This window comes from Streptomyces sp. NPDC041713, assembly GCF_055591085.1.
This window is the reverse complement of record NZ_JBVIZY010000001.1, coordinates 825,861-937,430: the sequence shown is the minus strand read 5'-3', so window position 1 is coordinate 937,430 and position 111,570 is coordinate 825,861. Positions and strand designations below refer to the sequence as shown.

Annotated in this window: 102 protein-coding genes and 1 tRNA gene (1 of these 103 cut by a window edge); 45 read left to right on the top strand and 58 right to left on the bottom strand. The window is 72.1% G+C overall.

Annotation, left to right across the window (positions count from 1 at the left end):
* Window positions 1–481, bottom strand: partial view of an excinuclease ABC subunit UvrA gene (gene uvrA, locus ACZ6CV_RS04090; RefSeq protein ID WP_469249457.1) — the beginning only. Its footprint begins 2,642 nt before the window's first position; the window shows 481 of its 3,123 coding nt (coding positions 1–481); the start codon lies at window positions 479–481; its stop codon lies beyond the left edge, outside the window.
* A gap of 228 nt (window positions 482–709) precedes the next feature.
* Between uvrA and ACZ6CV_RS04085 the strand changes: the two genes are divergently transcribed.
* Window positions 710–1,393: a maleylpyruvate isomerase family mycothiol-dependent enzyme gene (locus ACZ6CV_RS04085; RefSeq protein WP_469249455.1), complete on the top strand. Its 684-nt coding sequence runs from the start codon at window positions 710–712 to the stop codon at window positions 1,391–1,393.
* 10 nt (window positions 1,394–1,403) lie between these two features.
* The gene (locus tag ACZ6CV_RS04080; RefSeq protein WP_362376286.1) at window positions 1,404–2,060 is read left to right on the top strand and encodes an MBL fold metallo-hydrolase; all 657 of its coding nucleotides are present in this window, start codon (window positions 1,404–1,406) and stop codon (window positions 2,058–2,060) included.
* Between the two features lie 16 nt (window positions 2,061–2,076).
* On the opposite strand, the gene aroQ is transcribed toward ACZ6CV_RS04080, so the two are convergent.
* Window positions 2,077–2,544: a type II 3-dehydroquinate dehydratase gene (gene aroQ, locus ACZ6CV_RS04075; protein WP_469249452.1), complete on the bottom strand. Its 468-nt coding sequence runs from the start codon at window positions 2,542–2,544 to the stop codon at window positions 2,077–2,079.
* Between the two features lie 108 nt (window positions 2,545–2,652).
* Between aroQ and ACZ6CV_RS04070 the strand changes: the two genes are divergently transcribed.
* Complete coding sequence (locus ACZ6CV_RS04070) at window positions 2,653–3,699, top strand: S66 family peptidase (RefSeq protein WP_469249619.1); 1,047 nt, start codon at window positions 2,653–2,655, stop codon at window positions 3,697–3,699.
* A gap of 76 nt (window positions 3,700–3,775) precedes the next feature.
* On the opposite strand, the gene ACZ6CV_RS04065 is transcribed toward ACZ6CV_RS04070, so the two are convergent.
* From ACZ6CV_RS04065 to ACZ6CV_RS04040, 6 genes are all read right to left on the bottom strand, one after another.
* A complete protein-coding gene (locus ACZ6CV_RS04065; RefSeq protein WP_469249450.1) occupies window positions 3,776–4,876 on the bottom strand; it encodes a calcium:cation antiporter in 1,101 nt (366 codons plus the stop codon).
* Window positions 4,877–4,951: 75 nt separating this feature from the next.
* Entirely contained in the window at window positions 4,952–5,956 is a 1,005-nt protein-coding gene (locus tag ACZ6CV_RS04060; protein ID WP_469249448.1) for a TerC family protein, read from the bottom strand.
* Between the two features lie 251 nt (window positions 5,957–6,207).
* Window positions 6,208–8,223, bottom strand: a complete 2,016-nt coding sequence (locus tag ACZ6CV_RS04055) for a TerD family protein (protein WP_469249446.1) — start codon at window positions 8,221–8,223, stop codon at window positions 6,208–6,210.
* 162 nt (window positions 8,224–8,385) lie between these two features.
* Complete coding sequence (locus ACZ6CV_RS04050) at window positions 8,386–8,964, bottom strand: TerD family protein (RefSeq protein ID WP_355817887.1); 579 nt, start codon at window positions 8,962–8,964, stop codon at window positions 8,386–8,388.
* Window positions 8,965–9,152: 188 nt separating this feature from the next.
* Window positions 9,153–11,324: an excinuclease ABC subunit UvrB gene (gene uvrB, locus ACZ6CV_RS04045; protein ID WP_469249444.1), complete on the bottom strand. Its 2,172-nt coding sequence runs from the start codon at window positions 11,322–11,324 to the stop codon at window positions 9,153–9,155.
* Window positions 11,325–11,404: 80 nt separating this feature from the next.
* Entirely contained in the window at window positions 11,405–12,292 is an 888-nt protein-coding gene (locus ACZ6CV_RS04040; RefSeq protein WP_469249442.1) for an MHYT domain-containing protein, read from the bottom strand.
* Window positions 12,293–12,601: 309 nt separating this feature from the next.
* On the opposite strand from ACZ6CV_RS04040, the gene ACZ6CV_RS04035 reads away from it, so the two are divergent.
* The 3 genes from ACZ6CV_RS04035 (at window position 12,602) to ACZ6CV_RS04025 (ending at window position 15,545) form a co-directional block, all read left to right on the top strand.
* Window positions 12,602–13,495: a glycerophosphodiester phosphodiesterase gene (locus tag ACZ6CV_RS04035; protein ID WP_469249440.1), complete on the top strand. Its 894-nt coding sequence runs from the start codon at window positions 12,602–12,604 to the stop codon at window positions 13,493–13,495.
* A 96-nt stretch (window positions 13,496–13,591) separates the two neighbouring features.
* A complete protein-coding gene (locus tag ACZ6CV_RS04030) occupies window positions 13,592–14,146 on the top strand; it encodes a methylated-DNA--[protein]-cysteine S-methyltransferase (protein WP_362376272.1) in 555 nt (184 codons plus the stop codon).
* Window positions 14,147–14,282: 136 nt separating this feature from the next.
* Window positions 14,283–15,545, top strand: a complete 1,263-nt coding sequence (locus tag ACZ6CV_RS04025; protein ID WP_469249437.1) for an MFS transporter — start codon at window positions 14,283–14,285, stop codon at window positions 15,543–15,545.
* A 112-nt stretch (window positions 15,546–15,657) separates the two neighbouring features.
* Here ACZ6CV_RS04025 and ACZ6CV_RS04020 read toward each other — a convergent pair whose 3' ends face one another.
* Entirely contained in the window at window positions 15,658–16,023 is a 366-nt protein-coding gene (locus ACZ6CV_RS04020) for a cupin domain-containing protein (RefSeq protein WP_469249435.1), read from the bottom strand.
* Between the two features lie 143 nt (window positions 16,024–16,166).
* Between ACZ6CV_RS04020 and ACZ6CV_RS04015 the strand changes: the two genes are divergently transcribed.
* Both ACZ6CV_RS04015 and ACZ6CV_RS04010 read left to right on the top strand, forming a co-directional pair.
* On the top strand, window positions 16,167–17,072 hold the full coding sequence (locus ACZ6CV_RS04015; protein WP_469249433.1) for a pseudouridine-5'-phosphate glycosidase: 906 nt from the start codon (window positions 16,167–16,169) through the stop codon (window positions 17,070–17,072).
* Between the two features lie 92 nt (window positions 17,073–17,164).
* Window positions 17,165–18,118 carry a carbohydrate kinase family protein gene (locus ACZ6CV_RS04010; protein ID WP_469249618.1) on the top strand — a complete coding sequence of 318 codons (954 nt, stop codon included), beginning with the start codon at window positions 17,165–17,167 and terminating at the stop codon, window positions 18,116–18,118.
* Window positions 18,119–18,684: 566 nt separating this feature from the next.
* Here the strand turns inward: ACZ6CV_RS04010 and ACZ6CV_RS04005 are convergent.
* The gene (locus ACZ6CV_RS04005) at window positions 18,685–19,533 is read right to left on the bottom strand and encodes a methyltransferase domain-containing protein (protein ID WP_469249431.1); all 849 of its coding nucleotides are present in this window, start codon (window positions 19,531–19,533) and stop codon (window positions 18,685–18,687) included.
* Window positions 19,534–19,777: 244 nt separating this feature from the next.
* Between ACZ6CV_RS04005 and ACZ6CV_RS04000 the strand changes: the two genes are divergently transcribed.
* Window positions 19,778–20,923: a magnesium and cobalt transport protein CorA gene (locus ACZ6CV_RS04000; RefSeq protein WP_469249429.1), complete on the top strand. Its 1,146-nt coding sequence runs from the start codon at window positions 19,778–19,780 to the stop codon at window positions 20,921–20,923.
* Between the two features lie 40 nt (window positions 20,924–20,963).
* On the opposite strand, the gene ACZ6CV_RS03995 is transcribed toward ACZ6CV_RS04000, so the two are convergent.
* Both ACZ6CV_RS03995 and ACZ6CV_RS03990 read right to left on the bottom strand, forming a co-directional pair.
* Window positions 20,964–21,383, bottom strand: a complete 420-nt coding sequence (locus tag ACZ6CV_RS03995; protein ID WP_355817857.1) for a CBS domain-containing protein — start codon at window positions 21,381–21,383, stop codon at window positions 20,964–20,966.
* Between the two features lie 194 nt (window positions 21,384–21,577).
* Complete coding sequence (locus ACZ6CV_RS03990) at window positions 21,578–22,210, bottom strand: nucleoside/nucleotide kinase family protein (RefSeq protein WP_469249427.1); 633 nt, start codon at window positions 22,208–22,210, stop codon at window positions 21,578–21,580.
* Window positions 22,211–22,412: 202 nt separating this feature from the next.
* Between ACZ6CV_RS03990 and ACZ6CV_RS03985 the strand changes: the two genes are divergently transcribed.
* Window positions 22,413–22,892 (top strand): anthrone oxygenase family protein, encoded by a 480-nt coding sequence (locus tag ACZ6CV_RS03985; RefSeq protein ID WP_469249425.1) that lies wholly within the window; start codon window positions 22,413–22,415, stop codon window positions 22,890–22,892.
* A 131-nt stretch (window positions 22,893–23,023) separates the two neighbouring features.
* Window positions 23,024–24,514, top strand: coding sequence for a glutamate synthase subunit beta (locus ACZ6CV_RS03980; RefSeq protein WP_469249423.1), 1,491 nt, complete (start codon window positions 23,024–23,026; stop codon window positions 24,512–24,514).
* Window positions 24,515–24,602: 88 nt separating this feature from the next.
* Here ACZ6CV_RS03980 and ACZ6CV_RS03975 read toward each other — a convergent pair whose 3' ends face one another.
* Window positions 24,603–24,914: an EthD family reductase gene (locus ACZ6CV_RS03975; RefSeq protein WP_469249421.1), complete on the bottom strand. Its 312-nt coding sequence runs from the start codon at window positions 24,912–24,914 to the stop codon at window positions 24,603–24,605.
* 167 nt (window positions 24,915–25,081) lie between these two features.
* Here ACZ6CV_RS03975 and ACZ6CV_RS03970 point away from each other — a divergent pair, with 167 nt between their 5' ends.
* A complete protein-coding gene (locus ACZ6CV_RS03970) occupies window positions 25,082–25,984 on the top strand; it encodes a LysR family transcriptional regulator (RefSeq protein ID WP_469249419.1) in 903 nt (300 codons plus the stop codon).
* Window positions 25,985–26,044: 60 nt separating this feature from the next.
* Here ACZ6CV_RS03970 and ACZ6CV_RS03965 read toward each other — a convergent pair whose 3' ends face one another.
* From ACZ6CV_RS03965 to ACZ6CV_RS03955, 3 genes are all read right to left on the bottom strand, one after another.
* On the bottom strand, window positions 26,045–26,848 hold the full coding sequence (locus ACZ6CV_RS03965) for an SAM-dependent methyltransferase (protein WP_469249418.1): 804 nt from the start codon (window positions 26,846–26,848) through the stop codon (window positions 26,045–26,047).
* 58 nt (window positions 26,849–26,906) lie between these two features.
* Window positions 26,907–27,122, bottom strand: coding sequence for a DUF397 domain-containing protein (locus tag ACZ6CV_RS03960; protein ID WP_355818066.1), 216 nt, complete (start codon window positions 27,120–27,122; stop codon window positions 26,907–26,909).
* Window positions 27,123–27,232: 110 nt separating this feature from the next.
* Window positions 27,233–28,093: a helix-turn-helix domain-containing protein gene (locus ACZ6CV_RS03955; RefSeq protein WP_355817840.1), complete on the bottom strand. Its 861-nt coding sequence runs from the start codon at window positions 28,091–28,093 to the stop codon at window positions 27,233–27,235.
* A gap of 159 nt (window positions 28,094–28,252) precedes the next feature.
* Here ACZ6CV_RS03955 and ACZ6CV_RS03950 point away from each other — a divergent pair, with 159 nt between their 5' ends.
* Together ACZ6CV_RS03950 and ACZ6CV_RS03945 are read left to right on the top strand one after the other, a co-directional pair.
* Window positions 28,253–28,753: an ATP-binding protein gene (locus ACZ6CV_RS03950; protein WP_355817837.1), complete on the top strand. Its 501-nt coding sequence runs from the start codon at window positions 28,253–28,255 to the stop codon at window positions 28,751–28,753.
* Window positions 28,754–28,810: 57 nt separating this feature from the next.
* Window positions 28,811–29,245 (top strand): hypothetical protein, encoded by a 435-nt coding sequence (locus ACZ6CV_RS03945; RefSeq protein ID WP_469249617.1) that lies wholly within the window; start codon window positions 28,811–28,813, stop codon window positions 29,243–29,245.
* 129 nt (window positions 29,246–29,374) lie between these two features.
* Here ACZ6CV_RS03945 and ACZ6CV_RS03940 read toward each other — a convergent pair whose 3' ends face one another.
* From ACZ6CV_RS03940 to ACZ6CV_RS03930, 3 genes are all read right to left on the bottom strand, one after another.
* Complete coding sequence (locus ACZ6CV_RS03940; protein WP_362376419.1) at window positions 29,375–29,554, bottom strand: hypothetical protein; 180 nt, start codon at window positions 29,552–29,554, stop codon at window positions 29,375–29,377.
* Between the two features lie 158 nt (window positions 29,555–29,712).
* Window positions 29,713–30,396, bottom strand: coding sequence for a DUF899 domain-containing protein (locus tag ACZ6CV_RS03935; protein ID WP_469249415.1), 684 nt, complete (start codon window positions 30,394–30,396; stop codon window positions 29,713–29,715).
* Window positions 30,397–30,548: 152 nt separating this feature from the next.
* Window positions 30,549–31,994, bottom strand: coding sequence for an amidohydrolase (locus ACZ6CV_RS03930; protein WP_469249413.1), 1,446 nt, complete (start codon window positions 31,992–31,994; stop codon window positions 30,549–30,551).
* A 133-nt stretch (window positions 31,995–32,127) separates the two neighbouring features.
* Between ACZ6CV_RS03930 and ACZ6CV_RS03925 the strand changes: the two genes are divergently transcribed.
* Entirely contained in the window at window positions 32,128–33,084 is a 957-nt protein-coding gene (locus tag ACZ6CV_RS03925) for an endonuclease/exonuclease/phosphatase family protein (protein ID WP_469249411.1), read from the top strand.
* A 67-nt stretch (window positions 33,085–33,151) separates the two neighbouring features.
* On the opposite strand, the gene ACZ6CV_RS03920 is transcribed toward ACZ6CV_RS03925, so the two are convergent.
* Window positions 33,152–34,204, bottom strand: coding sequence for a phosphatidylinositol-specific phospholipase C domain-containing protein (locus ACZ6CV_RS03920; protein WP_469249616.1), 1,053 nt, complete (start codon window positions 34,202–34,204; stop codon window positions 33,152–33,154).
* Between the two features lie 303 nt (window positions 34,205–34,507).
* On the opposite strand from ACZ6CV_RS03920, the gene ACZ6CV_RS03915 reads away from it, so the two are divergent.
* From ACZ6CV_RS03915 to ACZ6CV_RS03905, 3 genes are all read left to right on the top strand, one after another.
* Window positions 34,508–35,068 (top strand): heme-binding beta-barrel domain-containing protein, encoded by a 561-nt coding sequence (locus ACZ6CV_RS03915; RefSeq protein ID WP_469249409.1) that lies wholly within the window; start codon window positions 34,508–34,510, stop codon window positions 35,066–35,068.
* 4 nt (window positions 35,069–35,072) lie between these two features.
* Window positions 35,073–35,750, top strand: a complete 678-nt coding sequence (locus ACZ6CV_RS03910) for a 2'-5' RNA ligase family protein (protein WP_469249407.1) — start codon at window positions 35,073–35,075, stop codon at window positions 35,748–35,750.
* A gap of 197 nt (window positions 35,751–35,947) precedes the next feature.
* On the top strand, window positions 35,948–36,439 hold the full coding sequence (locus ACZ6CV_RS03905) for a DUF3574 domain-containing protein (RefSeq protein WP_469249405.1): 492 nt from the start codon (window positions 35,948–35,950) through the stop codon (window positions 36,437–36,439).
* Between the two features lie 89 nt (window positions 36,440–36,528).
* Here the strand turns inward: ACZ6CV_RS03905 and ACZ6CV_RS03900 are convergent, their stop codons facing one another.
* Window positions 36,529–36,978: a hypothetical protein gene (locus ACZ6CV_RS03900; RefSeq protein ID WP_469249403.1), complete on the bottom strand. Its 450-nt coding sequence runs from the start codon at window positions 36,976–36,978 to the stop codon at window positions 36,529–36,531.
* A gap of 119 nt (window positions 36,979–37,097) precedes the next feature.
* Here ACZ6CV_RS03900 and ACZ6CV_RS03895 point away from each other — a divergent pair, with 119 nt between their 5' ends.
* On the top strand, window positions 37,098–37,754 hold the full coding sequence (locus tag ACZ6CV_RS03895; RefSeq protein WP_469249401.1) for a DUF4291 domain-containing protein: 657 nt from the start codon (window positions 37,098–37,100) through the stop codon (window positions 37,752–37,754).
* 23 nt (window positions 37,755–37,777) lie between these two features.
* Here ACZ6CV_RS03895 and ACZ6CV_RS03890 read toward each other — a convergent pair whose 3' ends face one another.
* Together ACZ6CV_RS03890 and ACZ6CV_RS03885 are read right to left on the bottom strand one after the other, a co-directional pair.
* A complete protein-coding gene (locus tag ACZ6CV_RS03890; RefSeq protein WP_469249399.1) occupies window positions 37,778–39,286 on the bottom strand; it encodes an SWIM zinc finger family protein in 1,509 nt (502 codons plus the stop codon).
* 16 nt (window positions 39,287–39,302) lie between these two features.
* Window positions 39,303–42,329, bottom strand: a complete 3,027-nt coding sequence (locus tag ACZ6CV_RS03885; protein ID WP_469249397.1) for a DEAD/DEAH box helicase — start codon at window positions 42,327–42,329, stop codon at window positions 39,303–39,305.
* A 264-nt stretch (window positions 42,330–42,593) separates the two neighbouring features.
* Between ACZ6CV_RS03885 and ACZ6CV_RS03880 the strand changes: the two genes are divergently transcribed.
* The 4 genes from ACZ6CV_RS03880 (at window position 42,594) to ACZ6CV_RS03865 (ending at window position 46,488) form a co-directional block, all read left to right on the top strand.
* The gene (locus ACZ6CV_RS03880) at window positions 42,594–43,547 is read left to right on the top strand and encodes a metallophosphoesterase family protein (protein WP_469249395.1); all 954 of its coding nucleotides are present in this window, start codon (window positions 42,594–42,596) and stop codon (window positions 43,545–43,547) included.
* Between the two features lie 19 nt (window positions 43,548–43,566).
* Entirely contained in the window at window positions 43,567–44,889 is a 1,323-nt protein-coding gene (locus ACZ6CV_RS03875) for an MFS transporter (protein WP_469249393.1), read from the top strand.
* Window positions 44,890–44,921: 32 nt separating this feature from the next.
* A complete protein-coding gene (locus ACZ6CV_RS03870; RefSeq protein ID WP_469249615.1) occupies window positions 44,922–45,962 on the top strand; it encodes a TolB-like translocation protein in 1,041 nt (346 codons plus the stop codon).
* Between the two features lie 64 nt (window positions 45,963–46,026).
* Window positions 46,027–46,488: a RidA family protein gene (locus ACZ6CV_RS03865; protein WP_469249392.1), complete on the top strand. Its 462-nt coding sequence runs from the start codon at window positions 46,027–46,029 to the stop codon at window positions 46,486–46,488.
* A 34-nt stretch (window positions 46,489–46,522) separates the two neighbouring features.
* Here ACZ6CV_RS03865 and ACZ6CV_RS03860 read toward each other — a convergent pair whose 3' ends face one another.
* The 6 genes from ACZ6CV_RS03860 to ACZ6CV_RS03835 form a co-directional block, all read right to left on the bottom strand.
* A complete protein-coding gene (locus tag ACZ6CV_RS03860; RefSeq protein WP_469249390.1) occupies window positions 46,523–47,590 on the bottom strand; it encodes a glycoside hydrolase family 6 protein in 1,068 nt (355 codons plus the stop codon).
* A 290-nt stretch (window positions 47,591–47,880) separates the two neighbouring features.
* Window positions 47,881–48,846, bottom strand: coding sequence for a prolyl aminopeptidase (gene pip / locus ACZ6CV_RS03855; RefSeq protein ID WP_469249388.1), 966 nt, complete (start codon window positions 48,844–48,846; stop codon window positions 47,881–47,883).
* Window positions 48,847–48,871: 25 nt separating this feature from the next.
* Window positions 48,872–50,062, bottom strand: coding sequence for an MFS transporter (locus tag ACZ6CV_RS03850; RefSeq protein ID WP_469249386.1), 1,191 nt, complete (start codon window positions 50,060–50,062; stop codon window positions 48,872–48,874).
* A gap of 33 nt (window positions 50,063–50,095) precedes the next feature.
* Window positions 50,096–50,818 carry a uracil-DNA glycosylase gene (locus ACZ6CV_RS03845; RefSeq protein ID WP_469249384.1) on the bottom strand — a complete coding sequence of 241 codons (723 nt, stop codon included), beginning with the start codon at window positions 50,816–50,818 and terminating at the stop codon, window positions 50,096–50,098.
* Window positions 50,819–50,895: 77 nt separating this feature from the next.
* Entirely contained in the window at window positions 50,896–52,437 is a 1,542-nt protein-coding gene (locus ACZ6CV_RS03840; RefSeq protein WP_469249382.1) for a YfcC family protein, read from the bottom strand.
* Window positions 52,434–53,819, bottom strand: a complete 1,386-nt coding sequence (locus ACZ6CV_RS03835) for a M20/M25/M40 family metallo-hydrolase (RefSeq protein ID WP_469249380.1) — start codon at window positions 53,817–53,819, stop codon at window positions 52,434–52,436. The genes ACZ6CV_RS03840 and ACZ6CV_RS03835 overlap by 4 nt, the downstream gene beginning before the upstream one ends.
* A 138-nt stretch (window positions 53,820–53,957) precedes the next feature.
* On the opposite strand from ACZ6CV_RS03835, the gene ACZ6CV_RS03830 reads away from it, so the two are divergent.
* Window positions 53,958–54,548: an RNA-binding S4 domain-containing protein gene (locus ACZ6CV_RS03830; protein ID WP_469249378.1), complete on the top strand. Its 591-nt coding sequence runs from the start codon at window positions 53,958–53,960 to the stop codon at window positions 54,546–54,548.
* An 8-nt stretch (window positions 54,549–54,556) separates the two neighbouring features.
* Here the strand turns inward: ACZ6CV_RS03830 and ACZ6CV_RS03825 are convergent, their stop codons facing one another.
* Both ACZ6CV_RS03825 and ACZ6CV_RS03820 read right to left on the bottom strand, forming a co-directional pair.
* Entirely contained in the window at window positions 54,557–55,261 is a 705-nt protein-coding gene (locus tag ACZ6CV_RS03825; RefSeq protein ID WP_469249374.1) for a class I SAM-dependent methyltransferase, read from the bottom strand.
* Between the two features lie 58 nt (window positions 55,262–55,319).
* Window positions 55,320–56,222, bottom strand: coding sequence for an acyltransferase domain-containing protein (locus ACZ6CV_RS03820; RefSeq protein ID WP_469249614.1), 903 nt, complete (start codon window positions 56,220–56,222; stop codon window positions 55,320–55,322).
* A 139-nt stretch (window positions 56,223–56,361) separates the two neighbouring features.
* Here ACZ6CV_RS03820 and ACZ6CV_RS03815 point away from each other — a divergent pair, with 139 nt between their 5' ends.
* Window positions 56,362–56,625 (top strand): DUF6343 family protein, encoded by a 264-nt coding sequence (locus ACZ6CV_RS03815; RefSeq protein ID WP_469249372.1) that lies wholly within the window; start codon window positions 56,362–56,364, stop codon window positions 56,623–56,625.
* 19 nt (window positions 56,626–56,644) lie between these two features.
* On the opposite strand, the gene ACZ6CV_RS03810 is transcribed toward ACZ6CV_RS03815, so the two are convergent.
* From ACZ6CV_RS03810 to rpsA, 5 genes are all read right to left on the bottom strand, one after another.
* The gene (locus ACZ6CV_RS03810; protein WP_469249370.1) at window positions 56,645–57,028 is read right to left on the bottom strand and encodes a tautomerase family protein; all 384 of its coding nucleotides are present in this window, start codon (window positions 57,026–57,028) and stop codon (window positions 56,645–56,647) included.
* Window positions 57,029–57,059: 31 nt separating this feature from the next.
* Entirely contained in the window at window positions 57,060–57,449 is a 390-nt protein-coding gene (locus ACZ6CV_RS03805; RefSeq protein WP_469249368.1) for a tetratricopeptide repeat protein, read from the bottom strand.
* 50 nt (window positions 57,450–57,499) lie between these two features.
* On the bottom strand, window positions 57,500–58,144 hold the full coding sequence (coaE, locus tag ACZ6CV_RS03800; protein WP_469249366.1) for a dephospho-CoA kinase: 645 nt from the start codon (window positions 58,142–58,144) through the stop codon (window positions 57,500–57,502).
* A gap of 50 nt (window positions 58,145–58,194) precedes the next feature.
* The gene (locus ACZ6CV_RS03795; protein ID WP_469249364.1) at window positions 58,195–59,133 is read right to left on the bottom strand and encodes a PAC2 family protein; all 939 of its coding nucleotides are present in this window, start codon (window positions 59,131–59,133) and stop codon (window positions 58,195–58,197) included.
* A gap of 253 nt (window positions 59,134–59,386) precedes the next feature.
* Window positions 59,387–60,898 carry a 30S ribosomal protein S1 gene (rpsA, locus tag ACZ6CV_RS03790; protein ID WP_469249362.1) on the bottom strand — a complete coding sequence of 504 codons (1,512 nt, stop codon included), beginning with the start codon at window positions 60,896–60,898 and terminating at the stop codon, window positions 59,387–59,389.
* 344 nt (window positions 60,899–61,242) lie between these two features.
* Here rpsA and ACZ6CV_RS03785 point away from each other — a divergent pair, with 344 nt between their 5' ends.
* A complete protein-coding gene (locus ACZ6CV_RS03785; protein ID WP_469249360.1) occupies window positions 61,243–62,064 on the top strand; it encodes a class I SAM-dependent methyltransferase in 822 nt (273 codons plus the stop codon).
* Window positions 62,065–62,068: 4 nt separating this feature from the next.
* Entirely contained in the window at window positions 62,069–64,627 is a 2,559-nt protein-coding gene (gene hrpB, locus ACZ6CV_RS03780; RefSeq protein WP_469249358.1) for an ATP-dependent helicase HrpB, read from the top strand.
* Between the two features lie 18 nt (window positions 64,628–64,645).
* Here the strand turns inward: hrpB and pgfA are convergent, their stop codons facing one another.
* The 5 genes from pgfA to polA form a co-directional block, all read right to left on the bottom strand.
* A complete protein-coding gene (gene pgfA, locus ACZ6CV_RS03775) occupies window positions 64,646–65,644 on the bottom strand; it encodes a cell envelope lipid trafficking protein PgfA (protein ID WP_469249356.1) in 999 nt (332 codons plus the stop codon).
* Between the two features lie 19 nt (window positions 65,645–65,663).
* Window positions 65,664–65,798, bottom strand: coding sequence for an SPW_0924 family protein (locus tag ACZ6CV_RS03770; RefSeq protein WP_355817743.1), 135 nt, complete (start codon window positions 65,796–65,798; stop codon window positions 65,664–65,666).
* Window positions 65,799–65,981: 183 nt separating this feature from the next.
* Window positions 65,982–67,748 (bottom strand): lytic transglycosylase domain-containing protein, encoded by a 1,767-nt coding sequence (locus ACZ6CV_RS03765; RefSeq protein ID WP_469249354.1) that lies wholly within the window; start codon window positions 67,746–67,748, stop codon window positions 65,982–65,984.
* 199 nt (window positions 67,749–67,947) lie between these two features.
* Window positions 67,948–68,898 (bottom strand): serine hydrolase, encoded by a 951-nt coding sequence (locus ACZ6CV_RS03760; protein ID WP_469249352.1) that lies wholly within the window; start codon window positions 68,896–68,898, stop codon window positions 67,948–67,950.
* Window positions 68,899–69,369: 471 nt separating this feature from the next.
* Window positions 69,370–72,039, bottom strand: a complete 2,670-nt coding sequence (gene polA, locus ACZ6CV_RS03755) for a DNA polymerase I (RefSeq protein WP_469249613.1) — start codon at window positions 72,037–72,039, stop codon at window positions 69,370–69,372.
* A gap of 230 nt (window positions 72,040–72,269) precedes the next feature.
* On the opposite strand from polA, the gene ACZ6CV_RS03750 reads away from it, so the two are divergent.
* The 8 genes from ACZ6CV_RS03750 (at window position 72,270) to ACZ6CV_RS03715 (ending at window position 82,207) form a co-directional block, all read left to right on the top strand.
* On the top strand, window positions 72,270–74,549 hold the full coding sequence (locus ACZ6CV_RS03750) for an FdhF/YdeP family oxidoreductase (RefSeq protein ID WP_469249350.1): 2,280 nt from the start codon (window positions 72,270–72,272) through the stop codon (window positions 74,547–74,549).
* 48 nt (window positions 74,550–74,597) lie between these two features.
* Window positions 74,598–75,074, top strand: coding sequence for a PaaI family thioesterase (locus tag ACZ6CV_RS03745; RefSeq protein ID WP_469249348.1), 477 nt, complete (start codon window positions 74,598–74,600; stop codon window positions 75,072–75,074).
* A 113-nt stretch (window positions 75,075–75,187) separates the two neighbouring features.
* Window positions 75,188–75,568 carry a hypothetical protein gene (locus ACZ6CV_RS03740; RefSeq protein ID WP_469249346.1) on the top strand — a complete coding sequence of 127 codons (381 nt, stop codon included), beginning with the start codon at window positions 75,188–75,190 and terminating at the stop codon, window positions 75,566–75,568.
* A gap of 890 nt (window positions 75,569–76,458) precedes the next feature.
* Window positions 76,459–77,712 (top strand): branched-chain amino acid ABC transporter substrate-binding protein, encoded by a 1,254-nt coding sequence (locus tag ACZ6CV_RS03735; protein WP_469249344.1) that lies wholly within the window; start codon window positions 76,459–76,461, stop codon window positions 77,710–77,712.
* A 165-nt stretch (window positions 77,713–77,877) separates the two neighbouring features.
* Window positions 77,878–78,807 (top strand): branched-chain amino acid ABC transporter permease, encoded by a 930-nt coding sequence (locus ACZ6CV_RS03730; protein WP_469249342.1) that lies wholly within the window; start codon window positions 77,878–77,880, stop codon window positions 78,805–78,807.
* A gap of 5 nt (window positions 78,808–78,812) precedes the next feature.
* Entirely contained in the window at window positions 78,813–80,666 is a 1,854-nt protein-coding gene (locus tag ACZ6CV_RS03725; RefSeq protein ID WP_469249340.1) for a branched-chain amino acid ABC transporter permease, read from the top strand.
* A gap of 3 nt (window positions 80,667–80,669) precedes the next feature.
* On the top strand, window positions 80,670–81,494 hold the full coding sequence (locus ACZ6CV_RS03720; protein WP_469249338.1) for an ABC transporter ATP-binding protein: 825 nt from the start codon (window positions 80,670–80,672) through the stop codon (window positions 81,492–81,494).
* Window positions 81,491–82,207 carry an ABC transporter ATP-binding protein gene (locus tag ACZ6CV_RS03715; RefSeq protein ID WP_362376155.1) on the top strand — a complete coding sequence of 239 codons (717 nt, stop codon included), beginning with the start codon at window positions 81,491–81,493 and terminating at the stop codon, window positions 82,205–82,207. Before ACZ6CV_RS03720 ends, ACZ6CV_RS03715 begins: the two co-directional genes overlap by 4 nt.
* 82 nt (window positions 82,208–82,289) lie before the next feature.
* On the opposite strand, the gene ACZ6CV_RS03710 is transcribed toward ACZ6CV_RS03715, so the two are convergent.
* Entirely contained in the window at window positions 82,290–82,946 is a 657-nt protein-coding gene (locus ACZ6CV_RS03710) for an ANTAR domain-containing response regulator (protein ID WP_355813296.1), read from the bottom strand.
* Between the two features lie 92 nt (window positions 82,947–83,038).
* Between ACZ6CV_RS03710 and ACZ6CV_RS03705 the strand changes: the two genes are divergently transcribed.
* Both ACZ6CV_RS03705 and ACZ6CV_RS03700 read left to right on the top strand, forming a co-directional pair.
* A tRNA-Leu gene (locus ACZ6CV_RS03705) sits at window positions 83,039–83,121 on the top strand.
* A gap of 83 nt (window positions 83,122–83,204) precedes the next feature.
* Window positions 83,205–83,993 (top strand): helix-turn-helix domain-containing protein, encoded by a 789-nt coding sequence (locus ACZ6CV_RS03700; RefSeq protein WP_469249335.1) that lies wholly within the window; start codon window positions 83,205–83,207, stop codon window positions 83,991–83,993.
* A gap of 9 nt (window positions 83,994–84,002) precedes the next feature.
* Here ACZ6CV_RS03700 and pyk read toward each other — a convergent pair whose 3' ends face one another.
* From pyk to ACZ6CV_RS03670, 6 genes are all read right to left on the bottom strand, one after another.
* The gene (gene pyk, locus ACZ6CV_RS03695) at window positions 84,003–85,439 is read right to left on the bottom strand and encodes a pyruvate kinase (protein WP_469249333.1); all 1,437 of its coding nucleotides are present in this window, start codon (window positions 85,437–85,439) and stop codon (window positions 84,003–84,005) included.
* 152 nt (window positions 85,440–85,591) lie between these two features.
* Window positions 85,592–85,891, bottom strand: coding sequence for a hypothetical protein (locus ACZ6CV_RS03690; RefSeq protein WP_469249331.1), 300 nt, complete (start codon window positions 85,889–85,891; stop codon window positions 85,592–85,594).
* Entirely contained in the window at window positions 85,884–86,042 is a 159-nt protein-coding gene (locus tag ACZ6CV_RS03685) for a hypothetical protein (protein ID WP_362376145.1), read from the bottom strand. Before ACZ6CV_RS03685 ends, ACZ6CV_RS03690 begins: the two co-directional genes overlap by 8 nt.
* Window positions 86,043–86,174: 132 nt before the next feature.
* The gene (locus ACZ6CV_RS03680; RefSeq protein WP_469249329.1) at window positions 86,175–86,807 is read right to left on the bottom strand and encodes a hypothetical protein; all 633 of its coding nucleotides are present in this window, start codon (window positions 86,805–86,807) and stop codon (window positions 86,175–86,177) included.
* A gap of 5 nt (window positions 86,808–86,812) precedes the next feature.
* Window positions 86,813–87,331 carry an RNA polymerase sigma factor gene (locus ACZ6CV_RS03675; RefSeq protein ID WP_469249327.1) on the bottom strand — a complete coding sequence of 173 codons (519 nt, stop codon included), beginning with the start codon at window positions 87,329–87,331 and terminating at the stop codon, window positions 86,813–86,815.
* A 321-nt stretch (window positions 87,332–87,652) separates the two neighbouring features.
* Window positions 87,653–88,273, bottom strand: coding sequence for a TetR/AcrR family transcriptional regulator (locus ACZ6CV_RS03670; RefSeq protein ID WP_469249325.1), 621 nt, complete (start codon window positions 88,271–88,273; stop codon window positions 87,653–87,655).
* 95 nt (window positions 88,274–88,368) lie between these two features.
* Between ACZ6CV_RS03670 and ACZ6CV_RS03665 the strand changes: the two genes are divergently transcribed.
* Both ACZ6CV_RS03665 and ACZ6CV_RS03660 read left to right on the top strand, forming a co-directional pair.
* Window positions 88,369–89,580, top strand: a complete 1,212-nt coding sequence (locus tag ACZ6CV_RS03665; protein WP_469249323.1) for an alpha/beta hydrolase family protein — start codon at window positions 88,369–88,371, stop codon at window positions 89,578–89,580.
* Window positions 89,577–90,209, top strand: a complete 633-nt coding sequence (locus tag ACZ6CV_RS03660; protein WP_469249310.1) for a TIGR03086 family metal-binding protein — start codon at window positions 89,577–89,579, stop codon at window positions 90,207–90,209. The genes ACZ6CV_RS03665 and ACZ6CV_RS03660 overlap by 4 nt, the downstream gene beginning before the upstream one ends.
* Here ACZ6CV_RS03660 and ACZ6CV_RS03655 read toward each other — a convergent pair whose 3' ends face one another.
* Window positions 90,210–91,082: a helix-turn-helix transcriptional regulator gene (locus ACZ6CV_RS03655; RefSeq protein ID WP_469249305.1), complete on the bottom strand. Its 873-nt coding sequence runs from the start codon at window positions 91,080–91,082 to the stop codon at window positions 90,210–90,212. It abuts the gene before it with no gap.
* Between the two features lie 88 nt (window positions 91,083–91,170).
* Between ACZ6CV_RS03655 and ACZ6CV_RS03650 the strand changes: the two genes are divergently transcribed.
* Window positions 91,171–91,995 (top strand): SDR family NAD(P)-dependent oxidoreductase, encoded by an 825-nt coding sequence (locus ACZ6CV_RS03650; RefSeq protein WP_469249303.1) that lies wholly within the window; start codon window positions 91,171–91,173, stop codon window positions 91,993–91,995.
* A 29-nt stretch (window positions 91,996–92,024) separates the two neighbouring features.
* Here the strand turns inward: ACZ6CV_RS03650 and ACZ6CV_RS03645 are convergent, their stop codons facing one another.
* Entirely contained in the window at window positions 92,025–92,735 is a 711-nt protein-coding gene (locus ACZ6CV_RS03645) for an SIMPL domain-containing protein (RefSeq protein ID WP_469249301.1), read from the bottom strand.
* Window positions 92,736–92,865: 130 nt separating this feature from the next.
* Here ACZ6CV_RS03645 and ACZ6CV_RS03640 point away from each other — a divergent pair, with 130 nt between their 5' ends.
* Window positions 92,866–94,686: a bifunctional metallophosphatase/5'-nucleotidase gene (locus ACZ6CV_RS03640; protein ID WP_469249299.1), complete on the top strand. Its 1,821-nt coding sequence runs from the start codon at window positions 92,866–92,868 to the stop codon at window positions 94,684–94,686.
* Here ACZ6CV_RS03640 and ACZ6CV_RS03635 read toward each other — a convergent pair.
* From ACZ6CV_RS03635 to ACZ6CV_RS03625, 3 genes are all read right to left on the bottom strand, one after another.
* Window positions 94,683–95,864, bottom strand: a complete 1,182-nt coding sequence (locus ACZ6CV_RS03635) for a GDSL-type esterase/lipase family protein (protein ID WP_469249297.1) — start codon at window positions 95,862–95,864, stop codon at window positions 94,683–94,685. The genes ACZ6CV_RS03640 and ACZ6CV_RS03635 overlap by 4 nt on opposite strands.
* Before the next feature lie 144 nt (window positions 95,865–96,008).
* Window positions 96,009–97,448: a lysine N(6)-hydroxylase/L-ornithine N(5)-oxygenase family protein gene (locus ACZ6CV_RS03630; protein ID WP_469249295.1), complete on the bottom strand. Its 1,440-nt coding sequence runs from the start codon at window positions 97,446–97,448 to the stop codon at window positions 96,009–96,011.
* Window positions 97,445–98,932 (bottom strand): pyridoxal phosphate-dependent decarboxylase family protein, encoded by a 1,488-nt coding sequence (locus ACZ6CV_RS03625; protein ID WP_469249294.1) that lies wholly within the window; start codon window positions 98,930–98,932, stop codon window positions 97,445–97,447. Before ACZ6CV_RS03625 ends, ACZ6CV_RS03630 begins: the two co-directional genes overlap by 4 nt.
* A gap of 261 nt (window positions 98,933–99,193) precedes the next feature.
* On the opposite strand from ACZ6CV_RS03625, the gene ACZ6CV_RS03620 reads away from it, so the two are divergent.
* Window positions 99,194–99,565, top strand: a complete 372-nt coding sequence (locus ACZ6CV_RS03620) for a hypothetical protein (protein ID WP_469249292.1) — start codon at window positions 99,194–99,196, stop codon at window positions 99,563–99,565.
* A 70-nt stretch (window positions 99,566–99,635) separates the two neighbouring features.
* On the opposite strand, the gene pepN is transcribed toward ACZ6CV_RS03620, so the two are convergent.
* Window positions 99,636–102,191 (bottom strand): aminopeptidase N, encoded by a 2,556-nt coding sequence (gene pepN / locus ACZ6CV_RS03615; protein ID WP_469249290.1) that lies wholly within the window; start codon window positions 102,189–102,191, stop codon window positions 99,636–99,638.
* Between the two features lie 187 nt (window positions 102,192–102,378).
* On the opposite strand from pepN, the gene ACZ6CV_RS03610 reads away from it, so the two are divergent.
* A complete protein-coding gene (locus ACZ6CV_RS03610) occupies window positions 102,379–102,822 on the top strand; it encodes a hypothetical protein (RefSeq protein WP_469249288.1) in 444 nt (147 codons plus the stop codon).
* A 108-nt stretch (window positions 102,823–102,930) separates the two neighbouring features.
* On the opposite strand, the gene ACZ6CV_RS03605 is transcribed toward ACZ6CV_RS03610, so the two are convergent.
* Window positions 102,931–103,332: a chorismate mutase gene (locus ACZ6CV_RS03605; RefSeq protein ID WP_469249286.1), complete on the bottom strand. Its 402-nt coding sequence runs from the start codon at window positions 103,330–103,332 to the stop codon at window positions 102,931–102,933.
* Between the two features lie 11 nt (window positions 103,333–103,343).
* The gene (locus ACZ6CV_RS03600) at window positions 103,344–104,252 is read right to left on the bottom strand and encodes a helix-turn-helix domain-containing protein (protein WP_362376102.1); all 909 of its coding nucleotides are present in this window, start codon (window positions 104,250–104,252) and stop codon (window positions 103,344–103,346) included.
* A gap of 161 nt (window positions 104,253–104,413) precedes the next feature.
* Here ACZ6CV_RS03600 and ACZ6CV_RS03595 point away from each other — a divergent pair, with 161 nt between their 5' ends.
* A complete protein-coding gene (locus ACZ6CV_RS03595) occupies window positions 104,414–106,165 on the top strand; it encodes a glycoside hydrolase family 35 protein (RefSeq protein WP_469249285.1) in 1,752 nt (583 codons plus the stop codon).
* Window positions 106,166–106,228: 63 nt separating this feature from the next.
* On the opposite strand, the gene ACZ6CV_RS03590 is transcribed toward ACZ6CV_RS03595, so the two are convergent.
* On the bottom strand, window positions 106,229–109,333 hold the full coding sequence (locus ACZ6CV_RS03590) for an endo-alpha-N-acetylgalactosaminidase family protein (RefSeq protein WP_469249283.1): 3,105 nt from the start codon (window positions 109,331–109,333) through the stop codon (window positions 106,229–106,231).
* A gap of 221 nt (window positions 109,334–109,554) precedes the next feature.
* A complete protein-coding gene (locus tag ACZ6CV_RS03585) occupies window positions 109,555–110,340 on the bottom strand; it encodes a S1 family peptidase (protein WP_469249612.1) in 786 nt (261 codons plus the stop codon).
* Between the two features lie 293 nt (window positions 110,341–110,633).
* Between ACZ6CV_RS03585 and ACZ6CV_RS03580 the strand changes: the two genes are divergently transcribed.
* Window positions 110,634–111,566, top strand: coding sequence for a hypothetical protein (locus ACZ6CV_RS03580; RefSeq protein WP_469249282.1), 933 nt, complete (start codon window positions 110,634–110,636; stop codon window positions 111,564–111,566).
* The last annotated feature ends 4 nt before the right edge of the window (window positions 111,567–111,570 follow it).

Genomic DNA, 111,570 nt, shown 5'->3' with positions numbered 1-111,570 from the left:
CCTTGCGCTCGCGCACCAGCGGCGACAGGACCTGGAAACGGCTGCCCTCGGGGAGCTCGAGGACCTTGTCGACGATGGCCTGCGGCGACTGCCGGGAAATGGGGCGGCCGCACTCGGGACAGTGCGGCTTGCCGATGCGCGCGAAGAGCAGGCGCAGGTAGTCGTAGACCTCGGTGATGGTGCCGACCGTCGAGCGCGGGTTGCGCGAGGTCGACTTCTGGTCGATGGAGACGGCGGGCGAGAGACCCTCGATGAAGTCGACGTCGGGCTTGTCCATCTGACCGAGGAACTGCCGGGCGTACGAGGAGAGGGACTCCACGTACCGCCGCTGGCCCTCGGCGAAGATCGTGTCGAACGCGAGCGAGGACTTGCCCGACCCGGAGAGTCCGGTGAAGACGATGAGGGAGTCACGCGGGAGGTCGAGCGAGACGTTCTTGAGATTGTGCTCGCGCGCGCCACGGACGATGAGACGGTCGGCCACGCCGGTCCGCACCTTTCTTGAGAGAAGTGACAGGGGCTGAACCCCGTCGTTCACAGACTAGGGCGAGCCACTGACAACGCCGGGCTGCTTCCCTGGTTCCACGTACACAACAAACCCGGACCTTCAAGAATGCCCGATGCCGCTCTCGACCATATAGCACGTGTATTCGATTTACGGTCGCCTTCGGAGCTCTTCACCCGTCCGTGTGACGCGGCTATCGTCGACCGCATGATTGATCATGTGCGCGACCTGGCGTCTGTACGTGACGCGACCGACCGACTGCTCACCGCAGCGGCGAAACTGAACAACGATTCGATCGCCGAGCCGTCACGGCTGCCCGGCTGGAGCCGCGGCCACGTCCTGGCCCACCTCGCGCGGAACGCGGACGCGCTGGTGAACGTGCTCGCCGGGCACCCGATGTACGTCAGCGCCGAGGCGCGGGACGCGGACATCGAGCGGGACGCACCGCGCGGGCTCGCGGCGCAGCTGGACGACGTGCGGGAGAGCGCGGAGCGCTTCCAGGCGGAGGGCGCGAGGCCCGCCGACTGGTCCCGCACGGTGGAGCTCCGCAACGGCGTCACGGACACGGCGTCGCGGGTGCCGTTCCGCCGGTGGATCGAGGTCGAGCTGCACCACGTGGATCTGGGGATCGGGTACGAGCTGGAGGATCTTTCGGCGGAGTTCACGCAGCGCGAGATCGCGTTCCTCACGGCACGGTTCTCGGGCCACCCCGATGTGCCGCCCATCCGTCTCACGGACGGCACGCACGCGTGGAGCACAGGCAGGGAGGGCCGGCCCGAGGTCACCGTTTCCGGCCCCGCACCGGAGGTGGTCGGCTGGCTGGCCGGTCGCCGTGACGGCTCCGCGCTCACCGCCGAAGGCGGCCTCCTTCCCGCGCTGCCCCCGCTATAGGCTGGCGGACATGACGTACAGCGGAGCGGTGAAGGTCGGCGGGCCCGCGGATGTGCACGAGCTGCCGGACCTGATGATTTCGAAGGTCGCGGTCGGGCCGATGGACAACAACGCCTATCTGTTGCGCTGCCGGGCCACCGGCGAGCAGCTCCTGATCGACGCGGCCAACGACGCCGAGACCCTGCTGACGCTGATCGGTGACGACGGCATCGCGTCGGTCGTCACCACGCACCAGCACGGCGACCACTGGCAGGCCCTGGAGGCCGTCGTGACGGCGACCGGCGCGCGCACCTACGCGGGCCGCGAGGACGCTTCGGGCATCCCCGTGCCGACGGACGTCCTGGTCGACGACGGCGACACCGTCACGGTCGGCCGCGTCACGCTGACCGCGCGCCACCTGGTGGGGCACACGCCGGGCTCGATCGCGCTCGTCTACGACGACCCGCACGGCCACGCGCACGTGTTCACCGGCGACTGCCTCTTCCCGGGCGGCGTCGGCAACACGTGGAAGGACCCGGAGGCCTTCGCGAGCCTCATCGACGACGTGGAGACGAAGATCTTCGGGACGCTGTCGGACGAGACGTGGGTCTACCCCGGCCACGGCGGGGACACGACGCTCGGCGCCGAGCGGCCGCACCTCGCTGAGTGGCGCGCGCGAGGCTGGTGAGCCGGAGGGGTACGCGTTACGCCTGACCGGCGGCGACCAGCGCCGCCACCCGCTCCACCGCGAACGCGTACCCCTGCACACCGCATCCCGCGATGACGCCGTCGGCCCGCTGCGAGACGTAGCTGTGGTGCCGGAACGCCTCGCGCTGATGGATGTTGGAGATGTGCACCTCCAACACGGGCATTCCGTCACAGGTGTTGAGCGCGTCCAGGATCGCGACGGAGGTGTGGGAGTAGGCCGCGGGGTTGATGACGATGCCCACGTGGTGCTCCCGCGCCTCGTGGATCCAGTCGACCAACTCGCCCTCGTGGTTGCTCTGCCGCAGATCCACGGTCCCCCCGTGCGCGGCCGCCGCCTTGGCGCACAGGGCCTCGACGTCGGCGAGGGTGTCGGTACCGTAGATCTCCGGCTGGCGCCGGCCGAGGAGATTCAGGTTCGGCCCGTTCAGAACCATGATCGGGGCGGTGGCAAGGCTGCGCGTCATAGGGGAGGTCTATCACGCCTCCCGCGCGCGGGAGAGGCCGAGGCCGGACGCGCACCGCGCGGAAAGTCGGATGCGCTCTCCGTAGTGCCCGCCTACGCTCCCGTCATGATCAGCGTCCCCGCGTATCCGCCGAAGCCGGTGTCCGGCGACCGCGTCGCCGTCCTCTCCCCCGCCGCAGGCCTGCCCGGACTCTTCCCGCTCCCCCACGAGCTCGGCCTGGCCAGACTCCGCACGGAGTTCGGCCTCGAACCCGTGGAGTACCCGACCACCCGGAAGATGGGCGCCACCCCGCGGGAACGGGCCGCCGACCTCCACGCCGCGTTCGCCGACCCGACCGTCAGGGCCATCATCGCGACCATCGGCGGCGACGACCAGATCACCGTCCTGCCCTGGCTGGACCGGGAGTTGATCCGCGCGAACCCGAAGCCGTTCTTCGGATTCAGCGACAACACCAACCTGCTCGCGTACCTGTGGCAGTCGGGCATCGTCGGTTATCACGGCGGGTCCGTGATGTGTCAGCTCGGCCGCCCCGGCGCCATGGCCCTCCCGACCGCGGACTCCCTGCGCGCCGCGCTCTTCACCTCCGGGCCGTACGAACTGCGCCCCGCCGAGCGCTACTGCGACGTGGACCTGCCCTGGGAAGACCCCGCGTCGCTCACACAGGAGCCGCCCACCGAACCGGCCGACGGCTGGCGGTGGCACGGTCCCGAGCGCGTCGTGGAGGGCCGCTCCTGGGGCGGCAGCCTGGAGATCCTCTCCTGGCTCCTGATGGCGGACCGCGAGATCGCGCGCGACCTGTCCGTGTACGACGGATGCGTGCTGTTCCTGGAGACGTCGGAGGAACTGCCCGGCGCCGACGAGGTGTTCCGCATCCTGCGCAACATGGGCGAGAGGGGGCTGCTGCACCGCTTCCCCGCCCTCCTGATGGGCCGCGCCAAGGCGTGGTCCTTCCAGCGCCCCTCGACGGCCGAGGAGAAGGCGACGTACGCCCGTGAGCAGCGGGAGGCGGTCCTGAAGGCTCTCGGCACCTACGCGTCCGGGACCATGGCCGTCTTCGACGTGGACCTCGGACACACCGATCCCCAGCTGGTGATCCCGTACGGAGGGACGGTGCGGGTGGACGGCCCGGCCCGGCGTATCACCGTGACGTATTGAGACCTCTGAGACCTCTGAGACCTCTGAGGCACCTTCGGCCTTTGCCGATGCTGGGCGCGGGCCGCCTACATCGCCGCTACGGGTTGACCGCCAGTTCCAGATAGGCGGCGAACAGCACCAGGTGGACGCCGCCCTGCAGGGGGGTGGCGCGGCCCGGTACGACCGTGAGGGTGCTGACGATCACCGTGAGGACCAGCAGCACCATGTGGGTCGCGCCGAGGCCGAGGACCAGTGGTCCGGCCAGCCACACGGAGGCGACGGCGACGGCCGGGATGGTCAGGCCGATGCTGGCCATCGCCGAGCCGAGGGCGAGGTTCAGGCTGGTCTGCACGCGGTCGCGGCGGGTCGCGCGGACCGCGGCGATCGTCTCGGGGAGCAGCACGAGGAGCGCGATGATCACGCCGACGACGGCGTGCGGCATGCCGGCGCTCTCCACCCCCGACTCGATCGTCGGGGAGACGCCCTTGGCGAGGCCGACCACTCCGACCAGTGCGAGGGCGAGCAGTCCGAGGCTGATCAGCGCCTGCCGCGCGGAGGGGCCCTCGGCGTGGCCGTCGGCGTCGATGACGTCTCCCTGCCGGGTGACGGGCAGGAAGTAGTCGCGGTGGCGCACGGTCTGGGTGGTCACGAACAGGCCGTACAGGATGAGGGCGGCGACCGCGGCGAAGGTGAGCTGGGCCGTGGAGAACTCCGGGCCCGGCTTGGAGGTGGTGAACGTCGGCAGCACCAGGCAGAGCGTGGCCAGGGTGGCGACGGTCGCGAGGGCGGCGCCAGTGCCCTCGGAGTTGAAGACGGCGACGCGGTGGCGCAGCGCGCCCGCCAGGAGACAGAGCCCGACGATGCCGTTGCAGGTGATCATCACGGCGGCGAAGACGGTGTCCCGCGCCAGGGTGGAGCTCTTGTCGCCGCCATCGGCCATGAGGGTGACGATGAGCGCCACCTCGATGATCGTCACCGCGACCGCGAGGACGAGCGAACCGAAGGGTTCGCCGACCCGGTGCGCGATCACCTCGGCGTGGTGGACGGCGGCGAGCACCGCCCCGGCGAGGATCAGCGTCACGACGGCGACGACCGCGCCCGGCAGGTCCCGCCCCCAGGTGAGCGCGAGGAGAACGATCGCGAGGACCGGCACCACGGCCGTCCACTGCATGCCGAGCGCCCGGAGCCGAGTGACCATGACTCGATGCTGCCCCGGGCGCCTGGGTGCCGCTACTCGGTGCCCCCGCCCTGCGGCGGGCGGGGACACCGGGCGTCAGGCCTCGATGCTGTCCTTGCGGCTGTCGTCCGCGTCCGCGGCCTCGGCCGCCGCTCGCTGCTCCTGCTTCCTGGAGGCGATGAGGCTGGTGATCGTGGTGATCACCAGGACACCGCAGATGACGCCGAGCGAGACCGGGATGGAGATCTCGGGGACGTGCACGCCGTTCTCGTGCAGGGCGTGCAGCACCAGCTTCACGCCGATGAAGCCGAGGATCACCGACAGGCCGTAGCTGAGGTGGACCAGCTTCCTGAGCAGTCCGCCGATGAGGAAGTACAGCTGGCGCAGGCCCATCAGGGCGAAGGCGTTGGCGGTGAAGACGATGTACGGGTCCTGGGTGAGGCCGAAGATCGCCGGGATGGAGTCCATCGCGAAGAGGACGTCCGTGGTGCCGATGGCGAGCATGACGACCATGAGGGGCGTCATGATCTTCTTGCCGTTCTTCCGGATGAAGAGCTTGGTGCCCTCGTACCGGTCGGAGACGCCGAACTTCTTCTCGATGGACTTCAGGAGGCGGTTCTCCTCGAACTCCTCTTCCTCCTCGTCGGAGCGCGCCTCCTGGATGAGCTTCCAGGCGGTGTAGATCAGGAACGCGCCGAAGATGTAGAAGACCCACGAGAAGTTGGCGATGACCGCGGCGCCGGCGGCGATGAAGATCGCGCGCAGGACCAGGGCGATCAGCACACCGAACAGCAGCACCCGCTGCTGGAGGTGGGAGGGCACCGAGAACTTCGCCATGATCAGGATGAAGACGAAGAGGTTGTCGACGGAGAGCGACTTCTCGGTGATGAAGCCCGCGAAGAACTCGCCGGACGCCTGGCTCTCACCGGCGACCAGCAGGCCGACGCCGAAGAGCGCCGCGAGGACGATCCAGACGACCGTCCATATTCCGGCTTCCTTGATCGACACGTCATGGGGCTTGCGCCCGATGAAGAAGTCGACCGCGATCAGGGCACACAGACCGAGAACGGTCGTCACCCACAGGGTCATTGAAACGTCCACTGCGCCTCCGGCGTCGTACGGCTACTGATCAGCGTCGTCGCTGCCGGAGGTCTCTTCCACCCGAGACGGTCACCGCCGTGAGTCGGGCCGACGCCCCGGGACCGATGGCGGTCCGTATTGACGGGTACGTCGCAGTCGGGAGTACTCCCCTCCGCTGGTAGAAGCGTACGCGAAACACCAAGGATTGGTAAAGGGCTTGGCAAACAAGAGCCAAAGGCCCTGGTCAGGGCGGTACAAAAGTCGCTTTGGCGTCAACGTCCGCCGGTGCGTCGGGCCGTGGCGACCCGGTCGAGGATCCGGGGCAGGATCTCGCTGCCCGGCGGGACGACCGGCGGGTCGTACGTCCACGCGTGACCGACCCAGGGGTCGGCCAGGTGGTCGTCGGGCACCGGCGTCAGCCGCAGCAGCGCACGCCACAGGGGGTCGAGCAGCGGCCCGTACTCCGCGGCGTCCTCGCGGTCGGCGACCATCATCAGGTGGACGCCGACGGCCGGGCCCTCGTCCGCGAGGTAGCGCAGCTGGGTCACCGCGCGGTCGTCGAAACCGTGCGGGAAGTCGTTGACGATCAGGAGCTGCTCCGCGGTGTCCAGGTCCGGGGGCAGCGCGTCGGCGGCGCCGCCGCGGACCGCCATCTGGACCAGGTCGACGCGCTGCGTCAGCCTGCCGAGCACGTCGGCGACGCCCGCCGCCCCGGCGGCCGGGGGCGCGGCGAGGACACCGGCCGTCACGAGCGGCGCGAGCGCGGAGATGGCGCTGCCCGCCGCGTCGATGACGTGCACCTGGAACTCGTTCGCCGGGTAGGCCGCGAGCAGCCGTGCCGCGTGCAGGACCGCGCTGTCCACGGCGAGGCGGCGCAGCGTGGCGGCGTCGGTGGCGTGGTTGGTGAGCTCCCTGCCGCTGTCGATCCACAGGCCGCGTTCGAGCGGCAGCCGGACCAGCATCGGGATGCGCAGGTCGACGCGTTCCGGAAGGTGGAGGTCGCCGAGGCGCAGCGCCATGGGGATCTCCATCGGCGCGCGGTAGGCGTGCCACGCGGGGCTGCTCCACGCCGCGAACGCCGGGGGCAGCGCGGGCTCGACGACCTCCGCCTCGGCGACCAGCTGGTCGAGGTCGCGGTCGAGGGCGGCCTTGGCCTGGCCGACCAGGTCGGCGTGTTTGGCGCGGGCGGTCTGACGCGCGGCGTCACCGGCGCCGCCGATGCGGCTGCGCGGGTCGGACAGGACCTTGTCGAGCTCCTGCTCCCTGCGGGAGTCGGCGAAGTCGACGGCGCTGCGGTACGCGGCGGTGGTGCGGGCCAGGTCCTCGAACATGCCCCACACCTGGTTGTAGAGCCTCTCCTCCATGGACCAGCCGGTGGCGTCCCCGGCGACGGGCCGTGCGGGCTGGCCGGGCGGGGCCGGGGGCGCGGTGGGCGGGGGTGTGGGCGGCGCGGCGGCGCGACGGCTCGGGTGGGTGTAGTCGACCGGGGCGGCGGCGCTCGGTTGGTCGGCGGGCTGGGGCGGAGGTGGTGTGTCGCCGATGGGCCGGCCCGCGGGTCCCGGCTGCCCCGGGTGCCCTGGCTGTTCGGGATGGACTGCGGGGCGATCCGGTGTGGCCTGTCCTTGGGCTTGAGCCTGGGCCTGGGCTTGGGCTTGGGGCTGCGCCTGGGTCTGGGACCCGGTGCGTACGTGGGTGTCGTCGGCGGAGCGCTGCGGCGGCGCGGCCACCGAGCGGGCCAGGCCCCGGGCCACCGCGTCGTCGATCGAGGCCGCAAGCTCGCGGGCCTCGGGCAGGCCCTGGTCGGTGAGCATCTCGGCGAGGCCGCCCGCGTACCCCTGGCCGACCGCGCGGACCTTCCAGGCGCCCTGGCGGCGGTAGAGCTCCAGGGCGACGACGGCGGACTCGGTGTCCAGATCGGTGAGGGTGTAACCGGCGACCTCGGTGCCGTCCAGCGCGGTGACCGCGACGAAGGGGGCGGCGAGGGCACGGAAACTCACCGGGCCCCCGACGCCGACCGGCAGGGCGAGCAGGACGCTGACCCGGTGGACGGTGTCCGGCAGGGCGTCGAGATCCACGGCGAGGCGGTGGTCGGCCGCCGCCTGCCGGGAGACCTCGAGGCCCGGCAGGGTGGGCGAGCCGGGGTGGGCGACCCACTCCACGCCGCGTACCCGGCCCCGGTCGTCGCCGAGCGTGGCGCCCGCGACGATCGGCTTGCCCGCGGACACGCGGATCTCCAGGCGGGTTTCGGGAAGCGGGTGGTTCTGCCCCCGCACCAGCTCGGCCGTCATCGCGTTCGTTCCCCCTTGGAGGGCTCCCGTCGAGCCCCCGTGCTTCGCTCGTGCCTCGTACGTCACTCGCGCCCGGCACCTCACGCGGTCGTCGCCGTCAGGCGCGGTACGGAAGCGTGCTCACCGGTGCGCGCTCACAAGTGCCTGCTCACCGGTGCCTGCTCACAGGTGCGGCAGGATCGACGGCATCAGGTCCTGGAAGGTGCGGCCGTTGGCCGGGTTGCCGATGGCCGTCATCTGCCAGCCGGCGCCCGCGCGGTGGACCTTCGCCATGATCTGCGCGGTGTACTGACCGCCGCCGTCCAGCGTGTAGCGGGCCAGCTCCTGGCCGTTGGTCTCGTCGACGAGGCGGCAGAACGCGTTCTGCACCTCCTGGAAGGTCTGGCCGGTGAAGGAGTTCACCGTGAAGACGATCTGGTCGATGTGGACGGGAACGCGCTGGAGGTCGACGAGGATCGCCTCGTCGTCCCCGCCCTGGCCGACGCCGCCCACGAGGTTGTCGCCGGTGTGCCGCACCGAGCCGTCGTCGCTGACCAGGTGGCGGAAGAACACGACGTCGACCGGCTGCTTGTCGGCGAACAGCACCGCCGAGGCGTCCAGGTCGATCTCGCGCGTCCGCGTGCCGAACAGTCCCCGGCGCGGGGCGGCCTGCCACCCCAGTCCCATGCGCACCGCGGTCAGGGCGCCCCCGTCGTCCTTCTGCAGGCTGATGGCCTGACCCTTGGTCATGTTGACCGTCACGCGCTGTCCCCTCTCGAACTGCCTGGGCAACCGCCTCTTGCGGTTGCCCAGCACCCTATGCACTGCCACCTGCGGCGCAGCACTCCGGGCGGCACTTTGTGGCGGTCTTGCAACAGACCGTCCGGTCGGCCGTTTCTCCCGCCCCCCGGGCCCCGTCCCGCCCCTCCCGGGGGGTACCAGGGGCGCCGCTAGGCCTGGCCCGCCTCCCTCATCTGACGGAGCTCCTTCTTCATCTCGGACACCTCGTCGCGCAGTCGGGCGGCGATCTCGAACTGCAGGTCGGCGGCGGCCGCGCGCATCCGCTCGGTCATCTCCTCGATCTGCTCGGCCAGTTCGGCCGCGGGACGGTCGGTCGGGACCGTCTCCGCACCCTTCTTGCCCTTCGCCTTGGTCTTGCCCTTGGCGGGCGCGGCCGCGGTGCCGGCCGCCTTGGCCGCGTCGCCGCCGAGCGAGGGAACGGGGGCCTTGGCGCCCTTGCCGGCCTTCGGCTTGCGGTAGTCGGTGCCGAGGAGCTGCTCGGTGTCGACCTCCTCGCGCGCGATCGCCGACACGATGTCGTTGATCTTCTTGCGGAGGGGCTGCGGGTCGATGCCCCGCTCCTTGTTGTACGCGATCTGCTTCTCCCGGCGACGGTTGGTCTCGTCGATGGCCTTCTCCATCGCCGGGGTGACCTTGTCCGCGTACATGTGGACCTGGCCGGAGACGTTGCGCGCCGCGCGGCCGATGGTCTGGATCAGGGAGGTGCCCGAGCGGAGGAAGCCCTCCTTGTCGGCGTCGAGGATCGCCACCAGGGAGACCTCGGGCAGGTCGAGGCCCTCGCGGAGGAGGTTGATGCCGACCAGCACGTCGTACTCACCGGCGCGCAGCTCGCGCAGGAGCTCGACGCGGCGCAGGGTGTCGACGTCGCTGTGGAGGTAGCGGACCTGGATGCCCAGTTCGAGGAAGTAGTCGGTGAGGTCCTCGGCCATCTTCTTGGTGAGCGTGGTGACCAGGACGCGCTCGTCCTTCTCGGTGCGCGTGCGGATCTCGTGCACCAGGTCGTCGATCTGGCCCTCGGTGGGCTTGACGACGACCTCGGGGTCGACGAGGCCGGTGGGGCGGATGATCTGCTCGACGAAGCCGTCGCCGCGCGAGAGCTCGTACTTCCCCGGGGTCGCCGAGAGGTAGACCGTCTGCCCGATGCGGCCGAGGAACTCCTCCCACTTCAGCGGGCGGTTGTCCAGCGCGGAGGGCAGCCGGAAGCCGTGGTCGACGAGGGTGCGCTTGCGGGAGGCGTCGCCCTCGTACATCGCGCCGATCTGGGGGACCGTCACGTGCGACTCGTCGAGGACCAGGAGGAAGTCCTCCGGGAAGTAGTCGATGAGGGTGTGCGGGGCGGTGCCGGGCTCGCGGTCGTCGAAGTGCATCGAGTAGTTCTCGACGCCGGAGCAGGAGCCGATCTGGCGGAGCATCTCCAGGTCGTACGTGGTGCGCATGCGCAGCCGCTGGGCCTCCAGCATCTTGCCCTGCTTCTCCAGCTCGGGGAGGCGCTCGGCGAGCTCCTTCTCGATGCCGTTGATCGCCTTCTCCATGCGCTCCGGGCCCGCCACGTAGTGCGAGGCCGGGAAGATGTACAGGTGGTCGTCGTCGCTGATGACCTCGCCGGTGAGCGGGTGGAGGGTGGAGAGCGCCTCGATCTCGTCACCGAACATCTCGATGCGGACGGCCAGCTCCTCGTAGACCGGGAAGATCTCGATGGTGTCGCCGCGGACCCGGAAGGTGCCCCGGGTGAACGCCAGGTCGTTGCGCGTGTACTGGATGTCGACGAAGCGGCGCAGCAGCTGGTCGCGGTCGATCTCCTCGCCGACCTTGAGCGGGACCATCCGGTCCACGTACTCCTGGGGGGTGCCGAGGCCGTAGATGCAGGAGACCGAGGCGACCACGACCACGTCGCGGCGGGTCAGCAGCGAGTTGGTGGCCGAGTGGCGCAGGCGCTCGACCTCCTCGTTGATCGAGGAGTCCTTCTCGATGTAGGTGTCCGACTGCGGGACGTACGCCTCGGGCTGGTAGTAGTCGTAGTACGAGACGAAGTACTCCACCGCGTTGTTCGGCAGCAGCTCGCGGAACTCGTTCGCCAGCTGGGCGGCCAGCGTTTTGTTCGGCGCCATCACCAGGGTGGGGCGCTGGAGCTTCTCGATCATCCACGCGGTGGTGGCCGACTTGCCGGTGCCGGTCGCGCCGAGGAGGACGACGTCCTTCTCGCCTGCGCGGATGCGTCGGTCCAGCTCGGCGATGGCCGCCGGCTGGTCACCGCTGGGCTGGTACGGGCTGACGACCTCGAAGGGTGCCACCGTGCGTTCGATCTTGGATACGGGCCGCATGGAATCAACCGTACGACCCCCCACTGACAACCGGGGTGGATCGGCCGCTCAGCAGCCTCGCGCGGCGGGTCCGGGGGCGCTCACCAGTTCTGCGGGGTGCGGGAGCCGGGGCGGGTGCGGGGGCGGGGCCTGACCCTGCTGCGGCGGGCCGGCGGCACGTGGCGGTCGCCCGAGCGCGGGACGGGGTAGGACTGGCGAGTGCGGGCGCCGTTCGCGGGGTTCCTGACGTCCGCCTGGCCGCCCATGACCATCAGCGGGTCGAACATCACGATCACACCCGCGAGGAGCAGGAAGGCGAGCGGCCCGATCATCATGGGCGCGAGGATCTCGGCGGGCGAGTCACCGGGCGGCGCGGCGTCCGAGCCGTGCAGATGGACGCTGAGCCCCGCCATCCCCATGTAGTGCATGCCGCTCACGGCCAGGCCCATGACGAGGCTCGCGCCCAGGCTCCAGGCGAATCCCCTGACCTGTCCCGCCGCCCAGAGCGCGGCGGTCGCGGCGGCCATGGCGATCACCACGGACGCGGCGACGGTCAGGGTGTTGTACTCCAGCGTCCCGCGCAGACGCATACCGGCCATTCCCAGGTAGTGCATCGAGGCGACTCCGAGGCCCGTGATGGTGCCACCGGTGAAGAGAGCGGTGCCTGTGGCGCCGCGGTAGCCGACGATGAAGATGCCGATGCCGACCATGAGGATGGCGACGGCGAGGCTCGCGAAGGTGAGGGGCTTGTCGTAGTGGATCGGGGCCTCCTCGACGGTGAAGCCCATCATCGCCACGAAGTGCATGGTCCAGATGCCGGACCCGATGGCGCCCGAGCCGAGCGCCAGCCAGCCGGGCCGCCAGGAGTGGGCGACGAGCAGCGATCTGGTCGTGCAGCGCAGGCCGAGCGCTCCTCCCAGGCAGGCCATGACGTAGGCCACCACCGGTGTGACGACTCCGTAGCTGAACCCGTCGACCGTGCCCTGCATGCGCGGTAGCCCTTCCGCCTGTCGTGCCCAAATGCCTGTTGTGCCGTTGTGCCTGTTGTGCCCAAATGCCATGAAAGCGTTCCATGCGCCCCCTGCCTGCGGCCATCTGAAAGGCCGTCGGCTGAGGCTGAGAGTAAAGCTCACGCCGGAACGCACGAACGATTTTCCGGCAAAGAATCGCGTTCCCCACGCGCGGGGTCCTCGACTTTGACGACTCCGTTCAACCTGTGGCCATCCTGCACCTGTCTCGCGTTGGCCGCCGACTGTCACTCTCGACCGGTCCGCGATCTCACGACGCGAGGAGTTCCCGTGTACGCACGCGCTGCCGTCACCGCCGCCGCCCTGCTCGGAGCCGGTGTGCTCACCCTGCCCACCGCCTCCGCCGCCCCGCAGGCCCCCTCGGCACCGAGCGCCCCCAAGCACCACAGCCCTGTCGTCGTCGCCCACCGCGGCGCCTCCGCCTACGCGCCCGAGAACACCCTCGCGGCGATAGACAAGGCCCGCGCCATGGGGTTCCGCTGGGTGGAGAACGACGTCCAGCGGACCAAGGACGGCGAACTGGTGATCGTGCACGACGACACCCTGAAGCGGACGACCAACGTCGAGGAGGTCTTCCCCGACCGGGCGCCGTGGAACGTCAAGGACTTCACCGCGGCGGAGATCGCCCGGCTCGACGCTGGCAGCTGGTTCAGCCCGAAGTACGCGGGGCAGCGGGTGCCGACCCTGAAGCAGTACATGCGGCGGGTGTCGCACAACCACCAGAGCCTGGTGTTCGAGTTCAAGAAGCCCGAGCTGTACCCCGGCATCGAGGAGCAGGGCCTGCGGGTGCTGCGCAAGGAGGGCTGGCTCGACCGCGGCCACGTCAAGAACAAGCTGGTCGTCCAGAGCTTCAGCGCGGACAGCGTGAAGAAGGTGCACGCGCTGCGGCCCGATGTGAAGACCGGCTTCCTCGGCACGCCCGCCGTCGCCGAACTTCCGCAGTACGCGAAGTTCGCCGACCAGATCAACGCGTCGCACACGACCATCTCGGCCGGTTACGTCTCGGCGCTGCACGCCGTGAAGGGCCCGCACCACAAGCCGCTGGAGATCTTCACCTGGACCGTCAACGACGCCGCGAGCACGGTGCGCGCGGCGGGCTTCGGCGTGGACGGCATCATCACCAACACCCCGGACGTGGTCCGCAAGGCGCTGCGCGACGGCTGACGGGCTGCGTTTGTCGGGCGACGGCCGCGTTGTCAGTGTCCGGGCGATTTCACTGGCCGGGCCGCGTTGTCAGTGGCCGGTCGTACGGTGGTCGGCATGAACGCCACTGCGCAGGACCCGCGGGCGGCCGTGTGGGCCGTCGTCGACAGCGACATCGGTCCCCTGCTGCTCGCCGCGACCGGCGAGGGCCTGGTCACCGTGGTCTTCCACGCCACCGACGCGGTGCGCGACAAGGCCCTGGACCGGCTCGGTTCCCGCCTGGGCACCGAGCCGGTCCACGCGCCGGACTCGCCCCTGCTCGCCGAGCCGGTGCGCCAGCTCACGGAGTACTTCGCGGGCCGGCGGCGCGACTTCGAGCTGCCGCTTGACTGGTCCCTGATATCCGGCTTCAACCGCCAGGTGCTGCGCGAGCTCGCCTCCGGCGTGCCGTACGGCACCGTCGTGGGCTACGGCGACCTGGCCCGCCGCGTCGGCCAGCCCGGCGCGGCCCAGGCCGTCGGCGTCGCGATGGGCGCCAACCCGCTGCCCGTGGTGGTGGCCTGTCACCGCGTGGTGGAGCGCGACGGCGGCATCGGCGGCTTCGGCGGCGGCCTGGAGACGAAGCGGCAGCTGCTCGCGCTGGAGGGGGTCCTGCCGCAGCCGCTGTTCTGAGTCACGCCGCCGGTCTGCATCACGCCACCGCCCGGTCTGCATCACGCCACCGCTCCGAGCCGTCCCGCCCGCGGTCTCGGGGACCGCTCGCGGCGACCGTGTTCCGCGCGCGGGGGCGCACTGGCACACTGCGTCAGTGACTTCGACCGTCGACGCCCCTGACATACCCACGCCGGAGGCGCTGCCCGCGCTGCGCCGCCGCACGAACGCGGTGTTGATCGCCGGGCAGATACTGGGCGGGCTCGGCGTGCCGATCGGCATCGCCCTGGCGCCGATGCTGGCGACCGACGTGAGCGGTACGGAGGCGCTGTCGGGCCTCGCTCCGACCGCATCCGTGGCGGGCACGGCCCTGCTCTCGCTGCCCCTCGCCGCGCTGATGAACGCGCGCGGGCGGCGCGCCGGGCTCGTCCTCGCGTACGTGATCGGCGCGGCGGGCGCGGGGCTCGTGGTCCTTGCCTCGGTGGTGGAGAGCTTCGCCCTGCTGCTGCTCGGCATGGCGGCCTTCGGGGCGGGGTCGCTGGCCACGCTGCAGGCGCGGTTCGCCGCGGCCGACCTCGTCGAGCCCGACCGGCGCGGCCGAGCGATCTCACACGTCATCTGGGCCACCACGATCGGCTCCGTCCTCGGCCCGAACATCGCCGCGCCCGCGAGCCGGGTCTTCTCCGGCACCTCCATCCCCGAGGAGGCGGGCCCCTTCCTCTTCGCCGCGGGGATCTTCGCGCTCGCCGCGCTGGTGGTGGCGGTGCTGTTGCGGCCCGACCCGCTGCTGACCGCCCGCGCGCTGGCCCCGCAGGACAGCGGGACCGCGCAGAGCCGCTCGCTGAAGGCCGGGATCGCCGCGGTCGCCGCGTCGCCGATGGCCCGGCTCGCCCTGGTGACGGTGGCCGCGTCGCACACGGTGATGGTCTCGATCATGGTGATGACCCCGGTCGACCTGGGCCACCACGGCGCGAGTCTGCAGCTGGTCGGCCTGGTCATCAGCGGTCACATCGCGGGCATGTACGCGTTCTCGCCGGTGATGGGGTGGCTCGCCGACCGATTCGGCCGGCTCTCCGTGATCGGCCTCGCGGTGGGGCTGCTCGGCTGTGCGGCGCTGCTGGCCGGGACGGCGGGGGCCAGCCACGGGCAGACGGCCGCGGGGCTCTTCGTCCTCGGTCTCGGCTGGTCCGCCGGTCTGGTGTCGGGCTCGGCGCTGCTCACCGATTCGGTGCCGCCGCCCGCGCGGGCGGCCGTGCAGGGGCTGTCGGACCTGACCATGAACGCGGCGGCGGGCATCGGCGGCGCCGCCGCGGGTCTGATCGTGGCGCGGGCGAGCTACGGCTGGCTCAACCTCGTCGGCGTCTGCGTCCTGCTGCCGATGGCCGCGCTCGCGGTCCGCAGGGCCGTCAAGAAGGCCTGACGGCACGGGTGCCGGGGGTGGGTGGCGTACGGTCGGCCGGCCGTTCGGCCGTTCGGCCGCTCGGTCGCTCGGTCGCTCGGTCGCTCGGTCGCTCGGTCGCTCGGTCGCTCGGTCAAGGGAGCGTGATGTGGTACGCCTTGCGCAGCGTCTCGTGGACGGTCCAGGTGGTGCGGTCGCCCTCGCGCAGCACCGCGGCGTCGCCCGGCCCGATCTCCAGAGTGTCGCCGCCCTCGACCGCGACGGTGGCGCGCCCGCTGACCACCACGAACAGCTCGTTGGCCTCGGTGTCGGTGACCACGCCCGGGGTGATCTGCCAGATGCCGCGCAGTTGCTTGCCGTCGGCGGACTCCCAGAGCACCTTGCCGGTCACCACCGGGTCGCCGGAGACGATCTGCTCCGGATCGAGCGGTTCGACCTCCAGGTCAACATCCGGAATATGCACGGCAAAAGACGGAACGGTCTGATCATTCGTGGTCATGGCCGGTCACCCTAGCCGGGGCTCCGCAGCCGCCCGGCCGCGGGGGTTTGCCGGGGCGTGCGGCCCGCCAGGGATGAGAGGGACCGGAGACGACAGAGCGACAGACCGTCCGTCCGACGTACCGACCGACTGGAGGCAGGCCCATGCTGGTGGTGTCCGACGAGGTGAGGACGGCGGTCGCGGATCTGCGCCCCGTGGTGGCCCTGGAGTCGACGATCATCGCGCACGGCCTTCCGCGCCCGCGCAATCTGCGGGTGGCTCAGGAGCTCGAAGCGGTCGTACGGGAGGAGGGCGCCGTCCCCGCGACCATCGCGGTCCTCGACGGTGTCCCCCATGTCGGCCTCGACAAGGACCAGTTGGAGCGGGTCGCGAACGAGGACGGCATCCGCAAGCTGGGCCACCGCGATCTGCCGCTCGCCGTCGCGACGGGTGCGAGCGGGGCGACGACGGTCTCGGCGACGGCGCTGCTCGCGGCCCGCGCAGGTGTGCGGGTGTTCGCCACGGGCGGGCTCGGCGGTGTGCACCGGCAGTGGACGCAGACCCAGGACGAGTCGGCCGACCTGGGGTTGCTCGCCCGTACCAGGATCACGGTCGTGTGCGCGGGCGTGAAGTCCATCCTGGACGTGGCGGCGACGCTGGAGCGGCTCGAGACGCTCGGCGTCGCGGTGGCCGGCTTCGGGACCGACCGCTTCCCGGGCTTCTACCTCGCCGACTCCGGCCACCCGGTGGAGTGGACGCTGCGGACGCCCGCGGAGGCGGCGGAGGTGATGCGGGCGCAGGACGCGCTCGGCGGCCCGGACGCGGCGCTGATCGTGGCCAACCCGGTCCCCCAGGAGCGGCAGCTGGATCCCGTCCTGCACGCGCGCGTGCTCGACGAAGCGCTGCGGGAGTGCGAGGAGCGGGGCATCACGGGGCAGGCCATCACGCCGTTCCTGCTGGAGCAGCTGGTGCGGCGCACCGGGGGCGCGTCCCTGGAGGCCAACCTCGCAGCGGTCCGCGGCAACGCGCACCTCGCGGGGCGGATCGCGGCCGCGTGGGCGGGGCGGTGACGGCGGCGCGGGGCGGGGTGGTGACGGGGGCACGGGAGGGGGTGGTGACGGCGGCGCGGGAGGGGGCGGTGACCGGAGCGCGGGAAGAGGCGGTGACCGCGGCGCAGGACGAGGCGGTGACCGCGGCGCAGGGCCGGGCGTTGCTCGTCGCCGGGGACGTCGTCACGGACATCGTGGCCCGGCACCGTACGGCGCTCGCGTCCGGCACCGACACGGCCGCCGCCATCCGTACGGTGCCGGGCGGCGCGGGCGCCAACGTGGCCTGCTGGGCGGCGCACGGGGGCGGGGCGGCCTGGCCGGGCGCCGCGGAGGTGCGGCTCCTCGGCCGGGTGGGCGCCGACGCCGCGGCGTGGCACGAGGCAGCGCTCACGCGCGCGGGGGTACGTCCCCACCTTGTCGTGGATGCCGAGGCGCCGACGGGGACGGTGATCTGTCTGGTGGACGGCGGCGCCGGAGCGGAGCGAACGTTCCTCACGGACAGCGGTGCGGCGCTGCGCCTCTCTCCCGCCGACTGGTCGCCCGAGCTGCTCGACGGCGTGGCCCTGCTGCACCTGTCCGGCTACCTGTTCTTCGCGGAACCGAGCCGGGCGGCGGCCCGCGCGGCGTTGGCGTCCGCCCGCGCGCGTGGGGTGCCGGTCAGCGTGGACCCCGCGTCGACGGGGTTCCTCGCGGAGACGGGCGCGGAGCGGTTCCTCTCCGCGGTGGACGGAGCGGCGACCCTGCTGCCGAGCCGGGACGAGGCGGAGCTGCTGTCCGGCCTGTCCGACCCGGCCGACGCGGCGTCGAAGCTGAGTCACCGCTTCCCCTCGGTGGTGGTCAAGCTGGGCGCGGAGGGCGCGCTGGTGGCGCGGGGCGGCGAGGTGCTCGGCCGGGTCCCCGCGGGGCCCGCGCGGGTGCGCGACTCGACGGGGGCGGGCGACGCGTTCACCGGGGCGTTCCTCGCGGCCCGCCTGGCCGGCGCGGGGCTCCGCGAGGCGGCGGTGGCGGGGTGCGGGGCGGGCGCGCAAGCGGTGAGCCACATCGGCGGCAGGCCACCGGTCCCATGAGACCGCGACCACCCCAACGACCACCCGGCCCGCCCGAACCAGTGGACCCGCCCGATCCGCCCGGTCCGTGGACCCGGCCGACCCGGTGGACCCGGCCGACGCAGTGGACCCGCCCGACCCGACTGCCCTGCCCGACCCAGTGGATCCGCCCGACCCGGTAAACATGGCCGACCTACCCGACCCGGCCAACCGTGCCCGACCCGGTGGACCCTCCCGACCTGGCTGCCCCGCCCGAACCGGTGGCCCTGGCCGCCCGGGCCACCCCGGCCGTCCCGCCCGAACCGCCCGAACCGCTCGAACCGCCCGACCCAGTGGACCCGCCGACCCGGCTGCCCCGCCCGAACCGGTGGACCAGTGGACCCGCCCGGCCCGGCCGACCCGCCCCACCCGACCAACCCCGCCGACCCGATGGACCTGCCCAATCCGCCCGACCCGGTGGACCAGTGGACCCGCCCGACCCGGCGGACCCGGCCGACCCGGTGGACCTGGAGGACCCGCCCCCCCGGTGGACCCAACCAACCCACCCGCCCGGCGGACCGGCCCACACCCGCTACCCCCCTACCCCGCTACCCCTTCCTCCCCCACGTCGAGATCAGCGCCGGTGCCGCCAGGTCCACCGTGCCGGTCGCGAGGTTCGCCACGTGTTGGTCGATCTCCTCCGGCGTGGCGAGCCCCGCCGCGGTCAGGTCCGGGCGGAGGTCCTGGAGCGTCGCCGTCTCCAGGGCCACGCACGCCGGTGAGGAAAGGGGGAAGTACACGTCGGACTCCACCCGGCGCAGCCCCGCTTCCCGCAGCAGCCTGGGCACACCGCGCCCGTACGCGATGTCGGCGCCGCGTCGCGCGAGCAGCGTGCGCGTCTGGTGCCGCAGCCGGTTCGCCAACTCCTCGGCGGGGCCCTGCTCGTCGGGGCAGGCCAGTGTCTGGAGCGCCAGGTCGGGCTCCTCGATCAGCAGTCTGCCGCCGGGCCGCAGCGCCCTGAGCATCGACGTCAGCGCGCGTTCGCGGTCGGACACGTCGGCCAGGACGAGCCGCGCGTGCACCAGGTCGAAGCCGCCGCCGGGCGGCTCGTCGGCGGCGACGTCGTGGATCCGTACCTCCAGCGGCGAGCGCGCCGCCCGGGTCTGCCAGGACGTGTCGACGTCGGTCGCCAGGACCCGGCCCGTGGGGCCGACCCGCCGGGCGAGCCAGGTGATGACGGACGTGCCGCCCGCCCCGACCTCCCAGCACCGCCAGCCGGGGCCGATGCCGAGACGCTCGATGTGCCCGAACGTCGTGGGGTCGAAGAGGGCGGCGAAGGCGTCGGAGCGCGACCGTGCCGTGGACTGCCGGGAGTCGGAGAGCTGCCGGTGGTCGGAGAGCTGGCGGGGACCGGCGTACCGCCGGGGGTCGAGGAGATGACCGTCGATTTGCGTCATGTCGCGATCATCCCCGGTTGTCCCGCTCCCTCCCGGGAGGCAGAACCGGGCAATCCGGAACGGAGTCCTCCGTTCCCACAGGCCTTGGCGGCGGGCCGGAACGTCCTGGCAGACTGGCACGCCACGTCGCCACCCACGCAACGCCGTACCGCACCACCGCACCACACGCAGCACCGCACCACACGCAACACCGCACCACACGCAGCGCCGTACCGCACGCAGTCGTTCACCGCGAGGAGCCCACATGTCGATGGCAGGCAATCTGCGCAAGGTCGGGAGCCTGCGCGCGGTCGGCGGCCTGCGCGGGGTCGGCGGCCTCAAGAAGGTCGCGCGGCTGGCCCGACGCGGCAGCCGGGTCGACCTGAGCCACCCGGCCCGCTCCCCGCTGGGCTCGTCGGTGGTCAACTGCGTGACGTACCGGGCGGGGGTGCGGCAGGAGCCGGGCCGCGACCTGGTCGAGGCGGTGGAGGGGGTCCGCAGGAGCCGCGACGGCTTCGTCTGGCTGGGGCTGCACGAGCCCACGGAGGAGGAGTTCGCCGACATCGCCGACCTCTTCGGTCTGCACCCGCTCGCCGTGGAGGACGCGGTCCACGCCCACCAGCGCCCGAAGGTGGAGCGGTACGACCAGTCGCTGTTCGCCGTCTTCAAGACCGTCTGCTACGTGGAACACACCGAACTGACCGCGACCAGCGAGGTGGTGGACACCGGCGAGATCATGGTCTTCGTCGGCCGGGAGTTCGTCATCACCGTCCGGCACGGCCGGCACGGCTCGCTGGGGCCGCTGCGCGAGGAGCTGGAGGCCACCCCGGAGCAGCTCGCCCAGGGCCCCGCCGCGGTGCTGCACGCCATCGCGGACCAGGTCGTCGACGACTACCTCGCGGCCACCGACGCCGTGCAGTCGGACATCGACCAGGTCGAGACGGACGTGTTCGCCCCGGACGGCGCGCGCACCGACCCGGGCCGCATCTACCAGCTCAAGCGCGAACTGCTGGAGCTGAAGCGGGCGGTGGTGCCGCTCGGCCGCCCGCTCCACGTGCTCGCCACCCAGCCGATGCGGCCCGTCGCCCCGCAGATACAGGCGTACTTCCGGGACGTCGACGACCACCTGAAGCGGGCCACCGAACAGATCGCCGCCTTCGACGAGTTGCTGAACTCGATCCTCCAGGCGCACCTCGCGCAGGTCACCGTCGCGCAGAACGAGGACATGCGGAAGATCACCGCCTGGGCGGCGGTCGTCGCGGTGCCGACGATGGTCTGCGGCATGTACGGCATGAACTTCGACCACATGCCCGAACTGCACTGGCGGTACGGCTACGAGATCGTCATGACCCTGATCGGGGCGGCCTGTTTCGCGCTCTACCGCGGGTTCCGGCGCAACGGCTGGCTATGAGCGGGCGGCCGGCCCCGGGGCCACCGGCCGCGGCCGGACCTCAGCCCTTCGCGTACACGCTCTCGACCCAGCTCGCGAGCTGGTCGTCGGTGAGGTGGGTGGCCAGGTCGGCCTCGCTGATCATGCCGACGAGCCGCTTGTTCTCGATCACCGGGAGCCGGCGGATCTGGTGGCCCTGCATCTCGCGCAGGACCTCGTCGACGTCGGCGTCCGCGGCGATCCAGCGCGGCGTGCCCCGGGCCATCTCGCCCGCGGTGATCCGGGCCGGGTCGTGCCCCATGGCCACACAGCCGACGACGATGTCGCGGTCGGTGAGGATGCCGCAGAGGCGTTCGTTCTCGTCGCTGATGGGCAGCGCGCCCACGTCGAGTTCGCGCATCAGCTGGGCGGCGCGGTCCAAGGTCTCGTGCTTCGGGATCCACTGGGCACCCCGGTGCATGATGTCTCCGGCGGTGGTCATCACTGCCTCCCGTGGCCGGGCGGTGTCCGGAGCGGCACGGAGGCGCCGCTGGTGGTCCCGGCGCCCTTCATTCTCGCGGCGCCCGGGGCGGCACGCATCCGCAGTGATCGGTACGCGCCCGGTGTGCTCGGCACGTGTTCGCGCTCGGCACGTATCCGCGCCCGGCATGTGTCCGGTGCCGGTGGCCGCCCGGGTCAGCCGCTCCACGCCGGGTGACGCGGGTCGTCCGCCCGTACCACCACATCGGCCACGGCCGACGGATCCACCTCGTCCTCGTACCGTTCGAAGGCCGGCAGGGTCCACCGCTCGGCCTCCGGGGTGCGCCGCCGCAGGGCGCCCGGCGACAGCCGCACGTGGACGGTCAGGTCGAACGGGAACCAGTGGCCGAGCAGCAGCGGGCCGTACAGCAACAGCGCCCCGCCGGGCGGCAGCCGCGCGTACGGACTGCGGGTCGCGCGGTCGGCCACCGGGTCCCACAGGTCGGGCAGGATCCGCCCGGTGCCGCCGGGGTCGAGCGGGCCGAGGACCTCGCGCCACAGCGCGCCCGTGTCGAACCACCCGCTGTAGTACGCCTCCACGTCCTGGTGCCCGTACTCGAACCGCAGCGACGCGGGCCGCAGGAAGCCCTCCGTGGGGACCACGAGCGCGTCGCGCCCGCGCAGCCGCAGCGCGTCGGCCACCCCGCGCGCCAGATCGCCGGTGCCGCCGGCCGGCGCCCCGTCGAACGCCACCCTCGGCCAGGCGCCGCCGTCGGCCGGCTTCAGGTCGAGCAGGCGGTCGGCGAGGGTGTCGGACAGTCGTTCCCACGTGATCGGTTCGAGGCGCACGGGCCCATGATGCCGGGTGGCGGGCGCGGCCGGAGACGTCGGCGTATGGGGTCGCGAGCGTCGCGTATGGCCGTGGCGGACCGGTGGGAATTGACTTGTGGTGACGCCGGGCCGCGCCGCATGATCGCTCCCCGGCCCGCCGCGCCGTACCCGTCTCCGCCCCAGGACGGGCCCAAACCGCCCCAGCCCCACGGGAGTTGCCATGATCGACGGTCCGTACTTCGTGCTCACCGTGCTCGGGGCGCTCGCCTGCGGGCTCGCCGCCGGCGTGTTCGTCGCGTTCTCCACGTTCGTGATGAGGGGGCTTGCCGCGCTGCCGCCGGCCCAGGGCATCGCCGCGATGAACCGGATCAACGTCGCGGCGGTCACCCCGGCGTTCATGGCCGTCTTCCTGGGGGCGACGGGTCTCTGTGCGGTGCTCGCCGTGGTGACGTTCGTGCTCTGGCCGGACGACGGCAGGGTCGAGCTGCTGCTCGGCAGCGCGCTGTATCTCCTCGGCGCGTTCGGGGTGACCGTCGTGGCGAACATCCCGCGCAACGACGCCCTCGCGAAGGTGGACGCGGAGAGCGCGGAGGGCGCGGCGTACTGGCGTGCGTACGTCCGCGAGTGGACCGCGTGGAACCACCTCCGCGGGGCCGCGGCGCTCGCCGCGACGGCGTGCTTCATCCTCGGGCTGACCTGAGCGCGGGCCCGACCCGGGGCGCCCGCGCCACAGCGCGTGCCGAGTGCCGTGACCCGTCGTACGGTGGCAGAAAGCCCGCGCGGACGGGGACGGCAGTGCCGTCTGCGCACGGTCGCAAGGGAGACGGCGCCATGGCCGACCCCAAGGGCTTTCTCACCACCCCCCGCGAGGAACGGCCGCGCCGCTCCGTCGAGGAGCGGGTCCGGGACTGGGGCGAGGTGTACGTCCCCGGCGCGCTGCTGCCGATCGTCGAGCGGCAGGCGGACCGCTGCATGGACTGCGGCGTCCCCTTCTGCCACCAGGCGTGCCCGCTCGGCAATCTGATCCCCGAGTGGAACGACCTGGTCTCGCGCGCCGACTGGCACGCGGCGGCGGACCGGCTGCACGCCACGAACAACTTCCCCGAGTTCACCGGCCGGCTCTGCCCGGCGCCGTGCGAGGCGGGCTGCGTCCTCGCGATCAACCAGCCCGCGGTGACCATCAAGAACGTCGAGGTGGCGATCGCCGACCGCATCTGGGCGGACGGCCTCGCCCCGCCGCGGGCCCCGGAGCGCCACTCCGGCAGGACCGTCGCCGTCGTGGGGTCGGGGCCCGCGGGGCTCGCCGCCGCGCAGCAGTTGACGCGGGCCGGGCACACCGTCGCCGTGTACGAGCGGGACGACCTGCCCGGCGGGCTGCTGCGGTACGGGATCCCCGCGTTCAAGATGGAGAAGCACCATCTGGAGCGCAGGATCGAGCAGTTGACCGCGGAGGGGGTGCGCTTTCGGACGTCGACGGAGGTGGGCCGGGACGTGGCCGCCGCCGAGCTGCGGAGCCGGCACGACGCGGTGGTGCTCGCCGTGGGTGCCACGGCGTGGCGGGAGTTGGACGCACCGGGGCGCGAACTGGACGGCGTCGAGCAGGCCATGGCGTATCTGCCGCTCGCCAACCGCGTGTGCCAGGGGGACCTGAGTGCTTCGCCGCTGAGCGCCGCGGGCCGGCACGTCGCCATCGTGGGCGGCGGCGACACCGGGGCCGACTGTCTGGGCACGGCGGTACGGGAAGGGGCCGCGTCCGTCACCCAGTTGGACATCTACGCACGCCCCGGCGACGCGCGCGACGAGAGTGCGGAACCCTGGCCGACGTACCCGAGGATCTACCGGCTCTCCGCGGCGCACGAGGAGGCCGGCCGGCTGCGGGCCGCGCCCGTCGCGGACGCCGACGCGCGGCTGTTCGCCGCGTCCACGCTCCGGTTCAGCGGTGACGCGGCGGGGCGGGTGCGGGCCCTGCACCTGACGGAGGTCGACGCGGACCGGCGTCCGGTGCCGGGCACGGAACGGGTACTTCCGGTCGACCTGGTCCTGCTCGCGCTCGGCTTCTCCGGACCCGACCGCACCGCGGGCGGACTGCTCGAACAGCTGGGCGCGGAGCTGGACGGGCGCGGGGTGCTCGCCCGCGACGCGCACTTCGCGACCAACGTCCCCGGCGTCTTCGCGGCGGGCGACGCGGCACGCGGCGCCTCGCTCGTCGTCTGGGCCATCGCGGAGGGCCGCGCGGTAGCGGCGGCGGTGGACCGCTGGCTGACGGGCACCACGGAGCTGCCGAGCCCGATCACGCCGTACGACCGGCCGATGACGGTGTGAGCCGCTCGTGTACGACCGCCCGATGACGGCCTGAGCCGCTCGCCGTCCGGCGACCGATGGCCGTGGAAGACCCGGCGCCACGCCCGCCTCAGCCGGTGGCGTCCCGCACCGGATAGTCGATGACGACCACACCGCCGGTGGCGTAGTTGGCGACATCGGCGGCCAGCCGCCGGCCTTGCGGCGACGACCGCGCCGCGGACAGGGCGGCGGCGTCGGCGAAGTCGCCCTCGAACACCGCGAAGTACGGCGCTTCTCCTTCGACTGCCGCCACATCGAAGCTGTAGCGCCACGCCAGCAGACCGGGCCAATTCCGCACCAGGGCAAGGTGTTTGGTCACGTAGTACTCACGGAAGTGATCAGGATCGGCGGGCTCGGGATACAGGACCAGCAGCTTATGCATGACGCCCTCCGTCCAGGTCAGGGCCGATGGGACGGGTGCGTGCGATGTTCGGGATCGCGGTCGGTTGATTCCTCATATGCGCAGGCTAGGGCCCGACTTGGAGCCGGGGGAAAGACCAATTCGGGATAGGCTCAGAACGGATTGTTATCAATCGGCGGGGAGGGCATATGGCACCGGATACGGTCAGCCTGCGGTACTTCCTCGTGCTGGCGGAGGAGTTGAACTTCACCCGCGCGGCCGCCCGCATCGGTATCGCGCAGCCTGCGCTCAGCGCCCGGATGCGCCGATTGGAAAAGGAACTCGGCACCACGCTCCTGCTTCGGGACACGCGGAGCGTGGTATTGACCCCGGCCGGTGCGGCTTTGACGGAGTCCGCGCCGCCCGCGCTTGCGGCGCTGGACCGGGCCTGGGACACCGCCCGGCGGGCGGGCACCGGCGAGCTCGGCACGCTCCGCGTCGGATACAGCCTCAGCGCCGGGTCCGAGACGGTTCCGGCCCTGGTGGACGAGTTGCTGCGCGGCAGTCCCGGGCTCGAGGTCGGCGCGGTCCCGATGGCGACGCCCGAGATCTCCCCCGCGGTCGCCGACGGCCGCATCGATGCCGGGATCACCCGCGGTGAACAGCCGGGCCGTGGTGTGCGCCGGTCTCTGCTGCGACGGGCGCGGATCGGCGTCCAGTTGGCGGAGCACCATCCCCTGGCCGCGCACTCGGAGGTCGAGGTCGCCGCCGCGGCCGCGTATCCGCTGCGGCTCCCCGACCGTGCGGCCAACCCCGTGATCCACGACCAGCTGGTCGCGTTGTTCCGCGATACCGGGCCGCAACCCCGGTTTCACACGCCCACGGTCTCTTTCGACATGTCACAGCGCGACCTGCGCGACGGGCTCACCCTCGCCCCGGCCGGCGAGGCCGCCGCCACCGCGCCACCGCCGGGCATCACCTGGCGACCGCTGCAGGGCGCACCCGGCCTGACGATCCACCTGGTCCTTCCGCGCGAACAGTCGCCGCTGCACCGCCGCGTCCGTGCCGTCGCCCAAACCCTGGCGCACGAGCTGCGCTGGCTGACGGGCTGACGGCCAGACGGGCAGCAGGTCCCCGGCAGGCTCACCGCGTACGCGCCACGGCGGGCAGACTCACCGCTTGCGCGCCACGCCCCCGTACCCCGGCGTCGGCCCCTCGTCCGACTCCGGGGTCCACTCGCCCAGCTCCGGCTTCCAGCGGTCGAGCACGGCGACGCCGGGCATCACCAGCTCGTACCCCGCGAAGAAGCGTTCCACCTCCGCCTGCGAGCGCAGCGCCAGCGTCATGCCCCGCGCCTCGTACAGCTCCGCGGCCTGCCGCGCCGTCTGCGGGGTGAAGTCGGCCGTGCCGTGCGACAGCATCAGGTGGCTGCCGGGCGGCAGGGCCCGCATCAACCGGTCCACCAGGTCGTACGCGCCGTCTTCGTCCGCGATGAAGTGCAGCAGCGCGACGAGTGAGAGGGCGACGGGCCGCTCCATGTCCAGGACGCGCGCGGCCTCTTCGAGGATCTTCTCCGGCTCGCGGAAGTCCGCCTGGATGTACTCGGTGACGCCCTGCGGGGTCGAGCGCAGCAGCGCCTCGGCGTGCGCGAGGACGATGGGATCGTTGTCGCAGTAGACGACCCGCGTCGTCGGCGCGATCCCCTGCGCGATCTGGTGGAGGTTCGGCTCGGTCGGTATGCCGGTGCCGATGTCGAGGAACTGCCGTACGCCCTGGGAGGCCAGCCAGCGCGTGGCGCGCTGCATGAACGCCCGGTTGGCGCGCGCCGTCGTCAGGACCCGCCCGTCCAGGGCCACGAGCCGGCGGCCCATCTCCTCGTCCACCGGGTAGTTGTCCTTGCCGCCGAGGAACCAGTCGTACATCCGGGCGGGGTGCGGCTTGCTGGTGTCGATGTACGACGAGGACGAGTCGGTCATACGAGCTCCAGACGTGCCCGGCGGGCGGGCTCCAGACGTGGGCGGCGGACGGCGGGGGTCACGAGAGCAGGAAGTCCGCCTCGCCCGACTTCGCCCCCTGGATGAACGCGGTGATCTCGCCGTGCGTGTAGATCAGCGCGGGGCCGTCGGGGTCGGCCGACTGCCGTACGGCGACCCGGCCGTCGGCCAGCTTCATGGCCTCCAGGCAGTTGCCGCCGTTGCCGCCGCTCCACGGCTTGTGCCAGCCCTCGGTGCCGAGGTCGCGGGCGGGCATGCCGTTGTAGATCCGGGATTCCGCGCGGGCCTCGCTGCGCGAGTCGTCGCGGGCCCCGGGAGAACGCGGACCGGCAGGGCGCGTTCCGGCTCGATGTCGGTCCATGTCTGTCACAGCTCCTTGCGGAGGTCCCGGAGGATCTCCTTCGTGCGTTGTGCGGTGGCGGCCTGCGCCGCCATGCGGTCCATGACCTCCAGGTGGGTGGCCACCTCTCGGCGCGCGTCCAGGTAGACCGCGCCGGTCAGGTACTCGCTGTAGACCATGTCGGGCAGCTCCGCCATGGCGAAGCGGAAGAGCACGAACGGTCCGTACGTGCCGGGGTGCGGGCCCGCCGCGAACGGCGCGACCTGCAGGGTGACATGGGGCAGTTCGGCGGCTTCGAGGAGCCGGTCGATCTGGTCCCGCATCACGTCGCCGTCGCCCACGGGCCTGCGCAGCGCGGTCTCGTCCATCACCACCCACAGCCGGGGCGCGTCCTCACGGGTGAGCAGCGACTGGCGTTCCATGCGCAGCGCCACGTACCGCTCGATGTCCGCGGGCCGGGTCTGGCCGATGGCGCCGGAGCGCATCACGCCGCGCGCGTACTCCTCGGTCTGCAGGAGTCCGGGCACGAAGTGGGGTTCGTACGACCTGATCAGGCTGGCGGCGCCCTCCAGGCTGACGTACATGCTGAACCAGCCGGGCAGGATGTCGTGGAACCGCTGCCACCAGCCGGGCCTGTTCGCCTCCTCGGCGAGCGTCACGAAGGCCTCGGCCTCGTCGTCCGCGACACCGTAGGACTTCAGGAGCAGCTGGAGATACGGGATCTTCAGCGCGACCTCGGCCGTCTCCATGCGACGGACGGTGGCGGGGGCGACGCGCAGGATCTTCGCGGCCTCCTCGCGTTTCAGGCCCGCGCTCTCGCGCAGGTCCTGCAGGCGACGACCGAGAACGACCTGGCCGACGGTCGGCGCGGACCGCGGTTCGCTCACGTCTGCTACCTCCACCTGACTGGCGCGTTGCCTCAACTCGCACCGCACCGCGAGCCGTAGCGAGCAGTGTGCCATGCGCCGTCTCGGAGGAACACGCCACTGTGCACATTTCAGAGTGGCCCTTGCCAAGGTGTTCGGGGCGGGGCGATAGTGGACAGCGTGACTCCGCCCGCGCCGTTACGAACCGAAGCCACCGAAGGCCGCCCCGGCGATCTCGCCCTGGCATGGCCCGAGGACGCCGAGGTCTGCGTCAGTTTCGCCCTCGCACCACGTCCGGGCTCCGTCGCCCAGGCCAGACGCCTGATGCGCACGCAGCTCGACGGGTGGGCGGTGCGCGACGACGACGCCTGCGACGCGGCGGCACTCGTTCTCTCCGAACTGGTCACCAACGCCGTGGTGCACACCGCGAGCAGGCGGATCATCTGCGAGCTCTGCGCAGATCCGGAGAAGCTGCGGATCGCCGTACGTGATGAAGGGTGCGGTTCAGGAACGCCGCGCCCGGTACACAGGGGGGCCGACGAGGAGCACGGGAGGGGATTGCTTCTCGTCGACGCGGTGAGCAGCGCGTGGGGCGTCCACGACGCGGGGCCCGGTATCGGGCTCACGGTGTGGGCGGAGTTGCCGAGAACGGCGCCGGTGTCGACGTCGGCGTGTGCGTAGAACAGATCGAGCGAACGTGGCAGTGATGCGGGCGGGGGGCATGTGAGCGCGGGTACGGTGCGGCCGTTGGATCTGACCACCTTGGTCCGGCTGTCGCGGCAACGACAGCGCGCCGGGAGACCGTCGGCGGCGTCGCCGCTCCCGCGGCTCGATCTGCCCGAGGGCATGACCGAGCCGCTCGGCTGCGACGCGGTGGCGGTCCCCGCCTCGTTCGGGCCCCGGGTGATGTCCCGGCTGCCCCGGGTGGGGTGTGTGTACGAGGACGGGGCGCGCTGGTGGTGGATCGTGCCCGCGGACTCCGATGTCGCCATGGAGTGGCCCGCGCCCGTCGACTATTCGGCCGGGGCGGTGGTGCGGGACGCCGAGTGCCGTCCTGTGCTCATCAACCGCCCGCCGGACGACGTCCCCTACACTCCGCCGATCCCGCTCTATCTGGCGCTGTGCCGGGAGACGGGGACGACGCCGGGGTGGTCACGGGCGCTCAGCGCGTAGGCGCTCCGCTGGGTTGGGTGGATTTTCTTGTGCGGGTGGGTGGGGGTTTTCCTGTGCGGGTGGGTGGGGGCTGGGCGCGCCGTTCCCCGCGCCCCTGGAGGGCCCTGACGGGCCCTCAGGAGCGGCTCTTCACGCCGCGGTCCGCCATGGTTCTGGGACCGTCACCAAGAAGGTGTCCGAGGCCAGGTCCATGACCACTTCCGCGTCCTGGCCCTCCTGGCGGCGGGCCCGCGCGAACTCCTCCGCGGGCCACGACCCGCGCGGTCCGCCCGCGGGGAAACGCTCCAGCACCGTACGTCCGTTCATCATCATCCCTGTCCCCCGTGTCGTTCTGCGTGTGTTCCGTGCACGGTCCGAAGACCCTGTACGGATGAGAACGCTCGGGGCGGCGCCGAGGACGCGCGACGTGACCGAACCGAGACGGAGTTGGGGCATTTCCCAGGGTTCTCCCTGAGCTCGGCCGGTCGTCAGTCCTCGTACTCGTCGTGGTAGCGCACCCGCGCGCTGCCCGCCGGGACGCCGAGCGCCGACGACCGCCCCGCGGGCCTCTCCCAGGCCTCCTGCCGGCCGAGCGCGGTGAGGTCGAGGAGGCTGGTGGTGGAGCCGAGGCCGTCGAGACCGCGGGCGAACGTCGCGTACGTGTGGAAGACGCGGTCGCCGTAGCGCAGGAAGCAGTTGATGGCGGGCACGTCGCGGGGCTCCTCGTCGAAGGAGGCGCCGAAGTCGTGGTTGAAGTCGCCGCCGTTCGTCGAGTACCAGGGCACGGTCCAGCCCATGCGGGCCTTGAAGGTCAGCAGCTTGGTGAACGGGGCGCGCGAGACGGCGACGAAGTTGGTGGAGCGGGCCCGCAGATGCCCGAGGTGGCCGATCTGGTCGAGGAAGCCGGAGCAGCTGCGGCATCCCGCGTCCCACTCCGGGGCGAACATGAAGTGGTAGACGATCAGTTGGTCCCGGTCGTCGAAGAGGTCGAGCAGGGTCGCCTTCCCGTCCGAACCGTCGAAGTAGTACTCCTTGTCGACCTCGACCATCGGGAGCCCGCGCCGCTCGGCGTTGAGCGCGTCACGGGCGCGGGTGGCGGCCTTCTCCTTGGCGAGGAGCTCCTCACGCGCCGCGAGCCACTCCTCGCGCGTGACGATGTCCGGAAGTCCCATGGCGTGTCTCCTCCACCCTTCGGGCGCGTACGTTCGCGAAGGGTGGACCTGCGGGGTCCGCGGAACTCATCGCTCGCGGGCGAAGAAGTTTCGGAAAACTCGTCGGTGCCGCCGGCCACCCGTTTCCGCGCTCACCCGACAGGCGCCGGCCCTCACCCCTCGTACTCCTGGATCCGCTTGCCGTGGCTGCGGTCGATCAGTTCGGGGAGCAGGGCGGTCAACTCGGCCGCGATCTGCGGCACATCGAGGGTCAACAGGGCGCGGTCGCGCATCAGGACGCGGCCGGCCACGATCGTGGTGCGCACGTCGGCGGAGCGTGCGCTGTGCACGAGGGTCGCGGCGAGGTCGTGCACGGGCTGGGTGTGCGGTCCCGTCATGTCGACGAGGACGATGTCGGCTCGCCGGCCCGCCGCGAGGGTGCCGATCTCGTCGCCGAGGCCGACGGCCCGCGCGCTCTGCAGGGTGGCGTGGTCCAGGGCCTGGCTGGCGGTGAGCCAGGTGGGGTCGCGCTCCACGTACTTCTGGACGAGTGCGGTGAGCGCCATCGACTCCCACACGTCGAGGGTGTTGTTGGAGGCCGCGCCGTCGGTGGCCAGGCCGACCGGGACGCCCGCCTCGCGCAGCGCCCGTACGGGAGTGGTGTCCCAGCCGAACTTCAGATAGCCGCGGGGCGCCGAGGCGACGGCGACGCGGCCGCCCGCGCGGCGCAGCACGGGCAGGTCGCGGGCGGTGTCGAGGCCGGTGGTGTGGGCGAGGAGGACGTCGACGTCGAGGAGGCCGGCGCGCTCCAGGATCTCGATGGGGGTGCGGCCGTGCCGGGCCAGGCTGTTGGCGGTCTGCTCGCGGTTCTCGGCGGCGTGGATGTGGACGAGCAGGCCGTGGTCGCGGGCGAGTTCGGCGGTGGCGGCGAGGTCGCTCTCGTCGACGGTGTACGGGGCGTGTGGGGCGAGGCAGGTGGTGATGCGGCCGTCGGCGGCGCCGCGCTGCCGGAGCGCGAAGTCGAGGGAGGCGGCGCGGCCTTCGGGGCCCTGGGAGCTGAAGTAGGCCTGGCCGAGGACGGCGCGCAGGCCGCTCTGAGCGGTGGCGGCGGCCACCTCGTCCATCGCGAAGTAGTGGTCGGCGAAGGTGGTGACGCCGCCGCGGATCATCTCCGCGCAGGCGAGCCGGGCGCCGAGTCCGACGATCCGCTCGGTCAGGTTGGACTCGACGGGCCAGATCCAGTCGTTGAACCAGGCGTGCGCCGGCAGGTCCTCGGCGAGGCCGCGCAGGGCCACCATCGGGGTGTGGGTGTGGCAGTTGACGAGGCCGGGGAGGGCGACGGTGCCACGCCCGTCGAGGTGTTCGGCGGCGTGCGGGGTGTTCGTGGCGTGCGTGGCGTGCGTGGCGTGCGTGGCGTGCGTGGCTTCCGCGGGCAGGTCCTCGGGGGCGCCCGCCGTGACCGAGGCGATGCGTCCGTCGCGTACGACGATCGTGGCGTCGTCGACGAAGACGATCTCCCCTCGCGCGTCATGGGTCAGCGCCGTGCAGCCGGTGACGACCAGATCGGCGGGGCCCTGGGTGCGGAGTCCGGCGGGGCCGGGTGCGGGAGGCGTCGTCATCTCTTCACGGTAGTGCGAGTGCGCATACCGGGGGGCTGTCGCGGAGCCGGTTTCGCGAGCAGGCTGCGCGGAGACGGCGCGCCCGGGGGCCGGGCACACGGAACGGGCTCGTGGACGGACGAAGGAGTCGGTCGTGATCATCGGCACGTGGAACCTGGAGAACCTCTACCGGCCCGGCGGCGCGTACGGCCCCAAGGACAAGGGCGCCTACGAGGCGAAGCTGGCGTCGCTCGCGGCGACGATCACCGCGCTCGGGCCGAGCGTCCTCGCCGTGCAGGAAGTCGGCGACCCGGCGGCCCTGGAGGACCTGGCGGGGCTGCTCGACGGCGCCTGGCACGTCACGCTCTCCGGGCACCCGGACGACCGGGGCATCCGGGTCGGCTTCCTCACCAGCCTGCCCGTCTCCGTCATCACCGACGAGAACGCCTTCCCGGAGCCGCTCCGTCCGGTGCAGGGCGACGACGCGGGGCGGACGTCGGGGCGGGCCGGGCGCGGCTTCCTCGCGGTGTCGGTGTCGACGCGGGCGTTCTTCTTCGACGCGGTCGTCTGCCACCTCAAGTCGAAGCTGCTGTCGTACCCGGGCGGCCGTTTCCAGCCGCGCGACGAGGGCGAGCGGGCCCGGTACGGCGCGTACGCCCTGTACCGGCGCGCGGCCGAGGCCACCGCGCTGCGCGCGCTCGCCGACCGGCTGCTGCAAGGGGACGGCCGCGAACACCGGGTGGCGGTGCTCGGCGACCTGAACGACGAGGTCGGGGCGGCGACGACACAGATCCTGCTCGGCCCGCCGGGATCCGAGATCGGCACGCCCGGCTTCGACCGGCCCGACCGGGGCGACGCGGCCCGGCTGTGGGACGTGGCCCCGCTGATCCCGGCCGACCGGCGCTTCTCCCGCATCCACGCGGGACGCCGCGAACTCATCGACCATGTGCTGGTCAGCCGCGGCATCCTGGACCAGGTGCGGTCGGCGGGCACGGGGGCGCCGGGCGCCGCCGCGGCCGCGCTGCCGTCGGTGGCGGACGGCGATCCGGCGGTCCGCAGGGACACGGCGGGGTCGGACCACGCGCCGGTGTGGGTCCGGCTCCAGCCCTGACGTCCCCTCCCGGTGAGGCTCCAGCCCCGACGTCCCCTCCCCGGTGACGTGACCCGGCGGGGACGCCTCAGCCGCGCGGCAGCACGGTCGCGAGGACGCCGGGCAGCGGGTACCAGTCGGCGGAGACGATGCTGGCCTGCTTCCCCGCGAGCAGCGCCACTCGCTCCTTGGCCTGCGCCTCGGTCGGCCGCGTGCCGTCGATGGCGGGGGCGACGTTGTGGGCGTCGGTCATGACGACGAGGTAGCGGCGGTCCGCGTACCAGCGGGTGTCGATGGAGCCGCCCGCGTACGCGGCGGCGTCCCCGTCGAACACCACGAACCACGGCCGGATCGACGCGTCCGCGTACCGCCCGCGCGGATCGCCCGCCTCCGCGCCGAGCACGGCGGGGAACGCCGCGGCCTCGCCGAGGCGGCCCGCGGCGGCGAGGTCGCGCAGATGGGTGGCGTACTCGCGGTCCGTCCAGAGGGTGTCGGCGGGGTTGCCCTGCTCGACGGTGCCGGGTATCAGCTCGACCAGGAACTTCCCGGCGAGTTCGGAGCGGGTGGGCCAGCCCTTGTCCCGTACGGCGTCGTCGAGTCCCGCGTGTCCGGCGGCGAGTTGTCCGGGGCGGTAGACGGCGTCGCCGAGCACGCCGGTCAGGAGCGCGTCGAGGTCGGCGGGCCCGCGCTTGTTCCGGCCCTGGAAACCGTCCTTCATCTCCACCTTCAGGAGGATCGGGCGGTGCCCGGGGTGGGCGTCGTGCCAGCTGCGCATGTCCTTCAGGCATCCCGCGAGGCTCTGGTTGCGCGCCTTGGTGCGCAGTTCGGCGGGGCTCTGGGCGTTCTCGCAGTTGTTGTCGTTGCCGAGGGGGTTGCTGTGCGAGACGCGCCATCCGCTGCCGAACACGTTGGTCCACACGTCGAGTTCGAGCATCGAGGCGCCCGAGTCGAGGGCGTCGGCGAAGTAGGGGTACTTGGTCTTCTCGTAGGCGTTGTGCACACCGACGCCGGTCGTGGCGGAGTACGGGGAGTCAGGCGCGGGGAGCGCGGCCGCACTCGGTCCCGCCTCCGCCGCTCCGGTCACGAGACCCCAGCTCACGAGAGCCCCCACCAGCAGACCGCCCACGCCTCCGCGCCCCATCACGCCCACCACGCTCTCCCTCCCCGCCACCGCCAAGTCCCGGGCAACGTACGGGAGTCGGGTGGCGCGAGGGAAGACGGCGTCTTACGAGGCCGGGGCGGAGGCCGTCGCCCCCCGGGGCCAGGGGGTGTCCCGTGCGCGCGCCGGGCCACCCCTGGCCGTGCGGAGGAGCGCGGGACGCGCCCTAAGCTTCCCTGCGGCACCGGCCGTGATCGTCGCGAGCGGGCCGAGCGGGCCGAGCGGCCTGAACGACATGAACTGACCGACCCGAACCGACCCGAACCGACCCCCAGGAGTCCGCCCGTGTTCGACCTCGCTCCGGAACATCCGTACCCCGACAGCCTCGACCCCGATACGACGCCCGCACCGCACGCCCTGCTGACGCCGGTGCTCTGGCTGCTCGGCACGTGGCACGGCCGGGGCCACGGCGAGTACCCCTCGCTCCCCGCGGACTTCGACTACGCCCAGGAAGTCACCTTCAGCCACGACGGCCGCCCCTTCCTCCGTTACGAGGCACGGGCCTGGATCCTCGACGCCGACGGCGCCCCGCTGCGTCCCGCCGCCCGGGAGAGCGGCTGGTGGCGGCTGCAGCCGGAGGGACACGTGGAGGCGCTGATCACCCAGCCCACCGGCATCGCGGAGATCGCGGTCGGCCGGGCGTCCGACGGCGCGGTCGACCTCGCCACCGGTGACGTGGCGCTCACGCCCACCGCGAAGGAGGTCACCGCCACCCGTCGCCGCTACGTTCCGGTTGACGACGGCACCCTCACGTTCACGCACGACATGGCGGCGGTCGGCCAACCCTTGCAACACCATCTCTCGGCACGGCTGCAGCGCGTGGGGCGGACGGCGCCCGGCGCGTAAGACGATGAGCACGACGGTCAGTACGACACCCGGCACGGCCCCAGGCACGGCGGTCAGTACGAAGCCCGGCACGGCCCCAGGCACGACAACCAGCACGAAGGTCGGCACGAAGACAAACACGGAGATCGAACCGGCGGCGGAGGGAGCGGGCCAAGAAGCGGACGGCGGCGGCTGGCCCGACCTCCCCGGCGACACGGCCCTGACCATCCGCGTCCCCGAGGTGAACCCGCTGGTGACGGCGGGCTTCCCGGCCCACGTGACGGTGCTCTACCCGTTCCTCGACGAGTCCCGCCTCACCGCGTCGACCGACGCCGAGCTGCGGGCGCTCTTCGCCGCTCACGCCCCCTTCACCCTCACCTTCGGCACGTTCCGCCGCTACCCGGGTGTCCTCTATCTCCCGCCGGCCCCCGACACCCCGGTCCGTGCCCTCACCCGTTCCGTCACCGCCCGCTGGCCCGAAGCGGTCCCCTACCGAGGCATCTTCGATCCCCCCCTCGCGCCCCACCTGACCCTCGCGAACCACGAGGGCCCGGACACGTACGAGGCGGCCTACGACGCGCTGGAGTCGAGGTTCGCCTCCGCGCTCCCGTTGACCGCCGAGGTGACCACGGTCGACCTGATCGCGACGGACGGCCCGGGCCGGGGCTGGCGGGACGTGACGTCGTACCGCCTGGGCGGATGAGGGGCGGAGGCGCTGAGGGGTGGAGGCGCTGAGGAGCTGAGGGCCTGAGAGCTGAGGGGCCGGCCGCACGCGTGTCCGTCGCCGTCTGCCGGGGTTAGTGATCTACAGCCGCCGCCCGAACCAGCGAGCTGACGACCCGACGGCCGGGCGCCGCGGCCGGTCCCTCCGCTCTTCTCTCCTCCGAAAGGGAACGCCCCATGCCCCTCACCTTCCCCCGGATCTCCCGCCCCCGGACGACCGTGGCCGTCGCCGTCACCGCCGTACTGGCCGTCGGCGCGCCCGCCGCGTACGCCACGCTGGACGGCGAGGCGGGTCCGTCCCGTGCCGCCGGGAGCGCCGCGACGACGGCCGCCCGTGGCAAGCCCTTCACCGAGACGCGGCTGTTCTTCGGCACCGAACGGCCCGACGGCGGGCCCGCGGTGACCGACAAGCAGTTCCTGCGCTTCATCGACCGGCAGGTCACGCCCGACTTCCCCGCCGGCCTGACCGTGCAGGACGGCCGGGGGCAGTGGCGCGACTCGAACGGGAAGATCGAGCGCGAGCGTTCGTACGAGCTGATCCTGCTCTATCCGACGACCGAGGACCGCAAGCGGGACGCGCAGATCGAGGAGATCCGCGGCGACTACGAGAAGGCGTTCAAGCAGGACTCGGTGGCGCGGCTCGACGAGCGGACGCGGGCCGACTTCTGAGCGACTGACGGCCGGCGGACGGCCGACGGGCGGCGGGCGGCAGGCGGCGGGCGGGCGGCGCCCGGGCGGGCGCGGCACACCCGCGGACGTCAATGGTTCTCGATGACGCTCATGCTCCCGGTCTGGATCACCGTGCCGTGGTGCACCCCGCCGTAGATCTTGTTGTGCACGACGGAGCCGCGCCCTTCGTCCGAGTCGCCGTCGACGTCCAACTCGGCGAGCAGTGAACGGAGTTCGTCGGCGGCCGCCGGATCCGCCGCGAGCCGTCGCCGCAGCCGCGACCGCCACTCCGTCCGCACATCGCCCGCCGTCTCCTCGTCACCGGCCCGGCGCGCGGCGACGACCTCGGCGCGGGCCTCATCCAGCTCGCCGACGAGATGGCTCTCGTCGGGGCCCGCGCCGCTCCCGCTTCCGTCGGCGCCGTCGCGCGCGAAGAAGCGGGCGACCCGGTCGCGCGCCTGCGTCCATCCGTCGGTCACCATCTGCTGCACGAGCGCCGTCGCGCCCGCCGCCGCGAGCGCCGCCAACTCAGCATCCACGAGAGCCCCTCACCGCACGTCGCCGCGCACACCCACGCCACGTCCCTGGCCTTCACGGTAACGCGGCCGCCGGCAAATTCGCTGGCGCTCCGCGGACGACGGCTGCACGCTGATGCCTCATGAACTCCCGGCACGCCACCCCCGACACGACCGTCCCCGCCCCGGCGCCCACCGCTCCCGCGCCCGTCCCCCGCCACCAGATCCGCGCCCTGCACACGGACACGACGGTCACCGTCTACCAGGCGTACGCCCCCGGGCTCGGCGTCCCCGCGGCCCGCACCGGCCGCTTCCCCGCCGCCTGGAAGCGGGACCGCATGACGTGGATCAAGCCGTCCTTCCTCTGGATGATGTACCGCTGCGGCTGGGCCACGAAGGACGGTCAGCAGACGGTCCTGGCCGTGGAGATCTCCCGTGAGGGCTTCGACTGGGCGCTGCGCAACGCCTGTCTCTCCCACTACGTCCGCGGTCTCCACGAGGACGAGGCCGCGTGGAAGCGCGCCCTGCGCCAGTCCCCCGCCCGCGTCCAGTGGGACCCCGAACGCGACCTCCACTTGAACGCCCTCCCTCACCGCTCCCTCCAACTGGGCCTGTCCGGCGAGGCGTCGCGCCGCTACGCGGACGAGTGGACGGTCTCGATCACCGACGTCACCGACCTCGCCCGGGAGATCCACGCCCTGGTGAGGGACGGAAACGACCTGGAGGCAGCCGCCCGCCTGCTCCCCGCGGAACGCCCCTACCCGACCGACACCGACCGGTTGAGCCACCTGTACGCGTGACGCGATGCCCCGGCGCGGGGCCGCTACGCCTCCGTCATCCCCGTCAGCGCCCCCACCGGGTCCGCGTCCGCCTCGCCCTCCGGCCACCAGTCGGTGCCGCCCGGCTCGCTCTCGTACGGGTACCAGCGGCCGTCCTTTCCGTAGCGGAGCTGCAGCGTGCCGTCCTCGTCCGTGAGGCGGTTGCGGTGGATCGTCATGCGCGGCAGGTCCGCCGCCACCAGGGCGCCGCGGGCCCGGTCGAAGGGGCCCGCCGGAGGGTCCCAGGGGGATTCGAGGACCGTCAGACCGTCCTCGCCGCCCTGGCGCCAGGCCGCCGCCGCCCGGGAGAGCTCCGCGGCGGTGCTCCCCACCGACCTGGCCAGCTCGGCGAACTGGCGGCTGAAGGTGCGGCGGCCGGTGAGTCCGGGGTGCGAGGCGGCGAGGCGGACCGCGTCGTGCCAGGGGGAGGTGACCGTGAAGGGGTCCGCGCCCGCGGTGAGGAAGGCGTGGGCGCGCGCCGCCGCGTCCGTCACCAGGAACTCCAGCGCCGTCGGGTCCGGGGCGCCGGGTACGGAGGGGAGGACCGGGGGCTCGCCGGGGTGGGGCGGCGGCGGGAGCGGGGCCGGCAGCGGCGAGCGGTACTCCGTCGCCAGGGCCTCACGGGCCGGGACGCCGGGCAGGGTGGGCGGGGCCGGGGCTTCGGGCGGTGCGTCGGGCGGCATGTCGGGCCGTGTGCCGGGCGGGGTCGCCGCGTCTGGCGGGGCCGCGACGTCTTGCCGGGCGGCCCCCACGGTCTGCGCCGGTCCGGCGGGCGTCTGCGGGAGTGCTGTGGACCCGCCGGGCGGGTTGCCGCGGCTCGCTCGGCGGTCCTGGGCCGCCTCCGCCGCCGACTTCTGGACGTTCCTCCGGGACAGCTCCTCCAGCAGGTCCTGTTCCTCGCCGCCGCGCAGCAGCAGGAGGACGAACGGGTCCGCGTCCAGGAGGCGGGCGGTCTGGTAGGCCAGGGCCGCCGCGTGCTTGCAGGGGTGGCCCCGGTCGGGGCAGGTGCAGGACGGCGACAGCTCGCGGGCGCCGGGGAGCAGCGGCACGTCCGCCCGGGTCGCCGCGTCGGCCAGGGCGTGCGGCATCTCCTTGTCGAGCAGGGCCGCGATGCGCGCGGGGTCGGTGGCCACCGCGTCCAGGAACCGGTCCCAGTGCTCGGGCAGCATCGTCCGCATGCGGATCTCCGCGCGGTACGGACGGGGGCGGTTGCCGTGGACGTACGCGACGATGCGGCCCGGCGCGACGGTGATCGTGTCGACCTTGCCCTCGCGCGCGTAGGTGCGGCCGCGGGCCAGGCGGGCCTGGTCCAGGGCGCTCTCCTCCAGCGCGTCGATCCAGGCGTTGCCCCACCACGAGGCGGCGAACGGGGTCTTGGGGTCGGGGTACGCCGGGAGGGCGGGGAAGACGCGGCCGCTGCCCATCCGGCTCGTCTCGCTCATCCCGCTGGCCCAGCCGAGGCCGCCGCCGCGCCGCACGCCGCCCCCGCCTGCCGCTCCGCCCCGCGCGTTCACGACGCCCTCCGCCCGTTCACGACGCCCTCCGCAGTGCCACGAGGTCCGACAGTTCCGCGTCCGACAGTTCCGTGAGCGCCGACTCCCCGCCGTCGCCGAGCACCGCGTCGGCCAACGCCTGCTTCGCGGCGAGGAGTTCGGCGATGCGGTCCTCGACCGTGCCCTCGGTGACCAGCCGGTGGACCTGGACCGGCTGGGTCTGCCCGATGCGGTACGCGCGGTCGGTGGCCTGCTCCTCGACCGCCGGGTTCCACCAGCGGTCGTAGTGGACGACGTGGCCCGCCCTCGTCAGGTTCAGGCCGGTGCCCGCCGCCTTGAGCGACAGGAGGAAGACCGGGACGTCGCCCGACTGGAAGCGGTCCACCATCTCCTCGCGCCGCGCGACGGGGGTGCCGCCGTGCAGGAGCTGGGTGGGGATGCCGCGGGCCGCCAGGTGCGCCTCCAGGAGGCGGGCCATCTCCACGTACTGCGTGAAGATCAGCACCGCGCCCGCGCTCTCCGACTCCGTGAGGATCGTGTCGAGGAGTTCGTCGAGGAGCTCCAGCTTGCCGGAGCGGGGACGCCCCGTCCGCGTCGTGAGCAGGCCGTCCTTCAGGTACTGCGCGGGGTGGTTGCAGATCTGCTTCAGCGCCATCAGGAGCTTCATGACCAGGCCGCGCCGTGCCATGCCGTCCGACGCCTCGATACGGGCCATCGTCTCGCGCACCACCGCCTCGTAGAGGGAGGTCTGTTCGCGGGTGAGGGTGACCGGGTGGTCCGTCTCGGTCTTCGGCGGGAGCTCCGGGGCGATCCCCGGGTCGGACTTCTTGCGGCGCAGCAGGAAGGGGCGGACGAGGCGGGCAAGGCGGTCGAGCGCCTCGTCGTTCTCGGCCGTCTCGCCGCCCTCCACGAGGCGGGCGTGCCGGGCGCGGAACGCCTTGAGGGGGCCGAGCAGGCCCGGTGTCGTCCAGTCGAGCAGGGCCCAGAGCTCGGAGAGGTTGTTCTCGACGGGGGTGCCGGTGAGTGCGACGCGGGCCGGCGAGGGAATGGTGCGCAGCGCCTTCGCCGTCGCCGCGTGCGGGTTCTTGACGTGCTGCGCCTCGTCGGCGACGACCAGTCCCCAACGCTGGGCGGCCAGTTCGGGCGCGCTGGAGCGCATCGTGGCGTACGTGGTGAGGACGAAGCCGCCGGTCAGGCCGGCCAGGGTGCGGCCCGGGCCGTGGAAGCGGCGCACCGGCACGCCCGGCGCGAACCGCTCGATCTCCCGCTGCCAGTTGCCGAGCAGCGAGGCCGGGCAGACCACGAGCGTCGGCGCGGGGTGTGCCCGGTGGAGGTGGAGGGCGATCAGCGTGATCGTCTTGCCGAGCCCCATGTCGTCGGCGAGACAGCCGCCGAGGCCGAGTGAGGTCATGCGGTCCAGCCAGGCCAGGCCTTTGAGCTGGTAGTCCCGCAGGGTCGCGTGCAGGCCGGGGGGCTGGGCGACCGTGTCGAGGTCGTCCGTCACGCGCTCGCGCAGCCGGGCGAGCGCGCCGACGGGGACGGCGGGCACCCGCTCGCCGTCCACCTCCGCGGTACCGGTCAGCGCGACCGACAGGGCGTCGACCGGGTCGAGCAGGCCGAGGTCCCGCTTGCGTGCCTTGCGGACCAGCTCGGGGTCGACCAGGACCCACTGGTCCCGGAGGCGGACGACGGGGCGGTGCGCCTCCGCCAGTACGTCGAGCTCCGCGTCGGTCAGCGCCTCCTCCTGGCCGCCGAACGCCACCTGCCAGCGGAATTCCAGGAGTTCGTCGGCCTTGAAGAAGTCGAAGTTGTCGGCCGCGGTGCCGGGCGCGGGGCGGACGATCGCGGTGGCGGTGAGGCCGCGGGTCAGCTCCTTGGGCCAGTGCACGGCCACGCCCGCGGCGGCGAGCCGGCCCGCTGCCGCGCCGAGCAGGTCGTACAACTCCTCCTCGCTCAGCGGCAGCACGTCGGGGCGCGGGCGTTCGAGGAGCCTGCCGAGTGGCGGCCACACGCGGGCGGCGCGGCGCAGCGCGAGCAGCGTGTCGACGCGCGCGCGTGGCCCGAAGTGGTCGGTGCCGGCCCACAGCCCCGGTACGTCCGTCACGAGCGCCGGGTCGGCGAGGCTGTGCACCTGGACGACGGCGGCGGCCGGACTGGACACGGCGGCGCGGGGCACCGCGGTGTCGGCGGTGCCGCCTTCGGGGACGGGAGCCCCGGAAACCTCCGCGGCGGAGGCCTCGCCCCCGTCGAAGACCTCGTGCGCCCGCAGGTCGAGCCGGAGCGACACCCGTACCCCCGCGTCCATGCCGGCCGCGACCTCCGCCGCCCACTCCCGCGCCCCCGGCAGCCGCTGCGGCTCGCGCGCGGCGAACGGCGCGCCGACCGCGTGGACCGCCGCCGGAGTACGCGGCAGGGCGTCGACCACCGCGTCGACAAAGGCCCTGACCAGCGCGAACGGCTGCGGCAACCGCAGCGGCCCGGGCCCCGGCAGCGGCACCGCGTGCGCCTGCGCGGGCAGCGCGGCGGCGATGGCCCGCAGATGGGCGACGTCGGCCTCGTCCAGCGGCCCCGCGCGCCACGCGTCCACGTCCTCCGCGGTCAGGCCGGGCAACAGCCTGCCCCGCGCCGCCAGGTGCAGCGCGTGCCGGGCGGCCAGCGCCCAGCAGGCCACGGCGGGGTGAACGCCGGTGTGGGCATCAGCATGGCTGCGCGGATACGAGGGTGAGTGGCCGGTGCCGAGCAGGAGCGGCACCGCTTCGGCGACCGGCACGAAGAGCGCGGGCACGGTACGGCCGCGCGCGCCCTTGCCGTGCTTGCGGGCGACGACGAGGTCCCCCCGCACCACCGGGCCCGGACCCTCACCCGTATCCGTATCGCTCGCCTCTCCCGGGTTCGACCCCGGCGTCGGATCCGGGACCGCGCCGCCATCCGGCCGCCAGAAGGCGATCCGCCCCTCCCGGGGGACCTCCGCGGGCAGGAAGACGGCCGCGCAGGAGCGTACGAGGACGGCGGCGCCGTCGGCCCACGCCGACCCGGCCCCCCGCGCCCCCGTCTCCACCGTCATCGCCACTGCCGCCTCACTCAGCCCCTGCTCACGCCACCTGTCCCCACGCTCGCCACCCTAGGCGAGACCACTGACAACGCCCGGACGACCACATCCGGCCACCCCCACCGCCCCGCCGGAAACCCTTGGATGAACACTGGAAGGAAACTTTCCTAACAATAATTCAGCCCGAGTTATTGACGCGCACATGTCGCATCGCCAGGATGCCCCGGGACAGCACGGCACCGGAACACCGGCACCCCCACGCCCACCGAGGAGACCGACATGTCGCCCACCCCCCGCGCCATGAACTCCCGTACACGCAAAGCCCGTTGGGGCATCCCCGTCGCTGCGGGCGCCTCGCTCGCCCTCGTCGGCGGCGTGCTGCTCTGGTCCCCGGCCGGACAGGCCGACGCCTCCCCCACCGCCTCGTCCAGGGCGGCCTTCACGGCGGTCGCCGCGGGAGACATCGCCGAGCAGTGCACCGCGAGCAGCAGCAGCTGCAAGCACCCCAAGACGGCCGCCCTGGTCAAGGAGATCAACCCGTCGTTCGTGATGACCATGGGCGACAACCAGTACGACGACGCCCGCCTGAAGGACTTCCAGAAGTACTACGACAAGACGTGGGGCGCCTTCAAAAGCAAGACGCGTCCCGTCGCGGGCAACCACGAGACCTACGACCCGGCCGGCGCGCTCGCCGGCTACAAGTCCTACTTCGGCTCCGTCGCCTACCCCGACGGCGAGAGCTACTACAGCTTCGACCAGGGCAACTGGCACTTCATCGCGCTCGACTCGAACAGTTTCGACGACGACGACCAGATCGACTGGCTCAAGGACGACCTCGCCGCCAACTCCAAGAAGTGCGTGGCCGCGTACTGGCACCACCCGCTCTTCTCGTCCGGCGAGCACGGCAACGATCCGGTGAGCCGGCCGGTCTGGAAGCTGCTCCACGACAACAAGGCCGAGCTGGTCCTCAACGGCCACGACCACCACTACGAGCGGTTCGCGCCGCAGACCCCCGACGGCAAGGCCGACGCGAACGGCATCGTCGAGCTGCTCGGCGGCATGGGCGGCGCCAACCCGTACGACATCGAGGAGGTCCAGCCCAACAGCCAGAAGCGGCTCACCAAGACCTTCGGCGTGGTGAAGCTCAATTTCACGGACACGGGCTTCTCCTGGAACCTCGTCGCCACGGACGGCGCGACGAAGGACACCAGCCCGTCCTACTCCTGCCACTGAGTCCGGCGGGAGCGCTGCGATGTACCTCGCTTCCACCGGCGCGGTCACCCAGGGCGACGCGGCCGCCACGACCCCGGAGCGTTCCGGGGCCGGGCGCGGCCGCGTCGCGGGACCCGTCCTAGCGCTGGGCGCGGTCAGCCTGGTCACGGACATCTCCTCCGAGATGGTCACCGCCGTCCTGCCCCTCTACTTCGTCCTCCAACTCGGCCTGTCGCCACTGCAGTTCGGCTTCCTCGACGGGCTCTACAACGGGGTCACCGCCCTGGTGCGGCTGGCCGGCGGGTACGCCGCCGACCGCCGCGGGCGGCACAAGCTGGTCGCCGGCGGCGGCTACGCACTCTCCGCGCTCTCCCGGCTCGGTCTGCTGCTCGCCGGCGGTGCCACCGCGGGGATCGGCGCGGCACTCGCCGCCGACCGCATCGGCAAGGGCGTGCGCACCGCGCCGCGCGACGCGCTCATCTCGCTGAGCAGTCCGCCCGACGCGCTGGGCCGCGCGTTCGGTGTGCACCGCACGATGGACACGACGGGCGCGCTGCTCGGGCCGCTCGCCGCGTTCGCCCTGCTGTGGGCCACCGCGGACGCGTACGACGCGGTGTTCGTGGTCAGCTTCTGCTTCGGGCTGCTCGGAGTGCTGATGCTGGTCGCGTTCGTGCCGGAGGATGTGGGGGTGCGGCGGCGTGGGGGTACGCCGAGGAGGTCGGAGCGCCCGGAGTGCGTCGAGGGCTCCGACGGTCGGACTCCTGGCGTTCCCGGCGCTGTCGGTGCTCTCGGGCTCCTCCGTGTCCCCGCCTTCCGGCGCGTCCTGATCGCCGCCGCCCTGCTCGGGGCGGCCACCATCGGCGACTCATTCATCTATCTCCTGCTGCAGCGGCGGCTCGACTTCGCGGTCGCGTGGTTCCCGCTGCTGCCGCTGGGTTCCGCCGCCGTCTATCTGCTGCTCGCGGTCCCGGCGGGGCGGCTCGCCGACCGCACGGGGCGGCGCGTGCCGTTCCTCGCGGGGCACGTCGCGCTGCTCGGCGGCTACCTCCTGCTGCTCTCGCCCGCGAGCGGCCGGCCGCTGCTCGTCGGTGTCCTGCTGCTGGTCGGCGTCTTCTACGCCGCCACGGACGGCGTCCTGATGGCTCTCGTCGCCCCCGTGGTCGCCCAGGAGCGGCGGGCGAGCGGCATGGCCGTCCTGCAGACCGGTCAGGCGCTTGCCCGGCTGGTCGCCGCCGCCGGGTTCGGCGCCGCCTGGACGCTGTGGGGCGTACGTCCGGCGCTGACCTGTGCGGCCCTCGCGCTCACCGCGGCGCTCGCCGGTGCGGCCCTCCTCCTCCGCCCGCCTTCCGAAGGACGCCCATGACCTCGCCTTCCGACGCCGACGCCACGGCCTCCATGTCCTCCGACACCGACACCGACACCGACACCAGCAAGGCCCCGGGCTCCCTCCGCTCCCGCATCGTCGCCGTTACCGTGGCCGCCGTCGTCCTCGCGGGCGTCGCCGTCTCGTACACCCTGCATGCGGCGCAGCGCGCCCAACCGGCCGACGCGGCATCCCAGTTCGGCCTCGACCGGGGTCATGTCTACTTCCGCAGCACGGCGGCCGGCACGGGCCGGGTCGCCCGACTCCCGGTGGCCGCAATGACCGACCGGAGTACGGCCGCTCGCACCACCGGCGGCCCCTCCTGCGAACGCTTCTACGCCGCCGCCGGGACCGGCCTGTGCCTGCAGCGGCGCCCCGGCATCCCGCCCAAGGCGTACGCCGTCGTCCTCGACCGCGGCCTCCGCGAGAAGCGCCGCATCGCGCTCACCGGGATCCCCGACCGGGCGCGCGTCTCGGCGTCGGGGCGGATGCTGTCCTGGACGATGTTCGCCACCGGCGACTCCTACGCGGGCTCGTCCTTCTCGACCCGCACGTCCCTCCTCGACACCCGCACCGGTTACCTGATCAAGAACATGGAGGAGATCCCCCTCACCCTCGACGGCCACCGCTACCACGCCCCCGACGTCAACTACTGGGGCGTGACCTTCGCAGCGGACGACAACCGCTTCTACGCGACCGTGTCGACCAAGGGCAGGGCATATCTCGTCCGCGGCGACATGCGGACATGGGCGGCGACGGCCCTGCGCGCGAACGTCGAATGCCCCTCGCTCTCCCCCGACAACACCCGCATCGCCTTCAAGAAGCGGGTACGGAAGGGGACGCGGGACCCCTGGCGGTTGTACGTCCTCGACCTGCGGACGATGCGCGAACACCCCCTCGCCGAGCGGCGCAGCGTCGACGACCAGGCGGCCTGGCTGGACGAGGCCACCCTCGCGTACGCCCTGCCGGGCGAGGACGGCCGCAAGCAGGACATCTGGACGGCCCCCGCCGACGGCTCGGGGAAGCCCGTTCTGCGCGTACGGGGCGGGAGTTCACCGGCGGCGGTGGGCTGAGCCGCTGGGGCGGGCCGCGGAAAATGCGAGTGCGTACGCGGGGGCCGTCCCGCACGATCACGGTATGACCTCACCCGATCACCGCACGCCCGAGCCCGCACCCGCACCCGCACCCGCACCCGCACCCACGCTCCAACGGATTACCGTCACCGGTCTCTTCCCGCCCCCCGGCTACGCCCACGCCGCCGTCGTCGAGGCCGGCACGCGGCTCGCCTTCATGGCCGGGTCCGTGCCGCTCGACCCCGACGGGCGGCTCGTCGGCGAGGGGGACGTCGTCCGACAGACCGAGCAGGTCATCGCCAACCTCGACGAGGCCCTGCGCGCGGTGGGCAGCGCGCTTCCGCAGGTGGTGGCCAGCACCGTGTACGTCGTCGGCGACGAGCCCGCCACGCTCCGCGCCGCGTGGCAGGTCGTCCGCGCCTCCGGCCTCTCCGCGGGACCGCACACCTCGACGCTGCTCGGCACGGCCTGCCTCGGCTACCCCGGCCAGCTCGTCGAGATCACCGCCACCGCGGTCGTGCCCTGATCCGCCGGGCAGGCCCTGCCCCGGGGCGCAGGCCTCAGGCGCGGGCCCGGCGCGCCAGGTCCAGGGCGTACTCCGGCCACCACTGGCCGGCCTTCGGTCCGCCCCGGCACGTGCCGTCGGACTCGCCGGGCCGCTTGACCCACAGGTAGGCGTCGAGCGAGGGGTCGCCGGTCCGGGAGGTCGGCGGCGTGCCGAGGGCGCGGCCGGGCGGGTTGCACCAGGCCTCGTCGCCGCCCTTGTAGGGCCCGTTGCCGTTGCGGCTGCTGTCGATGACGAAGTGCTTGCCGCCGCCGAGGGCCTTGACGAGCCGGTGGCCGTAGTCCGAACTCACCTTGTTCGTCTCATAGTTGGAGACGTTGAGCGCGAAGCCGTCGGCGCGGGCGATTCCGGCGCGGCGCAGCGGGTCGACCAGGCGCCGCTCGTCGGGGACCCAGCCGGCGTTCCCCGCGTCGAGGTACACCTTCGCGTGCGGCTGGCGCTTGAGGCGGTCGACGGCGTAGGCGAGCAGGGCGTGCCGTTCGGTGGCGTCCGCGCGTGGGCAGCCCGCCACGAGCTGGGCGACGGCGTCCGGTTCGACGATCACGTACGCGCTGCGGGTACCGATCGCCTCGGCGATCCCGTCGACCCACCTGCGGTAGTCGGCGGCGTCGCGGGCGCCGCCCGAGGAGTACGCGCCGCAGTCCCGGTGCGGGATGAAGTAGGCCACGAAGACCGGGGTGCGTCCCGCCTTCGCCGCCGCGTCGACGTGGGTCCGTACGTCGGCGCCGGATCCGTTCGCGTACAGCCAGACCGCCTGCGGCCGCCCGGCGATGCGTTCGATGAGACGGGCGTCGCCGGACCGTCCCTCCCGCTTCCAGGACGCGACCTGCTTCGCCGCGGCGCTGAACGGGTCGACCCAGAAGGTCGGGCCCGCGGCGGTCGAGGGGTCCGGGGGCACGTCCGAGTCGGTGCGGGTGGTGGCGCCCGCGGGTGCGCCGGCCACCGCCGCGGTCAGCGCGCCCAGCGCGAGGGAGGCGGCGAGCACGGCGCGGGTGAGCGCGCGGCGCGGGCGGCGGCGGGGCGAGGGGTGCGGGCGGAGGCGGCGGAAGGGGTGCGGAGACACCGGGCGGCTCCAGTGGTTCGGTGTGACGGCGCCGGTGGTGTCCGGCGCTTCCCCGGAGTCTGCGGTCGCCGCACCCCGACGGGGGCCCGTGCCCGGCCGGGACGCGGAGGTTCCCCCACGAGAATCACTCCGACGGCGGCGTGACCCTGGCGGGGGCCGACACGGGAGATCAGCCCGGGCGAGGCAATCCAGCCCGGGCGCAACCATCCAGCCCGTCCGGCGCTTGAGGACGAGCTCGGCGAAGCCGGTGACCGACCGAGCCCCGGACGACCGAGCGGAACGGTCGACCCTCATCCGCCCGAGGAGCCCCCGCGGAACCCGTCCGTCGCCCGCACCAGCTCCTCCGCGATCCCGCCCGCCCCCGCGTCGTGCCCCGCCTCGTCGACGAGGACCAGTTCGCTGCCGGGCCACGCCCCCCGCAGCCGCCACACGATGCCCAGCAGGTTGCCGAAGTCCAGGCTCCCCTGCACCATCACCCCCGGGATCCCGCGCAGGGAACCCGCGTCCCGTAGGACCACCTCGTCGCCGCCCAGCCAGTGGTCGTGGGCGAAGTAGTGCGTGACCGTACGGGCGAAACCGGCCCGGAAGTCCGCGTCCTCGTACCGTTCCACGGACCTCGGCGGAGCCGGCACGCACGCCGTCTCCCAGTCCGTCCAGGCCCGTGCCGCCCGCGCCCTGACCTCCGCGTCCGGCGACTCCAGGAGCCGGTGGTAGGCCGCGGCGAGGTCCCCGTCCCGCTCGCCCCGCGGCACGTGGTCGCGGAAGGCACGCCACGCCTCGGGGAAGATCTTCCCCAGGCCGCGCGTCAGGAGGTTCACCTCGGCGCGGCTGCCCGTGGCGACCCCGGTGAGGACCAGCTCCGAGACCCGGTCCGGGTGCGTCAGCGCGTACCGCAGGCCAAGCACAGAGCCGAACGAGACGCCCCACACCAGCCACCGCTCGATGCCCAGATGGCGCCGGAGCAGCTCCAGGTCGGCGATCAGGTGCGCGGGCGTGTTGACGCCCATGTCGGTCGCCGGGTCGCTCGCGGGCGGCGTGGACCGGCCGGCGCCGCGCTGGTCGAGCAGGACGATCCGGTACGCGTCGGGGTCGAAGTACCGGCGGAAGAAGGGCGTGCAGCCGGATCCCGGGCCGCCGTGCAGGACGACGGCGGGCCTGCCGTGGGGGTTGCCGCAGACCTCCCAGTACACGCGGTTGCCGTCGCCGACGTCGAGCATGCCGTGGTCGTACGGTTCGATGTCCGGATAGAGGCCCATCGCGGCACCCTAACCGGGCCGGGGACTACTCCGCCTTCGCGTTGCGCATGCGCCCGTACGCGTACACGCACCCCGCCAGCGCCAGGTCGGAGAGCAGCATGAAGCCGATCGAGTACGAGTCCTTCGCGCTGTAGATCGCGCCCATGACCAGCGGCGGCACGAAACCGCCGAGGCCGCCCACCGCGCCGACGATGCCGGTGACGGAGCCGACCTGTGGCTGCGGGGTGACCTGGGAGACGAGGGCGAAGACGCTGCCGCTCGCGGTGCCGAGGCCCGCCGCCATGGCCAGGAAGCAGATCGTGCCGGTCGGGTTCAGCGTCGGGTCGAAGGCCTGCACGACGGCGAGGAGCGCGACCACCGCGAGGGCGATGGTGGTGACCGTGGCCGGGTGGATGCGGTCCGAGAGCCAGCCGCCGACGGGCCGGAAGATGACCGTGACCAGCGCGAAGCCGGCCGCCTTGGTCCCGGCGTCGGTCGGCGAGAGGTCGTACCAGGTCTTCAGGTAGGTGGGCAGGTACACGCCGAAGGCGACGATCCCGCCGAAGCCGATCGCGTACAGGGCGGACAGCTCCCAGGTGACGCGGAGCCGCCCGGCCTGCCCGAGCCGGTTGCCGAGGGAGGTGGTGGGCACCGGCCGGTCGGGGCGGTCGGTGATGAGGAACATCGCGAGCAGCGCGAAGGCGGCGAGCGCGCAGGCGACGACGATGAACGGCAGGTCCACGCCGTGCTTGGCGATGCGGGGCGTGAAGTAGCCGGAGAGCGCCACGCCGCCCATGCCCATGCCGAAGACGCCGAGCGCGAAGCCCCTGCGGGCGGGCGGGAACCAGGAGTTGACCAGCGGGATGCCGATGGCGAACGTCGTCCCGCCGAGCCCCAGCAGGAAGCCGACCCCGAGCATCGCGAGGTAGTTGTTCCTGGCCGGGATGATCAGCAGCACCGGGACGATGGTGAGCGCCGAGACCAGCGGGAACATCAGCCGCGCGCCGTAACGGTCGGTGAGCGCGCCGACCGGGACCCGGCCGAGCGAGCCGACGATCACCGGGACGGCGACCAGCAGCGACTGTTCGAAGGAGCTGAGCCCGAGCCGGTCCTTGAAGTCGCTGCCGAGCGGCGCGACCAGGTCCCAGGCCCAGAAGGTGAGCGTGAAGCCGATCGTCGCCACGACCAGATTGCGGTAGGCGGCGGCGGAAGGCTTGGCTGCGAGAGTCTGGTCCACGACCTCACGCTAGGAAGCGCCGTCCGGCGCGGCTCACTGTGCTGGGCCGTTCGGGTGCAGCCCCGCCTCCAGGGCCGCCGTGCGCAGGACGTCGCGCAGCATGGCGGGCGTGAGCCGTCCGGTGAACGTGTTGCGCTGGCTGACGTGGAAGCAGCCGAAGAGGTCGAGGCCCGCACCGGCGGGTCCGCCCGGCAGCACCACGTGCGCCCCGTGCCCGAACGCGGACCGGGGCCTCGGCACCTGCCAGCCGGCCGCCGCGAAGGCGGGAAGCGCGGCCTGCCAGCCGAAGCCGCCGAGGACGACGACCGCCTTGAGCGTCGGGGCGAGCAGCTCCAGTTCGCTCACCAGCCAGGGGCGGCAGGTGTCGCGCTCCTCGACGGTCGGCTTGTTGGCGGGTGGCGCGCAGTGCACGGGCGAGGTGATGCGGGTGCCGTACAGGGTGAGGTCGTCGTCGGCGCTCTCGGTGGTGGGGCGGGAGGCGAGGCCGACGTCGTACAGCGCCGGGTAGAGGAAGTCGCCCGACTTGTCGCCGGTGAACATCCGGCCGGTGCGGTTGGCGCCGTGCGCGGCGGGCGCGAGGCCGATGAGCAGCAGGGAGGCGTCGGCCGGCCCGAAGCCGGGCACCGGGCGGCCCCAGTAGTCCCAGTCCTCGAAGGCCGCGCGCTTGGTGCGCGCGACCTCCTCCCGCCAGGTGACGAGGCGGGGGCAGGCGCGGCAGCCGGTGATCCGCTCGTCCAGTTCGCTCAGGCCGTCCATGCCCTCCACCGTACGTACGGTCAGGTACGTGGAGTCGGGCCCCCCGCACCCCACGCCCCGCCGAGGCGCCCCACCGCTCAGGTCAACGCCGCGCCCACCGCCACGAACCCGCAGATCAGCACGGACAGGATCGCGAGCAGCGGCCACACGAACCGCAGGTACTTGTCGTAGCCGACCTTGGCGAGCGCGACACCGCCGATGGTCACCGCCGTCGTCGGCACCCACAGGTTCATCCAGCCGCTGGCCGACTGCCAGGCCGTGACGACGACCGCGCGCGAGACGCCGGCGAAGTCGGCGAGCGGGGCGAGGATCGGCATGGCGAGCGTGGCGTGGCCGGAGGTGGAGGGGATCAGGAAGGCGAGCGGCAGGTTCACGATGAAGACGATGACCGCGAAGAGCCCGGACGATGTCCCCTTCACGATCCCCTCGATGGAGTGCAGCACGGTGTCCGTGATCTTCGAGTTGTTCATGATCGTGGTGACGCCGCGGGCGAGCAGGATGACCAGCGCGGGCGAGACGAAGTCGGCGGCGCCCTGGATGATCGTCGAGCTCAGCCGCTGCTCCCCCATGCGCGCGACGAGCCCGACGAGGACGGCCGCGCACAGGAAGAGAGCGGCCAACTGCGGGAAGGACCAGCCGAGTTCGAACCCGTACGGCTTCGCGTCCGCCTTCCCGGTGAGCGCGCTCGACCAGGGCACCACCGAGAAGATCATGAAGGCGAAGACCAGCGCCGTGGCGATCAGGACCGCCTGGTGCAGCCGGGTCAGCTCGGGTGCCTCCTCGGCGTCCTCGGCGGCCCGCTCCCGGTCGCGGTCGCCCGGCAGGAAGCCGGACAGGGAGCGCTCGGGGTCGCGCCGCACACGCCGGGCGTAGCGGATGACGTACGCGACGGTGACGCCGGTCAGGACGATCCACATGGCGAAGCGGAGCACGATGCCGTCGCCGAGCGAGATGTCCGCTGCGGACGAGGCGACGCCCGTCGCGAAGGGGTTGACCGTCGAACAGAGCACGCCGACGCCCGCGCCGAGGATGATCGCGCCGACCGCGGTCATGCGGTCGTAGCCGAGGGCGAGCATCAGCGGCACGATCAGCCCGTAGAAGCCGAGGGTCTCCTCGGCGAAGCCCTCGACCGTGCCGAGCACGGAGAAGACGACCATCACGCCGGCGATGAGCAGCGCGCCGCGCTCGCGCAGCCGGTGGGCGAGGCGCCCGATGCCGCGGTCGAGCGCGCCGGTCGCGAAGACGACGGTGATGAAGGCGCCGATGGCGAGGACGAAGAGGAAGACGCCCGCGCTGCCGTACAGCGAGCCGGCGTTGTCGGGGGCGACGAGCGAGGTCTTCTCGTCCTGGATGCCGTAGAGGCCGTTGACGGGCGAGAGGAAGAGGTCGTTCAGGCGGTCCACGAAGGACTGCCCGGAGTCGACGCGGTGGTAGGTGCCCTGGACGGGGGCGCCGGAGCCGTTGCGGTCGTACTGCCCCGAGGGGATGAGGAAGGCGAGCAGCCAGACGGCGACGGTGACGACCGCGAGGACGGTCAGGGCGCTGGGGAAGGTGAACTTGCGTTTGCCGGACGGGCCTTCGGCTTGATCGCCGCCGACCGGTGTCTCCGTGGTGCTCATGCGGTCCCGCCCTTCGCCCGTCCGGCGGTGGACCGGTCGAACGCGTCGGCGTACTCCCGTACGAAGGCGCACAGGGCGACGACCGTGTTGCGCAGCTCGGAGAAGAGGACGCGTTCGTTCGGGGCGTGCAGATTGCACATGCTGTCCTGCGCCCCGAAGAGCAGCACCTCGGCGCCGGGCGCCGCCTTCGCGAGGCCGTTGACGAGCGGAATGGACCCGCCGGTCGCCACGTACGAGGCCTCCTGCCCCCAGGCCTCGCGCAGGGCGTCGAGCGCGGCGCGGTAGGCGGGGCCGCCGGTCGTCGCCTCGAAGCCGGGCCCGGTGTCACCGGGCGTGACGGTCAGCGGAACCCCGAAGGGCCGCAGCGCGCGCAGATGGTCGACGAGCAGGCCGCGCGCCTCCCGGGGGTCCTGGCGCGGATGGAACCGCAGGTTCAACTTCGCTCGGGCGTACGGCACCACGGCGGACGCCGCGTGCTCCACGCCCGGCGCGTCCAGGCCGATGACGGTGATCGCGGGGCCGCTCCACAGCCGCTCACCGAGGCTGCCGCTGCCCACCAGCGGCATCCCCTCGCGCACGCCCGCCAGCGAGCGGAACTCCTCCTCGGTGTACGCCGTCCCCTCCCACTCCTCGCGCCGCAGCCCCTCCACCGCGACGTCCCCGTGCACGTCGTGCAGGGTGGCCAGCGCCTTCAGCAGGACGAGCAGCGCGTCGGGCGCCGCGCCGCCGAACTCCCCACTGTGGCGCGGCTCGTCGAGGGTGCGGACCTCGACCGTCACCTCGGCGGCGCCGCGCAGGCCGGTGGTGAGGGTGGGGGTGCCGGGGCGGAGGTTGCCGAGGTCGGCGATGACCATGGCGTCGCAGGCGAACCGGTCGGGGTCAGTGGGCGGGTAGTCGTCGAAGGCGCTGCCGTACTCCTCCTGCCCCTCGACGACGATCTTGACGCCGACCGGCGGCCGCCCCTCGTACGCCCGCAGCATCCCCAGGTGCGCGATGACGTTGGACTTGTCGTCCGCGATGCCGCGGGCGCGCAGGCCGCTCTCCGCCGCGTCGAGGGGTGTCGGCTCGAAGGGCGGGGACCGCCACAGGGCGGCGTCACCCGGCGGCTGCACGTCGTAGTGGCCGTAGAGCAGGACGGTCGGCGCGTCCGGGGACGGCGGCGGGATCTCGCCGTAGACCACCGGGGCGGTGTCCGGCAGGTCGAGCCGCTCGACGTGCGGCACCCCGGCGTCCCGCAGCAGCCCGGCCACCAGGTCGTGGGCCTCCTCCACCGGCCCGGCGGGGAAGCCGGGGAAGGCGATGGAGGGGATCGCGGCGAGCCGTTCCAGGTCGGCGCGGAGTCCGCCCATCAGGCCGTCGACGGTGGCTTCGAAAGACCTCATGGGCAGGCACTCCTGGGAGTCGCGGGTCATGCCGGTTTGTCGTGATCGGTCCGCATTATCGGCGCCCAGGGTTGGCGGATTCCGGACGGCTCGCCGGGAGACGGGGGTGCCGCTCCGAACCCGGACTAAGGTCGACGTATGGCTTCGGAGACTTCAGGGAGCGCCGGAACGGGCCGCGCGGCGGGCGGTACGGGGGGCGATGCGACGGGCGGTACGGGGGGCGATGTGACGGGCGGTACGACGGCGGACGCGGCCGGCGCGGTCAACGCGGGCGGTGGTACGGCGGTCGCCACGGCCGGCGGGGGCGCGGCGGGAGGCGGCGCGGCCGGCGGCGGGGGTTCGGTGCGGGTCGACAGCTGGATCTGGTCGGTCCGGCTGACCAAGACCCGCTCGGCGGGCGCCGCCGCGTGCAAGGGCGGCCACGTCCGGGTCAACGGCGAGCGCGTCAAGCCCGCCCACGGCGTGCACGTGGGCGACGAGGTGCGGCTGCGGCAGGCGGGCGGCCGGGAGCGGGTCGTCGTGGTCAAGCGCCTCATCCGCAAGCGCGTCGGCGCGCCCGTCGCGGTCGAGTGCTACGTCGACAACTCACCGCCTCCGCCGCCGCGTGAGGCGGTCGCCCCCGCGGGCATCCGCGACCGGGGCACCGGGCGTCCGACGAAGCGCGACCGCCGCGAGATGGAACGCCTGCGGGGCGCGGAGGGCGAGCCGCCGCTCGGGCGGACGCGCTGACCTGACGGCTACCGCACCGGCACGGCCCGCACCCATGTCCCGTCGTCCGTCAGGTACGTGTCGACCTTCAGGCCGGCCTCCGCCAGGGCGTCCTCGAACTCCTCGCGGGTGAGCGGGCGGGCGCGGAACGTCTGGGTCCATACGGCGTCCGGGAAGACGTACTCCGCGCGCACCTCGTTGACCCCGTCGCCGACCGGTGTCGCCGAGACGATCCGGACCGTATAGCCGCCCGGGTCGACGCGCTCCCTCGGCAGGTTCGTGTGGTAGTCCGCGCCCTCGCGCTGGATCAGCACGCAGCCGCCGTCCGTGACGTGGTTGCGGCAGACCCGCAGCATGGCGCGGCGCACCGCCGTGTCGCCGGTGTGCACGAGGAACGACGCGAGCATCACCACGGAGAACTTCTCGTCCAGGTCGAGCCGCTCGATGGGGCTCCGCACCGTCCGCACCCCGCCGTCCAGCGCGGCGACCTTCTCCAGCATCTCCGGGGACTCGTCCACCGCGGTGACCCGGAAGCCGCGCTCCAGGAGCGGGCGGGTCACCCGGCCCGCGCCGCAGCCGAGTTCGAGGAGGTGCGCCCCGGCCGGCACCGCCCCCTCGATGACGTCGGGCTCGTCCCCGACCGACAGGCGCGCGTACAGCTCGACCGCGCAGCCGTCCGGCGTGATCGCGCCGGGCCCCGTCCCCTCGTACCCCTCACGCATCCTCAGGCTCATGTCCGGCCAACGAAGCGCGCCGCGGCCCCGTTCCCGGCCCCCCGCGCGCCCCCGCCCGCTACAGCGGAAACCAGCCATGCCCGCCGTACCAGTGGCCGCCCGCCCGCAGATGGTCGCCCACGGCCCTCTCCAGCCTGGTCCGCCGGGGCAGTTCGGCGACGGGACGGTCCCGGTCGCCGAAGACGAAGGTGACGGGGTCGTCGTCCTCCGGCTCCCGGGGATAACCGTCGGCGAGCCGGAATCGCTCCTGGAAGCGGACGATGTTCGACTCCGCGGGCAGGTGGTTGCGCAACTGCGGGTCGAGCAGCCAGGAGTGGCAGACGGCTGTCTCATAACGTTCATCGGGGAAGTGGCGCGCGAAGAACTCGCGGGCCCGGGAGACCGACCGGTCACAGGCCTCCGGCGTCAACGACCCCTGGAAATCGGTGATGTGGAGGTTCAGGCACGGGTCGCCCGGCCCCGCCCGGTGCCCGGCGGCGGCCGCCGCGCCGCCCATGCGCCGCCCCAGGACGGCCCGCTGGAACTGCAGCCGCCCCAACTGGTAGAGCTCGCCCCGGAAGTGCAGGCCGGGCCACCCGGGTACGAGCAGACCGCGGCTGCCGCGCGCCCTGCGGTGCACCGCCATGTGACGCCCGAGGTCGGCGAGGGTGCGGCGCGAGACGTCCGCCGGGATGTCGCGCTCGCGGTGGTACGCGCGTACGTACGGCAGGGCCGCGACGTACACGAACACGAAGAAGCAGCGCCCGAGCTCGCCCCACGCCTCGGGCAGCACGGGGGCGCGGCCGCCGCCGCCGGCCGTCCCCATGTCGCGCACGACGGCGTCGACGCAGCGGTCGAGCAGCCACCGCGCCTCCGGGTCAGCCCAGAGCCGGCCGCGCAGCGCCACTAGAGCGTTGATGTCCTCGTGCGGCACGGCGAGGTCGAGGAGCACCTCGGGCAGCTCGTCGGCGTCCGGCAGCACCGCGGCGGCGTGGGGCTCCCCCGCGCCCTCCAGCTCCGCCAGCCAGGCGGCGAGCTTCTCGTCGCCCCGCAGCTCTTCCAGCACGTTTCCACCCTCTTCAAAGACAGGCTCTTATCCTGAAAGGAGGAGATGACCTCTCATGGTGCGTACAGGCAGTGAACCGTTGACCGCGCGGAGTCCGCTGCGGATGCGCTTCTGGTTCAGCGTATGGGGCCTGGCCTGGGCGGCCTTCGGCACGGTCGCCTTCGCCCTCACCGGCCGGACGGGCTGGGCGACGGCGTGCGGGGTCGTGGCCCTGGTGGCCGCCGCCGATCTGGCATGGATCGTGCACCGCCTGCACCAGGGCCCGCACTACCAGCCGGGCAAGGACGTCCCCCCGTACGAACCGCCGCGCGGCGGATGAGGCCGCCGTCGTCCCGACGTCACACGAGGGTGCCCGCGACGCCGCTCCGCCCGTCCGGCACACCGTCGAGCGTCACGAGGACCTGCCGACGAACGTCCTCACCGAGCACGTCGGCCAGCGCGTCGGTGAGGGCGCGGACCAGCCGGGCGGGGGCGTCCGGGACCTTCGGATGCCGATAGGCGGCCTCGCGCATGCTGAGGGTGACGTGCGGGGCGTCGATCTCGGCGGGCCGGCCTCCGATGCCCCGGCGGCGCTGGGGGATGCCGATCAGGTCCACCCCGACCAGGCGGCGGAACTCCTCCCCGTAGACGGCGCCGACCGCGTCGGTCAAGGCGCCGATCAACCTCGGTTCCGTGGTCCCGTCGAGGGCTTCCTCGCTGATGTGGACACTTAAGTGCGGCATGGCGGAATCTCCGTTCGCGCAGGGCGACGCCCTACCGCTGCTCCCCCGCCGGACCGCCCTCCCCCTCGAACCGTGCCGCCGCCAGGTACTCCGGCTGTGGGTCCAGGGCCGCCGCCAGGCGGAAGTGGCGGCGGGCCTGCTCGGGGCGGGCGGCGCGCTCGTAGGCGCGGGCCAGTGCGAAGTGGGCGAACGCGTTGTCCGGCTCCCGCTCCAGGACGATGCTGAACTCCAGCTCGGCGGCGCGCAGTTGCGCGGCGGCGAAGAAGGCGCGGGCCCGCAGCAGGCGGGCCGCCGTGTTCTCGGGGTGGGCGGCGATGACCGTGTCGAGCAGCTTCACCGCGCCGCGCGGATCCCGCGCAGCGAGGAGCTGCTCGGCCGCGCGGTAATCGATGACATGAGTCTCCGGGCTGACGTCGGGCACGCCGGGCTCCTTCCCTCGCTTCCCCGTGTCAACGCCCGCCACGCCCGCACCTATTCCGGCCCGCCGCCCCCGGCCGGTCCCGAGCCTTCCTCCTCCACGGCTGCCGCCCGGCGCGTGAGGCCGGCCCAGACCTCGGCGACCCGCTCGGCGAGCCCGTCCAGCGGCCCGTCGTTGTCGATCACGATGTCCGCGATCTCCCGGCGCTTCTCGCGGGTGGCCTGCGCGGCCATGCGCGCGCGGGCGTCCTCCTGGCTCATGCCGCGCAGCCGCACCAGGCGGTCCAGCTGGGTCTCGGGGCTCGCGTCGACGACGACCACCACGTCGTAGAGCGGCGCGAGGCCGTTCTCGGCGAGCAGCGGCACGTCGTGGACGACCACCGCGTCCTCGGCGGCGGACCGTTCGAGCTCGGCGGAGCGGGCGCCGACGAGGGGGTGCACGATCGAGTTGAGCACGGCGAGCTTCTCGGCGTCGGCGAAGACGACCGCGCCCAGCTTCGGCCGGTCCAGGGAGCCGTCCGGGGCCAGGATCTCCCGCCCGAACGCCTCAACCACCGCAGCGAGCCCGGGAGTTCCCGGCTCCACCACCTCACGCGCGATCTTGTCCGCGTCGATCAGAACGGCACCGGACGCGACGAACAGCCGCGAGACTTCACTCTTGCCGGCGCCGATCCCGCCGGTCAGGCCCACCTTCAGCATGACCGGCAGCTTAGGGCCTGCGGGCACGCGTCGCCCAAGGCCCCCTGCGGTTACGCCTCGCCCTCGCGTTCGGCGAGGAAGCGTTCGAAGTCACGGCCGATCTCGTCGGCGGACGGGATGTCGAGCGGCTCCGCGAGCATGTTGCCCCGGTCCTGGGCGCCCGCCGCGGCGTCGTACTGGTGCTCAAGGCCTTGGACGAGCGCGACCAGTTCCTCGTCGCCCTCCTGGATCTGCCGGTCTATCTCGGTCTGGGTGCGGTGCGCCTCGGTGCGCAGCCCGTGGGCGATGCCGGGCAGCACCAGGCCGGTCGCGGCGGTGATCGCCTCCAGGACCGTGAGGGCCGCGTCCGGATACGCGGAGCGCGCGATGTAGTGAGGGACGTGCGCGGCGACGCCGAGCACGTCGTGGCCTGCCTCCAGGAGGCGGTACTCGACCAGGGAGGCCGCGCTGCCGGGCACCTGCGCCTCGTCGAAGGGGCTGCGGTGGCCGGGGACCAGGTCGGTGCGGTTGCCGTGCGGCGTGAGCCCCACGGGGCGGGTGTGCGGGACGCCCATCGGGATGCCGTGGAAGTTCACGGACAGGCGCACCCCGAGGCGCTCCACGATCTGCTGGACCGCGGCGGCGAAGCGCTCCCACTCGATGTCCGGCTCGGGCCCGGAGAGCAGCAGGAAGGGCGCGCCGGTGGCGTCCTGGAGGAGGCGGACGTCGAGCGTCGGCACCTCGTAGTCGCTCCAGCGGTCGCGCCGGAAGGTGAGCAACGGGCGGCGCGCGCGGTAGTCGACGAGCCGGTCGTGGTCGAATCTCGCCACCACCTGCCCGGGAAGGCCGTCCGTGAGCCGCTCGACGATCTGGTCGCCGGTTTCGCCCGCGTCGATGTAGCCGTCGAAGTGGTAGAGCATGACCAGTCCGGCCGATTCCTGGGCGAGCGCCATGTCGACGACGGCGAGGCCCTTCGGCTCCCATGCGTACAAACCCTGCGGATCAAGCACTGTGACCGCTCCTCCTCGTGTTCGTAAGGAAGAACACCGCATGTGGCACCGGCATTCCCCGGCCTGCGGCCTTCGCACGCGTGAACAGGCCCACAGCGGCGTGGAGTTCATGCCCCGGCGTTGACGGCGTCCCGGCCCGCGGCCGGCGGACGGCCCCGCCGGCGGACGGCCCCCCGCACACGAAACGGGCCCGCATCCCCCCGAAGGGGAACGCGGGCCCGCAGCGTCACTCAGCTACGCCCAGGGGCGAGCCTCAGCTCTGGCCGCCGGCGAGCTTCTCGCGCAGCGCGGCAAGCGCCTCGTCCGAAGCCAGCGCACCGGAGTTGTCGTCCGACTCCGAGGAGTACGAACCGCCGCCGCCACCGCTGGACGCGGCCGGAGCGGCGCCGGCCGGAGCCGCCGCACCCTCGGCCTCGGCCTGGGCGTCGGCCTCGCGGGACTTGATGACCTGAGCCTGGTGCTGCTCGAAGCGCGTCTGCGCCTCGGCGTACTGGGTCTCCCAGACCTCACGCTGCGACTCGAAGCCCTCGAGCCAGTCGTTGGTCTCGGGGTCGAAGCCCTCGGGGTAGATGTAGTTGCCCTGGTCGTCGTAGGACGCGGCCATGCCGTACAGGGTCGGGTCGAACTCGACGACCGACGGGTCGGCGCCGAAGGCCTCGTTGGCCTGCTTCAGCGAGAGGCTGATGCGACGACGCTCGAGGTCGATGTCGATGACCTTGACGAAGATCTCGTCGTTGACCTGGACGACCTGCTCCGGGATCTCCACGTGGCGCTCGGCCAGCTCGGAGATGTGGACCAGGCCCTCGATGCCCTCGTCGACGCGCACGAACGCACCGAACGGAACGAGCTTGGTGACCTTACCGGGAACGACCTGCCCGATCTGGTGCGTACGGGCGAACTGCTGCCACGGGTCTTCCTGCGTCGCCTTGAGCGACAGGGACACGCGCTCGCGGTCCATGTCCACGTCGAGAACCTCGACGGTGACCTCCTGGCCGACCTCGACAACCTCGGAGGGGTGGTCGATGTGCTTCCAGGAGAGCTCGGAGACGTGCACGAGACCGTCGACGCCGCCGAGGTCCACGAACGCACCGAAGTTGACGATCGAGGAGACGACGCCGGAGCGGACCTGGCCCTTCTGCAGGGTCGTGAGGAACGTCTGGCGGACCTCGGACTGGGTCTGCTCGAGCCAGGCACGGCGGGACAGGACCACGTTGTTGCGGTTCTTGTCCAGCTCGATGATCTTGGCCTCGAGCTCCTTGCCCACGTAGGGCTGGAGGTCGCGGACGCGGCGCATCTCGACGAGGGAGGCCGGCAGGAAGCCACGGAGGCCGATGTCGAGGATGAGACCACCCTTGACGACCTCGATGACGGTACCGGTGACGATGCCGTCTTCTTCCTTGATCTTCTCGATCGTGCCCCAGGCACGCTCGTACTGAGCGCGCTTCTTGGACAGGATCAGACGGCCTTCCTTGTCCTCCTTCTGGAGAACCAGGGCCTCGATCTCGTCACCGACGGCGACGACCTCGTTCGGGTCGACGTCGTGCTTGATGGAGAGCTCGCGGCTCGGGATGACGCCTTCGGTCTTGTAACCGATGTCGAGCAGGACCTCGTCCCGGTCGACCTTCACGATGACGCCGTCGACGATGTCGCCGTCGTTGAAGTACTTGATCGTCTCGTCGATCGCGGCGAGGAAGGCTTCCTCGTTACCGATGTCGTTGACCGCTACCTGCGGAGTGGTGGCGGTGGTCTCGGTGCTGCTCGTCATGTGGGTAAGGGCTCCGGTACGGACATTGAAGTCGTAGGTACTGCAACGCCGGAGCCGATTTCGCTCTGTCAGAAGCCGGACAGCCTTGGAAGCGCGGCTTCCGTGACCGGAAGGCGCCTCGACAACCGAGGGGACATGCAACAGACGCGAGCGCAGCCTGCTATGTCTGAGGAGCGCAGGCTCGCAGCGCAACTTGTAGCATACGGGGGCAGCCGGACAGGGTCAATGCGCGAAGGCGCACACCCGGGGCGGAACACCGCATACCCGGCACAAAACCTGTCGCCTGAGGCCACACGGGCCGCACCGCACCCCCCTCGCGACGGGATCCGACGAAGGTTACGACGATGGAGCCGATCATCCAAGAGTCCGAGCTGCCCGAGCCCGAGGCCACCAGGCGTGCCGCCGACGTGACGGAGAGCAGTCGCGCCAACCGCGGCTGGTGGGACCGGAACGCCGACGAGTACCAGATCGAGCACGGCACGTTCCTCGGGGACGACCGCTTCGTGTGGGGGCCCGAGGGGCTCGACGAGGTGGAGGCGGAACTGCTCGGTCCGCCGGAGGAGCTGAAGGGCAAGGACGTCCTGGAGATCGGCGCGGGCGCCGCGCAGTGCTCGCGCTGGCTGCTCGCCCAGGGTGCCCGCCCGGTGGCGCTCGACCTCTCCCACCGCCAGCTCCAGCACGCGCTGCGGATCGGCGGAGACGTCCCGCTGGTGCAGGCCGACGCGGGAGTGCTGCCCTTCCGGGACGGCGCCTTCGACCTCGTCTGCTCCGCCTACGGCGTGATGCCCTTCGTCGCCGACCCCGTCCTCGTCCTCACGGAGGTGCGGCGGGTGCTGCGGCCCGGCGGCCGGTTCGTCTTCTCCGCGACGCACCCAGTCCGCTGGGCGTTCCCGGACGAGCCGGGCCCGGAGGGTCTCACCGTGGCGGCCTCCTACTTCGACCGCACCCCTTATGTGGAGCAGGACGAGGAGGGCAACGCCGTCTACGTGGAGCACCACCGGACGATCGGCGACCGGGTGCGGGACATCGTGGCCTCCGGGCTGCGGCTCGTCGACATCGCCGAGCCGGAGTGGCCCGCCTGGAACACCCAGGAGTGGGGCGGCTGGTCGCCGCTGCGCGGAAACCTGATCCCGGGGACGGCCATCTACGTGTGCGTACGAGACTGAGCGGGTGACCGGTCTCCGTAACGACGCCCTGCGACTTCCCGTACGCGACGCGCTGCCCGCCCTCCGTTCCGCTCTGGAGGGGCCGGGCAGCGCCGTGCTGTGTGCCCCGCCGGGGACGGGCAAGACGACGCTGGTGCCGCTGGCGCTCGCCGGCCTCCTCGACGGGCGGGCGGCGGGCGAGGGCGCCGCGAGCGGGGTGCGGCGGGTCGTCGTCGCCGAGCCGCGGCGGATCGCGGCGCGGGCCGCGGCGCGCCGGATGGCGTGGCTGCTCGGCGAGAAGGTGGGCGACAGCGTCGGCTACACGGTGCGCGGCGAGCGTGTGGTGGGCCCCCGCGCGCGCGTGGAGGTCGTCACGACGGGTGTCCTGCTGCAGCGGCTGCAGCGGGACCAGGAGCTGGCCGGCGTCGACGTCGTCATCCTCGACGAGTGCCACGAACGGCACCTGGACGCCGACACCGTGGCGGCCTTCCTGATGGACGTGCGGGCGGCGCTGCGGCCCGACCTGCGGCTGGTCGCGGCGTCCGCGACCACCGACGCCGAGGGCTGGTCGCGGATCCTCGGGGACGCGCCCGTGGTCGAGGCGCACGGCGTCGCCCATCCCGTGGAGGTGGTGTGGGCGCCGCCCCCGCGCGCGGTGCGCCCGCCGCACGGGATGCGGGTGGATCCCGTGCTGCTCGGCCATGTGGCGTCGGTGGTGCGGCGGGCCCTCGCCGAGCGGGACGGGGACGTCCTGTGCTTCCTTCCGGGGGTGGGTGAGATCGCGCGGGTGGCCGGGCAGTTGACGGGGCTCGGCGGCGTGGAGGTGCTGCAGGTGCACGGGCGGGCGCCGGCCGCGGTGCAGGACGCGGTGCTCGCCGGGTCCGCGGGGCGGCGGGTGGTGCTCGCCACGTCGGTCGCCGAGTCCTCCCTGACGGTGCCCGGGGTGCGGGTCGTGGTGGACTCGGGCCTCGCGCGCGAGCCGCGGGTCGATCATGCGCGGGGGCTGAGCGCACTGGCGACGGTGCGGGCCTCGCAGGCGGCGGGCCGGCAGCGGGCGGGCCGGGCCGGGCGTGAGGCGCCGGGTGCCGTCTACCGGTGCTGGGCGGAGGCGGAGGACGGGCGGCTGCCGCGCTTTCCCGCGCCGGAGATCAAGGTGGCCGACCTCGCCTCGTTCGCGCTGCAGGCGGCGTGCTGGGGCGATCCGGACGCCACCGGTCTCGCGCTGCTCGACCCGCCGCCGGGCGGCGCGATGGCGGCGGCCCGCGACGTCCTGGTGGCGGTCGGCGCGGTCGAGCCGGGTACGGGACGGGCGACGGAGCGGGGCGCGCGGCTGGCCCGCGTGGGCCTGCACCCGCGGCTTGCGCGGGCCCTGCTGGACGCGGCGCCGCGGGTCGGCACCCGGCGGGCGGCACAGGCGGTGGCCCTGCTGAGCGAGGAGCCGCCACGGGAGTACGGGGACGACCTGGCCGGTGCCTGGCGTGCGGCGCGCCGTGACGGGGACGCCTACGCGGCGCGCTGGCGGACCGAGGCCGGGCGGCTGGCGTCGTCGGTGTCCGGCGCCTCCCGCGCGGGTGACGGCGCCGGGAGCGACGAGTACGTCGCGGGTCTGGTGGCCGCGCTGGCGTTCCCCGAGCGGGTGGCCAGGAGCGTGGGCGGCGGGACGTATCTGATGGCGGGCGGGACCCGGGCCGAGGTGCGGCAGGGCTCCGCGCTCGCCGGGGCCCGCTGGCTCGCCGTTGCCGTGGCCGACCGGCCGGTGGGCGCGGGGCACGCGCGCGTGCTGCTCGCCGGGCCGGTCGACGAGGACGTGGCGCGGGACGCCGCGGCCCCGCTGCACGCGGAGGGCGACGAGGTGGCCTGGGCGGGCGGCGCGCTGGTGGCGCGGCACGTGGAGCGGCTCGGCGCGGTGGAGCTGGCGGTGCGCCCGTTGCGCGACCCCGATCCCGGGCTCGTGCGGGCGGCGCTCGTCGAGGGGCTGCGGGAGGAGGGGACAGGGCTCCTGAAGTGGTCGCGGGGCGCGCGGGAGCTGCGGGAGCGGCTGGCGTTCCTGCACCACCATCTCGGGGCGCCCTGGCCCGACGTATCGGAGAACGCGCTGCACGCGCGCGTGGACGAGTGGCTGGAGCCCGAGCTGTCCCGGGCCCGGCGCCGGGCGGACCTGGCGGGCATCGACGCCGGGCAGGCGCTCGGCCGGCTCCTGCCGTGGGCGACGGGTGCGGCGGGGCGCCTCGACGAGCTGGCCCCGGAGCGTCTGGAGGTGCCGAGCGGGTCGCGGATCCGGATCGACTACTCCGACCCCGGGCAGCCGGTGCTCGCCGTCAAGCTGCAGGAGATGTTCGGCCTCGCGCGCACCCCGCGGATCGCGGACGGAGCGGTACCGGTGGTGGTGCACCTGCTTTCACCGGCGGGCCGGCCCGCCGCGGTCACGGCGGACCTGGCGTCGTTCTGGAGCAGCGGCTACCGCGCGGTCCGTGCCGATCTGCGCGGCCGTTATCCGAAGCATCCGTGGCCGGAGGACCCGGCCTCGGCCGAGCCGACCCGGTACACGAAGGCCCGGCAGGCGCAACGGAGTTCGGGCACGTGAGGGTTCGCGGCCGGGGTTCTAGGCGTTGACCGGCTCCGGTTCGGGGGCGCCTTTCGCGGTCGGTGCCGGGTCGCCGGGCCTGCGGCTGCGGGCCTCCAGCCAGAGGGCGAGGGCCAGCAGCAGGACGCCGAGGACGAGGAAGCCCCAGGGCAGGTACGAGGTCAGCAGGAGGACCAGGACGCGCTGGGACTTGACCAGGTCGACGGTGTCCTTGATGTAGTCCTCGCGCATCTTCACGTGCCCGGCGAAGACGGTGACCTTGTCGCGGTCGCCGAGCAGGGTGCCGCCGCGCAGCTCGTTGTTCTGGATCTCCTCGCCGTAGACGGGCGCCCCGGTGGTCGGCTCGACCCAGAACTTGCGGACCGTGGTGTACCAGCGGGTGGTCCCGGTCTTGGCGAGGGACTGCGGAGTGATGCCCTTGACGGGCATCGTCTTGGGGAAGGGCACCTTGGTCCAGGGGATGGTCTGCTCGAAGTAGTAGACCTTCAGACCGCGGAAGTCACGGGTGCCCTTGTAGTGGATGGGCCGGGTGATGCGGGCCTGCGCGTCGAAGTACTGGTAGTCCCGCTTCTCGGTCAGGAACGGCCACTTGAACTCGATGCCCTCGCGCTTGACCGCATCCCCGTCGACCGCCTCGCCGGTGGCGTGCACCGGTTCCTGGCTGTGCGCGTCGAAGATGTAGCGCTCGGGGATCTTGGAGACCATCTTGCCCTTGTCGTCCTGGACGTAGGAGAGCGCGTCCCAGACCACGACGTCCCGGTCGGCGCTCTTCTCGATCTTCTCGGAGGCCTCCACGTTGCCCTTGAGGGTCTGCACGATGGTGACCTTGTCGATCTTCTTGGCCTTCATCGAGCCGTAGTCGATGAGCGTCGGGCCGTGCGCCTCCAGGACGGCCTCCTGGTACTGGCTCGGCGGGATCTTCGCGAGCCGCGGGAAGGCGTACCAGCGCATGAGCGGGGACATGGCCGTGCAGAACACGGCGAAGGCGAGCAGGACGAGGCTTGCCTTGCGTCGCATCGCGGCGGCCTCCCGACGGCTAGGGGTGCTGGGGGACGGTGGTGAGGAGCGGCTCGGGCGAGGTCTCGCCCGATGGGGCGCCGATCGCCGTGATGGTCAGGACCAGGGCGAGCGCGACGGCGAGGCCGGTGGCGGCGGCGATGAGGGCGCGCATGCGGGGCCTCCCGATTCGGCGTGCGGACGGAACTGACAGGACGTCAGGGCGGGCACCGTAGCAACGGAGAGGCGAGATGAGAACACGTTGCACAACAACGCGGACCGCCCCTTCGCCGTGCTCGGCGAAGGGGCGGTCGTGGCGGCGGGGACGGTCGTGGCCCGTCCCGGGGGCCGCGCGCGGCTAGGCGCTCGGCGTCCCGCTGGGTGAGGTGCTCGGGGAGCCGCTCGGCTTCCCGCTCGGGGAGCCACTCGACGGGGTCGGGTCCGGGGTCGGGTCCGTGGTCGGCGTCGTGTCGGGCTGCGGGGCGGTCACCTTCAGTTCGACGGTGAGGGTGGCGCCGCCTTCGGTGACGACGCGCAGGAGGTACGTGCCCGCCGCGTCGTCCGCGTACATCTTCGGGAGCTTCAGGACGCCGTTCGCGTCGGTCTTGAGGCCCTGCAGGGAGCGGACCGGCTTGCCGGCCGCGTCCTTGAAGTAGGGGCCCTTGTCGTTGGCGGTGGCGTCCGCCGCCGACTTGATCATCGTGGCGGTGGCCGCGACGCCGCCGGCGGCCTGGCCGCGGTAGGTCGCCTTGACCTCGACCTGGTCGGCGAACTCCTTGCCCGGCTCGCAGACCAGCGGCTTGTCACTGGTCCTCGCGAGCACGTCGGCCCGGCGCGCGGTGACCTCCGCGGCCAGGTCGACGGCGGGCAGCTTGCGGCCCACGACGGTGGCCCGCACGCTGAACTCGCCCGCCTTCTCCCCCGCTTCGAGCTCCGGGGCGGTGGCCTTGCCGCCGGTTCCGGTGGTGACCATGACGCTCCGGGCCCCGCCGGCGAAGCGGGTGTCGGTGTCGCCGACGACCCGGAACTTCACCTTGACGCCGCTCACGGACGCGGCCGACTTGTCCGTCGCGCGCACCTGGACGCGCTCGGCGAAGGTGTCGCCGGCCGTCGCGGTGAGCGTGCCGGTCCCGGCGTTCGCCAGGCGGGCGACGCGTTCGGTCGGCGTGGGGGTCTGGTGACCGCCGCCGTGCGGCGGCTCGGGGTCGCTGCTGCCGCCGTGGTGGCCGGGCTTGTCGCCGGAACCCGGCTTCGTGCCCTGCTCGGGCGGCGTGTACGTCGGGGTGCTGGGCGTCCTCGGGTGCGGCAGGAGGCCCGGGATCGGGGCGTCGCTTCGGTCGCCCGGCAGGTCGCCGGTGCCGTCGGGGATCTCGTGGGTGCCCTTGCGGTAGTGCTCCAGCCACGTCAGGACCGTGTTCAGGTAGTCCGACGAACGGTTGTAGCTCAGGATCGCCTGGTGCAGGTCGTCCTCGACGGCCAGATCGCGGTCGTTCGCGCAGAGGTAGTAGCCGGCGGCGAGCGCCGCGTCGTAGATGTTGTTGGGGTCCTTCTTGCCGTCGTTGTTGCCGTCCCGCCCGGAGGTCTCCCACGTCGACGGGATGAACTGCATCGGGCCGACGGCACGGTCGTGCGTCGTGTCGCCGTCGTAGACGCCCCGGTCGGTGTCGGTGATCTTGGCGAAGCCGATGCCGTTCAGGGGCGGGCCAAGGATCGCCTTGAGCGTCGTGCCGTCCGCGTCGACGCGGCCGCCGCGGGCCTGGCCCGACTCGACCTGGCCGATGGCGGCGAGCAGTTGCCAGGGCAGGTTGCAGCCGGGCTTGTCGGTGTTGAGCGCGGCCTCGGCCTTCTTGTACGCGTCGAGGACGGTGGCCGGCAGCTCCGCGTCGCCCTTCTTGTCACCGGTCGGGACGGGGCTCTTCAGCTCCGGAAGATCGGTGTAGTACGGGGAGTCGCCGGTCGCGGAGTCGCCCGCCGGCGGCGTGTCCGCTGCGCCCGCCGCCGTCCCCTCCCTCGGTACGTCCGTCACACCCGGCGCCTGCGATGCGGCGAGGGCCGCCACCGCCGCCGCGGCCACCGCGGCGCTCATCGTTCCTCTACGCAGCCGCCTGCCGAATACCGGCGCCATGACCGAGCCACCCCTCCCCTATGTACGACTGTTGCGCGTCGCCCCACCCGCCGTGCACGCTTTCCCCTCGTACACGTCTGTCGTCGCACGTACGTACTCTCAGTGGGCCGACCCAGGCGACACTACGACAACTTCCGGCGCCCAGACACCCGTTCGTGCCCGGTTTTTACCGGTTGGCCGGGACGCCGCGACAGCACTGTTACGCGGCGGGCTTCCCGCCCTCCCCCTCCGCCGGCGCCGACCCGTCCGGGACCTCACTGATCTCGCTCTCCGGGGTGAAGCCCTGCCCCAGCGCACGGCCCCTGTTGAGGCCGCGGTGCACGGCCTGGGCGATGCGCTCGATGGTACGCACTCCGTACGACATCGAGGGGTTGCCGTGGGACAGGACGACGATGCGGTAGGTGCGGCCCGCGCCGGTGAACACGCCCACGCTGTGCACGCGCCAGCCGAACTTCGCCCGGGGCAGCCAGCCGTTCTTGAGGTGCGCGCGGATGCCCCGCGGCATGCCCGCGGGAACGCCCCAGCGCTGGTCGCGCCGCACCTCGGCCATCTGTCGCAGCCCGTACGCGCGCGAGCTCGGCCGCAGGTCGCCGCGGGCCCCCGTGAGCACGCCGAGCAGCTTCATCTGGTCGGCGGCGGTGGTCCGGGTCAGCCCCCAGAACCCGTACGGGCCAAGGGTGGTGGAGGTGGTGCCGGCGTGCCGCAGGAAACGGGAGAGGCAGGGCTGGCCCAGGTTTCGCCAGAGCCAGGTGGTCGCGGTGTTGTCCGACACGGTGATCATGGGGCGGATCCGGCGGCGCTCCCAGGCGGTGAGGCCGCGCCCCCACTCCTGCGCGCGGCGCAGCGCGGCCTCCATCATCAGGACCTTGACCACGCTGGCGGAGTCGTAACGGCGCCGGCTCGCGAGGTTGCAGACGAGACCGGTGCGGGTGTCGTGCACGGCCACGGAGACGGCGCCGCGCCGGGACGACAGCGCCGCCCGGATGTCCCTGGACATCCGGGCGGCGAAGGCACGGTCACGGCCCGCCGTGCAGAGCTCGGCACCCTGCCGACGGCCCGCGTCGGCGGCGGTCGCCGGTATGGGAGCCAGCAGAACGGTGGTGAGCGCCGCGGCGAGGGCCGTCCGGCACGTTCGCAGGTGAAAAGCCATGGCCACATCCTGCGCCCCGGCGCGGGGGCGCGGCGCTTTGCGTGGGGCCACGCGAGTGAGGGTTCGCTGCGCTGGCTTGGGCGGTTCTTTTTGGGTGCGGGTGGGTGGGGGTTGCTCGCGCAGTTCCCCGCGCCCCTGGGTCGTGCCTGGTCGGTGTCGGGGTTTTGCTGCGGGTGTGTTGTGGTTGTTCGCGCAGTTCCTCGCGCCCCTGAGGTCGTGCCTGGCTGGTGTCGGGGATTTGCTGCGGGTGTGTTGTGGTTGCTCGCGCAGTTCCCCGCGCCCCTGGGGGGACGGGGTGGGCGTGGTACGTCGGGATGCCCCCGGAGGGGCGTGGGGCGCCCCCGCAGGTAAGGCACCCACGGGAGGCCCATCAGGGGCGCGGGGAACTGCGCGACGAGCCACGATCCACCCGCAGACAAACAAGCGAGCCCCCACACCCCCGTACCCCCACCGTTCCCCGGCCCGGGAGGGCTAGTGCGCTGCGGATTCCCAGTTCGGGCCCACCCCTACCGACACATCCAGCGGCGCCCGCAGGGCCACCGCTCCCGCCATCTCCTTGCGGACCAGCTCCTCCACCTTCGTCCGCTCCCCCGGCGCGATCTCCAGGACGATTTCGTCGTGGACCTGCAGCAGCATCCGCGAGTCCAGCTTCGCCGCGGTCAGCGCCCCGTGGACGTTCAGCATGGCGATCTTGACGATGTCCGCCGCCGTGCCCTGGATCGGCGCGTTCAGCGCCATCCGCTCGGCCATCTCGCGCCGCTGGCGGTTGTCGCTGTTGAGGTCGGGGAGGTACCGCCGACGGCCCAGCATCGTCTCCGTGTACCCCGTCGCGCGGGCCTCGTCGACCGCGCGGCGCAGATAGTCCCGTACCCCTCCGAACCGCTCGAAGTACGTGTCCATCAGCGCACGCGCCTCGCCCGCCTCGATGTTCAGCTGCTGGGAGAGGCCGAACGCGGACAGCCCGTACGCAAGGCCGTACGACATCGCCTTGATCTTGCGCCGCATCTCCGCGTCGACCGCCGAGCCGTCGACGCCGAACACCTGCGAGGCGACCGTGGTGTGCAGGTCCTCGCCGGAGGTGAACGCCTCCAGGAGGCCCTCGTCCTCGGAGAGGTGCGCCATCACGCGCAGTTCGATCTGGCTGTAGTCCGCGGTCATCAGCGATTCGAAGCCCTCGCCGACCACGAAGCCGCGGCGGATGGCTCGGCCCTCGTCGGTGCGGACCGGGATGTTCTGCAGGTTCGGCTCCGTGGAGGAGAGCCGGCCCGTGGCCGCCACCGTCTGGTTGAACGTGGTGTGGATGCGGCCGTCCGCGGCGATCGACTTGATCAGGCCCTCGACGGTGACCCGCAGCTTCGCCTGCTCGCGGTGGCGGAGCATGATGACCGGAAGTTCGTTCTCCGTCTGGGCGGCCAGCCAGGCCAACGCGTCCGCGTCCGTGGTGTAACCGGTCTTGGTCTTCTTCGTCTTGGGGAGGTTCAGCTCGCCGAAGAGGACTTCCTGGAGCTGCTTGGGCGAGCCCAGGTTGAACTCGTGGCCCGCCGCCGCGTGCGCCTCCTTCACCGCCTGCTGCACCGCGCCCGCGAACTGCTGCTCCATCGCCTCCAGATGGGCGCGGTCCGCCGCGATGCCGTGCCGCTCGAGGCGGGCGAGCAGCGCCGACGTCGGCAGCTCGATGTCGGCGAGCAGATCGCTCGCGCCGACCTCCGTCAGCTTCTCGCCGAAGGCCGTACCCAGGTCGAGGACGGTGCGGGCCTGCGACATCAGGAAGTCGGCCTCGGCCCGGTCGTCCTCCTCCGTGCCGAACGCGAGCTGGCCCTCGGCCGCGGAGGCGGGCGCCAGCTCACGGCCCAGGTACTCCAGGGAGAGCGCGTCCAGGGCGAAGGAGCGGCGGCCCGGCTTCACCAGATACGCGGCGAGCGCCGTGTCCATGGTGACGCCGTCCACCGTCCAGCCGTGCTCCGGGAAGACCCGCATCGCGGCCTTGGCGTTGTGCAGGACCTTCGGCTTGGTGGGGTCGCCGATCCAGGCCGCGAAGGCGTTCTCGTCGGCCTCGTCCAGGGTCGAGGGGTCGAACCAGGCGGCCGCGCCGCCCGCCGCGGCCAGCGCCACCTCGGTGACCGTGCCCGTACCGAGCGACCACGTGTCGACCGTGGCCACGCCGAGCACCGCCCTGCCGTGCTCGGCCAGCCACGGGGCGAGCTCGCCCGCGCCGAGGACCACGCCGTCCAGCTCCACACCCGGCTCCGCCGGGGTCTGGTCCGCCTCCTCCGCGCCCGGGTCGACGGCGAGCAGCCGCTCCCGCAGCGAGGGGTTACGGATCTCCAGGGTGTCCAGGACCATCGCCAGCGCCGTACGGTCGTAGGCCGCGCGCTCCAAGTCGGTCACCGTCTTGGGCAGTTCGACATCCCGCACCATCTCGGTCAGGACGCGGTTGAGCTTGACCGACTCCAGGTGGTCCCGGAAGTTCTGCCCCGCCTTGCCCTTGACCTCGTCGGCCCGCTCGACGAGCTCGGCGAACGAACCGAACTGGTTGATCCACTTCGCGGCCGTCTTCTCCCCCACACCGGGGATGCCCGGCAGGTTGTCCGACGGGTCGCCGCGCAGCGCGGCGAAGTCCGGGTACTGGGCGGGGGTCAGGCCGTACTTCTCCACGACCTTCTCCGGGGTGAAGCGCGTCAGCTCCGAGACGCCCTTCGTGGGGTACAGCACCGTCACGTGGTCGGTGATCAGCTGGAAGGAGTCACGGTCACCCGTGACGATCAGCACGTCGAAGCCGGCCGCCTCCGCCTGCGTGGCCAGCGTGGCGATCACGTCGTCCGCCTCGAAGCCGTCGACCGCGAAACGCACCGCGTGCATCGCGTCGAGCATCTCGCCGATCAGCTCGACCTGACCCTTGAACTCGTCCGGGGTCTTCGAGCGGTTCGCCTTGTACTCGGGGAACTCCTCCGAGCGCCACGTCTTGCGCGACACGTCGAACGCCACCGCGAAGTGCGTGGGCGCCTCGTCGCGCAGCGTGTTCGCCAGCATCGACGCGAAGCCGTAGATCGCGTTCGTCGGCTGGCCGGTCGCGGTCGTGAAATTCTCCGCGGGCAGCGCGAAGAACGCCCGGTACGCCAGGGAGTGCCCGTCCATGAGCATCAGGCGCGGGCGCTGCTCACCGCCGGCCTTCTGGGCCTTGGCCGCCGCGGACTCGGACTTCTTCTTCGCTGCTGTTTCTGCCACGTCCCCGATCCTGCCACGCCCCACTGACAGTCCGGTCCCGTGCCGCCCCTGCGCCCCGCATTGTCACCGGCCCGTGGGAGGATCGGAGACGTAGCTCACGCAGGTGGGAGCCGTAGGCAGCGCAGGTGCTCGAAGGGGAGCCGACCATGGCAAGCAAGCCGCCCAAGGGCGATCCGGTCCAGGACGCGCCGCAGGTCGCGCCGGCACAGCACGCGGCTGCGGGCCTGCCCGCCATCGGTCACACGCTGCGCATGGCACAGCAGCAGATGGGCGTGCGGCGCACGGCGCTCACCCTGCTCCGCGTCAACCAGAAGGACGGCTTCGACTGCCCCGGCTGCGCCTGGCCCGAGCCCGACCACCGGCACGCGGCGGAGTTCTGTGAGAACGGCGCGAAGGCCGTCGCCGAAGAGGCCACCCTGCGCCGCGTCACGCCCGACTTCTTCGCCGCGCACCCCGTCGCCGACCTCGCGGGCCGCAGTGGGTACTGGCTGGGCCAGCAGGGCCGCCTCACCCACCCCATGTACCTGGCGGAGGGCGCCGAGCGGTACGAGCCGGTCTCCTGGGAGCGGGCCTTCGACATCGTCGCCGAGGAGATCGCCGCCCTGGACTCCCCCGACGAGTCCGTCTTCTACACCTCGGGCCGCACCAGCAACGAGGCGGCGTTCCTCTACCAGCTGTTCGCCCGCGAGCTCGGCACGAACAACCTCCCCGACTGCTCGAACATGTGCCACGAGTCGTCCGGCTCCGCACTCACCGAGACCATCGGCATCGGCAAGGGCAGCGTCCTCCTGGAGGACCTCTACAAGTCGGACCTGATCATCGTCGCCGGGCAAAACCCGGGCACCAACCACCCGCGCATGCTCTCCGCCCTGGAGAAGGCCAAGAACAACGGCGCGAAGATCATCACGGTCAACCCGCTGCCCGAGGCCGGCCTGGAGCGCTTCAAGAACCCGCAGACCGCCCACGGCATGCTCAAGGGCACCGCCCTCACCGACCTCTTCCTGCAGATCCGCCTCGGCGGCGACCAGGCCCTCTTCCGCCTCCTCAACAAGCTGATCCTGGAGACCGACGGCGCCGTCGACGAGGCGTTCGTCCGCGAACACACCCACGGATACGAGGAGTTCGTCCGGGCCGCGCGCGCCGCCGACTGGGACGACACCCTCCGGGCCACCGGCCTGGAGCGCGAACGCATCGAGGAAGCACTGCGCATGGTCCTCGCCTCGAAGCGCACCGTCGTGTGCTGGGCGATGGGCCTCACCCAGCACAAGCACGCCGTCCCGACCATCCGCGAGGTCGTCAACTTCCTCCTGCTGCGCGGCAACATCGGCCGCCCCGGCGCGGGCGTCTGCCCCGTGCGCGGCCACTCGAACGTGCAGGGCGACCGCACGATGGGCATCTTCGAGCGCCCCGCGCCCGCCTTCCTCGACGCCTTGGAGAAGGAGTTCGGCTTCGCCCCGCCCCGCCACCACGGCCTGGACGTCGTCCGCGCCATCAGGGCCCTGCGCGACGGCGAGGCGAAGGTCTTCTTCGCCATGGGCGGCAACTTCGTCGCCGCGTCCCCCGACACCGACGTCACCGAAGCCGCGATGCGCAAGGCACGCCTGACCGTGCACGTGTCGACCAAGCTCAACCGCTCGCACGCCGTCACCGGCGCCCGCGCCCTGATCCTGCCCACGCTCGGCCGCACCGAGCGGGACGTCCAGGGCGGCGGCGAGCAGTTCGTGACCGTCGAGGACTCCATGGGCATGGTGCACGCCTCGCGCGGACGCCTGGAGCCCGCCGGCAAGCAGCTGCTCTCCGAGCCCGCCATCGTGTGCCGCCTCGCCCGCCGCGTCCTCGGCAGCGCCTCGCGCACCCCGTGGGAGGAGTTCGAGAAGGACTACGCCACCGTGCGCGAGCGCATCGCGCGCGTGATCCCCGGCTTCGAGGACTTCAACGCCAAGGTGGCGCGCCCCGGCGGCTTCGCCCTGCCGCACGCGCCGCGCGACGAGCGCCGCTTCCCCACCGCCACCGGCAAGGCCAACTTCACCGCCGCCCCCGTGGAGTACCCCGAGCTCCCCGCGGGCCGGCTGCTGCTGCAGACGCTGCGCTCCCACGACCAGTACAACACCACGATCTACGGCCTGGACGACCGCTACCGCGGCATCAAGAATGGCCGCCGGGTGGTCCTGGTCAACCCCGACGACGCCGCCGAGCTCGGCCTCACCGAGGGGGCCTATGCCGACCTGGTCAGCGAGTGGCAGGACGGCGTGGAGCGCCGCGCGCCGGGCTTTCGCATCGTGCTCTACCCGACGGCGCGGGGCTGCGCGGCCGCGTACTACCCGGAGACCAACGTCCTGGTGCCGCTGGACGCCACCGCCGACACCAGCAACACCCCTGCCAGCAAGTCCGTCGTCGTACGCCTGGAACAATCGGCGATCGACTGAGCGTTTGCTCAGCGTCAGGTGGACGACGAACGAACGGAGCCGGTCCCCATGGGTGAGCAGCACAGCGTGAAGTTCCCGCAGGAGGTCCTCGACGAGTACGCCTCGCTCGGGGTCGACCTGCCCGCCCTGTTCTCCGCGGGGCACCTCGGCACCCGCATGGGCGTGCAGATCGTGGAGGCCTCGGCGGACCGCGTCGTCGGCACCATGCCCGTCGAGGGCAACACCCAGCCATACGGACTGCTGCACGGCGGCGCGTCCGCGGTGCTCGCCGAGACCCTCGGCTCGGTCGGCGCGATGCTGCACGGCGGCGCGAGCAAGCTAGCCGTCGGCGTCGACCTGAACTGCACGCACCACCGCGGGGCCCGCTCCGGTCTGGTCACCGGGGTGGCGACGCCCGTGCACCGCGGCCGCTCGACGGCGACGTACGACATCGTGATCAGCGACGAGCAGGGCAAGCGGGTGTGCAGCGCCCGGCTGACCTGCATGCTGCGGGACGCGCCCCCGCAGCCCGGCTCGGCCGGCTGACCTCCGGCCGCCCCGGCAGGGCGGGCGGACGCCCCGGAAGGGCGGGCGGGCGATTAGGAAGGGCGGGTGCGGGCGCATTGTCGGAGCGTGCGGCTCCGGACTAGCGTCGGCGCATGAGGCACCGGATACCGCTCTGTGCGCTCGCCCTCGCCGCCGTCGCCGCCGCCGGATGCACCGGCTCCGACCCCGACGACCCCGGCGCCACCCCCCGCCCCTCCTCCCCCACCACGTCCCCCGCCGACCTGTGCGCCCACGTCGTCGGCGGGTGGGCGCGGCAGATCTACGCCTCGGGCGACCGGGGATACGGCGACTACCAGTCGATGGGCCTGTCCAACGGGCAGTACCAGATCCTGCGCGACATCCTGGACGCCGCCCGCATCGAACGCAGGCGCGAAACCGACGCCGCCGGGCGAAAGTTGATCGACCGTCAGGCGCGCGAGCGGTGCGCCGACCGGTACCGCGACGGCGGGCCGAGCGACGGGCCGTGGGTGTGAACGCCATCGGCCCGGTCGAACCGGGCGAGGACACCTACGACCACGAGCCCGCCCTCGCACCCCCGGCCCCGCCCGCCCCGCACCAGCGGCGCAGACGCCGTGCCGTGCTCACCGCCGCCGTCGCCGCACTGGCCGGCGCGGCGGGGCTCGCCCTGTATCTGACCCGCCCGGAACCGCCCCCTCCACCTCCGCCTCCGCCCACCCCGTGGCCGTCGCAGAGCGTGTCCGTGACGTACGCCGGAGAGATGTCGCGCCCCCGGGCCGGGGACCGGAGTTTCACCTTCGCCGTCGCGTTCGCGCAGGAGTCGGGGCCGCCGGTGGCCGTCCGCCGGATCGCTCAGCCGTCGGTAGCTCTTTCGGTCAGCACAGGCCCTGCCACCCCTTTCACGGTCAAAACGGGAGCACCCCGGAAGTTGATCATCAGGATGCACATTCGCGCATGCGGAGAAGTACCCCGGAATGCAGGACTCCCTTTCCTCGAAGTGACTCTGCGTAATAAACGCGCAATCGAGAAGCAGAGTTACATCCTGGGTCCGGAATACGCGAATGATCTTTCCGGGGCTCTTGCCTCCGCATGCCCTCGAACACCGGTGTCATGAGTCAAACACCTTTTCAGTCCTGCCACTTGCGCTGGAAGTTCTCACCATGTGGATACGTCGAGATCCACCGAACAAGGCCATATTCAGCCCCAACCGCCCCCCGCGTTCCAGCCCGGAATACTCCGTGGCATAACAAGAGCGTCACAGCCTTGGTCCGACCACTCCACCAAGAACAAAGCCCCCCTTAGAGTCACGGCCAGTCACCGCGCCCACCGGATTCCTCTCAGTTCGGTTCCGCGCTCGACTCGGCATCCCAACAAGGGACAGCCGTGCCAGGGGAAAGGACTGATCGTGCGTCAACGTTCGCTCATAGCCATCACCGCTGCACTCACCGCGGGGGCTCTCACCCTCACCGCCTGTGGCTCACGCGACGACAAGGACGACGGGGACGAGGCCGGTGGGGGCGGCACCACCGTGGTCATCGGCGTCGACGCGCCCCTGACCGGTGAACTCTCCGCACTGGGCCTCGGCATCCGCAACTCCGTCGACCTCGCCACCAAACAGGCCAACGAGAAGCAGTACGTCGACGGCGTCACCTTCAAGATCGAGGCCCTCGACGACCAGGGACAGCCCTCGTCCGGCCAGACCAACGCCACCAAGTTCGTCGCCGACAAGGACGTCCTCGGCGCCGTCGGGCCCCTGAACTCCTCCGTCGCCGAATCCATGCAGAAGGTCTTCGACGACGCCAAACTCGTCCAGGTCTCCCCCGCCAACACCAACCCCGCCCTCACCCAGGGCCCGGACTGGAACGGCGGCAAGAAGGCGCGCCCCTACAAGTCCTACTTCCGCACGGCCACCACCGACGCGATCCAGGGACCGTTCGCCGCCCAGTACCTGTACAACAAGGCCAAGAAGAAGAAGGTCTTCGTCGTCGACGACAAGAAGACCTACGGCGCCGGACTCGCCGCCACCTTCAAGGACGAGTTCACCAAACTCGGCGGCAAGGTCGTCGGCACCGAACACATCAACCCCGACACCAAGGACTTCGGCGCCGTCGCCACCAAGATCCGCAACTCCGACGCCGACCTCGTCTACTACGGCGGCGAATACCCGCAGGCCGGACCCCTCAGCAAGCAGATGAAGCAGGCAGGCTCCAAGGCCCCCCTCGTCGGCGGCGACGGAATCTACAGCGCCGACTTCATCAAGCTCTCCGGCAAGCAGGGCGTCGGCGACTACGCCACCTCCGTCGGCCAGCCCGTCGAAGAACTCCCCTCCGCCAAGGAGTTCATCGCCAACTACAAGAAGGCCGGCTTCAAGGAGGCCTACGAGGCCTACGGCGGCTACTCCTACGACAGCGCCTGGGCCATCATCGAAGCCGTCAAGAAGATCGTCGACGACAACGACGGCAAACTGCCCGACGACGCCCGCACCAAGGTCATCGACGCCATGAAGGGCGTCTCCTTCGACGGCGTCACCGGCAAGGTCTCCTTCGACGAATACGGCGACGCGACCAACAAGCAGCTCACCGTGTACCAGGTCAAGACGACCGACCCCAAGAGCGGCTGGAAGGCCGTCGAATCGGGCACCTACTCCGGGTCCAACTGACACCCGGCCCGCAGCCCACGACCGACCGCGCGGGGCGCTGACAAGCAAGCGCCCCGCGCGGCGTCGCATCCGTCGCACTCGTCACCAGGAGCGTACGGCCGCGCGCCGGCCCCCGAGCCCCCCGCGCAACAGCCGCACGACAACGAAAGACTCGGAGGACCTGCGGTGCACGAACTGCCGCAACAGCTGGTCAACGGCCTGCTATTGGGATCCATGTACGGCCTCATCGCCATCGGCTACACAATGGTCTACGGCATCGTCCAGCTCATCAACTTCGCCCACGGCGAGATCTTCATGACCGGCGGATTCGGCGCCCTCACCGTCTGGCTCTGGCTCCCCTCGGGCACCAGCATGTGGGCAGCCGTCCCCCTCATGCTCATCGGCGCGATCTTCGTCTCCACCACCATCGCCGTCGGCGCCGAACGCTTCGCCTACCGGCCCCTACGAGAAGCCCCACGCCTGGCCCCCCTCATCACCGCCATCGGCCTCTCGCTCGCCCTCCAACAAGCCGTCTGGGCCTGGTACCCCGAAGCGAAATCCGCCCGCTCCTTCCCCGAACTGCCCGGCGGATCCATCCACATCGGCTCCGTCACCATGCAACCCGGCGACATCTTCCTCCTCGTCGCCGCACCCATCTGCATGGTCGCCCTCGGCTGGTTCGTCATGAAGACCCGCATCGGCCGCGGCATGCAAGCCACCGCACAAGACCCCGACACCGCCAAACTCATGGGGATCAACACCGACCGCGTCATCGTCGTCGCCTTCGCCATCGGCGCCGCCTTCGCCGGCATCGCCGCCGTCGCCCGCGGCCTCAAGTACGGCCAGATCGACTTCCGCATGGGCTTCATCCTCGGCCTCAAAGCCTTCACCGCGGCCGTCCTCGGCGGCATCGGCAACATCTACGGCGCCATGATCGGCGGCGTCGTCCTCGGCCTCGCCGAATCCATGGCCACCGCCTACATCAACGACGTCCCCGGCATGGCCAAACTCGGCGGCCAGTCCTGGGCCGACGTCTGGGCCTTCGTACTCCTCATCATCGTCCTCCTCGTCAGGCCCCAGGGCCTACTCGGCGAGCGCGTCGCGGACAGGGCGTGACCACCATGACCACACAGACCACAGCCGCAGACGGCCCCCGCCCGCAGGACCTCCACAAGGACAAGGCCGCCACCGGACTCATCCCCATCCCGGTCGGCCCCGCCCGCGCACTCGCCACCGGCGGCGGCATCCTCACCGTCATCTCCGCGTTCCTCGCCTGGACCTGGACCGCGAAATTCCCCGGCGACCTCACCGTCTACGGCTACCCCGGCGGCCTCCAGTGGCTCGTCCTCATCGCCGGCGCCCTCACCACCGTGTACGGACTCGCCTCCTACGGCATCAAGGGCCTGCGCGCCCTCGCCCCCGCCGGAGCCGACGCCGCCCTCAAATACGCCTCGCTCGCCGCCTTCGCCACCGCCTGGTACACGATCATCGCGATCAGCGACAAACTCGGCGGCCTCGCCAACCTCGAACCCGGCGGCTGGATCGTCGCCCTCGCCACCCTCGCCGCCCTCACCGGCGCCCTCGCCCTGCCCTTCGAACGACCCCACACCTACCCGGTCGACCCCGAAGACAGCACCTGGGAACAGTACAAACACCGCGCCCGCAACAGCCGCACCATCATCAAGGGCGCCTTCACCGCCGACACCCCCGCACCGCCCCGCACACTCAACTCGTACGTCGAAATCCTCATCATCGTCGCCGCCCTCGCCACCGGCCTGCTCGTCTTCACCTACGGCATCGGCACCGAATACGACGAACTCTTCATCGGCTTCCTCATCACCGTCGGCTTCGGCTTCGCCGCCCTCGCCAAAGCCGGCCTCGTCGCCCAGATCTCCACCTACACCGCACGCCACCGCAACATCACCCTCATCGGCGCCTTCCTCGCCGCCGCAGCCTTCCCCTTCACCCAGAGCGACGACCAATACGCCACCATCGGCGTCTACATCCTCATCTTCGCCACCGTCGCCCTCGGCCTGAACATCGTCGTCGGACTCGCAGGCCTCCTCGACCTCGGATACGTCGCCTTCCTCGGCGTCGGCGCCTACGCCGCGTCCATGGTCTCCGGAACCCCCTCCTCCCCCTTCGACATCCACCTCCCCTTCTGGGGCGCCATCCTCGTCGGCGCCGGCGCCAGCCTCGTCTTCGGCGTCCTCATCGGCGCCCCCACCCTCCGACTGCGCGGCGACTACCTCGCCATCGTCACCCTCGGATTCGGCGAAATCTTCCGCCTCGCCGCCAACAACAGCGACGGCAGCTCCGGACCCGACATCACCAACGGATCCAACGGCATCTCCTCCATCCCCAACCTCAAGATCCTCGGATTCGACTTCGGCCTGGAACACAGCATCGGCGGCTTCACCATCGGCCGCTTCGCCAACTACTTCTTCCTGATGCTGCTCATCACCCTCGTCGTCGTCCTCGTCTTCCGACGCAGCGGCGACAGCCGTATCGGACGCGCCTGGGTCGCCATCCGCGAAGACGAGACAGCCGCACTCGCCATGGGCATCAACGGCTTCCGCGTCAAACTCATCGCCTTCGCCCTCGGCGCATCCCTCGCCGGCCTCGCCGGCACCGTCCAGGCCCACGTGACCTACACCGTCACCCCCGAGCAGTACCAATTCGCCAACTCCGTACCACCCAACTCCGCCTTCCTCCTCGCCGCCGTCGTCCTCGGCGGCATGGGAACCATCAGCGGACCCCTCGTCGGCGCCTCCCTGCTCTACCTCATCCCCAACAAACTCCAATTCCTCGGCGACTACCAGCTCTTCGCCTTCGGACTCGCCCTCGCACTCCTCATGCGCTTCCGCCCCGAAGGCCTCATCCCCAACCGCCGCCGCCAACTCGAATTCCACGAGGCCGAACTCAGCCCCGGCGAGACGCCGCCCCCCGCAGCCCTCAGCAAGACAGGGGTCTGACCCATGACCACGGACATCACCAAAGAGGACACCACCCCCGCCACCCCGGCAGGACAAACCGTCCTCGACGCCCGCGGCGTCACCATGCGCTTCGGCGGCCTCACCGCCGTACGCAACGTCGACCTCACCGTCAACACCGGCGAAATCGTCGGCCTCATCGGCCCCAACGGCGCAGGCAAAACCACCTTCTTCAACTGCCTCACCGGCCTGTACATCCCCACCGAAGGCGAAGTCCGCTACAAAGGCAGCATCCTGCCCGCCAAATCCTTCAAGGTCACCGCGGCAGGCATCGCCCGCACCTTCCAGAACATCCGCCTCTTCGCCAACATGACCGTCCTGGAGAACGTGCTCGTCGGCCGCCACACGAGGACGAAGGAAGGCCTCTGGTCCGCGCTGCTCCGCGGCCCCGGATTCCACAAGGCCGAAGCCGCCTCCAAGGCCCGCGCCATGGAACTCCTCGAATTCGTCGGACTCGCCGCCAAAGCCGAACACCTCTCGCGCAACCTCCCCTACGGAGAACAGCGCAAACTGGAGATCGCCCGAGCCCTCGCCAGCGAACCCGGCCTCCTGCTCCTCGACGAACCCACCGCCGGCATGAACCCGCAGGAAACCCGCGCCACCGAAGAACTCGTCTTCGCCATCCGGGAAATGGGCATCGCCGTCCTCGTCATCGAGCACGACATGCGCTTCATCTTCAACCTCTGCGACCGCGTCGCCGTCCTCGTCCAAGGCGAGAAACTCGTCGAAGGCACCAGCGAAACCGTGCAACAGGACGACCGCGTCATCGCCGCCTACCTCGGCGAGCCCTTCGAGGAGAACAACACATGACCGCACTCCTCGAAGTCGAGGACCTCCGCGTCGCCTACGGCAAGATCGAAGCCGTCAAAGGCATCAGCTTCTCCGTCGACGCCGGCGAAGTCGTCACCCTCATCGGCACCAACGGCGCGGGAAAAACCACCACACTCCGCACCATATCCGGCCTCCTCAAGCCGGTCGGCGGCTCCATAAAATTCAACGGCAAAGCACTCCGCAAATACCGCGCCGACCAAATCGTCGCCCTCGGCCTGGCCCACTCCCCCGAAGGCCGCCACATCTTTCCCCGCATGACCATCGAGAACAACCTCCGCCTCGGCGCCTACCTGCGCTCCGACCGAGCAGGCATCGAAAAGGACATCAACCGCGCCTACGACCTCTTCCCCATCCTCGGCGAACGCAAGAAACAGGCCGCGGGCACCCTCTCGGGCGGCGAACAACAAATGCTCGCCATGGGCCGGGCCCTCATGTCCCAGCCCAAACTCCTCATGCTCGACGAACCCTCCATGGGCCTCTCCCCGATCATGATGCAGAAGATCATGGCGACCATCGCCGAACTGAAATCCCAGGGCACGACGATCCTCCTCGTCGAACAGAACGCCCAAGCGGCGCTCTCCCTCGCCGACCACGGCCACGTCATGGAGGTCGGCAAGGTCGTCCTCTCCGGCACGGGCGGCGACCTCCTGCACGACGAATCCGTGCGGAAGGCGTACCTCGGCGAGGACTGAGCGTCCGCCCCGCCCCGCACACGAGGAGGCCCGCACCCCGGATCCGGGGTGCGGGCCTCCTCGTACGGACGGGAGCGGGCGCTCAGCCCTTCGACGCCTTCTTCTCCTCGGAGTCCTCGATGACCGCCTCCGCCACCTGCTGCATCGACAGCCGACGGTCCATCGACGTCTTCTGGATCCACCGGAACGCGGCGGGCTCCGTCAGGCCGTACTCCGTCTGCAGAATCGACTTCGCCCGGTCCACGAGCTTCCGCGTCTCCAGACGCTGGGAGAGGTCGGCGACCTCCTTCTCCAGCGTCTTCAGCTCCGTGAACCGCGAGACGGCCATCTCGATCGCCGGGACGACGTCCGTCTTGCTGAACGGCTTCACGAGGTACGCCATCGCGCCGGCGTCGCGGGCACGCTCGACGAGGTCGCGCTGCGAGAACGCGGTGAGCATGAGCACCGGGGCGATGGACTCCTCGGCGATCTTCTCCGCCGCGGAGATGCCGTCCAGGACGGGCATCTTCACGTCGAGGATCACCAGGTCGGGCTTGTGCTCGCGGGCCAGCTCCACGGCCGTCTGGCCGTCCCCGGCCTCGCCCACGACGCTGTAGCCCTCTTCCTCGAGCATCTCTTTGAGGTCGAGCCGGATCAGGGCCTCGTCCTCGGCGATGACGACGCGGGTCGTCAGCGGCGGCACGTGCGACTTGTCGTCGTCGGACACGTCGGTGGGCTGGGGCGACTCGGGGGCGGTCACGGGGGCTCCTCGTTCATGGCAGGTGCACTGCCCTAGCAGGGTACCTAGCTGCGTCGCCGCCCGGTGACCCGGTACACTTCCGGCAGTGCCTGGCCGGGTTGGTGGAACGGTATACACGGAGGTCTCAAACACCTCTGCCTGAGAGGGCTTGCGGGTTCGAATCCCGCACCCGGCACCCCCGAGAAGCGGAGGTCCACATTCGCGTGGATCTTCGCTTTTTGCTACGTGCAGCCACGGCTCGTTGCGCAAAGTGGTCGTATGAACTTTCACGGCACAGAAGTGCGACAGAAGGCACTCACACTGCTGCGGGGCGGAGCGAAAAACGCTTGGGTCGCGCGCGAGCTGAACGTTCCGCTCGGCACCGTCGGCTATTGGAAGCACATGGACCGGGCCAAGCGCGGAGAATGCCCCGGGAGACACGACCCGAAGTGTCCACGCTGTGACGGCCGCGATCTCGACGAAGGCGCGTACTCGTACCTCCTGGGCCTTTATCTGGGCGACGGGCACATCATCCGGTACTCCGCCCACCGGGTCCCGAGCCTGATGATCGTCTGCGCCGAGGCGTGGCCGGGGCTCATGGATCTCTGTGAAGAAGCGATGCGCGTGGTGTTCCCCGACAACTCGGTCTGTCGCGTACGCCGGACCGGTTGTCGGAACGTGAAGGTCTACTCGAAACACCTGTGGTGCATGTTCCCCCAGCACGGCCCCGGCAGAAAGCACGAGCGAAAGATCGCCCTCGAACCCTGGCAGCAGGAGATCGTCGACGCCCACCCGTGGGACTTCATCCGCGGGCTCATCCACTCCGACGGCTGCCGCATCACCAACTGGACGACCCGCGTCGTCGGCGGCGTACGCAAGCGCTACGAATATCCCCGGTACTTCTTCACCAACAAGTCCGACGACATCAGGCAACTCTTCACCGACACCCTCGACGCGCTCGGCGTCGGCTGGACGCACTGCACCCGGCACGGGAACCCGTTCAACATCTCCGTCGCCCGCAAGGCCGACGTGGCCCTGATGGACGTCCACGTCGGCCCGAAACACTGAGCAGCCGCGCTACTTCGGGCTGTCGTCCTCGCCGATGTGGTGGATGCGGACCAGGTTCGTGGAGCCGGTGACTCCGGGAGGGGAGCCCGCCGTGATGACCACGATGTCGCCCCGCTCGCAGTGGCCGCCCTTGAGCAGCAGCTCGTCGACCTGTTCGACCATCGCGTCGGTGGAGTCGACGTGCGGGCCGAGGAGGGTTTCCACGCCCCACGTGAGGTTGAGCTGGGAGCGGGTCGCCTTGTCGGGGGTGAAGGCGAGGAGCGGGATGGGTGAGCGGTAGCGGGAGAGGCGGCGGACCGTGTCGCCGGACTGCGTGAAGGCGACGAGGTACTTCGCGCCGAGGAAGTCGCCCATTTCGGCGGCCGCGCGGGCGACGGCGCCGCCCTGGGTGCGGGGTTTGTTGCGTTCGGTGAGCGGGGGCAGGCCCTTCGCGAGGATGTCCTCTTCCGCCGCTTCGACGATGCGGCCCATCGTCTTGACCGTTTCGATGGGGTATTTGCCGACGCTGGTTTCTCCGGAGAGCATTACCGCGTCGGTGCCGTCGATGACGGCGTTGGCCACGTCGCTCGCCTCGGCCCTGGTGGGGCGGGAGTTGTCGATCATCGAGTCGAGCATTTGCGTGGCGACGATGACCGGTTTGGCGTTGCGCTTGGCGAGTTTGATGGCGCGCTTCTGGACGATCGGGACTTGTTCGAGGGGCATTTCGACGCCGAGGTCGCCGCGGGCGACCATGATGCCGTCGAAGGCGGCGACGATGTCTTCGATGTTGTCGACGGCCTGGGGCTTTTCGACCTTGGCGATGACGGGGAGGCGGCGGTCTTCCTCGTCCATGATGCGGTGGACGTCTTCGATGTCGCGTCCGCTGCGGACGAAGGAGAGGGCGATGACGTCGAAGCCGGTGTGCAGGGCCCAGCGGAGGTCTGCTTCGTCCTTGTCGCTGAGTGCGGGGACGGAGACGGCGACGCCGGGGAGGTTGAGGCCTTTGTGGTCGGAGACCATGCCGCCTTCGACGACGGTGGTGGCGACGCGGGGTCCGTCGACGGAGGTGACTTCGAGGGTCACTTTGCCGTCGTCGACGAGGATGCGTTCGCCGGTGGTGACGTCGTCGGCGAGGCCGCTGTAGGTGGTGCCGCAGTGCTGGCGGTCGCCTTGGGTGCCGGATTCGACGGTGATGGTGAAGTCGTCGCCGCGTTCGAGTAGTACGGGGCCTTCGCTGAAGCGGCCGAGGCGGATCTTCGGGCCTTGAAGGTCGGCGAGGATGCCGACGCTGCGGCCGGTTTCTTCGGCGGCCTTGCGCACGCGCTGGTAGCGCTCCTCGTGCTCGGCGTGGGTGCCGTGGCTGAGGTTGAAGCGGGCGACGTCCATTCCGGCTTCGACCAGTGCCTTGATCTGGTCGTAGGAGTCGGTGGCGGGTCCCAGGGTGCAGACGATTTTTGCTCGGCGCATGGTTCGAGCCTAGGCCTTACCGGCGGGTAGAGAATTGGTCGGGGGTGACTACTCAACAACCTTTGCATGAAGGGTTATTGACAAGTGTTGAATTGTGCGGGGAGCCGCTCCGATGAGCGGCTCCCGTCGTGCGGCGTGTGGTGTGTGGGGCCTCATCTGCGGGCTATGTCGTCCAGGTGGGCGTCGAGTTCGGCGAGGCCGGGGTGGTCGAGGAGTTTTTCCAGGGTGCGGTGTCGTTTTTCGGCGGTGTAGGCCGCGGTGACCTCTTGTGGGGTGACGGTGAGGGTGCGGGCCAGTGCGGCCGTCTGTTCGGGGGTGAGGCCGGCATCGAGGGCGATGGCGGCGATGGTGACGATCCGCAGGTGTGCTTCGACGTCTTCGGTGTGTCCGGCCAGTCGGTACTGGCGCAGCAGCCAGCGGGCGAACGCTCCTCTGCCGGCGTGGTCAGCCATGGTGCTGGATCCACCAGGCGGCGAGGCCGGCGAGGCTGGTGCCGAGGCCGTAGCAGGTGCCGCGCAGGAGGTGGGTGGCGGCGTCGCGGCGGGGGCTGTTGTCCGGTGGGGCACTGGTTGTGCGTCGGGGGTTCGGCTTACGCTTTCGCATGGGTGGCCCTCCTGGGGGCGTGCCTGTCGAGGAGCCTGTCGGCGGTCGGTGGCCTAGGAACCGAGGGACCGCCGGGCAGGCTTTTTGCTGTGGGGGTCTTTTGCTGCTGGTGTCTTTGGCTGCCGCTGTGGGTCAGTGTTGTTGGGCGCAGTGCTGGAGGCGGTCGGCGATTTCACGTTCGGGGCGGCAGACGAGTACCGCGTCCGCGTCGTCGCGGGTGGCGAGGCGTTGCACTTCGGCGGTGATGCCGGGTTCGCGGGTGGTGTGGGGCGGGTGGTGGGGCGTGGTGTCGTCCGGGTCGTCGTGGCAGTGCTGGAGCTGGTCGAGCCAGTGGGCGGCCTCGGTGCTTTCGCCGCGTCCGAGGTGGTGCAGGTGGAGGCAGTGGGCGGCGGCGCGGTTCTGGGCGCCGGCGGCGAGTTGCCACCAGAACTGTGCGCTTTCGGGGTGGTCGGCGAGGTGGAGCATGCAGGCGAAGATGTGGGCGCCGCCGATGTCGAGGTCTTTGAGGGGGGTGCGGTTTCCGTCGGGGCCGCCTTCGCCGATCTCTTGTGCGAGTCGTTCGATGTGGACGGCGGCGCCGGCCTGGTCGAGTGTGGCGCGTACCAGGGCGGTCAGTTGGCGGCGGGCGCGTGCGACGGGTGGGACTTCTTTGGAGTGGGGTACGTAGCCGGCGTCCTCGGCGAGGCGGCGTAGTCCGGCTCCTACGTCGAACGGCCGTCGGCGTGTGCGTAGTTCGGTGCCGACTTGCGCCAGAAGTGTCTCCATGGTGGTCATTTCCGGTCCCCCTCGGTCTTGATGTATGAGGCCACGGCGGGCTCCAGCCGCTCCTTCGCTTTGCGGCAGTGGTAGTCGACGGTGCTGGGTGTGACGCCCATGTACCAGCTGATCCGCTGGGTGTCGTACTGCAGGACGTGGCGCAGGACGACGACGTCGAATTGGCGTGGCGGCAGTTTGCACATGGCCCGGAAGAGGCCGATGTCGCTGGGCAGGAGTGCCAGGCGTTTGCGGAAGGCTTTGAGTGCCTCGGACATGACGACGCGTCGCAGGATCGCCCATGTCTGTTGGTGGAGGTCGTTCTCCCCGGTCAGTGCGGACCAGTGCTGCAGGATTTCAAGGAACGCGCGGTGCACAGCGTCTTCGGCGGCCGCGTTGGTGCCGAGTCGCAGCAACGCGTAGGAGTGAAACGCTTCCTGGTTGCTCAGGTAGAGCGTCTCGAATTCCAGCGGCAGGGGCAGCACGGACGCGGCTACCGGGCTGCTGCCGTCCTCCGCGTGGACGTCATCGTTCATGAGTCCTTCATGAGGGCTTGAAGCGAAGGGCGACCGTCAACTCGTGTCCCGTCACCCACTGGTGAGGGTTACTCAATCGCGCGATGTTGCCGAACACGCATGCGCAGGGATTCGAAAATCACGCAGTGATCATTGAACGCTGCACAACGTCACCAGGTACTGATGGGTAACGGAGCGTGACCACGAGGTTTACGAAGACCCCCGAGGTGAGGTCTACGCCAATGACCGCACCCACTGTGACCCACCTCACATAACGCGTACGGCGTGCACACAGGGCGTACGCCGCCCCACTCGACACGTACGAGTGGAAGCCCCTCGAACTCACCCCGAACAGCGCGCGAGTGTGCTCTCGACCAGGCCGTCGACGTACTCCGGTGTCAGCGGTACGACGCCGAACAGCACCCTCATGTACATCGGCGCCAGGACGCCGTCCAGCACCCCCAGCACGTCGGGGGCGCCCTCGCCGCGGGCGCGGGCGCGCTCCAGCATGCCCTGGAGCTGTTCGGAGCGGACGGCGAGGAACTGGTCGCGGGCCGACTCGCCGCCGGGGCCGGTGGCCAGCGCGGCGAGGACGGTGCGCAGCAGTGCCAGGCCGTCCGGGCCGGTGACGTCCTCGGCGGCCTTGGCGGCGAAGGAGCGCAGGTCGGCGCGGAGGCTGCCGGTGTCGGGCACGGGTGAGTGCTCGGTGAGGCGGCTGACGACCGCGTCCATGAGGAGCGCCTCCAGAGTGCCCCAGCGGCGGTAGATGCTGCTGTCCGCGACGCCGGCGCGGGTGGCGACGTCGCCGACGGTGAAGGTGCCGTAGCCGCGTTCGGCGATGAGTTCGGTGACGGCCTGGTGGACGGCGGTGCGGACCCGGGCGCTGCGGCCTCCCGGGCGGCGGGCGGGGGCGGGGGCCGGGGCGGTTGTCGGAGGGGTGGCCGGCGTCTGGGGCTCCTTCATGACGCCCATCTTAACGCAGGGTCCGCTTGCGTTTATGTCGTCGGCGGGTCTACGGTCGCACTAAAGCAGCCACCAACTGCGTTAGGAGCTTTCCCATGAAGCCGCTCTTCTTCGCCGACCACCCGTCGTTCTGGTACGAGACCCTGCGGTCGTTCGGCCACATCGCCTACGGCGGCGCCGACTTCGGCGAGGTCGTCACCACCGCCCAGCGCATCACCGCCGGCGACTACGACAGCTGGTACGACCAGTGGCTGGCCACCGCCGACCGCGTCGCCGAGCAGGCGCACACCTCCCTCGCGGGCGGTCACCGTGTCAGCGCCCGCGACGGCTTTCTGCGCGCCTCGAACTACTACCGCTCGGCCGAGTTCTTCCTGCACGGCGACGCCGCCGACCCGCGCATCCGGCACGCCTACGACGCCTCCGTCACCGCTTTCCGCCGGGCCGCGGAGCTGTTCACCCCGGCGATCGAACCGGTCGAGATCCCGTACGAGGACACGACCCTGCCCGGCTACCTCTACCGCCCCGACGACTCCGGCCGGCCGCGCCCGACCGTGGTGATGTTCAACGGCTTCGACGGCACCGCCGAGGAGATGCACTTCTTCGGCGCGGCCACGGCCGTCGAACGCGGCTACACCGTCCTGGTCTTCGACGGTCCCGGGCAGCCGGGCACCCGTCACCGTCAGGGGCTGACGTTCCGTCCCGACTGGGAGAGCGTCGTCACGCCGGTCCTCGACCACGCGGTGACGCTGCCCGGGGTCGATCCGGCGCGGATGGCCGTGTTCGGCCTCAGCATGGGCGGTTATCTGGCGCCCCGCGCCGCCGCCTTCGACCGGCGGATCGCCGCGGTCGTCGCGCTCGACGGGGTCTTCGACCTCGGGGACATCAGCACCGCCTTCCTCTCGATGCCGCGCGAGGAGGCCGAGCGCCGGCTGCGGGCGGCTCGGGATCCGGAGCTCGACGCGCTGCTCGCCGAGGGCATGGCCGCCTCCCCCACGCTCAAGTGGGCGGTGGAGCACGGCATGTTCGCGATGGGTGTGGACAGCCCGCGGGCGTTCTGCGCGGCCTACCTCGACTACCACCTGCGGGACGGTCTCGCCGAGAAGATCGCCTGTCCGGTGCTGGTCTGCTCCGCCGAGGAGGACGGCTTCTTCCAGGGCCAGCCGGAACAGCTGTACGCGCATCTCACCTGCGAGAAGACGTTGATGGCGTTCACCGACGAGGAGGGCGCCGCGGCGCACTGCCAGTCCGGCGCCCAGCGGCTGGCGCTCGGCCGTGTCTACGACTGGCTGGACGGAGTGCTGGGGTGACGGCCCACCGGCCCACCGCGGTGACGGCCCACCGGCCCGTGGTGGTCGACCGCATCGACCGGGCGTTGTCCGTGACGGGCACGGTGGTCGAGGCGGTCGGTGCCGGTGACGGCTGGTCCGCGCCAACCCCCTGCGCGGGGTGGGACGCGCGGACGACGCTCAACCATCTTGTCGGCGGCATACGGATCTACACCGCCGAGCTGACCGGCACCGACGCCGGGGGCGAGCACCACGACGACTGGCTCGGCACGGATCCCGTCGGCGCCTTCCGGGCCGCCGCCGAGGCCGATCGCCCGGCCTGGCACCGTGCGGCCGCGACCGACGCCGCGCTGGCCGCGATGACGGTCCGCCTGGGGTTCGGCACCGTCCCGGGTCCGCTGGCGGCGCTGATCCACCTCATGGAAGTGCTGGCCCACGGCGTGGACCTGGCGATCGCCGTCGGCCGGACCGACCTGGTCGACCAGCGGCAGTGCGCGGAGCTGCTCGCGCGCCTGCGTCAGGTGGGCCTGGACGGCTTCCGTCGGCCCGGCATGTTCGGGCCGCAGCAGCCGGTCCCGGGACCCGCGCCGGCGCATGTGCGGCTGTCGGCCTTCCTCGGCCGCAGCGTCCAGGGCCTGCCCGGCGGGTGATCAGGGCGCGGGTGCGAGGGCGTCGCCCATGCGCTGGGTGCCGATGACCGAGAGGAGCCGCATCGCCTCCTCCGACGGGGAGTTCGGGGCGGCCGTGTAGATGAGGACGCGCTGGTCGCGGTCGGTGATGTCCAGGACGTCGCATCGGACGGTGAGGGTGCCGACGAGGGGGTGTTCGAAGGTCTTGCACGGGATGGGCCGGTCGGTCACGTCGTGGGCGGCCCACAGGGCGGCGAACTCCGGGCTCCCGGCGAGGAGTTCGTCGACCAGCGCCCGCACCTCGGGGTCGTCGGGGTAGCGGGCGGCGGTGGCGCGCAGGTGGTGGGCCGAGGTCCGGGCGAACTCCGCGGTGTCGGCGACCCCGTAGAGCCGCCGGCCGCCCTGGGGCGGGGTGAGGAAGGTGCGCCGCATGAGGTTGCGTTCCGGCCGGGACAGGGCGGAGAAGTCCTCCATCAGCGCGGTGGCGAGCGCGTTCCAGGCGATGACCTCGTTGGTGGCCGACACCACGACGGCGGCGGCCTGCGGCAGCCGGTCCAGCAGGTCGACGATGCTCTGGCGTACGTCGCGGCAGGGCCCGGGCGGCGGTCCCGGCGGGAGGCCCGCGAGGTGGTGGAGGTGGTCGCGTTCGACGTCCGACAGGCGCAGCGCGCGGGCGAGTTGGGTGAGCACCTCGCGGGAGGGGTGCGGGGCGCGGGCCTGTTCGAGGCGTGCGTAGTACTCGGGTGAGATGTAGGCGAGCTGTGCCACCTCCTCGCGGCGCAGGCCGGGGGTGCGGCGGCGGGTGCCCGCGGGCAGGCCCAGGTCGGCGGGGGTGATCCGGGCGCGGCGGCTGCGCAGGAAGTCACCGAGTTCTCGTCGTGCTCGTCGGTCCACGGGTCCATTGTGTATCGGGGGGTGCGGCGCTCAGCCAGGCACTGCTGGTGCCTGGCTGGGAGGCTCGGCGGGGCGCAGGCTCGTCGGCATGAACAAGATCGTTGAGAATGACGTCGTCCCGCCCGTCGCTTCCCACTCCCCCGTCCCGGCCTCGGGCGGGCTGCTCGCCGGGAAGGTCGCCTTCGTCACCGGGGCGGGTCGTGGGATCGGTGCGGCGGCGGCGCGGCTGTTCGCCGAGGAGGGTGCGCGGGTGCTGCTCGCGGCGCGTTCGCGGGACCAGTTGGAGGCGGTGGCCGGGGAGATCCGGGCGGCCGGGGGTGTCGCGGAGCACATGGTGTGCGATCTGGCCGATCCGGTGAGCGTGCGCGCGGCGGTGGACCGTGCGGTGCGGGTGTTCGGGCGGCTCGATGTGGCGTTCAACAACGGTGCGACGGGGCAGCCGCCGGGCCCGCTGGACGAGTTGGCGGAGGCGGATTTCGACCAGTTGTACGCGGTCAATCTGAAGGGCGCGTGGGTGGCGATGTCGGCCGAGATCGCGGCGATGCGGGCGACGGCGGGGCGCGGGGCCATCGTGAACACCTCCAGTGTCGGTGCGTTGACGGCCAACCCGCAGTTGCCCGCGTACGGGGCGCTGAAACGGGCGTTGAACGCTCTGACGGCGTCGGCCGCGGCCACCTACGGCCCGGAGAATGTCCGGGTGAACGCCGTGGCGCCCGGCACGACGCTCACCGAGTTGCTGCGGGAGTGGGACGAGCGGTCTCCGGGGACGGTCGACGCGCTCAACGCGCGGACGCCGCTCGGGCGCGCCGCCGAGCCGCGGGAGATCGCCGAGGCCGCGGCGTGGCTGTTGAGCGACCGCGCCTCGTATGTGACGGGCGCGGTGCTGCGGGTCGACGGCGGCATGCTGGCCTGAGACCCCTCGTGACGTCGCGGCTCAGTGACTCAGTGGCCCAGTCGCGGTGGGACGAGGGTGAAGCGGGCGTTGACCTGGGCGTAGACGTGCTGGCGCTGGGGTTCGAGGTCGAGGGGCGGGGCCTCGTCGAAGGGGGCGGCGCCGCCGTAGGCGACGGTGGGCATGGCGCCCGCGGGGCTGCCGTAGCCGTAGGGGGGTGTGGGGTTCTCGGCGCCTATGTCGGCGAGTTCGACGAGGGCGGCGAGGTCGGTGCCGAGGGCCTCGGCGTACTCGCGGGCGCGCTGCACGGCTTCGCGGACGGCCTGTTGGCGGGCCTGGCGGTAGGTGGGTGAGCCGGGGCGCAGCGCCCACCAGGGGCCTTCGACGCGGGTGAGGTCGAGGTCGGCGAGGCGGGTGGTGAGTTCGCCGAGGGCGGTGAAGTCGCTGAGTTCGGCGGTGGTGTGGACGCGGCCGTGGTAGGCGCGGACGCGTTCGCCGCGGCCGTGCCGGGTGAGTTCGGGGCTGATGGAGAAGGTGCCGCTCTCGACCGAGTCGACGGCGTTGCCGTAGGCCTTGACGAGGTCGAGGACGGCGGCGTTGCGTCGGGTGAGGTCGTTGAGGGCGTCGCGGCGGTCGGTGCCGCGGGCGCTGACGGTGACGCTGATGCGGGCGATCTCGGGGTCGACTTCGAGGTGGGCTTCGCCGCGGACGGCGATGCGGGGGGCGTCGGGGGTGCCGTAGGGGGCGGGGCTCTGTTCCATGCGGTCACTCTCGCACTGGGTGGGGCGCACCGGACAGTCACCTGATCGAAACCTGGCGGGGGCTGTTGCGGGGGTGGGTGCCGGGGTCAGAATCTACGCGCGTTACATCGGTCTACTGAGGAGTACGGAAATGCCGCTGAACCGCCGGAAGTTCCTGGGTACGTCTGCCGCCACGGGTGTGGGGGCGGCGCTGACGGGCGCGGCCGCGGCGCCCGCCGCCGCGCGGCCGGCCGGGTCCGGGAAGGCCGGCGGGAAGGGCGGGCGGCACAAGAAGCGGTACGCGTTCACCGTGCTCGGCACGACGGACCTGCACGGCAACGTCTTCAACTGGGACTACTTCACGGACAAGGAGTTCGACGACAAGGACCACAACGACGTGGGCCTGGCGAAGATCTCCACGCTGGTGAACCAGGTCCGCGAGGCCAAGGGTCGCAGGAACACGCTGCTCATCGACGCGGGCGACACCATCCAGGGCACCCAACTGTCGTACTACTACGCCAAGGTCGACCCGATCACCGCCGCGCACGGTCCGGTGCATCCGATGGCGCAGGCGATGAACGCGATCGGGTACGACGCGGCGGCGCTCGGCAACCACGAGTTCAATTACGGCATTCCGGTGCTGCGCAAGTTCGAGGAGCAGTGCGACTTCCCGCTGCTGGGGGCGAACGCGCTGGACGCCAGGACGCAGCGGCCTGCGTTCGCTCCGTACGTCATGAAGCGGCTGCGCACCCCGCACGGCCGGGACGTGAAGGTGGCGGTGCTCGGTCTGACCAACCCGGGCATCGCGATCTGGGACAAGGCGAACGTGCAGGGCAAGATGACGTTCCCCGGTCTGGAGGAGCAGGCGGCGAAGTGGGTGCCAAGGCTCCGGTCGATGGGTGCGGACGTGGTGATCGTGTCGGCGCACTCGGGCTCCAGCGGCACGTCGTCCTACGGTGACCAGTTGCCGTACGTGGAGAACGCGGCGGGTCTGGTGGCGGAGCAGGTGCCGGGGATCGACGCGATCCTGGTGGGGCACGCGCACACGGAGATCCCCGAGTACTTCGTGGAGAACAAGCAGACCGGCAAGAAGGTCGTGCTGTCGGAGCCGCTGAAGTGGGGGCAGCGGCTGACGCTGTTCGACTTCGAGCTGGTGTGGGAGAAGGGCCGCTGGACGGTGGAGAAGGCCGGCGCGCAGGTCCTCAACTCCAATACGGCCGCCGAGGACCGCAAGGTCACGCGGCTGCTCGCCGACGAGCACAAGAAGGTCGTCGCGTACGTGAACCAGGTGATCGGCACGTCGACGGCGGCGATGAGCACGGCCGAGGGCCCGTACAAGGATGTCGCGCTCATCGATCTGATCAACCTGGTGCAGCAGGAGACGGTGACGGCGGCCCTCAAGGGCGGTGCGTACGAGGCGCTTCCGGTGCTCTCGCAGGCGTCGTGCTTCTCGCGGACGGCGCAGGTCCCCGCGGGTGACGTGACGATCAAGGACGCGGCGGGGCTGTACCCGTTCGAGAACACCCTGGAGGCGCGGCTGCTCACGGGCGCGCAGCTGAAGGAGTATCTGGAGTTCTCCGCGCGGTACTACGTGCGGACGCCGGCCGGCGGGCCCGTGGACCCGGCGAAGCTGACGAACGCCGAGAACATCCCGGACTACAACTACGACGCGGTGCGGGGCGTGACGTACGAGGTGGACATCGCCAAGCCCGTCGGGTCGCGGATCGTGAAGCTGGCGTTCGACGGCAAGGCGATCGACCCGAAGGCGGAGTTCGTGCTCGCGGTGAACAACTACCGGGCGAGCGGCGGCGGGAACTTCCCGCACGTCGCGGGCGCCAAGCAGCTGTGGGCGAACTCCGAGGAGATCCGGAACACGATCATCACCTGGGTGAAGGCGAAGGGGACGGTCGACCCGGGCCGGTTCGCGTCGGAGGACTGGAAGCTGACCCGGGACGGCACGCCGGTGTTCTAGATCTTCAGGGCGGCCAGGTCGACGGAGTCGGCGAGGGCCTGGGCGCCCGCGTCGTTGACGTGCAGGCCGTCGCCGCTGTCGTAGGTGTCGTGGATCCGGTCGGGGTCGGCGGGGTCCGCGACGGCGGTGGCGAAGTCGGCGTAGGCGTCGAAGGGGCTGTCCGCGCCGCGGATCCAGTCGTTGACCTCGCGGGCGACGGCCACGCCTTCGGGGGTGGAGTAGCCCTCGAAGATCGTGTCGCGGTACGGGCCGACGGTGGTGGCGACGGCGGTGAGGCCCGCCGCGTGGATGCGGTCGGCGAGCGCGGTGAGACCGGCGACGAGGTCGGCGGCGGTGGGCCCGGGTGCGGGCTCGGGGTAGGCCTCCTGGCCGGGGATGCCGAGGTCGTTGAGGCCGAAGTGGATCAGGACGTGGGTGACGCCGGGCACTTGGAGGGCGTCGCGTTCCAGGCGGGCCAGGGCGTGTTCGCCGGCCTCGTCGGTGAGCAGCCGGTTGGCGGACAGGCCCTGGTTGACGACCCAGCCGTCGCGGCCGGCCGCGCGCAGGCGGTCGTTGAGCAGGTCGGGGAAGCGGTGGTCGGTGTCGGGCGTGGTGCCGGTGCCCTCGAACCAGGAGTCCCCGAAGGCGACGGCGACGGGGGTGCCGACGGGGGCGAGGACGTCGGCGCCGGCGATGAAGTGCCGGGTGACGAGCTCGTCCAGGCCATCGGCGCCGCCCAGGGTGGGCGCGGCGAGGGCGTTGCCGGGCACGGCGTAGCCGGTGCGCAGCGGGACGGCGGAGTAGGTGGAGAGGCCGGTGTCCTCGGGCAGCCACAGGTCGAGGGCGAGTTCGTCGCCGGCGGCCACGGTCAGGTCGAGGGGGTCGGTGACGAGGTCCGCGCCGACGGGGACGGTGAACTGTTCGGCGCCGTCGACGCGGACGGTCAGGGCGCTGCCCGATTCGATGCCGCTTCCTTCGGTGCGTCTGGCGAGGCGGGCGCCGCCGATGTGGAGGGGTTCCTTGCCGTAGCGGTTGGTGAGGCGGATGCGCAGGGCGGTGCCGCCGCCGTCGAGCCGGATGATCTGGCGGAGGGTCTGGCCGGCGAAGGAGCGGCGTTCGAAGAGCTCGATGCTCTCGTACGGGCTGAGGACGGCGGAGCGGAAGGCTGCGGCCCAGGAGGCCGTGGAGTCGGTGGTCATGGTCGTCCGAACCGGTCGGCGGGCGCCGGTATTTCGGCCGGAAACGCTTTTCTCGAAGGAATATTGACGGCCGTCACGGCGCTTGGGGCCGGACAATTCACCGCATGAGCAGCCCTTTCGTCAGCCCTTCCGCCAACCCTTATGTCAGCTCTTGAGGGGGACGAGGTTGCCGCGTTGTTCGCCGATGCGTCCTGCCGCGCCCCTCGGCCCGTCGGGGGTCCGCAGGCCGAAGCTGGTGAACGCGGTGCGCTCGGGCAGCGGGTAAGGGGTGCTGCCGGTCAGGGAGTTGAGGATGGTGGCGCTGCGCCAGGCGGCGAGGCCGAGGTCGGGGGCGCCGACGCCGTGGGTGTGGCGTTCGGCGTTCTGCACGTGGACCGCGCCGGTGACGGACGGGTCGAGGACGAGGCGGTACTGCTCGTCGACGCGGGGGCGGCCGGAGGCGTCCTTGCGGATGTAGGGGTCGAGCCCGGCGAGGAGCTGGTCCAGGGGGCGTTCGCGGTAGCCGGTGGCGAGGACCACGGCGTCGGTGGTGAGCCGGGAACGGGTGCCCTGCTGGATGTGTTCGAGGTGGAGTTCGACGCGGGTGGTGGCGACGCGGCCCGCGGTGCGGACGCGGACGCCGGGGGTGAGGACGGCGTCGGGCCAGCCGCCGTGCAGGGTGCGCTGGTAGAGCTCGTCGTGGATGGCGGCGATGGTGTCGGCGTCGATGCCCTTGTGGAGCTGCCACTGGTGCGGGACGAGACCGTCGCGTACCGCCTCGGGCAGGGCGTGGAAGTAGCGGGTGTAGTCGGGCGTGAAATGTTCCAGGCCGAGCTTGGAGTACTCCATGGGCGCGAAGGCCTCGGTGCGGGCGATCCAGTGGATCTTCTCCCGTCCCGCGGGGCGGGAGCGCAGCAGGTCGAGGAAGATCTCGGCGCCGGACTGCCCGGAGCCGACGACGGTGACGTGGTCGGCGGAGAGCAGCAGGTCGCGGTGGTGGAGGTAGTCCGCGGAGTGGATGACGGGGACGGCGGGCGCCTCGGCGAGCGGCTTGAGGGGTTCGGGGACGTGGGGGGCGGTGCCGACGCCGATGGCGATGTTCCGCGTGTAGGTGCGGCCGAGGGCCTCGGCCTCCCCGTCGGCGTCGAGCTGGGTGAAGTCGGCCTCGAAGACGTCGCGTTCGGGGTTCCAGCGGACGGCGTCGACCTGGTGCCCGAAGTGGAGTGCGGGGAGGTTCTCGCTGACCCAGCGGCAGTAGGCGTCGTACTCGGCGCGGCGGATGTGGAAGCGCTCGGCGAAGTAGAAGGGGTAGAGCCGTTCGCGGGTCTTGAGGTAGCTGAGGAAGGACCAGGGGCTCGTGGGGTCGGCGAGGGTGACCAGGTCGGCGAGGAAGGGGACTTGGAGGGTGGCGCCGTCGATGAGGAGGCCCGGGTGCCACTGGAAGTCGGGGCGCTGTTCGTAGAAGGCGGTGTCGAGTTCGCCGAGGGGCTGGGCGAGGGCGGCCAGGGAGAGGTTGAACGGGCCGATGCCGATGCCGACCAGGTCGCGGGGCGCGTCGGGGGTGGTGAGCGGCTGGGGGCCGGGGTGGTCGGGTGTGCCGGTCATCGGGGGGTGGTTCCTTCCACGGGGTGGGGGGTGGCGCGGGCGGCGGCGGTCGCGTCGTCGGCGGTGGCTGCGGCGTCGGCGGTGGCTGCGGCGTCGCACTCCTCGACGAGTTTGAGGAGTGCGGCGAGGTCGCCGGGCCGGGTGTGCGGGTTGAGGAGGGTGGCCTTGAGCCATCGGCGGCCGTCGAGTTCGGCGCGGCCGAGGACGGCGGTGCCTTCGGTGAGCAGGCTTCTGCGGACGTGGGCGACGCGGTCGTCGGTGGTGTCGGCGGGACGGAACAGGACGGTGCTGATGGCGGGGGTGTCGTACAGCTCGAAGCCGGAATGCGCGTCGATGGTCTCGGCGAACTCCTGGGCCTGGTCGCAGACTTGGTCGACGAGCGCGCCGAGTCCGGTGCGGCCGAGGGCCTTGAGGGTGACGGCGATCTTCAGTACGTCGGGGCGCCGGGTGGTCCGCAGGGAGCGGCCGAGGAGGTCGGGCATCCCCGCCTCGGTGTCGTCGTCGGCGTTGAGGTAGTCGGCGCGGTGGGCGAGGGGGTGCAGGTCGCGTGGGTCGCGGACGGCGATGAGGCCGGCCGCGGCAGGCTGCCAGCCGAGTTTGTGCAGGTCGAGGGCGACGGTGTCGGCCCGCTCCAGGCCGCGCAGCCGTTCCCTGCGGGTGGCGCTGAAGAGGAGCCCTCCGCCGTAGGCGGCGTCGACGTGGAGGCGGGCGCCGTGGCGCGCGCACAGGTCGGCGATCTCGTCGAGGGGGTCGATGAGTCCGGCGTCGGTGGTGCCCGCGGTGGCGGCGACGAGGAACGTTCCGGCGGGGCCGCCGAGTTCGGTGAGCGCCTCGTCGAGCGCGGCGGGGTCCAGGGTGCCGGCGGGTGCGGGGACGACGACGGGGTCGGGCAGGCCGAGCAGCCAGGCGGCGCGGGCCAGCGAGTGGTGGGCGTTCTCGCCGACGAGGAGGCGTACGGGCCCGTGGCTCGCCGGGCTCTCGCGGGCGAGGAGGAGGGCGAGCTGGTTGGCCTCGGTGCCGCCGGTGGTGACGAGGGCGTCGCCGCCGCGGTGGATCTCGGCGGCCAGCGCGCGGGTGACGAGCGCTTCGAGCGCGGTCGCGGCGGGCGCCTGGTCCCAGGAGTCCATGGAGGGGTTGAGGGCACAGGCGGCGAGGTCGGCGGCGGCCGCGACGGCCAGCGGCGGGCAGTGCAGATGGGCGGCGCAGAGCGGTTCCGCGGGGTCGGCGGCGCCCTCGGCGAGGGTGTGGACGAGGGCGCGCAGGGCCGCGTCGGGGCCGGTGCCGCGCTCCGGCAGGATCGGTTCGGCGGCGGCGCGGACGCGGGCGGCGACGGCTTCGGGGCCGCCCGCGGGCAGGGGTCCGCGGCGGGCGGCCGCCCCCGTGCCGAGGGCGTCGAGGGCGGCGGCGAGCAACGGCCGCAGGGCGTCGGGTCCTCGGGCGCCTCCGGCGAGGGGCGGCGGGGTGCCGGGCGGCGGGGTGCTCATGGGGCGTGTCCTTCGGGTCCGCGCGTACGGGGGCACCAGCCTGTACGGCGGCGCGGGCGGTGCGCCCGGATACCGGCGCGAGGGAACCCGAAAGTGGTACGGCCCGCGTGAAGGGGGCGTGGCGGGGTGGCGGGGGTGCTAGGGCGGGCCCGGCGGAAGGGCGGTGGGCGTGCCAGGGTCTGCCGCAGCTCTCGTGGCCCGTGTGATGTAGTGATCGTTCGGCGGGTTCGAGTGGGCCGGCGCTGCGGAGAAGGGGAGCGGATGACTCTGAGGGCGGGCCAGCGGGTGGTGCTGGCGGCGGACACCCGGCTGACGGATACGGCCGAGGTGTCGGGGGTCGTCGTCGGGTTCCTGTCCCTGGCGGCGGGCGTCGGCGGGACGGTCGAGCAGGTGGTCGGGCACCAGGACGAGGGCGACGACGTGCGCGAGTACGAGCGGCTCAAGTCGCTGCTCGACGCCTATGGGGCCGGGATGCCCACGGAGAGCAGGAGGCAGCTCGAAGAGAAGGTCGCCGCTCTGGAGCCCGCGTGGGCGGCCTTCCAGGAGCGGGGGCCTCGGGTGAGCGTGCGGGTCCGCTTCGACAACGGGTTCATCCTCGACGGGGCCCACGAGGACGTCTTCGTCCCTGCCTGAGGGCGCGCCCTAGGGGCGCCATGGGGAGCCGGGGGCGCAGGCGCGTGGCCCTACGCCCCCGGACGCGTTCTCACCCCTCGCGTGCCGCCTCGCGCCCCGCCTCCCGCACCCGCAACGCCCGTGCCAGGTCGTCGAGTTGGTCGACCAGCTTGCGGCGCAGGGCGGGAGTGGGGTCGGCGTCGCGCAGGCAGCGCTCGCCGAGCCGGAGGGTCTCCTCGTCCACGAACGGCAGCGGGAAGGCGTACCGTCCCGCCGCCTCGGCCATGGCGGGTCCCCGGCGGGCGGCGAGGGAGACGGCGTCCTCGAAGAAGCGCGGCACGTACTCCCGTACGAGGTCGGCCTGTTCGGCCTGCCAGAAGCCCTGCGCGGTGGCGGTGAACAGGTAGTTGGAGAGGTCGTCCGTGGCGAACATGGCCTCCCACGCGGTGCGTTTGGCGTCGGCGTCGGGCAGCGCGGCCCGGCAGCGCGCCGCGCCCTCGCGGCCGGTGGCGCTCGGGTCGGCGGCCAGCTCGGCGGCGATGGTGGCCTCGTCGGTGGCGTCGAGCGCGGCGAGCCGGGCGAGGGCGCGCCAGCGCAGCTCGGGGTCGAGCTCGGGTCCGCCGGGCACGGTGCCCTCCCGCAGCCAGGCCTGGAGCGGTCCGGCCTGGGTGGCGACGTCGATGGCGCCGCGGACCGCGGTGAGGCGCAGGCCGGGGTGGGAGCCGTCCTCGGTGCGGCGGATCAGGTCGCGGCAGAGTTCGCCGAGGAGCGCGAGGGCCTCGGGCCGCTCCTCGGGGGTGGCGTAGCGGTGCGCGATGTGGGTGGTGGCGAAGGCGAGGACGCCCTGCACGAGGGCGAGGTCGGTCTCCTCGGGAAGGTGGGCGCTCGCGGTCGACAGGTAGTCGCCGACGGTCAGTTCGCCGTCGCGGACCATGTCGCGCAGGCTGTTCCACAGGACGGCGCGGGTGAGGGCGTCGGGTACGCCGGACATGCCGCGCAGGACGACCTCCTCGGACGTCTCGTCGAGGCGGATCTTGGCGTAGGTGAGGTCCAGGTCGTTGAGGACGACGAGGGCGGGGCGGCCGCCGTCGCGAGTGATGTCGCCGGTGGCGGGGACGTCCGTCTCGAAGCGTTCGCGCAGGACGAGGGCGCGGCCGTCGGAGAGGTCGCGGTCGTAGACGCCGACGGCGATGCGGTGGGGCCGTCCGACGCCTTCCCGCCCGTCGGCTCCGGGCCCGGCGGCGCGGTCGACGGTGAGGTGCCACGTGCGTCCGGTGTGGCCGACCTTCGGGGTGAGGGTGTCGACGCCGGTGGTCCGCAGCCAGGCCTCGGCCCAGCCGTGCACGTCGCGGTCGGTGGCGTGGGCGAGGGAGTCGATGAAGTCGGCGAGGGTGGCGTTGCCGAACTTGTGCCGGGCGAAGTGGGTGTTGATGCCGGCGAGGAAGTCCTTCTCGCCGAGCCAGGCGACGAGTTGGCGCAGGGCGCCGGCGCCCTTGGCGTAGGAGATGCCGTCGAAGTTGAGCATCGCGGACGCGGTGTCGGGCACGGCGTCGGGGTCGGGGGCGACGGGGTGGGTGGAGGGGCGCTGGTCGGCGTCGTACCCCCAGGACTTGCGGGCGACGCCGAAGTCGGTCCAGGGATCCGTGAAGCGGGTGGCCTCGGCGGTGGTCTGGAAGCCCATGTACTCGGCGAACGACTCGTTCAGCCAGATGTCGTCCCACCAGGTGAGGGTGACGAGGTCGCCGAACCACATGTGGGCCATCTCGTGGGCGATGACCATGGCGCGGGTCTGCCGCTCGGTGTCGGTGACGGCGGAGCGGTAGACGAACTCGTCGCGGAAGGTGACGAGCCCGGGGTTCTCCATGGCGCCGGCGTTGAACTCGGGGACGAACGCCTGGTCGTAGGAGTCGAAGGGGTAGGGCTCGTCGAACTTCTCGTGGTAGCGGTCGTAGCAGGCGCGCGTGACGTCGAGGATCTCGTCGGCGTCGGCGTCCAGGAAGGGGGCGAGCGAGCGGCGGCAGTGGATGCCGAAGGGCAGGCCGCGGTGCTCGGTGCGCACGGAGTGCCAGGGGCCCGCGGCGACGGCGACGAGGTAGGTGGAGATGCGCGGGGTGGCGGCGGCCCGCCACGTGCCGCCGCCGGTGTCCTCGGTGACGCCGTTGGCGAGTACGGTCCAGCCGTCGGGTGCGGTGACGGTCAGCTCGAAGACGGCCTTCAGGTCGGGCTGGTCGAAGGCGGCGAAGACGCGCTGCACGTCCTCCATGAACAGCTGCGTATAGGTGTACGTCTCGCCGTCGGTGGGGTCGGTGAACCGGTGCATGCCTTCGCCGGTACGGGAGTAGCGCATCGCGGCGTCCACGCGCAGCTCGTGCTCGCCCGCGGTGAGCCCGTCGAGGACGAGCCGGTTGTCGACGAGTGCGGCGGGGTCGATGGCCTGCCCGTCGAGGCTGACGGAGCGCAGTTCGGCGGGTTTGAGCTCGACGAAGGTGGCACCGTCGGCGCGGGCGCCGAACCGGATGACGGTCCGGGAGTCGAAGGTGTCGCGGGCGGGGTCGGCCGCCCGGCTCAGATCCAGCTCGACCGCGTAGTGGTGGACGTCGATGAGCCGGGCTCGGGTCTGCGCTTCGTCGCGCGTCAGTACGGGCATGGGGCCATGCTGCCCGATGGAGCCCGGACAGGCGTAGGGCTTTTGGCCGGTGGGCCGTGCCGCCCCGTCGGTACGCCGGAAGTGGTGGTCGACCCGCTGAATGGGGGTGCCCCGGGTGCGGCCCGGCGTGCGGGGTCGGTGAATGGGCGGGAGAACCGACGGAAATCGCTCTGTTCGAGGGAGAACCATGCGTACACGCACCACCCTGGCCTGCATCGGTCTGGCCGCCGCCGCTTTCGGGCCGCTCGCGGTGGCGGGTCCCGCCGTCGCCGCGGAGCCGCCCCCGCCCACGGCTCCCACGGCGCCCGCGGCTCCCGACGCCAAGATGCTGGAGACCGTGTGCGCGAGCGTGCAGAAGATCATCGAGCAGATCGGCGTCGCGCAGCTCGTGAAGGTCGACGCCCTGAACCCGGCCGCGGTCCACGACCAGTGCATGAAGTCCGGGAAGGTCTCGATGGCCGACCCGGCGAAGCAGCCCGCGCAGCAGCCGGGCGCTCTGCCCGGTCTCGGGAAGGCGGCGGACCCCGGCGCGGTGCCGGGCTCGGGCGTCGTGCACCTGGGCGGCATGGATCTGGGCGGCGTACGCCTGAGCCCCATGACGGTGGGCGACGCCGGCCCGGGCACGGGCTGAGCGACCGACGCCGGGACACACGCCCGGCGACGGCAACCGAGGACCCCGTCGGCGCACGGCCGACGGGGTCCTCGGTGCGGGTCGTGCCCGGAGCGGCGTCGGCCGGCGTCAGGCCTTGGGGGCGTCGCCGGTCGGGCTGTTGTCCGCGATGCTCTCGTGGTGGCGGATCACCTCGGCGATGATGAACGTGAGCAGCTTCTCCGCGAAGGCCGGGTCGAGTTTGGCGTTCTCGGCGAGCTGGCGCAGCCGGGCGATCTGGCGGGCCTCGCGGGACGGGTCGGCCGGCGGCAGGTGGTGCTCAGCCTTGAGGTGGCCGACCTGCTGGGTGCACTTGAAGCGTTCGGCGAGCATGTGGACGACGGCGGCGTCGATGTTGTCGATGCTGTCGCGCAGCCGGGACAGCTCGGCGCGCACGGCCTCGTCCGCCTGCGCGGGGGCGCTCGTCCCGGGGGCGGCGCCGGCTCCGGTCCCGTTCGCGCGGTTCTCGTCACTGGTGTGGCTGGTGGTCATGGGCCACGAGCCTACGTTGCCGCTTCCGGACCGCCACCGGCGGAAGAGCGCAGGATCGGCGGGTGGTCGGGATCCGGTATCTGGTGGGACCAGCCGCCGGGTACGGCCCTGCCCTGTTGGTCGCGGAAGCGGACGGGTGCCATGCCGACGCGGCGGGTGAAGAGCCGGGAGAAGTAGGCGGGGTCGTCGTAGCCGACGCGGCGGGCGACGGCGGCGACGGGGAGCTCGGTGGCGGCGAGGAGTTCCTTGGCGCGGCCCAGGCGGATGCCGAGGAGGTAGTCCTTGGGGCTGCAGCCGGCGCCGCGCCGCACGGCGGTGCGCAGTTCGGCGGGGGTCATGCCGTGCCGGGCCGCGTGCTCGGCGACGGACAGCGGCCGGAAGGCGTCGCGGGCCAGGGCCTGCAGCACGGGGTCGCCGTCGGGGGCGATGTCGGCGCGGGCGCGGCGCAGCGCGACGAGGAGTTCGTGGACGGCCGCGCCGGTCTCGACCTCCAGGAGGGGGTTGCCGCGCCGGGCCGCGCGGGCGATGCGGGCGACGGCGGCGCGGGCCCCCGCCGCGTCGGAGAGCGGCACCACGGGGCGGGTCGGCTCGATGTATCCGAGCTCGGTGTACGTGGCGGTGGCGGGTCCCGTGAAGTCGACGAAGCACTCGTCCCAGCCGGTCTCCGGGTCGGGCCCGTAGTGGTGGCGCACGCCGGGGGTGAGCCAGATCAGGGCGGGCGCGGTCACGGTGGTCCTGCGCCCGTCGGCGGCGCGGAACCAGCCGCCGCCGGAGCTGATGACGACGGCGACGTGGTGGTCGAGGGTGCGCGGCCCGACGACCGGCAGCGCCCCGTGCTGCAGGCCGACGCCGAGGCAGGCGAGGCCGAGCCGGTGGTGGGCCGGGCTCGGGGTGAAATACCGCATCCACGTGTGGTACATCCGCGTGCGTCCCTTCCGGTGCCGGCCGGTCCGGTCTGCTCGTGCGTCGCCGGACGCGTCCGGTCCCCTCGCTGCGTCCAACCGGACCCGATCTTTGTCCATGGACCCTGCCGCCCGCCAGAGGTGATCGTGGGCGAGCGGTACGTGAGCGAAGGGACGCGATGAACGGGTTCAGGGTCGGCGAGGACGATTTCGAGCTGGACGGGCGGCCGGTGCGGCTGCTCTCCGGTGCGCTGCACTACTTCCGGGTGCACGAGGCGCAGTGGGGTCACCGTCTGGCGATGCTGCGTGCGATGGGCCTCAACTGCGTGGAGACGTACGTTCCGTGGAACCTGCACGAGCCGCGTCCCGGCGTCTATCGCGACGTGGAGGCGCTGGGCCGGTTCCTGGACGCGGCGCACGAGGCGGGCCTGTGGGCGATCGTCCGGCCCGGCCCCTACATCTGCGCGGAGTGGGAGAACGGCGGTCTGCCGCACTGGCTGACGGGAGCGGTGGGCCCGCGCGCCCGGACCCGCGACGCCGAATACCTGGGGCACGTGGAGCGCTGGTTCCGCCGGCTGCTGCCCGAGATCGTGTCCCGCGAGTACGGGACGGACGGCGGCGGCCCGGTGATCATGGTGCAGGTCGAGAACGAGTACGGCAGCTACGGTTCCGACCAGGTCTATCTGCGCCACCTCGCCGACCTGTTGCGCGCCGAGGGCGTGAGCGTGCCCCTGTTCACCTCGGACGGCCCCGAGGACCACATGCTGACCGGCGGCTCGGTCCCGGGCGTCCTGGCGACGGCCAACTTCGGCTCGGGGGCCCGCACGGCGTTCGCCGCGCTGCGCCGGCACCGGCCCCGGTCCCCGCTGATGTGCATGGAGTTCTGGTGCGGCTGGTTCGACCACTGGGGCGCCGACCACGTCGCGCGGGACGCGGACGACGCGGCGGCGGCGCTGCGGGAGATCCTGGAGTGCGGGGCGTCGGTGAACCTGTACATGGCGCACGGCGGCACGAGCTTCGCGGGCTGGGCCGGGGCCAACCGGGGCGGCGGCGCGCTGCACGACGGGGAGCTGCAGCCCGACGTCACGTCGTACGACTACGACGCTCCCGTCGACGAACGCGGCCGCGCCACCGCCAAGTTCTGGGCCTTCCGCGAGGTCCTCGCCCCGTACGCGTCCGCCCCGCTGCCCGATCCGCCCCCGCCGCTCCCCGCGCTCACCTCCCCCGCCTGGGCGGACCTCACCGAGTGGTCCCCCCTGGAGGCGGTCCTCGACGCCCTCGGCACCCCCGAGTCGGAGCACGCCGTGCCGCCCACCTTCGAGGAGCTCGACGTGGACCGCGGCCTGGTGCGGTACGCCGTGACCGTGCCGGGCCCGCGCGAACCGTACCCGCTGAGCGTGCGGGGCCTTCGGGACCGGGCGGTGGTGTACGTGGACGGCGTGCGCGCCGGTGTCCTCACCGAGGGCACCCCCACCCTGCTCACCCCAGTCGCCGGTCCCGCGCATGTTGAGCTGTGGGTGGAGTCCTTGGGGAGGGTCAACTACGGCCCGCGCACGGGCGAGCCGAAGGGCATCACCGGGGGGATCCTGCACGAACGGCAGTACCTGCACGGGGTGCGGGCGCGGGGCCTGCGCCTGGACGCGTTCGACGACGCCGCGACGGTACGTCAGCTCCCGGCGACCGCCCCCGGAGACGGCCGCCCCGGCCTGTACCGGGGCACGGTCGAAGTCGACTCCCCCGGTGACGCGTCCCTCGAACTCCCGGGCTGGACACGGGGGTTCGTGTGGGTCAACGGCTTCAACCTGGGCCGCTACTGGTCGGCGGGCCCGCAGACGTCGCTGTACGTGCCGGGTCCCGTCCTGCGGGCGGGCGCCAACGAGGTGTGGGTGCTTGAGCTTGAGGAGGGCGGGGAGCGGGTCGAGTTGGCCTGAGCCGGTGGGCGACGCGGCGGAGCCCGACCCTTCCCAGGGGCGGGCTCCGTCGCGTGCGGCTCCTCAGACCTCCGTGACCTCGAACGCGTCGAGCACGAACTCCGCCGTGCCGTCGTCACCGGTCTTGCGCAGGCCCACCCAGGCCTCGCCCAGCTCCGGTGCGGTGAACTCGTGGACGAGGGTGGTGGGTTCGGTCGCCACCGGCAGTTCCCTGCGCTCCAGTTCGCGGGGTGCCGGCTCGTCGGTGGCGGTGATCCACGCGTACTGGCCCGCCTTCTCGTTCTCGTACCGGAAGGAGACGCGGTAGCGCTTGCCGGGGGTGAAGCGGACGGTGTGCGGGACCGTGCGGTACACCAGGCCGGTGTTCTCGCCGCGTGACTTCAGGGAGTTGGTGCCGTCGACGACGTCGTCGATCGCCTTGCCATTCCAGCCGCGCTGGGTGAAGGGGGCGTGGCGCTGGGCGATGTGGGTGCGCGGGTCGGTGACGTCGCCCGCGTCGCCCTTCACGAAGGGGCCCCAACCCTGCGGGACATGCTCGAAGTCCTCGTAGGCGAGGGTGGCGCGGGGGCGCTTCGCCGGGCGGGCGGTGGCCGTGATCCGTACGTTGTCGAAGCGCACGCGCGCCTGGCCCACCTCGGCGCGCAGGGTCAGCCGGGCCGTGCCGCCGCCCTCGGGGACGGTGAAGTACGTGAACATGCGCTGGAAACGGGTGCCGTGCTTGCGGTCGGCGGCGACGTAGTTGCCCGCGGTCGAGGTCTCGGTGAAGTTGGCGGCGGTGACGCCGTCGGCGGTGCGCACCTCCAGGGAGGCCTTGCGCCGCTCCCCCGGCTTCTCGCCGACCTCGACCTGCACGGAGGCGACGTACGTGCCGGCCCGAAGCCGGGCGAGCCGCTGTCCGACCGCGGCGGCGCCGCCCGCGCCGATGACCAGTTCGTGGTCGCCGAGGGCGCTGAGCTTCACCGTGGCGGGGCCGCTGACCTGCCAGCCCTTCAGGGAACCGGAGTGGAAGCCGGGGTCGTGCAGCGGGGTGCCCTGGCCCCACTTCGGGTCGGGCAGGGCGGCGGCGCGCTCGCGGTACAGGACGTAGGGCTGCTGGGGGTCGGCCTTGAGCGTGACCTTTCCGCCCGCCACGGAGACGTACGACTCGAAGACGCGCCCTTGGTCGGTGAGGCGGTACAGCGCCACCCGGGAGCGGCGCGCCCAGCCGCGCGGCAGCTGCCAACTGCTGCTGCCACCGGCCGGGTTGTAGTGGTACAGCTTGGCGGGATCGTGTGCCTTGCGGGGCTCCCACGGCAGCAGATAGCGGCCGTCCTCGTAGACGACGTGTCCGCCGGTGGTGATGCGCCGCTTGCCGGTGGCGTCGGAGACCGCGGTCGCCCCGTCCCCGAAGAAGGTGATCTCGTGCTCGCCCCAGCTCTTGACGGGGTTGGCCTGGAGGTACTTGGCGGGCAGTGAGTGGGTCCAGATCAGGTCGTAGAAGGCGTGCCAGTCGGTCTTGCCGACCCAGCCCTCGAAGTTGCCCATGCGGGCGACGCCGAGGAGGGTGGGCCACTTGTCGGCGAAGACGTCCTTCTGGTGGTGGCGGACGAAGCGGATGAGTCGGGAGTTGATGCCGCGCGAGGTGTCGCCGCCGTAGTCGGTCTCGGTGGCCCAGTGCGACCAGAGCGAGGACCGCTCGAAGCCGTGGCCCCACTCCGACGCGATGGTCCAGCCCTGGTCGCGGAAGGCGCGCTGGAGGCGGTCGGAGGTCCAGCCCGACTCGCGGAACACGTCGATGTAGAGGGCGTTGAGGCCCCGGTCCGTCTGCGCGCGCAGGTCGGCGAAGCGCTTGATGATGTCGCCGGAGACCAGGTCGCGGCGCTGGTCGATGCGGTAGCTCTGGTCGAGCCAGTCCCACTGCTCGTCGCTCTTGTCGACGAGCTTCTCGGAGAAGGCGTGGGCGACGGGGTAGGACTCGGTGGCGTTGACGTGCACGCTGAAGTCGCTGTTCCACTTCTTGCCCTCGTGGACCAGGGTGTTCAGGTCGTCGAGGCCGCCCGCGCGGGTGTTGTAGTTGTCCGCGTAGTCGGGGTGGGCTGAGTCGTGCCCTTCCGACTGGTAGCCCTTGAGGAGCGTGTACTGCCGCAGGCCGTCGGTCGCCAGATGGATCCGCTTGACGTCGTCGAGCGTGGCGAGGAACGGGTTGGTGGCCTGCGAGGCGAAGTTGAACGGGATGTGCGGGACGACCCGCAGGTGCTGCTCGTCGGCGCCGAGCGGGGTCACCATGATGTCGCGGAAGGCGATGGCGGCGTCCTGCCAGTCGACGACGCCGTCGCCGTTGCGGTCGCCGGTGATCACGACGGTGGCGTACGGGAGGGGCTCGGTGGCGCCGACCGGGGCGGTCGCCGCCCGGTGCGTCCACTGGCCAGGGGTCAGGCGGGCCTCCACGCGGTCGCCGTCCCGCACCGTCTCGCGCCACAGACGGCCGTTCTCCCAGGTGGTGCCCGCCTCCGAGGTGGGCTTGTCGTAGACGGTGTTCGTCTCGATCGCGCCGCCGAGCCGGTCGTGCGCCACGACGGCGTACGCGCATCCGACGGGTGCCTCGGCGGGGGTGCCGGCGGCGGGGCGTACGAGGGTGTCGCCGCTCTTGGCCTTGTCCAGCTGCACCTTGGCGGCGAGGAGGGCGGCGCCGGGCTGGTCGTCGCGGACCGAGAGCAGGGCGAGGCCGGGGATGCGCAGGGTGCCGACGCGCAGCGCCGCCGTGTCCGCGATCTTCGTGACCCGCCAGTGGACCTGCCGGCCCGCGACCGCGATCTCGACGTCGATCCGGGTGCCGCCGTCGAAGGTGAGCACGTACGCGATGCGGCGGCCGGAGGCCTTCGCGGTGACCTTCGGGGTGTGCTCCGCCTCGTCGATCAGGACCGTGGTGACGGCGCCCGCCGCCCGGCCGTGCAGCACGGCGCCGCTCGCGCGGTCGGTGTACGAGACGACGCTCGGGAAGGCGGTGGCGACGCGCACGTCCAGGTCGGCCGAGCGCAACACCGCCGCGCCCGCCGCGCGCCCCGCGGGGATCGAGGAGGACGCGGCGAAGGCGCTGCCGCCCGCTCCGACGGCGACGCCCATTCCGGCGATCGCGCCCGTCGCGACCACCGTTCTGCGGCTCGGTCCGGTCGTGTCTGACGGCGGCATGGGGCACCCCTCCATGGGACGGACGTGGGACTGGATTCGTGCCGCTCACGATGCGGCGGCCGGTGCCGGTGCGCCCATGGACAAAGGAGGGACAGGTGTTGGACTAACGCGACGGCAACGGGCGCCTGCCGGCCTCCGGACCGACGCGACGACGCGGGGCGCCACATGAAGCGGGCGCCCCGCGCCGGGGGTCGTTCAGGTGGGCGGTCGTACGGGCCCGGTCAGAGCTCCGACGCCGCCTTCTCTATGTCCGCCGCGAAGGTCGAGACCTCGGTGTAGACGCCGGGGAACTTCGGCCGCGCGCAGCCGTTGCCCCAGCTGACGATGCCGACCTGCACGTACTCGCCGGCCTCGTCCTTGCGGAACATGGGCCCGCCGGAGTCGCCCTGGCAGGTGTCCGTGCCGCCCTCGGCGAGCTTGCCGGCGCAGAGCTCCTCGCCGGGCGTCAGGTCGTCGCCGTACGCGGCCTGGCAGTCGGCGTCGCTGACGAACGGGACGGTCGCCTTCAGGAGGTAGCGCTGCTGGTCGCCGCCCTCCTTGTCGGCACCCCAGCCCGCGATGGTGAAGTCGCCCTCGTTGTACGTGGCGTCCTTGGCTATCTTCAGCGTGGGCTGGTCGATCGGCTCGGCCAGCTTGATGAGCGCCCAGTCCTTGCCCTTGCCGTCGTAGCCGGGCGCCTGCAGGACCTTGGTGGACTTCACGCTGACCGCGTCGGGGCTCTCCAGGTCCACGACGCCGCCGGTGGCGGTGATGCTCGTGTTGTCGCCGGAGCCGTCGACGCAGTGCGCGGCGGTCAGCACGACGTCCTTGGCGTACAGCGCGCCGCCACAGCCCATCGACAGACGGACCATGAACGGGAATTCGCCCTGCTCGGCGGGGGTGCCGCCGACCACGCTCTCACCCGGCTGGGGGCCCGGGTGGGGTGCCGCCGAGGCGGCGACGGGCTGAAGGCTGACGGTGGCCAGAGCGATCGCACCGAGGGTGACGGCTCTCTTCACTCCACGCAGCTTGGTCTTCAACTGACTTCCCTTCGTGGGGGGTTCGTGGGGGGATGCACGCGTGACGGGCCCGTCCTTCCGCACGGAAGACGCGTGGATGGCATGAGCCCGCCAAAGCGTTGTTGCGGATTATGGAGATCGGTGTCCGCTCAGGACAAGGGGCGGTTTCCGGCCACGGCATGTCCAGATGCGCGCGCGCAGGCGTCGCCCTCCCCCGCACGAGGTCCTCCCCCGCGCCGCCACCGCCCGTACAGTGGAGGCGAGTTGAGCGGCCCGACGGGGTGGCGTCAGGAGGTACGGACGTGGCGGTCGGCGGCGGTCCAGTCGTGCACGGCTTCCCCCACCTGGAGACGGTGCGCGCCGCCGTCACCGCGCTCTACAAACGCCTCTCGTACGACACCGTCCACACCTTCGACACCAGCGTCGCCCCCGCCGACGTGGCCTTCGGCGACGAGGACGACCTGTACATCGGCGTGCAGCGGGTCGCCCGCGAGATGGTCCGGCACCTGCGCCTGCCCGACGCCCGGATGATCGTCGGATTCCGCGCCATGGAGCACGCCGCGTACGTCGAACTCGCCGCGGGGCCCGAGTACTTCGTCGAGCTCAACGACCGCTTCCGCACGCACCGCAGGGACATCGGCGCGGCCCTCGCCCACGAGGTCATGCACGTCTATCTGCACCGGCTGGACCTGTCGTTCCCCGGCACGCGCGACAACGAGATCCTGACCGACACGGCCACGACGTATCTCGGGGCGGGGTGGCTGCTGCTCGACGCCTATCGCGAGGACGGCGCGTCCTCCCAGAAGCTCGGCTACCTCACCCCGGAGGAGTTCGGCTACGTCCTGGCCAAGCGGGCGTCGGCCTTCGGCGAGGCCCCGGAGACCTGGTTCACCAGCGCGCAGGCGTACACGGCGTACACCGAGGGGCTCGCGCGCGCCCGCCTCGACGAGCGGCAGCCGCCGCTGACGGCGGCGGGATGGGCGGGGCGGCGGCGGTACGCGAAGGAGCGGCGGGCCGCGCGGGAGGGTGGGGGCGGTGTTGGGGGTGGAGGCGGTCTTGGGGGTGGGGGTGCGGGCCGTCCCGGGGGTGGGGGTTACTCGTTCTCGGTGGAGGCGGGGGTTCTCAAGGTGACCTTTCCCTGTCCCACCTGCCACCAGCGGATCCGGGTGCCGGCGCGGGGGCGGATGCGGGTGCGGTGCACGTTGTGCCGGACGGTGCTGGAGTGCGACGCCTAGGCGT

What these genes read in the sequence shown, in the direction of transcription:
- ACZ6CV_RS03605 (WP_469249286.1), bottom strand. Translation starts at nt 103,332, where the DNA reads ATGACCACCAGCCACACCAGTGACGAGAACCGCGCGAACGGGACCGGA.
- ACZ6CV_RS03830 (WP_469249378.1), top strand. Translation starts at nt 53,958, where the DNA reads ATGGCTTCGGAGACTTCAGGGAGCGCCGGAACGGGCCGCGCGGCGGGC.
- ACZ6CV_RS04085 (WP_469249455.1), top strand. Translation starts at nt 710, where the DNA reads ATGATTGATCATGTGCGCGACCTGGCGTCTGTACGTGACGCGACCGAC.
- ACZ6CV_RS03745 (WP_469249348.1), top strand. Translation starts at nt 74,598, where the DNA reads ATGGGTGAGCAGCACAGCGTGAAGTTCCCGCAGGAGGTCCTCGACGAG.
- pgfA (WP_469249356.1), bottom strand. Translation starts at nt 65,644, where the DNA reads ATGCGACGCAAGGCAAGCCTCGTCCTGCTCGCCTTCGCCGTGTTCTGC.
- ACZ6CV_RS03835 (WP_469249380.1), bottom strand. Translation starts at nt 53,819, where the DNA reads ATGAGGTCTTTCGAAGCCACCGTCGACGGCCTGATGGGCGGACTCCGC.
- ACZ6CV_RS03600 (WP_362376102.1), bottom strand. Translation starts at nt 104,252, where the DNA reads ATGTACCACACGTGGATGCGGTATTTCACCCCGAGCCCGGCCCACCAC.
- ACZ6CV_RS03885 (WP_469249397.1), bottom strand. Translation starts at nt 42,329, where the DNA reads ATGACGGTGGAGACGGGGGCGCGGGGGGCCGGGTCGGCGTGGGCCGAC.
- ACZ6CV_RS03920 (WP_469249616.1), bottom strand. Translation starts at nt 34,204, where the DNA reads ATGGGGCGCGGAGGCGTGGGCGGTCTGCTGGTGGGGGCTCTCGTGAGC.
- ACZ6CV_RS03665 (WP_469249323.1), top strand. Translation starts at nt 88,369, where the DNA reads ATGAAGCCGCTCTTCTTCGCCGACCACCCGTCGTTCTGGTACGAGACC.
- ACZ6CV_RS03940 (WP_362376419.1), bottom strand. Translation starts at nt 29,554, where the DNA reads ATGATGAACGGACGTACGGTGCTGGAGCGTTTCCCCGCGGGCGGACCG.
- ACZ6CV_RS03810 (WP_469249370.1), bottom strand. Translation starts at nt 57,028, where the DNA reads ATGCCGCACTTAAGTGTCCACATCAGCGAGGAAGCCCTCGACGGGACC.
- pyk (WP_469249333.1), bottom strand. Translation starts at nt 85,439, where the DNA reads ATGCGCCGAGCAAAAATCGTCTGCACCCTGGGACCCGCCACCGACTCC.
- ACZ6CV_RS03815 (WP_469249372.1), top strand. Translation starts at nt 56,362, where the DNA reads ATGGTGCGTACAGGCAGTGAACCGTTGACCGCGCGGAGTCCGCTGCGG.
- ACZ6CV_RS03985 (WP_469249425.1), top strand. Translation starts at nt 22,413, where the DNA reads ATGATCGACGGTCCGTACTTCGTGCTCACCGTGCTCGGGGCGCTCGCC.
- ACZ6CV_RS03610 (WP_469249288.1), top strand. Translation starts at nt 102,379, where the DNA reads ATGCGTACACGCACCACCCTGGCCTGCATCGGTCTGGCCGCCGCCGCT.
- polA (WP_469249613.1), bottom strand. Translation starts at nt 72,039, where the DNA reads ATGCTCATGGACGGGCACTCCCTGGCGTACCGGGCGTTCTTCGCGCTG.
- coaE (WP_469249366.1), bottom strand. Translation starts at nt 58,144, where the DNA reads ATGCTGAAGGTGGGCCTGACCGGCGGGATCGGCGCCGGCAAGAGTGAA.
- ACZ6CV_RS03975 (WP_469249421.1), bottom strand. Translation starts at nt 24,914, where the DNA reads ATGCATAAGCTGCTGGTCCTGTATCCCGAGCCCGCCGATCCTGATCAC.
- ACZ6CV_RS03965 (WP_469249418.1), bottom strand. Translation starts at nt 26,848, where the DNA reads ATGACCGACTCGTCCTCGTCGTACATCGACACCAGCAAGCCGCACCCC.
- ACZ6CV_RS03635 (WP_469249297.1), bottom strand. Translation starts at nt 95,864, where the DNA reads ATGACCACCGACTCCACGGCCTCCTGGGCCGCAGCCTTCCGCTCCGCC.
- ACZ6CV_RS04030 (WP_362376272.1), top strand. Translation starts at nt 13,592, where the DNA reads ATGAACGCCACTGCGCAGGACCCGCGGGCGGCCGTGTGGGCCGTCGTC.
- ACZ6CV_RS03785 (WP_469249360.1), top strand. Translation starts at nt 61,243, where the DNA reads ATGGAGCCGATCATCCAAGAGTCCGAGCTGCCCGAGCCCGAGGCCACC.
- ACZ6CV_RS03670 (WP_469249325.1), bottom strand. Translation starts at nt 88,273, where the DNA reads ATGAAGGAGCCCCAGACGCCGGCCACCCCTCCGACAACCGCCCCGGCC.
- ACZ6CV_RS03640 (WP_469249299.1), top strand. Translation starts at nt 92,866, where the DNA reads ATGCCGCTGAACCGCCGGAAGTTCCTGGGTACGTCTGCCGCCACGGGT.
- ACZ6CV_RS03715 (WP_362376155.1), top strand. Translation starts at nt 81,491, where the DNA reads ATGACCGCACTCCTCGAAGTCGAGGACCTCCGCGTCGCCTACGGCAAG.
- ACZ6CV_RS03875 (WP_469249393.1), top strand. Translation starts at nt 43,567, where the DNA reads ATGTACCTCGCTTCCACCGGCGCGGTCACCCAGGGCGACGCGGCCGCC.
- ACZ6CV_RS03645 (WP_469249301.1), bottom strand. Translation starts at nt 92,735, where the DNA reads ATGGAACAGAGCCCCGCCCCCTACGGCACCCCCGACGCCCCCCGCATC.
- ACZ6CV_RS04000 (WP_469249429.1), top strand. Translation starts at nt 19,778, where the DNA reads ATGTCGATGGCAGGCAATCTGCGCAAGGTCGGGAGCCTGCGCGCGGTC.
- ACZ6CV_RS03770 (WP_355817743.1), bottom strand. Translation starts at nt 65,798, where the DNA reads ATGCGCGCCCTCATCGCCGCCGCCACCGGCCTCGCCGTCGCGCTCGCC.
- ACZ6CV_RS03905 (WP_469249405.1), top strand. Translation starts at nt 35,948, where the DNA reads ATGCCCCTCACCTTCCCCCGGATCTCCCGCCCCCGGACGACCGTGGCC.
- ACZ6CV_RS03910 (WP_469249407.1), top strand. Translation starts at nt 35,073, where the DNA reads ATGAGCACGACGGTCAGTACGACACCCGGCACGGCCCCAGGCACGGCG.
- ACZ6CV_RS03685 (WP_362376145.1), bottom strand. Translation starts at nt 86,042, where the DNA reads ATGCGAAAGCGTAAGCCGAACCCCCGACGCACAACCAGTGCCCCACCG.
- ACZ6CV_RS03625 (WP_469249294.1), bottom strand. Translation starts at nt 98,932, where the DNA reads ATGAGCACCCCGCCGCCCGGCACCCCGCCGCCCCTCGCCGGAGGCGCC.
- ACZ6CV_RS03750 (WP_469249350.1), top strand. Translation starts at nt 72,270, where the DNA reads ATGGCAAGCAAGCCGCCCAAGGGCGATCCGGTCCAGGACGCGCCGCAG.
- ACZ6CV_RS03765 (WP_469249354.1), bottom strand. Translation starts at nt 67,748, where the DNA reads ATGGCGCCGGTATTCGGCAGGCGGCTGCGTAGAGGAACGATGAGCGCC.
- ACZ6CV_RS03825 (WP_469249374.1), bottom strand. Translation starts at nt 55,261, where the DNA reads ATGAGCCTGAGGATGCGTGAGGGGTACGAGGGGACGGGGCCCGGCGCG.
- ACZ6CV_RS03620 (WP_469249292.1), top strand. Translation starts at nt 99,194, where the DNA reads ATGACTCTGAGGGCGGGCCAGCGGGTGGTGCTGGCGGCGGACACCCGG.
- ACZ6CV_RS03630 (WP_469249295.1), bottom strand. Translation starts at nt 97,448, where the DNA reads ATGACCGGCACACCCGACCACCCCGGCCCCCAGCCGCTCACCACCCCC.
- pepN (WP_469249290.1), bottom strand. Translation starts at nt 102,191, where the DNA reads ATGCCCGTACTGACGCGCGACGAAGCGCAGACCCGAGCCCGGCTCATC.
- ACZ6CV_RS03675 (WP_469249327.1), bottom strand. Translation starts at nt 87,331, where the DNA reads ATGAACGATGACGTCCACGCGGAGGACGGCAGCAGCCCGGTAGCCGCG.
- ACZ6CV_RS03930 (WP_469249413.1), bottom strand. Translation starts at nt 31,994, where the DNA reads ATGACGACGCCTCCCGCACCCGGCCCCGCCGGACTCCGCACCCAGGGC.
- ACZ6CV_RS03595 (WP_469249285.1), top strand. Translation starts at nt 104,414, where the DNA reads ATGAACGGGTTCAGGGTCGGCGAGGACGATTTCGAGCTGGACGGGCGG.
- ACZ6CV_RS03690 (WP_469249331.1), bottom strand. Translation starts at nt 85,891, where the DNA reads ATGGCTGACCACGCCGGCAGAGGAGCGTTCGCCCGCTGGCTGCTGCGC.
- ACZ6CV_RS03935 (WP_469249415.1), bottom strand. Translation starts at nt 30,396, where the DNA reads ATGGGACTTCCGGACATCGTCACGCGCGAGGAGTGGCTCGCGGCGCGT.
- ACZ6CV_RS03725 (WP_469249340.1), top strand. Translation starts at nt 78,813, where the DNA reads ATGACCACACAGACCACAGCCGCAGACGGCCCCCGCCCGCAGGACCTC.
- ACZ6CV_RS04005 (WP_469249431.1), bottom strand. Translation starts at nt 19,533, where the DNA reads ATGACGCAAATCGACGGTCATCTCCTCGACCCCCGGCGGTACGCCGGT.
- ACZ6CV_RS03720 (WP_469249338.1), top strand. Translation starts at nt 80,670, where the DNA reads ATGACCACGGACATCACCAAAGAGGACACCACCCCCGCCACCCCGGCA.
- ACZ6CV_RS03895 (WP_469249401.1), top strand. Translation starts at nt 37,098, where the DNA reads ATGAACTCCCGGCACGCCACCCCCGACACGACCGTCCCCGCCCCGGCG.
- ACZ6CV_RS04040 (WP_469249442.1), bottom strand. Translation starts at nt 12,292, where the DNA reads ATGCAGGGCACGGTCGACGGGTTCAGCTACGGAGTCGTCACACCGGTG.
- ACZ6CV_RS04080 (WP_362376286.1), top strand. Translation starts at nt 1,404, where the DNA reads ATGACGTACAGCGGAGCGGTGAAGGTCGGCGGGCCCGCGGATGTGCAC.
- ACZ6CV_RS03650 (WP_469249303.1), top strand. Translation starts at nt 91,171, where the DNA reads ATGAACAAGATCGTTGAGAATGACGTCGTCCCGCCCGTCGCTTCCCAC.
- uvrB (WP_469249444.1), bottom strand. Translation starts at nt 11,324, where the DNA reads ATGCGGCCCGTATCCAAGATCGAACGCACGGTGGCACCCTTCGAGGTC.
- ACZ6CV_RS03840 (WP_469249382.1), bottom strand. Translation starts at nt 52,437, where the DNA reads ATGAGCACCACGGAGACACCGGTCGGCGGCGATCAAGCCGAAGGCCCG.
- ACZ6CV_RS03880 (WP_469249395.1), top strand. Translation starts at nt 42,594, where the DNA reads ATGTCGCCCACCCCCCGCGCCATGAACTCCCGTACACGCAAAGCCCGT.
- ACZ6CV_RS03680 (WP_469249329.1), bottom strand. Translation starts at nt 86,807, where the DNA reads ATGGAGACACTTCTGGCGCAAGTCGGCACCGAACTACGCACACGCCGA.
- ACZ6CV_RS03740 (WP_469249346.1), top strand. Translation starts at nt 75,188, where the DNA reads ATGAGGCACCGGATACCGCTCTGTGCGCTCGCCCTCGCCGCCGTCGCC.
- ACZ6CV_RS03980 (WP_469249423.1), top strand. Translation starts at nt 23,024, where the DNA reads ATGGCCGACCCCAAGGGCTTTCTCACCACCCCCCGCGAGGAACGGCCG.
- ACZ6CV_RS03590 (WP_469249283.1), bottom strand. Translation starts at nt 109,333, where the DNA reads ATGCCGCCGTCAGACACGACCGGACCGAGCCGCAGAACGGTGGTCGCG.
- ACZ6CV_RS03845 (WP_469249384.1), bottom strand. Translation starts at nt 50,818, where the DNA reads ATGGACGGCCTGAGCGAACTGGACGAGCGGATCACCGGCTGCCGCGCC.
- ACZ6CV_RS04055 (WP_469249446.1), bottom strand. Translation starts at nt 8,223, where the DNA reads ATGACGGCCGAGCTGGTGCGGGGGCAGAACCACCCGCTTCCCGAAACC.
- ACZ6CV_RS03995 (WP_355817857.1), bottom strand. Translation starts at nt 21,383, where the DNA reads ATGACCACCGCCGGAGACATCATGCACCGGGGTGCCCAGTGGATCCCG.
- pip (WP_469249388.1), bottom strand. Translation starts at nt 48,846, where the DNA reads ATGGGCCTCTATCCGGACATCGAACCGTACGACCACGGCATGCTCGAC.
- ACZ6CV_RS03870 (WP_469249615.1), top strand. Translation starts at nt 44,922, where the DNA reads ATGTCCTCCGACACCGACACCGACACCGACACCAGCAAGGCCCCGGGC.
- ACZ6CV_RS03970 (WP_469249419.1), top strand. Translation starts at nt 25,082, where the DNA reads ATGGCACCGGATACGGTCAGCCTGCGGTACTTCCTCGTGCTGGCGGAG.
- ACZ6CV_RS04065 (WP_469249450.1), bottom strand. Translation starts at nt 4,876, where the DNA reads ATGGTCACTCGGCTCCGGGCGCTCGGCATGCAGTGGACGGCCGTGGTG.
- ACZ6CV_RS03865 (WP_469249392.1), top strand. Translation starts at nt 46,027, where the DNA reads ATGACCTCACCCGATCACCGCACGCCCGAGCCCGCACCCGCACCCGCA.
- ACZ6CV_RS03760 (WP_469249352.1), bottom strand. Translation starts at nt 68,898, where the DNA reads ATGGCTTTTCACCTGCGAACGTGCCGGACGGCCCTCGCCGCGGCGCTC.
- ACZ6CV_RS03960 (WP_355818066.1), bottom strand. Translation starts at nt 27,122, where the DNA reads ATGCCCGCCCGCGACCTCGGCACCGAGGGCTGGCACAAGCCGTGGAGC.
- ACZ6CV_RS04020 (WP_469249435.1), bottom strand. Translation starts at nt 16,023, where the DNA reads ATGACCACGAATGATCAGACCGTTCCGTCTTTTGCCGTGCATATTCCG.
- aroQ (WP_469249452.1), bottom strand. Translation starts at nt 2,544, where the DNA reads ATGACGCGCAGCCTTGCCACCGCCCCGATCATGGTTCTGAACGGGCCG.
- ACZ6CV_RS03700 (WP_469249335.1), top strand. Translation starts at nt 83,205, where the DNA reads ATGAACTTTCACGGCACAGAAGTGCGACAGAAGGCACTCACACTGCTG.
- ACZ6CV_RS04015 (WP_469249433.1), top strand. Translation starts at nt 16,167, where the DNA reads ATGCTGGTGGTGTCCGACGAGGTGAGGACGGCGGTCGCGGATCTGCGC.
- rpsA (WP_469249362.1), bottom strand. Translation starts at nt 60,898, where the DNA reads ATGACGAGCAGCACCGAGACCACCGCCACCACTCCGCAGGTAGCGGTC.